We start from the raw sequence: 115,343 nt of genomic DNA on the forward strand, positions 1-115,343 counted from the left end.
TGGAATTTTGATAATATTAGGATGCTTCATATTTTTCTTAGGTCATCAATATTTGAATAGATCATTGCAACCACTTAATTCTCATGATAAAAGTGTAGTACAAATTAATATTCCAATGGGTGCTTCCGATAAGAAAATTGGATCTATTTTACAAGATCAAAATATTGTGAAAAGTGGAATGGTTTTTGACTATTTCGTTAATAGCCATCACTATTCCAATTTAAAAGCAGGATATTATGAATTTTCACCATCTATGAGTTTAGATTTAATTGCTAAAAAATTAGAAAAGGGTGGATCAGCTCAACCTTTACAAGGTCGTTACGGTCGCTTTCTTATTAGGGAAGGCGATAATATCGAGCAAATATCTAAAAATATTAATAGCAATAGTAAATATTCAAGCTCGGAATTCATGAATTTAATGAATGATAAAGAATATTTGTCACAGTTAAAAAAACAATATCCAGATATGCTTAAGTCATCATTTAATGCTAAAGATACAAAATATAAGTTAGAAGGATATCTATATCCAGCTACTTATAATTCTCAAAATGATGTTTCACTAAAAGATCTAATAAAACAAATGTTAGATAAAACTAATAATGAATTAAAGCCTTATTATAAAGAAATTAATAAAAAAGGTTTTTCAGTGCAACAAGTATTAAGTTTGGCTTCAATGATTGAATTAGAAAGATATAGTGAATTTGATAGACAGCAAATTGCTGGAGTATTATTAAATCGTTTAAATAATGGATTACCACTTGAAATGAAATCCTCTATTTTGTATGCTAGTGGGAAAAGTTTTAATCAAAAAATTGACAAAAAAGATTATAAGATTAAATCTGCTTATAATTTATTTAAACATACTGGATATGGACCTGGACCAATTAGTAATCCAAGTATAAATTCTGTTAAGGCAGTGTTGAATCCTAAGAATATGGATAAAAATTATTTACATTTTTACATTGACCCTAAAAAGAATAAAGTTGTATTTTCTAGTAATTTGGTTAACACTAGTTCAGTAGTTAAGAACAATAATTATATGAGATAAAATTGATTTGGAGAGATTACTATGGTAGAAAATAAAAAACGTCCTGTTGTTATCGGGGTAACTGGCGGTTCTGGTAGTGGAAAAACTACTGTAAGTCGTGCAATTTTTAATCAATTATTAGGTCATTCAATAATGATACTTCAACAAGATTCTTACTATAAGGATCAGTCTCACAAAACTTGGGCCGAAAGAGAAGAAACTAATTATGATCATCCGTTAGCATTTGATACTGATTTGTTAATAGATGATTTACACAAATTATTGAATTATGAATCAATTGAAAAGCCAGTGTATGACTATACAAAATTAAACCGTAGTGATAAAACCATTACTCAAGAACCTAGAGATGTAATTATCCTTGAAGGTATTTTGATTTTAGATGACAAACGCTTAAGAGATTTAATGGATATTAAGGTGTTTGTTGATACTGATGATGACATTCGCATTTTAAGAAGAATTCAACGTGATACAAAGGAAAGAGGACGTACGTTGGATGAAGTGGTTCAACAATACTTAGAAACTGTTAGACCAATGTATAATCAATTTGTGGAACCAAGTAAACGTTATGCTGATATAATTGTGCCGGAAGGTGGTAAAAATCAAGTTGCTATTGATTTATTAACCACAAAAATTCAATCAATTTTATTGAAGCATGGTAATAATAAAGTATTAAATAATATAGATACAACAATTTAATTTAAAGGAGATTTAGTATGGCTGAAGATAAAACATACCCAATGACTCTTGAAGGTAAAAAGAAACTTGAAGATGAATTGGAAGACTTAAGATTAAACCAAAGACCAAAGATTATTGAAAGAATTAAAATTGCTAGAAGTTATGGTGATTTATCTGAAAATTCTGAATATGAATCAGCTAAGAATGAACAAAGTATGCTAGAAAGTAGAATTACTACTGTAGAACATATGTTGCAATATTCTCAAGTTGTTGATAATGAAGATGTTGATAAAGATCTTGTAAATGTTGGTAAAACAGTTACTTTTAAAGAATTACCAGATGAAGATCCTGAAACATACCAAATTGTTGGGGCTGCTGAAGCTGATCCAATGTCTGGTAAAATTTCTAATGATTCACCAATTGCTAAGGGATTATTGGGTCATAAGACTAATGAAGAAGTTACCATTGAAATTCCTGCTGGTGATATGCAAGTTAAAATTATTGAAGTTAAATAATATATAAAATAAAAAGGATTAGGCTATTTGCCTAATCCTTTTTATTATCCTTTTCATTAATTATACTTTTAATACTAATAAAAATAATTGTTAATATTGTAATGATTATTCCTAAATTAAGTCCTCTTGGATAATAATATATTTCAATATGATGTTTTCCTCTTTTTATATGTTTAACACTTATAAATTCTCCTAACCACTTTGATTTATCATGTTCTTTATTATCAATTTTTACATGCCAACCATCTGAATATGGAATTGATGTTAACAAACTGCCGTTCTTATTTAAATCAACATTAGAAGATATCATATCTTTATTATTGGATATGATATTTTGATGTTTAATTTTTGAAATATCGTATTTGAATTTTTTATAATTCAGATTATATATTCCAAAGTTATTGGTAAATATACTTTGCCTTTTAAAATTAATGTCTATAGTTCCATCTTTTTTGGGAAGACTATATACTAATGAATTTTGAAAATTCTTAGGTGATGTTATTTTTTCACCATCAATAAATATAGAGCAAATATTAGGACTTAAATTACTTGGTAATACTATATAGGGAATATATTGATTTCTATAATGATAATTTATTTCTACTGACGCACTTTTTAGAGGATCAATTTTTTTCAAAATTGATTGGCTTAAAGATGGTGTATTATAAATATTTTTGAATTTCACTTTATAATTATTATCAACATTAAATACATTTTTGTTAGATGCTGATATTTGTTTTACTATATTATTTTGATAATCAATAGGATTTGTTGTACTCGTTATATTTTTAATAATATTATTAACACCAAAAATTAAAGGTAAACTCAAATTATTTCTTTTTATATTAAAATCATTTTTTCTTTTTCTATTGTCTAATATGTCGTATCTATTTGCTGATTTTTGAATCATTGGATAGTTTTTATAATTACCATTAAATGACAAATAATATTTAAAATTTAATAATGAATCTGTAATTAAAGTACCATTAGAATAATTAATAGAGCCGGTATTATTAGGATTTCCAATGTTTGAATTAAAGTTAGCATTATTTTTATTCATCGTTGATGAAAATATGGATCCACTATTAAAGCCTAATTCCATAGGGTCATCTTGAGTTCTATAGAAATTTTTATTAATCCTGTAAAATGATTTATCATTTTTACTAATCTTATTGATTTGTTCATTTAAAATTTTATTATATGAAGAATAATCACTATTATTTACATATGAGATACTATTTAATGAGTTAAAAGCATTAATTCCCATATCACAACAAGTAATTATAAAAATACTAATTATATACAGTTTAGAATTATTTATTCTGGAAATTATTACTATGACAAACATGATCGCTATTAATAAAACTGAAACAACATATTTCATTGGTGACAAAAATGTAAAATTATTGATTTTTATTCCGACAGTTAATAATATGATTATTAACATGATTGCTATCTTTATCGTTATTTTATTGTCAATTTTATTAGGTAAGTTACTAAATCCAATAGCGCCTAAATATGTAACTGAAAAGCAAAAAATAAAAGAAAAACGATATGGATACCAGATAGGAAATTGAAAAGCGTGCCAAACTAAATCTAATGGTTCAAAACACATAGATATTAAAAATACAAAAGTTAAAAATAGATATAACAATCTAAAATGCAACTTTATTTTATGGTTAAAGAAAAATGCTAGAACAGATATTAAAACCAGACTACCTACAAAAATATTAGGATAGCCGCTGGGCATTTGGTTAAAATTAAATGCTCCGTTCATTAATTTAGAAAGCATATCGATAGGATTATATTCTAATTTCCAGTTAAAATTATTAACGGTATATGACGCTTTTCCGGTTCGAAGTTCTAGTATGTTTGGAATTATTAACCATGCTGAAAGCATAAATGATATTAAGCTTGCCCCAAAATATTTTAATATAATTTGGTATTTATGCTTTATTTTACTTTTATAATATATAGCATAATTCGTTATAAAATATAGCAAGGAAAAAATGCAGACCATATATGCCATATAGTAATTTACGATCATCATTATTGATAACGATAAGATGTATAATTTGGATTTGTCTTTATTAATTATGTTGTCTATTCCTAAAACAATAATTGGTAGTAGCATCATTGCATCTAGCCAAATTATGTTTAACTGATTAGCAATAATCCAGCCATTTAATGCATATGCAGTGGAAAATGTTGTTATTATTATATTTTTTTCGAAGCCTTTTTTATTTAGCATATAGCCAAAACTTAATCCTGATAATCCATATTTTAATAAAGTAATTAATAATAAACTACCGTTCATAAAACTTTTTGGTAAAATTGCAATTATTAAATTTAATGGACTCATTAAATAATATGACCAGATGCCAATCATTTCACCACCATATCCATTTGCAAAAGAATAAAAAAAGTTATGTATATTTAAGCTATTAATGGTTCTTTTATAAAATGCAAAAAAATCAACATATTGTTGTCCTAAGTCGACTGTTAAAATGCTTCCGTTACCAAAAGGAAACATATTGCGATAAGCAAAGTAACATGCCATAATGATAAATGGAGTAAAAAAACTTAAAATTAATGGTAGGTTATTTCTTGTAAACTTTTTAATATGATTGATTATTATCATTCCTTTCATTAATTATGTTTATTTTTACATATATTATATAATAACATTTAAAGACATTAAAAAATTTATAGCAAGGAGCTTTGAGAACCTTGAATAGTTTTCTTAAAAAAATATTTCATCACCAAGACAAGAATATTAATTCGAGGGTTCCTTTTCGTTTAAATATTATTTTATTTATTGTTGGAGCCTTATTTATTATTTTGGTGATTCAATTAGCATATCTACAAGTTGTTAATGGAAATCAATATAAAGCAGAAGTTAATAGATCTGATAACTCTATTAAGTATGGAAATGTGCAAAGAGGGATGATTTATGATTCATCTGGGAGAGTTTTAGTTGGTAATAAAGCTCATCAAGCCATTCAATATACCAAAGAATTAGGGGTTACTACTAATGATCTTTATAACATCGCTAACAAATTAAGCAAATATTTGCATGTAGACTCTAGTGCATTAACATCTAGACAAGCGGCAGAATATTATTTATCTAATCCCGATAATTTAAAAGCAGTTGAAAGTCAGTTGAAGCTGCCTGCTAATTCAACTCCAGATACTCAATACAATGCATCTCTTGATAAAGTACAAGCTGATAAAATGTATAATAATATTAATAATTATAAAAATGCAGCTACTATTTTTCAAAAAATGAGTGGTGCATACCAATTGTCAACAACCTTTATTAAAACAACTGGGGTTACTAATAAAGAATTATCTGAGGTTGGAGAACATCTAACAGATATGCCAGGAATCCAAATTGGTAATAGTTGGACTAGAGAATATCCTAACGGTAATGCTATTCAAAGTGTTGTAGGAACAGTTTCTTCTGAAAAGACGGGATTGCCAGTTGATCGGATTAATACTTTGTTATCTCAAGGCTATTCAAGAAATGATAGTGTTGGGCAAAGTTACTTAGAACAAGAATATGAACCAGCACTAAGAGGATCTAAATCTCAGACTTTAATTAAGAGTGGCAGTTTAGATAAAGCAGTACAACAATATGGAGGCCAAAAAGGAGATAATCTTCAATTAACCATTAACTCTCAATTTGAAAAGAAACTACAATCGCTAGTAGAAAATGCTCAAATGTCTGGTAATTCTACCGGAGCATATGCTGTTGTTATGAATCCAAAAGATGGATCTGTTGTAGGTATGGGAGGAGTTAATAGAAATCCTAAAACTGGTAAATTAACTCCAAATGCATTAGGAACAATTAATAGTGCTATTACAATGGGTTCTGTAGTTAAAGGGGCCACAGTATCAGGAGCATTAATGGATAATGTGATTACTCCAACTAATTCAACACTAACTGATAAGCCCATTTTAACTGGTGGCATTAAAAAGAGTTCATGGTTTAATCACAATGGTTCAGCCAATTTACCAGTTGATGCTTCAACAGCTCTTGAAGTTTCATCTAACTCTTATATGATGCAGTTAGCTATGAAAGAAGCCAAGTTCCATTACTTTTCTGGAGCTCCATTAACTATGAATCCAGATGCTTTTGACATTGAAAGAGGTTACTTTAATCAATTTGGATTAGGTGTTAAAACTGGAATTGATTTACCTGGTGAAACTAAGGGAATACAAGGACCTGGAGGTTTCTCTAATATTGGGAAAGCACTTGATTTATCATATGGTAACTATGATGGTTATACAACAATGCAAGTGGCTCAATATATTTCTACCATTGCTAATGGAGGATATCGAATCAAACCACATGTAGTGCAAAATATTAGGGATTCTAATAAAGATGGTAAATTGGGCAGAATAAAGTACTCAGTTACACCTGATATTTTAAATAAGGTAGATATGACCCCGGCACAAAGAAAAGTCGTTACAGATGGTTTTTATAAAGTTGTGCATGGAACAAGTCAATATAGAACAGGTATTGATTTGAACCAAATTAAACCTGAAGTATCAGCTAAGACGGGTACTGCCCAAACATTTTATGATAAACAAAGTACAGTTACTTTAAGTTTAGGATCATTTGCTCCATCTAAGAATCCACAAGTTGTTGTTGCACTTGCTATTCCTAATTTGCCAGATGATGCTGAAAGTAATAATATTAATTTAGCTAAACAAATATATGCTGCTTATTGGAAATATGTCCAATCAGATAAAGGTTTAGAATAAAAATATAGGTGTTAAGTAATTTTCCTTAACAATATTTATATAAACTCTGGTCAAATCGCTAAAAAAATGATAATATATTAAAAGTTGACAGTTGTTTATATCTATAAATTATAAATAAAGTAAATTTGGAGGTGTAACACTAATGAGAGTACACATTACACTAGAATGTACAGAATGTCACGAACGTAATTACTTATCTACTAAGAGCCGTCGTAACAATCCTGACCGTTTGGAATTAAAGAAATATTGTCCACGTCAAAGAAAAGTTACATTACATCGTGAAACAAAATAAGGATTAGGGTTTAAAGCCCAATCCTTTTTTTATATCTTGGGGTAATATATAAATGATGAAATCTGATATTAGAAAAGAAATTATTAATAGTTTGAAAGTAAATAATTATAATGGTTTAGATAAAATATATGATAATTTATTTAGTAGATTAGAATGGAAAAACAGTAATTCTATAGCTATAACTATGAGCTTACCTTTTGAATTTGATACTAAACCAATTATCAGAAAAGCATTGAGAGATAATAAAAAAATTTTAATTCCTAAAGTTGTTTCTAAAAATGTTATGATATTTATTGAATGTGATGAAAAAACTATTTTAAAAAAAAGTTCTTTTGGTATATATGAACCAGTTGGAGGAGCAAGCTTTCCTATAAACGATATTGGATTAATTATTGTTCCAGGAATAGCTTTTTCAACTGAAACTGGCGATCGATTAGGTTTTGGTGGAGGCTTTTATGATCGAATTTTAAAGAAATATTCGGGTCATACTATTTCTATAGGGCTTCCAGAACAAATATATCGTCAACCAATTTGGAAAGTAGATGATTTTGATCAGAAAGTTAAAACAATTATATATTGAATTGAAAAATTCAAATTTTTACAGAAAAATGGATGAAAGGCCTTTTTTCACTGAACTTATATTAATTATAATGGCCTTTATTTACCTATTTGGACTTTTAACTAATACTAGCCAGATAATTATTACTAATGGCGCAATGATTAAGCCACTAATTATATATTATGGTGAATGGTGGAGATTTATTACGCCAATATTTATTCATCTTGGCTTTTTGCACATACTAATGAATGGAATTAGTTTGTACTATGTTGGAATTCAAATTGAAAAAATATTTGGGCATATCAGATTTTTAACTATTTTTATGCTTTCAGGTATAATGGGTAATATTATAAGCTTTGCATTTTCAAGCGGATTAAGTGCAGGTGCAAGTACTGCCATCTTTGGATTATTTGGTGTATTTTTAATGTTAGGTGAAAACTTTCGTGATAACTTTGCGGTTAGACAAATGTCACAAAGCTTTTTATTATTAATAATTGTTAATATCGTTTTTGACTTGTTAAGCTCAGGTATTGATATAGCTGGACATTTAGGCGGATTAATTGGCGGATTCTTTATACCATATTTTATAGGTATTCCAAATTATAAAATGAATAAGTCTAAAAAAATATTATCTTTTGTAGTATTAATGATTATAATAATTTTTTGTCTAAAGACTGGATATATGTCAAATAATTAGTGCATTTTTTTTTAGGATGTGGGACAATGAATACGTTGTATGATGTGCAGCAATTATTAAAAAAATTTGGTATCTATGTTTATGTAGGTAAAAGACTATGGGACATTGAAGTAATGGCGTTAGAATTAGACCATTTACATGAATCCAAAGTAATAACTAAAGAAGAATTCTTACAGGCTAAATTAGTTTTGAAACATGAACATAGAATCGAAGAAAATAAAACTAAGGATAATAATATTTAGGAGGAATCTACAATGGTACGTAAGTTGATTGGAATTGATTTAGGAGGAACTACTACAAAGTTAGCATTTTTAACTGATAGCGGTGAAATTTTAGATAAGTGGGCTATTACTACAGATGTAAGCGCTAACGGAAGTAAAATTGTTCCAAACATTATTAAGTCTATTACTCAAAAAATGGAAAACTCTGATCATAAAATCGATGACTTTGTAGGAATCGGTATGGGAACTCCAGGTTCAGTAGATCGTGCAAATGGAACAGTTGTTGGTGCTTATAATTTAAATTGGAAGACTACTCAAAATATTAAAGATCAAATCGAACAAGCATTAGGACTTCCTTTTTCAGTAGACAATGATGCTAATGTTGCTTCTCTTGGAGAATATTGGCAAGGTGCTGGTAGTAAAGATTCTGATGTAGTATTTGTTACTTTAGGAACTGGTGTTGGTGGTGGTGTTATCATCAATGGAGAACTAGCACATGGTGTTAATGGTGGTGCTGGTGAAATTGGTCATATTACCGTTGAACCTGGTGGATTTATGTGTACTTGTGGTAAAAGAGGCTGTTTAGAACAATACGCTTCTGCTACAGGAGTAGTTAATGTTGCTAAAAGTTTATCTACTGAATTCACTGGGAATTCTAGACTTAAAGAAATGATTATTAATGGGGAAGAAATTACTTCTAAGATTGTTTTCTTCTTAGCAGATAATGGCGATATTTTTGCAAATCAAGTTGTAGATCGTGTATGCTATTTCTTAGGTTTAGCATTAGCTAACGTTGGTAATACATTAAATCCAGGCAACATTGTTATTGGTGGTGGTGTTTCAAACGCTGGTAATACTTTATTACAACCAACTACTAAATATTTCCAAGAAAATGCATTTAGACCAGTTCGTGATTCTACCAAGATTCGTCTAGCTCAATTAGGTAATGATGCTGGAGTTATTGGTGCTGGATCATTAGCTTTAAGAAATGCCAAAAATTAAAATAAATAATTTAATTAGGGGGAATCATAATGATTTCTTCACTTATGATAGTTTTATTAATTATTGTTGCCTTTTTTGCTATTAATCTTTCAACCAGGTTAAGAGCTAAAAATGCTGCTAAAATAGTTAGTGAAGATGAATTTCAAAAGGGTAGTCATCGTGGCCAAATAATTGATCTTAGAGAAACTAGAGATTTTGATGCTGGACATGTCTTAGGTGCAAGAAGTATGCCATATTCAACTCTTAAAACCTTTTATGGTAATATTAGATCTGATTTGCCTGTATACTTATATGATCAAGGAATGACTATTAGTATGCGAGCTGCGATTTTACTAAATAAAAAAGGATATAAAAAACTTTATATCTTAAAAAGTGGTTATCGTAATTGGAACGGTAAGACTAAAAAATAAATGCTTTACAATAAAAGATAAACCTATTTAAAGTCAAAATACTGAGTGACTTTAAATAGGTTTATTTTTTACCTTAAATTATTTTTTAGTTTAAGTGAGCTGAACGTTGTTTGCGCAAAACTCTTTTTCTATTTTCATCAAGTTTTTGTTCATGATTTTCAACAGGTTCAACAACTGTTTTCTTGAAAGAGAATAATGCACCTACAACAGCACTTAATGTTGCTAATACCCCAAGAAAGAATCCGTTTCCAAATTTTTTCATCATAATACCCTCCTTATTTGTTTATGTATAAGTTATATACAATTCTATTATGCAAGATTTGTACTAATATATCCAGTTTTGTGTTTATTTTTATTCAATAATTTATTATTATGAGTATACTGATTATTTAAACGAAATGATGTGATTTTATGTATAAAGTTTTAATAATAGCTGGACCAACGGCTGTTGGAAAGACTAATTTGTCTATTAAATTGGCTAAACAATTTAATGGGGAGATTATTTCTGGAGATTCAATGCAAATATATCGTAATTTAAATATTGGTACTGCCAAAGTTACGGAAAAAGAAAAACAAGGTATTAAGCATCATCTTATTAATATTAAAAATGTTGAAGAAACATATTCTGCTTCTGATTTTGTATCTGATGCTAAAAAATTAATAAAAGAAATATCTAATAAAAATAAATTGCCAATTATAGTTGGTGGTACTGGATTTTATTTACAGTCTCTTGTTGATGGATTTAATTTTGGAGCAGGTTCTTCAGTTGATAATTCATTAAGGGTTTTGATGCATAAAAAAGCCGTTAAAAATGGTAAATATGCTTTATGGAAAGAGTTAGATTTAATTGATCATGATGCAGCAATTAACATTCCAGTTAACAATGACAGGCGTATAATTAGAGCATTAGAATTTTATAAAAAAACTGGTAAAAAGTTTTCTGCCCAATCTGATAACTATGATAATGAAATCGATAGTTATATTATTGCTTTGAATACTAATCGTTCATTGCTATATGATCGTATTAATAAACGAGTGGACCTTATGTTTGATGAAGGACTTTTGGAAGAAAATAAATGGCTGTATCAACATGGCGGATTATCATTGCCTGCATGTAAGGGTATTGGTTATAAAGAATTTAATGAATATTTTAATGGAAATATGTTGGTTTCTGATGTAAAAGATTTGATTAAAAAAAATTCAAGACATTATGCCAAAAGACAACTTACATGGTTTAGAAATAAAATGGATGTGACATGGTATGACATTTTATCTGATAATAATCAAATTGATACAATAAAAAAAGACATTATTAAATGGAAAAAGAGTTAGTAATCAGTCTCATGTTATATTATGTTACATATTAACTTGACATACTTAATTATAATGTTATTATAAAATTATTAGAGGGAGTTATTTATGAAAGAAAAAGACTTAAGACGTTCATTATCAGTTTTGCCAATAGGTACTGTTATGAAACTTACTAATTTAACTGCTAGACAAATTAGATATTATGAAGAACAAGGCTTGGTTTCTCCAGAAAGAAATGAGGGAAATCGAAGGATGTATTCTTTAAATGATATCGATTTAATTTTGGAAATTAAAGACTATATATCTGATGGTATGAATATTTCTAAAATTAAGAATGTTTATGAACAGAGAAAGCAGGAAGCTTTTAATAGCGGTTCTAGCAACAAATTATCAGACCAAGAAGCAAGGAGATTACTATCTGATGAATTGTTAAACGTTGGTGGCTTAAACTCAAAAGACGTTAAAGGCAATAATTCTTTTTAATTAAATCTAATCAAAATGTTAGGGGTAGAGTTAAATGGCTACAAAACATGATTATTCAAAAGACGATATTCGTCGAATCGTAAAAGAAGAAGACGTTAAATTCCTAAGACTAATGTTTACCGATGTTTTAGGAACATTAAAAAATGTTGAAGTTCCAATTAGTCAATTAGATGATTTACTTGATAACAAATTAATGTTTGATGGTTCATCTATTGAAGGTTTCGTTAGAATTGAAGAAAGTGATATGTACTTACACCCAGATCTTTCAACTTGGATGATTTTCCCATGGAGTTCAGAAAGAGGCAAAATTGCTAGAGTGATTTGTGAAGTTTATAAAACTAACGGTGAACCATTTGAAGGAGATCCTCGTAATAACTTAATTCGTGTTTTAAAGGATATGAAAGATGCAGGATATACTTCATTTAATATTGGACCTGAACCTGAATTCTTCTTATTTAAGATGGACGAAAATGGAAAACCAACTACAAAGTTGAATGATCATGGTAGTTATTTCGATATGGCTCCACTAGATTTAGGTGGAAATTGTCGTCGAGATATTGTTTTAACTCTTGAAGAAATGGGCTTTGATGTCGAAGCTGCCCATCACGAAGTGGCTCCTGGACAACATGAAATCGATTTTAAATATGCAGATGCTTTGAACGCTGCTGATAATATTCAAACATTTAAATTAGTTGTTAAAACGGTTGCTAGAAAACACGGACTTTATGCTACATTTATGCCAAAACCATTAAGTGGTATTAATGGATCAGGTATGCATTTAAATATGTCATTGTTTAACAATGATGGGGATGCTTTTTATGATAAAGATGGTGAATTACAATTATCTGAAACTGCTTATCATTTCTTAGGTGGATTAATGAAACATGCTAAGAGTTATACTGCTATTTGTAATCCAATTGTTAACTCATATAAACGTTTAGTTCCTGGATATGAAGCACCTGTTTATGTAGCTTGGTCTGGATCAAATCGTTCACCATTAATTAGAGTTCCTAATGCTCGTGGATTGGCAACTAGACTAGAATTAAGAAGTGCTGACCCAACAGCTAATCCATACATGGCAATTGCTTCTGTATTAGAAGCTGGATTAGATGGATTAAGAAATGAAATTGTTCCACCAAAGAGTGTTGATAGAAATATTTATCATATGAATGCTCAAGAAAGAAAAGATAATCAAATTGTTAACTTACCAGATGACCTATTAGATGGACTTAAAGAATTATCTTCTGATAAGACTATGAAACATGCATTGGGCGAGAAGATTTTTAATAGTTTCTTAGCTGCTAAGCATTTGGAATATGATGCATATCGTGCACAAGTTTCCGAATGGGAAAGAGACCAATACATGGAACAATATTAAAATATTGATTTTTAAAAGAGATTATATTTATTTATAATCTCTTTTTTTTTCTTGAATTTATTTTCATTAATGTTAAAATTTTAAGTTGTTTTGAAGGAAGTGAGTAGTTTGTTTAATTTTGAGGAAATGTTAAAAAAATCAGTAGCTGATTTTAGATTATCTGAGCAAAAAAGTAATTTTGCTGTAAACAAAAACAATCGATTGCAAAAGGCATATATTAATTTAGATATTAGTCTATCTAGGTTGGCTAAAGATTCTAAAAGATTTAGTATTTTATCTAATTCTAATATGAATATTGATATTACCAATTATAAAAATACTATGATAAAGGATTTTACTGAAAGCATGAATCTTTTCTTTTTAGTAGCAAATTTAAAGAATTGGAACCATCTTATTATTATCTCTGATGACGAGCAAAATAAACTGTTTAAAAATAAAGCTGATAAAGAGTTTAGCAATGTTTATTTGGTTATTAAAAAGATGATGATTAATAGTTTTTTTAACCATAGTGAAAAAGATTTTACATATGCATGGAAGATCTTTAATAAATTTGGTATTGTTGATATGAATTTAAGTATTGATGATATTTCTAAAGAGTTTTTTAATAAAAATTAAAAAAGTGTTGACACTTATCTATATTTTTAATATAATTATTTTTGTTGGTTATTTGTTGTCGCAGTAGCTCAGCAGGATAGAGCAACGGTCTTCTAAACCGTAGGTCAAGAGTTCGAATCTCTTCTGCGACATTAGTTATTTTCTAAAAACACATTACAAAATTGTAATGTGTTTTTTTATTGACTAATTACTATAATATGTGTATACTTACGTTGTTGTATTTGTGGACTTTCACAGCTACAACCGCATGGAATGAGTATTAAGTTTCATATTAATGAACGCTTATTTTCGGCGAGTCTAAGCATATTATTTCAAGGAGGTGCACATTATGTACGCAATTATTTTAACAGGCGGTAAGCAATATAAAGTTGCTGAAGGTGAATCAATTTACGTTGAAAAGTTAAACGCAAATGAAGGTGACAAGGTTAAATTTGACCAAGTTGTTTTCGTTGGTGGTGACTCAGCTAAGGTTGGTACTCCTCTAGTAGACGGTGCTTCAGTTGAAGGTACTGTTGAAAAGCACGGTCGTGGTAAGAAGATTACTATTCTTCGTTACAAACCTAAGAAGGGTGCTCGTTCAAAGAAGGGTCATAGACAACCATACACTAAGGTTACTATTGACTCAATCAATGCATAATTAAAGAGGATAAAATGATTAAAGTTACTATTTCTCATAATAATTTGAATGATAATATAAATTCATTTAAAATAACTGGTCATGCTGATTCAGGAGAGTATGGTAAGGATATAGTTTGTGCTGCAGTTTCAGTTTTATCCATTACTACTGTAAATGGGTTGAATGAAGTTGCTGAGTTAGATCCTAAAGTTAAAAGCAATGATATTGATGGTGGCTTTATGGAGGTAACTATTCCTAATACTAAAAATCATGATAATATGATTGCTTCTCAAGCTATTTTACGTAGTTTTGAGAATGGAATGATTGATATTTCTAAAAGTTATGCAAAATATATTAAATTAAATATAATAAACGATTAAATTGTACGGAGGTGTAATTCAATGTTAGAAATGAATCTACAATTCTTCTCTCACCATAAAGGGGGAGGTTCAACTGCTAACGGTCGTGATTCTGCAGGTCGTCGTTTAGGTACTAAGGCTGCTGATGGCTCAACTGTTACAACTGGTTCAATTATTTACCGTCAACGTGGTACACATATTTACCCTGGTAAGAATGTTAAGCGTGCCGGTGACGATACTTTATTTGCTTTAGTTGATGGTGTTGTACGTTTTGAACGTATGGGCCGCAAGAAGCGCCAAGTTTCAGTATACCCTGTTTCTGAAGCAGTTGCTAAATAATTAAGTAAATAATGTATTAAAAGCCTGATTATCAGGCTTTTTTTATTATAAAATATAATGTTATAATACTATTAAGTAATGGTGCTACAAATAACTATTCGATTAGTTAATATTAGGAGGATTATTTTAATTATGGCAGTAATTTCAACAGCTAAATTTAAAACTGGATTAACAATCAAGGTTGATAATGCTATCTGGCGTATTATTAGTTTTCAACACGTAAAGCCTGGTAAGGGTGGAGCATTTGTTCGTTCTAAGCTAAAGAATTTGAGAACTGGTGCAGTTCAAGATAAAACATTCCGTTCTGGTGCAAAAATGGAACAAGCACAAATTGACTCAAGAACTATGCAATATCTATACGAAGATGGTTCTGGATATGTTTTCATGGATATGGAAACTTATGATCAACTTACTGTTCCTGGTGATAAAATTAAAGATGCTTTAAACTACTTACAAGAAAATATGGAAGTAAGTATTGTTCAATATGAAAATGAAGTAATTGGGATTGAAGTTCCTAATACAGTTACTCTTCAAGTTGCAGAAACTGAACCAAGTATTAAAGGTAACACTGCTTCTGGTGGAAGCAAACCAGCTAAAATGACTACTGGATTAATTGTTCAAGTTCCATTCTTTGTTAATTCTGATGATAAATTAATTATTAACACTACTGATGGAAGTTATATTTCAAGAGCTTAATTTTTTGAAATTTAATTACTCGATTGGGGGTAATCTTTATGGCAGAAGGAAATAACATTGCTTTAAAAAACTCAAGTGCTCAAGAAGGAGATGTTCAAATATCTCCACGAGTACTAGAAATAATTGCTAGTATTGCTGCTGTTCAAGTTAAGGGTGTTAACAGTATGCGTGGTTCTTTGGCTACTAGTGTAAATGAATTATTTGGTAGAAAAGAATTTGGTAAGGGAATTAAATTAAATTTTGACGATGATAAATTAATTGTCGATGTTTATGTTTACTTAAATTATGGTGTTTCCGTGCCTAAAGTGGCTTTAAATATCCAAGAACAAGTAAAACAACAACTCTTATTCATGACCGAATTAAACTTAGGTGAAGTTAATGTTCATGTAGAGGGAATTGTTCCTGAAAAAACGGACGATAAATTTGATTCAAATGACTTATTTGATGATAACGATAGTAATAATAAGGGTGAACAATAGTGAATTTTACAAGACACAAAATAAGAGAGTTTGCATTTCAAACTTTATTTGCGATTAATGCAAATGATACTACTGATAAAGAACTTTTCTTTCATGCTATTTCTAAAACGCAAGACGAAATTCCATCATATTATTTGGAATTAGTTAATGGTGTTTTGGAACATAAAGAAGATTTAGATAATAAAATTAGTGAATATCTTATTTCAGGATGGTCAATTAATAGAATTGCTAAAACCGATTTAGCAATTCTCAGAATGGCTTTTTTTGAAATTTACTATGTAGATGATATTCCAAATAAGGTTGCAATTAATGAAGCCTTAGAGTTAACAAAAAAATATAGCGATGATCATTCACGTAAGTTCGTTAATGGTGTTTTATCTAACGCTATTTCATAATTAAAAAATAGGTTTGCTTAACTGCAAATCTATTTTTTTAATGCATAAATTAATTTTAATGTGCTAGAATAAATATAAAATGAATGGGGTGTTTTCTATATGGCAACTATTATTGATGGAAAATCATTAGCAAAAAAACTTAATGAAAATACTAAGGTAACTGTAAGTAAGATGAAAGAAAATGGAATTATACCTTGTCTAGCAGTTATTATTGTTGGAAATGATCAAGCTAGCAAAAGATATGTTAGGAGTAAGCATAAAAAAGCTGAAAAACTAGGTATCAAATCAATAGTAAAAGAAATGCCAGAAGAAACTACACAAGCAGAATTACTTAAAATTTTGAACGATTGTAATAATGATAGTGATATAAATGCAATTTTGATTCAATCACCACTTCCTAAACATATTGATGAAAAATATATTATGGGACAAATTAACCCCAAAAAAGATGTCGATGGATTCCAAATAATTAATTCTGGTAAATTATTTTTAGATGAAACAGAAAATTATCCAGTTGCTTGTACGCCTAAAGGTATTATGAAAATGCTTGAGGAATATAATATTGAGCTTGTAGGCAAGAAGGCAGTTGTAATTGGTAGAAGTACAATTGTTGGAAGGCCAATGGCAGCTTTATTGATTAATGCTGGAGCTGAAGTTAACATAATTAATCATTATGCTAAAGTTAGTGATTATACTAAAGATGCTGATATTATAGTTTCAGCAACTGGTAAGTTACATACGATTACTAAGAATGATGTTAAAAAAGGTTCCACAATTATTGATGTTGGTCAAAATTTAGATGAAAATGGAAAATTAGTTGGAGATGTCGACTATCAAGAAGTTTCTGAAATTGCTGGATATATTACTCCAGTACCAGGAGGAGTGGGCCCTATGACAATTAGTACATTAATGACTCAAACCGTTGAACTTACAAAATGGAGTGAATCTTTATAATGAGTAATGATTATTTATCAGTTAGTGATTTAACTAGCTATATTAAGAAAAAATTTGATCGTGATCCTTATTTAGGAAAAATATATTTAACTGGTGAAATATCTAATTTTAGATTAAGACCAGTTCATCAATATTTTAGTCTTAAAGATGATAACGCTAAAATAAGTGCAATTATGTTTAAATCAGCATTTAATAAAGTTAAATTCACTCCTGAAGAAGGTATGAAGGTGTTAGTTACTGGTAGAGTATCTTTATATGAAAAAACTGGTAATTATCAAATATACATTGATCATATGGAACCTGATGGGGTTGGTGAACTTTATCAAGCATATGAACAATTGAAGAATAAACTTTCCAAAGAAGGATTGTTCTCCGCACCTAAAAAAACTCTAACTAAATTTCCTAAAAGAATTGCAGTTGTTACTTCACCCAGTGGGGCTGTAATTAGAGATATTATTACTACTACTAGAAGAAGATATCCAATTGCTCAAATTGTACTTTTTCCAGCTGTGGTTCAAGGTAATGAAGCAGCAGATGATATTACTAGTCAAATTAAAAGAGTAAATGATATGGGAAATTTTGATACTTTGATTATTGGACGTGGTGGTGGATCTATTGAAGATTTATGGCCATTTAACGAAGAGATAGTTGCTAGGGCTATTTTTGATAGTAATATTCCAATTATTTCTTCAGTCGGACATGAAACTGATACTACAATTGCTGATTTAGTAGCCGATGTGAGAGCTGCTACGCCAACTGCCGCTGCTGAGCTATCTGTTCCAGTGTTAACAGATGTATTAACAGAATTACAAAAAGATGAGCTGAGAATATTTAATGCATTTAAGAACATATTGAATACGCTTAATCAAAGATTAAATAAAGCAAAAGAATCATATATATTTAAACAACCTGATAGGCTATATGATTCATATTTACAAAGTTTAGATGCTTTACGGGAAAAGTTATTTAACAATATGAATAATAAGATTAATTATGTTGATAGAAAATTTAATCAATTAAAAAATGATTTAAAGCTTAATTCTCCAAAGCAACAAGTTGAATCGAATATACAAATATTAAAGATGAAACAACAACAATTACAACGAAATATTGATTTGATTATTAAAAGCAAAGAAAGTAGTTTAAATAATATTATTGAATCACTAGATCATTTAAGCCCTCTTAAAACAATGTCTAGAGGCTTTAGTTATACAACTGATGAAAATAATAATGTAATTAAAAGTGTTGATAATTTAAATCCAGATTCAACAATCAATCTTAATTTAATAGATGGATCTGCAAAGGCGACCGTTAATTCAATAGAAAGGAAGCAAAAATAATGGCTGAAAAAGTTACTTTTGAAGAAAATATGCAAAAACTAGAACAAATTGTAAATGAATTAGAACAAGGTGATATTCCATTAGAGAAAGCTTTATCAGAATTTCAAAATGGAGTTAGTCTAACCAAGGATCTTCAAGCTACTTTAAAGAATGCTGAAAACACTCTTGCTAAAGAAATGACAAGTAATGATGAAGAAATTCCTTTTGAAAAATCAGAAAGTGATAAAAACTAATGTTAGAACAAATGTTAAATAATTTTGAACAAGAAAACTTGCCCAAAATTAATAATTATTTAAAATCTAATTTAAAGAAAGATATTAATCAAACTACTTTGGCTGATTCAATGTATTACTCGTTAATGGCAGGTGGTAAAAGATTAAGACCATTATTGACGTTAGCAACTATGACAACTTTAAATCATAGTATAAATGAAGATGATTTAAGGGCTACTTGTGCAATTGAATTATTGCATACATACTCATTAATTCATGATGACTTACCAGCTATGGATAATGATGACCTGCGTAGAGGGATGCCTACTAATCATGTTAAATTTGGTGCTGGAATGGCCACTTTAGCTGGGGATGGGTTACTTTCTTTGGCTTTTCAATGGGTTTCTGATAATAATTTATCTAGTGATATTAGAGCACACCTTACTTTAATGCTTTCAAAAGCTAGTGGACCAAGTGGGATGGTTGCTGGACAAGCATCAGATATTGAATTTGAAAATAAAACCATAAATTTAGAATCTTTAAAAAAACTACATCGTGGTAAAACGGGTGCTTTAATTCATTATGCTGTTTCTGCCGGCGCTGTTATGTCGGATTCTAATAAAAATTTACAAAATCTTTTATCTATCTATGCAGATGATTATGGATTAGCTTTTCAAATATATGATGATATTTTAGATGTTGTTGCTACCTCTAAACAGCTAGGTAAGCCAGTTCATCAAGATGATAAAAAGAATACTTATCCTAATTTAATTGGCTTGAAAAACTCATATGCAGAATTAGAAAAAGTTTTAGATCATAGTCATAAGATACTTAATCAAATAGAAGAAAATTATGGGATTGATACTGATTTGTTAGCAGCATTCCTAACTTACTTTAAAATTAGTTAAATAGGAGCAGTTTATTAATGAAAAAGCAAAGAGTTGATGTACTTTTAGTTCAACAAGGACTTTTCGATACTAGAGAAAAAGCTAAAAGAGCTGTAATGGCAGGTGAAATTTTAGGAAAAAATGAAGAAAGATTAGATAAACCAGGAACTAAAATTTCCGAAGAAACTAAACTTCATTTAAAAGGGAAACCAATGCCATATGTTAGTCGTGGAGGCCTAAAATTAGCCAAAGCGTTAAAAGTTTTCAATATAGACGTTAATAATAAAGTTGTATTAGATATAGGATCATCAACTGGTGGATTTACTGATGTTATGTTGCAAAATGGTGCTAAGTTAAGTTATGCACTTGATGTTGGAAGCAACCAATTAGTTTGGAAACTAAGAGAAGATCCACGCGTTGAAGTAATGGAACATACTAATTTTAGATATAGTAAACTAGATGATTTTGATAAAGGACAACCAGAATTTTCATCGATCGATGTTTCTTTCATCTCACTACATCTAATTTTGCCACCATTAAAAAATATTTTAAAAAAAGATGGAGAAGTTGTTGCTTTAGTAAAGCCACAATTTGAAGCTGGTAGAGATAAAATTGGTAAACATGGAATTATTAGAGATCATAAAGTTCATGCCGAAGTTTTAGATGACATTATAAACTTCTCAATTAAATCTGGTTATTCAGTTAAAGGACTAGATTATTCTCCTATTAAGGGAGGAGAAGGTAATATTGAATTTTTGCTACATCTAAAGTCTGATGATGATCCATTAATTAATCCTAGTGTTTCAATTAATGACACAATTGAAAGATCTGATAATTTAGGATAGTTTATCTTACTTAATAATTCTTGAAAGGAAGTTCTTTAATTGCTAGAAAATTTATCAATAAGTAATTTAGCAATCATCGATAAATTAGAGATAGATTTTTCATCTGGCATGACAGTACTTACTGGAGAAACTGGTGCTGGTAAATCTATTATTATTGACGCTGTTGGATTATTAGCTGGTAACCGTGGATCACAAAAATTTATTAGAAATGGTAGTAACAAACTTTTAATTCAAGGTTTGTTTGTTTTCCCACAAGATGGATTAACATATAAGATTCTTGATGGTTTAGGGATTGATCATAGTGATGGCAGTGTTATTTTGCAAAGAGAGATTTACCGTAATGGTAAAAATATTTGTCGTGTGAATGGTATTTTGGTTAATACTACTACTTTAAAAAGAATTGGATCAACGGTTGTAGACATTCAGGGGCAAAATGATAGTCAAGATTTAATGCAACCGGATAAACATGTAAAATTATTAGATGAATTTGGTTCCGATGAATTGCAACCGCTTTTGAAAAAATATAATCATTATTATGAAAAATATAATCGACTCAGTAAACTAATTGAAGAAAAACGTAATAATGAAAAAGAATGGTCTCAAAGATTAGACATGCTCCAATTTCAAGAAAACGAAATTGGTAATGCCAATTTAGAAAATGGTGAAGAAGAAAGATTATCCAAAGAACGTGATCATTTACAAAATTATCAAAGGATTGTTGACTCTTTAAATTTATCTTTTAGTGCAATTAATGGCGATGATGCAATTAGTCCTTTAGATATGATTGGTCAAGCGATGAATGCAATGCAATCAATTGAAGATGTTGATTCTAAATTTGGTGAGATATCGGATAACATAAAAGACGCTTTTTATTTATTGCAAGATGCGTCTGATAATATTTCTGATCAAGTTGATTTGCAAGAATTTGATTATAATCGTTTAGAAGAGATTGAAGAAAGACTGAACATTATTTATGAACTAAAACGAAAATATGGTGATTCGATTGAGCAGATATTACAACACTATGATAATGTCAAAAATGAATTATCTTCGATGCAATCTGATAAGGAAACTGGCGAAGACCTTACTGAGCAATATAAACATACTTATGATAAATTAGAAACTGTAGCCCAAAAAATTAGTTCAGTTAGGCATAAGGTTTCTGTTGGATTAGAGAATGCAATTCATCAACAATTATCTGATTTATATATGTCAAAGACTGAATTTAAAGTTGTTTTTAACAAGTTACCTAATAAATCATTTAATCAGTTTGGAAATGAACATGTAGAATTTTATATGCGTACTAATCCAGGAGAAAGCTTATTGCCATTGAGTAAAATAGCTTCTGGTGGTGAAATTTCCAGGATTCTTCTAGCTCTAAAAACGGTATTTGCTAGTTCTCAAGGAATTACTTCCATTGTTTTTGATGAAGTTGATACTGGTGTTTCTGGTAGAGTTGCGCAAGCCATTGCTGACAAAATTTCTTCTATTTCTAGGCAATCACAAGTTTTATGTATCACTCATTTACCACAAGTGGCTGCAATGGCCGATCATCATTATTTCATAAAAAAAGAAGTTTCCAATGATCGTACTAATACTAATTTAGTTAAATTAGGTAGTGATGCTAGAGTAGAAGAACTTGCTAGGATGTTATCTGGTTCCACTGTTACTAAGTTAACAATGGAACATGCTAATGAATTGCTTAATTTAGCAGATGACGAGAAAAAATAAATTTGAAAATTTTACTTAAATAGACCATAATAGTAATAATATTATTTAATTTTAAGGGGTTTTATAATGGCAAAACGAGGAATGCTAATTGTTCTTTCTGGTCCTTCGGGTGTTGGTAAAGGTACTGTTAGAAAAGCACTTTTTAATCAACCCAATGTAGATTTTAAATATTCAATTTCAATGACTACTAGAAAGCCTCGTGAAGGCGAAGTTAATGGAAAAGACTATTTTTTTGTTTCTAAGGAACAATTTGAGAATCATATTAAAAATGGAGAAGTATTGGAATATGCTAAGTATGTTGACAATTATTACGGTACACCATTAAAATATGTAAATGAGACTTTAGATGCTGGTCATGATGTTTTCTTAGAAATTGAAGTTAATGGTGCAATGCAAGTTAGAGCTAATTGCCCTGAAGCAATATTTGTATTTTTGACTCCACCTGATTTAGTAGTTCTAAAGAACCGTCTAATTGGTCGTGGTACTGATGATATGGAAGTCATTAATAAGCGAATTAAAAAGGCGGTTTTAGAAATTAAAATGATGCGTAACTACGACTATGCTGTTTTGAATGATAAAGTAGAGAATGCTGTTGATAGAATTCAAACTATTATTAGTAGTGAAAGACTTAAAGTAAATCGTGTTATGCCAGATTATTTATCATCGTTAGGAGACGAAGCTTAATGTTATTATACCCATCTGTAGATAAACTACTTGAAAGAGTCGATTCTAGATATTCATTAATTATGTTAGCTAGTAAAAGAGCTCATGAAATTGAATCCGGTTCTCCATTATTATTAGATAGCTATAAATCAAGAAAGCCAGTTGGTAAGGCTTTTGAAGAAATTGCTGCTGGTAAGGTAGAACTTACAAGAACCGAAAAATAATTTTTAAAACCTTTGCATTGATTGCAAGGGTTTTTATTTTTAATTTAGTAACAAAATTTTGATACAATATTAATAAATAATGATTGAGGTGTAAAAATGTTTAATAATCTAAATGTTGCATTATATGTATCTGGTAGTATCGCTGCCTATAAGTCACTAACCTTGGCTAGAGATTTAATTAAGCAAGGGGCAAATGTAAGAGTAATAATGACAAATAGTGCACAACTATTTGTAACTCCACTTGCATTTCAGACGCTTACTAAAAATAAAGTTTTTACTAACATTAGTGAAGAGCCGGACGAAAAAGAAATAACCCATATTAATATTGCAAAATGGGCCGATATATCACTTATTGCACCCGCAACTGCTAATTTTATTTCTAAGATAGCTAACGGTATTGCAGATGATGCAGCTAGTACTACTTTATTAGCAACTAATGGTAAGAAAATATTAGTACCAGCAATGAATGACAATATGTGGAATAATCCGGCTACTATAAGGAATATTAACACATTAAAAAATGATGGTATAATTATTTTTTCACCTACAAAGGGGTATTTAGCTGAAGGTTATTCTGGTAAAGGTAGAATGATTGAACCAGAGTTAATTATAGAAAAAATGGAGAGTAATTTAAGTAATAGTCATTTATTAGAGGGAAAAAAGGTCATTGTTACTGCTGGTGGAACTAGAGAGTCTATTGATCCAGTTAGGTATATAAGTAATAATTCATCTGGTAAAATGGGATATGCGATTGCAGATGCTGCTATCAATGCAGGTGCTGACGTTACACTTATTAGTGCTCCTTCTAAATTAACTGCTAATGATAAAGCAAGATTAATTTCTGTTAATTCCTCTGCGGATATGGAAAATGCAGTTAAAGAGAATTTTTATCAGTCCGATATCTTAATTATGGCAGCTGCAGTTTCTGACTATAAGCCGGTTAGTTATTCTGATCAAAAAATTAAGAAAAATGATGATAATTTAGTTATAAAATTATCGAAAACTAACGATATTTTAAAAGCAATTGCAAAAATTAAATCTAATCAGTTTGTAATAGGCTTTGCAGCAGAAACACAAAACTTAATTGAGAATGCTAAAAGTGAACTAAAACATAAGAATCTTGACATGTTAGTTGCTAACGATGTTTCTGGGGAGAAAGTTGGCTTTAATAGTGATAATAATAAAGTTTACTTTATTGATAATAATGGAATAATTAGCCAAACTGGTATTGAAAGTAAGCAAAAAATTTCCAATGATTTAATAAAACTTATTAGTGAAAGAATTGATAAATAAGGAAGAGATATATTGAATTTAGCAAAAATAATTGTTGATGTACCAACTATGCAAACTAATGATCCTTATACTTATCAAATTCCTGACTTCTTAAATGAACAACTAGAAAAAGGAATGCGAGTAATAGTTCCTTTTGGTAATGGGAGTCGTAAGGTTCAAGGAATTGTTTGGAAAATAAATCATAATGGTAAGTTTGATGGTAAGTTAAAAGCTATCGAAAGTGTCATGGATCTTGAACCTGTATTAAATGATGAACTATTATTAATGTCAAAATGGATGGCTAATAAGACCTTTTCTTTTCAAATTAGCTGCATATTAACAATGTTGCCTAGTGTGATGCGTGCTAAATATCAAAAACAATTAAAATTAGTTGATGATATTGATGATGAAAATGTGGCTAAAATATTTAGTAAGTCTAAAATTGTAGATTTTAATCCAGAAGAATTTGATAAAGATATATTAAGAAAAATTTTGAGTCTAAAGAAGAACAATAAGATTGAAATTAAATATAATGTTAAAAATAAAGCACAGTCTAAAAAAATATTAGGTTTAAAGCCTAATATTTTCGATAATGATATAGACAAAGCATTATCGAGCTTACGTTCTAATGCAATTAAACAAAAAAATATTTTATATTATATTCGAGATTATCCTAGAGAAACAATTTCACAGAGAAAATTATGCAAAAAATATGATATATCTGAGTCTGCCGTTAAAACTGCTGTTAACAAGGGTTGGTTTAAACAATTTCAGATGGAAGCTTATCGTAATCCATATAAACAACCTGTTAAAAGAAATTACCCTTTAAAGCTTAACGCTGATCAATCAAATGCAGTAAATCAAGTTGGCAATTCAATCGACAATAATAATAGTAAGGTGTTTTTATTAGAGGGCGTTACAGGTTCAGGCAAAACAGAAGTATATTTGCAGGCAATGCAAAAAACATTGGCTATGGGTAAAACAGCTTTGATGTTAGTGCCAGAAATTGCGTTAACTCCACAAATGGCTAATCGAGTAAAAGGTAGGTTCGGTAATAGAGTTGCGATGCTCCATAGCGGACTATCTAATGGAGAAAAATATGATGAATGGCGTCGAATAAACAATGGTGAAGCAGACGTAGTAGTAGGTGCAAGATCAGCAGTATTTGCTCCACTCAAAAATATTGGCTTAATTATTATGGATGAAGAACATGATACTAGTTATAAACAGGATGATACTCCGCGTTATCATACTAGGGATGTTGCTAAATGGCGTGCTAAATATTATAAATGTCCAGTTATATTAGGAAGTGCAACCCCTTCTTTAGAATCGAGAGCAAGAGCAACTAAGGGAGTTTATTCTTTGATAAGATTACCGCATCGAATTAATAATCAGTCACTACCAGATGTGAAAATTATTGATATGAAGAATGAACTAATTAATAGTGGCGATGAAGACTTTTCTTCTGAGCTGTTAAATGCAATTAGAAATCGTATTAGTAAAGGTGAACAAACTGTTTTAATGTTGAATCGTAGAGGTTATTCTTCATTTATAATGTGCAGAACTTGTGGATTTGTATTGAAATGTCCTAATTGTGATATTTCATTGACATTGCATATGGATACTAAAACGATGAAATGCCATTATTGTGGCCATGAAGAACCTATACCATATAAATGTCCTAATTGCCATGATAAAAAAATTAGATATTATGGAACAGGAACTCAAAAAGTTCAAAAAAAATTACAAAAATTAATTCCTAATGCTCAAATCATTAGAATGGATGTCGATACTACCAGAAGAAAGGGCTCTCATGAAAGACTCTTACAAGAGTTTGGCCAAGGTAATGCTGACATATTGTTAGGAACACAAATGATTGCCAAAGGTTTAGATTTTCCTAATGTGACTCTTGTTGGTGTTTTAAATGCTGATACTTCATTAGATTTTCCAGATTTTCGCTCTAGTGAGAAGACATTTGAACTATTAACCCAAGTTAGTGGTCGTGCAGGTCGTGCGGAGAAGGAAGGGTTAGTTTATATTCAAACATTTAATCCAGATAATTATGCTATTCAGTTATCTAGACAGCAAGATTATGAAAAATTCTATCGAACTGAAATGAATATTAGACATATAACCAACTATCCACCATATTATTTCACTGTTAAAATAACTGCTAGTGATATAAACGAATCTAAAGCTGCTGCAAAGATGTTTGAAATATCAAAAATATTAAAAGCTAAGTTAAGTGATCAGACAATTATGTTGGGTCCATCGCCTAGTTCTATTTTGAGAATAAAAAATAAATATTATTATCAAATTATTATTAAATATAAAAATGAACCTAATTTACATGCCTGTTTAGAATACATTTTGCAACATTATCAAAAAGATGCACAAAAGGGACTTTATGTAAATATTGATCCTAATCCATTAAACTTTATGTAAGGAAGTATATAAAATATGCAAAAAATTGTTTTTATGGGAACCCCTTCTTTTGCGGTTCCAATTTTAAAAGATCTAGTCAAATCAAATGATTATGATGTTTTAGCCGTTGTTACTCAACCAGATCGTCCATTTGGTCGTAAGCGAGTTTTAAAAGCATCTCCTGTTAAATTGTTTGCCGAAGAAGCAAATATTGATGTATTACAACCAGAAAAAATTAGTGGTAGTAAAGAAATGCAAAAAATTATCAATTTAAGCCCAGATTTTATCATTACTGCGGCGTTTGGACAGTTTTTACCTACAAAGCTTTTGAATGCTGCAAAAGTAGCTGCAGTTAATGTCCACGGTTCTTTGTTACCTAAATATCGTGGTGGTGCGCCTGTTCAATATTCAATTATGAATGGTGACGATAAAACTGGAATTTCTATTATGTATATGGTCAAAAAGATGGATGCTGGTGATATTTTAGCTCAGGAATCTATTAAAATTGAAGAAAATGATGATACTGCTTCAATGTTTGATAAATTAAGTATCTTAGGTAGTAAGTTATTATTAGAGACTTTACCCAAGATAGTTGATGGAAGTGTTAAACCAATAGCCCAAGATGAAAGCAAAGTAGTATTTTCACCTAACATCAAACGTTCTGAAGAACAACTTGATTTTAATAAAACTGCATTTTTAGTTGACCGCAAGGTTAGAGCTCTAAGACCAGATCCTAGTGCATTTACTTTTCTTAAAGGTAAACGTACAAAAATTTGGCAAACCAAAGTTGTTAATGATGAAAAAACTGATTTAGCACCGGGACAAGTTGTTACTAAAACTAAGAAGTCTTTAAAGATTGCTTGTGGCAATGGAACTGTAATCGCAATCGTTGAACTTCAACCAGCTGGTAAGCCTAAACAAAATATTAATGCTTACTTAAATGGAGCTGGCCAAAGCATTAAAGAAAAGGAACAGGTAATTACTAATGAGTAAAGATAATCCTAGACTTTTAGCAGTAAAAACACTTAATAAAATATCAAATGGATCATATTCTAATTTACAATTAAATCAAGTTATTGAACATAGTGACTTGGATAGTCGTGATATAAGTTTATTAACTAATATTGTTTATGGTGTAATTCAACATCGACTAACTTTAGAATATTATCTAAATTCTTTTTTAAAAAATCCAAAAAAGATAGACAGTTGGGTAAGAGAATTACTTTATACTTCAATTTATCAAATGTACTATCTAAATAAGATTCCTGAACGTGCTATTTTTAACGAATCTATAAAAATAGCCAAAAAATTAGGACATGATGGAATTAGAAGAATGGTAACAGGAACATTACATCAAATACAAAGGAATGGTTTACCATCTTTTAATGAAATTGAAGATCCAATGAGAAAATTATCAATTGAATATAGTGTTTCACCTTGGATTATTGAGGAATTAAATCAACAAGTTGGTAATCAAAAAACAATCTCTATTTTAGAAAGTATTAATAAACCTTCTAAACAATCAGTAAGATTTAATTCCAAATTAATTGATAAATCCGTCTTATCCAATGAATTACAATCTGAAGGATATGAAGTAAAAAATAGTTCATTAGCCAAATCTGGCTTAATTTTGACCGATAAATCGGCAAGCTATAGTGATTTATTTAAAACTGGTAAAATGACTATTCAAGATGAAAGTGCAATGTTACCGGTTGAATCAATGGATATTAAGCCTCATTATCAGATATTAGATGCATGTTCTGCTCCTGGCGGTAAAACTACCCAAATTGCTGAAAAATTAGATTATAATCAAGGCGGTCACGTATTTGCACTTGATTTACATGAAAAACGTTTAAAACAAGTTGAAAAAAATGCTAAACGTTTAGGAGTATCTGATGTTTTAAGCACCGAAGCTTGTGATGCTAGAAAAATAGATTCATTGTATAAAGATGGACAATTTGATCAGATATTGATTGATGCACCATGTTCTGGAATTGGTTTGATTAGAAGAAAACCTGAAATAAGATATGAAAAACAATTATCAGATGTTAATCATTTATCAAATATACAGCTTGATATATTAAATTCAGTTGCTCCAAAATTAAAGAGTGGTGGAAAATTAGTATATAGTACTTGTACTATTTTAAACCAAGAAAATAGTGATGTTATTGATAAATTCTTGTCTTTAAACTCAGATTTTGAATTAGTAACTACTAAAACTTTATTGGACTTAAAAAATAATGATAAATATTTGAAAATTTATCCAGATGATTATGAATCAGATGGATTTTTCGTATGTAATTTAATTAAAAAATAGTGGAGATATTATGCAAATAATTGCTAAATCATCGATTGGGAAAGTTAGAGCTAATAATGAAGATTGTGTAGGCTATTTTTATAATCATCAGGGTGCTTTAATAGCAATTCTAGCTGATGGCATTGGTGGTAATCGTGGTGGCGATGTAGCATCTAAAATGGCTGTTAATTTATTAGGGAATGCTTTTAAACAATATACTATTAGTTCAATTAAGGATGTTGAAAAATGGATTCAAGAACAATTTAAAATTATTAATAATCAAATAGTTAATAAATCAGAAGAAGCCCTCTCACTTGATAAAATGGGGACAACAATTGTTGTTGCATTATTTTTTGGTAATCAATACTTAGTTGCTCATTTAGGTGATAGTAGGTGTTATTTGCTTCATAATAATAATATGAAACAAATAACTGAGGATCATTCTTACGTAAATATGTTAGTAAAAAAGGGTGAAATATCTAAAAAAGATGCTATTTATTCTTCTTTAAAGAATATTATTGTCAAAGGATTAGGAGTATCTGGGGATGCTAATACCAATATCACTAAGATAAGCTTATCAACAAATGATATTATTTTATTATGTAGTGATGGGCTTACCAATATGGTTAATGATTCATATATTTATGAAAAACTCAGTAAAAATCAATCTATTGATGAAATAGCCAATGATTTAATAAAAGGAGCTAATGATAATGGTGGTAGTGATAATATATCTGTCATTATTATTAGAAATTCTTTAGGAAGTGATAATCTATGAAAAACGGTACAGTTTTAAATAATCGTTATAAGATTATCAATAAAATTGGTGAAGGTGGAATGGTAAATGTTTATTTAGCTAATGATAATAAAAATAAACGTTTAGTTACCATCAAAATTATAAGACTTGATTTTCAACATAGTAAAAAAGCTCAGCGACATTTTAAATATGAAAAGTTAGCTATTAATAAATTGAAAAGTGAATATATTGTTAAAGTATACGATGTTGGAAAATATAAAGATATGCAATATTTAGTTATGGAATATGTTCCAGGATCCGATTTAAAAAAATATATTCAAAAAAATTATCCTATTGACCTAAAAATTGTTGTTTATATTATGAGTCAAATACTCAATGCTGTGAATGTAGCACATAATCATGGTATTATTCATCGTGATTTAAAACCACAAAATATTTTAATTAATAAAAATAAAAATATTAAAATAACTGATTTTGGAATTGCTGTTATGACTGATCTATTACCATTAACTCGTACTAATTCTATCGTTGGTTCAATTCATTATATATCGCCTGAACAAACATTAGGTAAATCAGTCACTATGAAATCTGATATTTATTCTTTAGGTATTATTCTATACGAACTATTGGTGGGAAATGTTCCTTTTAATGGAGATTCTCCAGTTAGCATTGCTATGAAACATTCACGCAGTAACATCCCATCAATAATGAATCAAAACAGCAAAGTACCTCAATCATTAGAAAATGTGGTATTAAAAGCTACAGCAAAAAGGCCTAGTGATCGTTATGATAGTGTTTTAGAAATGAAGAAAGATTTAGAAACTGCTTTAGATTCTAGCAGAAAAGATGAAGCCAAATTATTTTTTAAAGTTGAAAATAAAAAAGATATTGATAATGATGAAACAAAAATATTAAATTTGGAAAACCTAAAAAAAGACGATGCTAGAATTAACATTTTAAATAACAATAAAAACAAAAAATTATTATTTCTGATTACGGTATTTTTGTTATTCATTATTTTAATTATATTACTACTACATTTAACCTTATTTTCTAGAGTTAATGTTCCAAATGTTGATAATATGACAATTGAGAAAGCTAAATACAATATCAAAAAATCAAAGTTACTTTCCACAAAAATAATTTATCGAAACAACTACGAAGTTCCTTATAACCATGTTATTAAGACCGAACCTAATGCTAAAACTAGATTATTAAATCATTCTGGCATTAAATTAATTGTTAGTAATGGTGCTGGTGTAATTAATATGGACAACTATGTTGGTAAGAATTATGATAAAGTTTATCCTAAGTTATCCAAAATGGGTTTTAAAGTTAAAAAAATTTATAACTATAATGACTACTTTATGCCTAACCATATTTTGAACCAAAGTATTTTACCTAATGCTAAGGTTAGTCCCAAAAATAAGTCTTTAAATTTAGTTGTATCAAAATATGGTGAATCATTTACAATGAAAAATTTAGTTGGAAAACATGAAGAACAGGCTAAAAAATATGTAAAAGATAAACATCTAAATGCTAAATTTCATTATGAAAATACTAAAGATGAACCAGTCGGGGTTGTTTACCAACAAAATCCTAGTGATGGTTTGAAACTTCAAAGTGGTTATAATGTTGAAATTTGGGTTTCAAAGGGGAATACAAGTGGTGTAAACTTAAGCCATGGATTTAACTTGTCATTACAAGTTCCATATAAAAAGACTGATAACTTAAATGGAAATAAAATTACTGTCTATTCTAATATAAATGGCAAAGGACTTTCATTCTATGAGACTATATACATTAATAAGGATACTAATATAACGATTCCATATAATTTAAAGTCAAATGAAAAATCAAGATATGAAATATATCGAGACGGAAAACTAATTATGAAATAAAGATTGAGGTGATTAATTGTCAAAAGGAAAAGTATTTCAATCACTTAGTGGATTTTATGATATTATAAGTGATGGTAAAATATATAGAACTCGTGCTCGTGGTAATTTTAGAAAGCGTAAAATTACTCCATTGGTAGGTGATGAGGTAGAATTTCAATCAAATTCTTTAACAGAAGGATATTTACTTAAAGTATTTGATAGGAAAAATTCATTGGTTAGACCTCCAATAGCTAATATTGATCAAGCTGTTGTGGTAACCTCAACGATTCAACCAAATTTTTCTAGTAATTTATTAGATCGTCAGTTAGTTGCTTTAGAAATAAATAATATTAAGCCAATTATTTATTTTACCAAGATAGATTTATTGGATAATGATAATCTTAATTATTTCAATAATATCAAATCAATTTATCAGAATATTGGCTATAATGTTATTATGTCTAATGGTGAAAATGATATTGAATCTTTAAAAGAATTAAATGAATATTTTAAAAATAAAGTAAGCGTAATTATGGGACAAACAGGTGCTGGTAAGTCTACATTATTGAATAAGATTGCTCCAAAGCTCAATTTACCAACCGGTGAAATATCATCATCCTTGAATCGTGGGAAACATACCACTAGAAAAGTTAGCTTTCTTAAAATGAATGGTGGTTTGGTTGCCGACACTCCTGGATTTTCGTCTTATGATAATTTTGATATTAGATCTGATGAACTTAGAAATTACTTCCCCGAATTTAAAAGAAACGCTGATAAATGTAAATTTAGGGGATGTGTTCACATCAATGAACCTAAATGTGAAATAAAAAAATTATTAGATGAGAATAAATTATCTCACGAACGTTATAATAATTATTTACAGTTGTATAAAATATTAAAGAACAAAAAACCAATTTATAATAAAAAGAAATGAGGACATATTTATGATTAAAGTAGCTCCATCAATTTTAAGTGCTGACTATTTAAATTTAGAAAGAGATATTAATAAAATTGAAAAAGATGCTGAATATTTACATATTGATGTAATGGATGGTGATTTTGTACCTTCAATTTCATATGGACCAGGATGGGTTAAACAGATTAGAAAAACTTCTGATTTAATTTTAGATGTTCATATGATGGTAAGAAATCCTGAAAGATATGTAGATGAATTTGCTGACAATGGTGCAGACCTAATTGGTGTTCATGTAGAAGCTACACCACATATCCATAGAGCATTACAAATGATTAAAAATAAGGGAGTAAAAGCTGAAGTTGTTATTAATCCTGGAACTCCAGTAGAAGCTATTAAGCCCGTATTATATATGGTTGATCAAGTGTTAGTAATGACTGTTAATCCTGGATTTGGTGGTCAAAAATTCTTACCTGAAACTGTTAAGAAAATTCAACAATTAAATGATTTAAAGAAGAGTGAAGGTTATTCATTTGATATTGAAATTGATGGTGGGGTTAATAATGAAACTGTTAAAACTGCTTATAATGCAGGTGCTACAGTTGCTGTTGCTGGTTCCTATGTCTTTAACGATGAAAATCCTTCATCAAAGGTTCAAGCTATTAAGGATGCCACTAAATAATTATGAAAACTGTTAATTTATTAGTAGGTGGACCCACTAATTTATGGCCTAATGATTTAAAATTAGGAAAAATTCATGATAATTGGATTGGTGTTGATCGTGGTAGCTTTAGATTGATTGAGATGGGAATAAATCCAATTGTATCTATTGGTGATTACGATTCTATGAATGATGAAGAATTGTCTGTTGTTAAAAGTCATGTAGATGACTTAAGAACTTTTGATCCAATTAAAGATGATACAGATACTCAATTAGCTTTAAAAATAGCTAATAAAGAATTAAATGCTGATATAATTAACATATATGGAGCGACTGGTGGAAGACTAGATCACTTTTTATCTAACTTTTTAATGATGACTGAACCAAGGTATAAGAAGATCGTTAGTAAGATCAGAATTATAGATAATCAAAATACGATATCTTACTTCTTACCTGGCAGTCATATAATTAAAAAGGAATTAGACAAGAAATATTTAGCTTATTTACCATTGAACGAAATGAATTTAACTTTAAATGATGTTAAATATACTTTAGATAATTATCATGTTGCTAGGCCAATATCTTTTGCCAGTAATGAATTTATTGGTACGAAGGCGAAGTTTTCATTTGATAAGGGTATTTTAAGCGTTATTCAAAGCAAAGATTTATAAAAGTAAAAAAAACGATGTCTACTATGAAAGAGTAGACATCGTTTTTTGTATTAAAAAAGCTTGGCCAACAAGCCAAGCTGAATAAAATTAGGCACGAGTAACTTTACCTGATTTTAGTGTACGGGTACTAACCCAAACTTTCTTAGGCTTGCCATCTACAAGGATATTAACCTTTTGTAGGTTTGGCTTCCAGCTACGACGTGAAGAATTCAAAGCATGGGAACGTTTGTTACCATAATGAGTTCTTTTACCATTAATAAAATCTTTAGCCATCGGTAAATTCCTCCTTTTAATGATTTCTCAAAAGCGTTGCTTTTATTACATCTCACTCTAATAATTTAGCATATTAAAAGCGGATTTGCAATGTTTTTCTTTCAAGGAATTATACTTGACAGTTTAAACCCTTTTATAATAACAACCCTTTAGCTTTTTTTAAACTTGTGGTAATATTATATATCGAATATATTAGAAAATTTATCTTCTAAGGAGGCTATGGTTATGGCCGTAAAAATTAAAACAAAACATGGATTAATTGATATTAATAACAATGTCATTGCTACTGTTGTTGGCGGTGCTGCTACTGATAACTTTGGGGTTGTTGGCATGGCTAGCAAAAATCAAATTAGAGATAATGTTAATGATATTTTAAAAAAAGATAATTATGCAAGAGGTGTTGTTGTTCGCCAAAATGACAATGGAATCTCTGTTGATGTAAATATAATTGTGAGCTTTGGGACAAAAATTTCAGAAGTTTGCAAAAATGTTCAATCAAAAGTGAAATATAATTTAGAAACGATGCTTGGCATTTCTGCCAATGCAGTCAATGTTATTGTTCAAGGTGTTAGAGTCTTAGACTAATAACTAATTGATTGTGATTAATCGGAGGAGGTTTATTGTAGTTGTCTGTTTCAAATATAACAAGCGAAAAATTTAATCAGATGGTACAAGCAGCATCTATAACTTTGAATAATAATGCAAAATTTATTAATTCTTTAAATGTGTTTCCAGTTCCTGATGGTGATACTGGTACAAATATGAGCATGTCTTTTGCTAGTGGTGCTAAATATGTAGACCAAGATAATAGTGAATCTGTCGGTGATTTGGCAAAGTCGTTAGCTAAAGGATTATTAATGGGTGCTAGGGGTAATTCTGGTGTTATCCTTTCACAAATTTTTAGAGGCTTTTCTAAATCTGTTGAAGATAAAAAAGAATTGGATGCAAATGATATTACTGATGCATTCATTAATAGTGCTAAAATTGCCTATGGATCTGTGATGAAGCCTACAGAAGGTACAATTTTGACAGTTATCAAAGGAATTGCTCAAGCTGGAAAGAATTCAAATAAGAAGGATTTAGCTGAATTATTTGATGAATTAACTGATGGTGCTGATATTGCTTTAAAATCAACTCCTGATTTGTTGGATGTTTTAAAACAAGTAGGAGTAGTTGATTCTGGTGGTCAAGGATTATTTTTTGTAATTAAAGCCTTTAGTGATGTACTAAATGGTAGAAAAATAGAATCAAGTCATCAACCTAACGCTGCTGAAATGAGTCAAATGATAGACGCTAATCACGAACAAAGTGATGAAAGTGCACAAGGCAAGTTAAATCCTGAAGACATTAAGTATGGTTATTGTACACAAATAATGGTTAGAATTGGTCGTGGAAAACAAATCAAATATGATTTTGACTATGATAAATTTTATGAATACTTAGCTAAATTAGGTGATTCTTTATTAGTTATTAACGACGATGAAATTGTTAAAGTTCATGTTCACACCGAGCATCCAGGAAAGGTACTTGCTTGGGGACAATTATTTGGGGATTTAGCTAATGTTAAGGTTGATAATATGCGTCTACAACAAGAGGATATTATTGAAAAAGATGATAAAAAATCGGCTAAAGAAGATAATACACCTAAGGAAACTGCGATTATTTCAATCGTATCAGGTGATGGACTAGGAGAATTATTTCGTAGTTTAGGTGTTACTAACATTATTAAGGGTGGACAAACAATGAATCCTAGCACTCAAGATATTGTGGACGCTGTTAATAGTAGTAATGCTAAAAAAGCTATTGTTTTGCCTAATAATGGAAATATATTTATGGCCGCTGAACAAGCTGCTGAAGTTTCAGATATACCTACTAAAATTGTTCATACTAAAACTTTACAACAGGGCCTTACATCCGTCTTATCATTTAACCCAACTGCTTCATTAGATGAAAATGTTGATTCAATGGAAGACATGTTAGATACGGTTAAAAGTGGAGAAGTAACTTATGCTGTCAGAGATACTAATATAAATGGTGTTGATATTAAAAAAGGTCATTTTATGGGTATTGTTGATGGTGATATTCAAATTACTGGGAAACATTCTGTTGATACCGCTGTTCAAATGGTTCAAAAAATGTTAGATGAAGATAGTGAAGTTATTACCATTATCTATGGTAGTGATTCTAATGAAAAGGAAGCTAACAAAGTAAAATCTGCTTTAGAAAAAATCGATTCTGATCTTGAAATCGAAGTTCATGAAGGAGATCAACCAGTTTATCCATTTTTAGTTTCAGTAGAATAAATCAATCGGAGGTTACTCCGGTTTTTTTATTTATTATTTTCTTGATTAGGAGTTGATTTTATGAAAAATTTAAAAGATAATGTATCAGTTCTTAAGGGCGTGGGTCCTAAAAAACAAGAAGCATTATCTGAACTTCAAATTAATACAATTTTTGACTTATTATCTTATTATCCATTTAGATATGATGATTTTGAAGTTAAAAATATTAATGAGATTGTTGATCAAGAAAAAGTAACTTTAAAGGGAACTATTGCTTCTGAACCTACAGTTGTTCATTATGGTCGTAGAAGGAATATACTAAATATTCGATTTTTAATTAATAACGATATAGTAAAGGTCACTTTTTTTAATCAGCCATGGTTAAAAAAGCAGTTACCGGTAGGAAAAGAAGTTTTAATCTATGGTAGATTTGATAAAAATCGTTCATCTATGGCCGGCATTAAAATTTTGCAGTCTAGCGATAGTAATCAAATGAGTTCCATCTATCCTGCTAATAAACATGTAAGACAAAGTACTATTAAAGAAACAGTAAAGTTAGCATATGAAGAATATAAAGATTGTATTTTTAATATTGTTCCTGATGATTTAAGAAATAAATATAAACTAGAAAATCTCAAGACGGTTGTTCATGATATGCATTTTCCGAAAACAAAAAAAGAAGCAATGTTAGCTCGTCGAACTGCTAAGTTTAATGAATTCTTTTTATTTCAAATGCGTTTGCAAAATTTAAAGTCGGTTAATCAAAATAAAGGTCTATCTATTAAATTTGATCAAATCAAAATAGACCAATTCATTGATAAATTACCATTTGAATTAACGGATGCTCAAAAAAGAGTTGTTAATGAGATCTTTATGGATCTTAAATCTAATCGTCAAATGAATCGACTGTTGCAAGGAGATGTTGGTTCTGGTAAAACTATTGTTGCAGTATTAGGAATATATGCATGTATTGATGCTGGGTATCAAGCTGCTTTAATGGCACCAACAGAAATTTTAGCTGAACAACATGCTAATAAATTAGCTAAATTATTTGAAAATACTAATATTAATGTGTCATTATTAACCGGTAATACTAAACAATCTGCTCGTAAGGAATTACTTCCAAGAATAAAAGATGGAGAAGTAAATTTAATAATAGGTACACATGCATTAATTCAAGATAGTGTTGAATATGCTGATCTAGGATTAGCCATAATTGATGAGCAACACCGCTTTGGTGTTAATCAGAGGAAAAAGTTGCGAGAAAAGGGTGAAGGAACCAATGTTTTAGCAATGACAGCTACCCCAATTCCTAGAACTTTAGCAATTACTTCATATGGTGAAATGGATGTATCAATAATTGACAAATTACCAGCTGGAAGACAACCGGTTAAAACTTCTTGGATAAGAGAAAATCAATTTAAATCTACTTTACCATTTATTAACGACAGATTATCATCTGGAGAACAAATCTATGTTGTTACTCCTTTAGTTGAAGAGTCCGAAGCAGTTGATATGAAAAATGCGGTTAATATTTATGAAAGTTTTAAAAATATCTTTGAACCTAAATATCAAGTTGGACTTTTACACGGAAAAATGAATGATGATGAAAAAAATAGTATTATGGGTGAATTTCAAAAAAACAATTTACAAATTTTAGTTTCAACAACAGTTATTGAGGTTGGTGTAGATGTAAGTAATGCAACGATGATGATTGTATTTAATTCTGATCATTTTGGTCTTGCCCAATTACATCAACTACGAGGAAGAGTAGGTCGTGGAAAAAATCAATCATATTGTTTATTAGTAGCAGATCCTAAAACTGAAGTTGGTGCTAAAAGAATGAACGTAATGGTTGATAGTAATAATGGTTTTATTATTTCACAAAAGGATCTTGAACTTAGAGGCCCAGGTGATGTAATGGGTAATGCCCAATCTGGAGTGCCAGACTTTAAGGTTGGCGATCCAGTTGCTGACTTAACAATGTTGAATATTGCACAACAAGAAGCTATTCAAATTGTTAGCCAAAGTGATTGGAAAACTAAATACAGTAAATTATTTGAATATGTCAGCGAAAATAACAAAAAAATATTTGATTAATTAAAGGAGAAACAAGATGAAAATTGCAATTGATGCTATGGGTGGAGATTATGCACCAACAGAAGTAGTTAAAGGTGTGGAATTGGCTAGAAATGAATATCCAGATCTTGAATTTAAATTATTTGGACAAATTGATAAGATTAAGCCACTAATTGAAAATGAAGAAAGAATTGAATTGATTCAGTCTGACGAAATAATTGAAATGGCTGAAGAACCAGTTAAAGCAGTTATGAAAAAGAAAAATTCTAGTTTAGATATGGCTGCTCAGTCAGTAAAAGACCATGAAGCAGATGCTTTCTTTTCTGCTGGGAATACTGGTGCCATTTTAGCAGCTGGATTATTTATCATAGGTCGAATTAAAGGTATTGATAGACCGGGACTAGCTACTACTCTACCAATTGTTAATGATCCAGAACATGATAACTTTGTTATGCTAGATGTTGGTGCTAATGCTGAATCTAAATTATTTAACTTATATCAATATGCATTTATGGGTAAATATTACGCTGAAAATGTTCGAAAGATTAATAACCCAAGAATTGGATTATTAAACAATGGGACAGAAGCTGATAAGGGTGATAGTTTGCATAAAGCAGCTAATGAGTTACTATCTAAAGATAATAATTTAAACTTTATTGGTAATGTTGAATCAAGAGAATTACTAAATGGTGCTGCTGATGTGGTTATTACTGATGGCTTTACTGGTAATGCTGCATTAAAGGCAATTGAAGGAACTGCTTTATCATTATTAACCTTAATTAAGGGAGATATTATGTCTGCTGGTTTAAAATCAAAATTTGGTGCATTGATGTTAAAACCTACATTTAAGAAAATTGGCAAACAAATGGACTATTCTCAATATGGTGGTGCTGTTTTAATGGGAACTAAAGCCCCCGTTGTTAAGGCGCATGGAAGTAGTAAAGCCATTACTATTAAAAATACAATTTTCCAAATTAAATCAATGATTGATTCTAAAACGATTGATAATGTTGTTTCATATTTTGATGAACATTCAGATAAAATGGCAGAAATTAAACAAAATGCTAAAAACAAATAAATCTGGTATAATTTAGATACTAATTTAATATAGATTTGAGGAAAGCTAAATGAATAAAGAAGAAGTATTGAATAAAATTTCCGATATGGTTGCAGATCAATTTAGCGTTGATCGTGATTCAGTTAATGGTAGTTTAAATTTCCAAAAAGATTTAGATGCTGATTCAATTGATTTTGTTGAATTTGTTTTAGATCTGGAAAACACTTTTAATACTGAAATTTCAGATGAAGATGCTGAAAAAATTCAAACCATTGACGAAGCTGTAGACTATGTAATGTCCAACTCAGACAATAAATAGATAATTTATAAGGCGATTACTCAAAGGGTAATCGCTTTTTATTGTTTTAATAATATGGAGGAATTTTAAATGATAGCAGAGTTTGATGAATTATTAGAAAAAAATTTTGGAATAAAATTTCATGATGAATCTTTATTAGATGAAGCTTTTACTCAAGCTTCATATGTTAATGAACATCCAGGCCAAAATTTAAAATTTTATGAAAGAATTGAATTTTTGGGTGACGCAGTTTATGAATTAGTAGTATCAGATTATATTTTTAAAAGATATCCTAAATTACCACAGGGAAGATTAACAAGATTAAGAGCAGCTATGGTTAATGAACATAGTTTTAGTAGTTTTGCTAGAGAATGTCATTTTGATAAATACATTCGCTTAGGTAAAGGTGAAGAAAAGGCACACGCTAGAGAAAGAGATTCTCTGTTATGTGATATTTTTGAATCATTTATTGGTGCTGTTTACTTAGATCAAGGGATGGATCCAGTAGTTAAGTTTTGTCATCAAGTGATTTTCCCTAAATTAGATGAGGGATGGTTTGATGAATTTTTTGATCACAAAACTGAATTACAAGAATTGGCTCAACAAAATGGACCTGTTGAAATTGAATATCACTTATTAGATGAAAATGGTCCAGACAACGATCGTAGATTTAAAGTTTCAGTTACTATTGATGACAAAGAAGAAGGCGTTGGGGAAGGTCATTCTAAGAAAAACGCTGAACAAGGTGCTGCTAAAAAGGCCTTAAAACAATACTTAGAATAATCTAAAATTTAGAATGGGGAATTAAATTTGAAGTTAAAATCATTAGAAATTATTGGCTTTAAATCTTTTGCTAATAAGACAAAAATTAATTTTAATAATGGTTTAACCGAAATAGTCGGTCCAAATGGTAGTGGTAAAAGTAATGTTATTGAAGCTATTAGATGGGTCTTAGGTGAACAGTCCGCTAAAACGCTTCGTGGCACTAAAATGCCAGATATCATTTTTTCTGGTTCTAGTACACACAAAGCAGTAAATCGTGCTGAAGTAAAATTGACTCTTGATAATACAGACCAATATATTAATAGCCCTTATTCTGAAATAATAATTGCTAGAAAGCTTTTTAGAAGTGGTGAAAGCCAGTATTCTATTAATAATCAAGAATGTAGGTTAAAAGATATTAATAATTTATTTATGGATACTGGAATGGGACTTGGCTCATTTTCTATCATTTCACAGGGGAATATTGAAAAAATATTTAATAGTAAACCTGAAGAAAGACGTTCTATTATTGAAACTGTTGCTGGTGTTTTTAAATATAAACATCAAAAACATGATGCTAATTTAAAACTTAGTCAAACGAAAGAAAATTTAGATCGTGTTGAAGATATTATCTATGAATTAAAGGATAGAAATGATTCTTTAAAAGAGCAGAGTATCAATGCTAAAAAATATTTGAAAAATAAAGATGCATTAGACAAAATTGATACACAAAGATTGGTTCTTGAATTAAAAGATTTATTAGATAAAGATAATACCAATGCAATTAATTTAGATAATATTAAATCCAGTAAAAATAGCCTAAATGATAAAATAAATAACGTATCTAGTGAAATTGGTATTTATAAAAAAAATTTGGAAAATAAACTAAATATCAAGGAAAAATTACAGGATCAGTTATTAGTTAATTCTCAAAAATTAGAAAAAGTTTCTGGAGAACAAAATTTATCAAAACAGGATTTAAATTTTAAAAAGAAAAATTTAGACGAAAAACAGGAATATTTAAATTCTTTAAAACAAGAAAAATCTGATTTAAATGATAGGCAAGTTCAATATAATTTAAAAATTGAAGATTTATCTAAATATTCTCAAAAAATTGCAGAAGATATAAATAATAGTAATTTAAATGATATTAATAAAGAGATTGACGATAAGAATAAAGCTCAAGAAAATTTAAAATCTGATTATTTAAATATAATGCAGCAAATATCAGATCTTAATAATAAAAAAAGATATTTAGAGAAATCTAGGAAGCAAAACGATGCTCAAAATATTAATCAAAAGCGCCGACTCAACGATGCCAAGTCAGATTTAAATAAAATTAAGGAAAAAATATATAAAGATAATTCAAATATAAATGCATTAAAAGATCAATATTCCAATTTGAAGAATGAATATGATAATAGTAAGAATGAACTAAATTTAATTGATAATAAATTAGAGCAAATTAAATCGAATTGGTATAAACGCTTAGAAAGATATCAAAATTTAAAAATTCAATTTAATAGTTTAAAAAGCTTACATGATAATCATTCAAACTTTTATCGTGGATCTCAAAGTATCCTTAATGCAAAAAATAAACTCGGTGGAATATATGGAGCAGTTTCTGATTATTTAATTGTTGATAAAGATAAGTCTTTAGCTATTGAAACTGCTTTAGGTGGTCAATTACAACAAATTATTGTTAAAAATACTTATGATGCAAAATCTGCTGTAAATTACCTTAATAAAAATCATCTGGGTAGAGCAACATTTTTACCAATAGATAGTTTATCTAAAAGATTTATTAATTCAAATAAGTTAGAGCTATGTAAAAATAATCCTGGATTTATAGGTGTTGGGTCTGATTTAGTATCTATTGATGATAATTTACGTATTATTAAAGAACATTTATTAGGAAATGTTATCATTGCAAAAGATTTAAATTCTGCAACCGATATAAGTAATTCCATTCATCATACTAATCGTGTTATTACGTTGAATGGCGAGATTATTAATGCTGGTGGTTCGATAACTGGTGGAAAGAATAAACAACATTATGATGGAATATTATCTCAAAATAATAAGTTAGCTAGCTTGAAAGACAAATTTTCTGCTGCTAAAAATGACTTACAAATTATCGAACAGAGTATTCCAGGACAAGAAAAAGCACAAAGCAAAATTAAAAATGAATTAGATACATTGGAAGATAAAATTCATAGTTTATCTAATAAAATTATTAATTATAAAAATAATAATTCATTTAATGAAAAGCTATTAAATGAAAAAAGTAGAGAAATTGAATCTATTGAATTATTAACATCTAATAATGAAAATGATGATTATGATGCACAACAATTAGAAAGTAAAAATTTAAAGGCCAACTTAGATAAGAAATTATTAATTAATCAAAGATCATCTAATGATATTAAAGAAAGACTTAGTACTTTGTCTTCTTTAAAAAATGACTTAAATGATAAAGTTAATAACTATAAATCTAATTTAGCTGTTTATAAAGAAAAGATTAATAATTATCGTGATAAAAAGGCTGATAATATTGAAAAATTAGATCAAATTAATGATAGTATTAATGAAACAAAAGATTTAATAATTAATTTACAAAATGAAATTAACATTGGTATGAGTGAAAAAGATAACTCACATGAAATAAGTAAATTAAAATTATCAATTTCCTCAAATAAAGAAGAATTGTCTCAATGTGATGCTGACATTGATAGCATTCAATTAAAAATTAATGATTACGATGAAAAGTTGGATGCTTATAGAAATTCTTATATTGATGTGAATAGCCAGTACAATAAATTATCGAATAACCACATGCAATTGGATGAGAAAATTAATAAGCTAAAGAATAGACTTGTGGATAAATATAAAATGAATTCTAATAAGATTAAGCAATTACAAATATCATTTTCTTATCAGGATATTATAAATAAGATTAGAATACTTAATAAAAAAATCAGTGATCTTGGTCATGTTAATATATCTTCAATTGAAGAATATAAAGATGTTTCCGAACGTTATACATTTTTAGTTAAACAATCGGATGATTTAAAAAATTCAAGTAAACAGTTAACAGAAACCATGAATAAAATAGACGATACTGTTAAAGTTAAATTTAAAGATACTTTTGATAAAGTGGCCAGTCAATTTAAAAATGTTTATACTGAAATTTTCGGTGGTGGGAAGGCAAAATTGATTCTAACTAATCCAGAAGATTTGTTAACTACAGGAATTGAAATTATGGCACAACCACCTGGTAAAAAATATCGTCATATGTCTCTACTTTCTGGTGGTGAAAAGGCTTTAACTGCTATTTCTTTACTATTTGCTGTTCTAAAAGTTAAACCGGTTCCGTTTTGTATACTAGATGAAGCTGAATCAGCTTTGGATGCAGAAAACGTTGATAGATATGCTAATTATATGAGTAAGTTAGATTTAATTACTCAGTTTATTGTTATTACTCATCGTAAAGAGACAATGATGTATGCTGATACATTATATGGTGTTACAATGCAAAATTCTGGTGTCTCAGAAGTTGTATCAGCTAATTTAAATAAATTTACTTCAATGGAGGATTAAAATTATGGGTTTATTTGATATATTTAAGCGCAGATCAAAAAAGGATAAAGAAAAACGTGAACAACAAGAAACAAATGAAGAACAAGAAAATAAAAAACAAGAGAATGATAATAATCAAGATTTAAATAATAATAATGAAGATACAAATGATCTAAATGCAAATGAAAGCTCATCTGAAAATAATGTAAAAGATGAAAATTCAAATCAAAATGATGATTCTAAAAATAATGCTTCTGTTGATAATGATAAAGATAATTTAGCAAATGATGATAAAGAAACTTCTGAAAGAGTTGACAATTCAGACATTCAAAGTCATTCTGAAGAACAAGAACAAGAACAAGAACAAGAACAAGAACAAGAACAAGAACAAGAGCAAGAACAAGAACAAGAACAAGAACAAGATTCTGATAAATTTGAAAAGGGGCTTTCAAAGTCTAGATCTACCTTTGGTGAAAAATTAAATCGTTTGTTTGCTAATTTTAGATCAGTTGATGAAGACTTTTTTGATGACTTAGAAGATACTCTAATTGAATCTGATGTTGGATTTGATATGGCTGTTAATTTGACTGATCAATTAAGAGAAGAAGTTAAATTGCAAAATGCCAAAAATAAAGAAGATGTTCAAAATGTTATCATTCAAAAGATGATTGATATTTATGATCAAGCTGGTAATGATGAATCAACTGAAATTAATATGGCTGAAAATGGTCCTACAGTTATTTTATTTGTTGGGGTTAATGGTGTTGGTAAGACTACTACCATTGGAAAAATGGCAGATAAGTATAAGAAAGATGGCAAAAAAGTTTTACTAGCTGCAGCCGATACTTTTAGAGCAGGTGCAATTGAACAATTAGATGAATGGGCAAAAAGAGATCAAGTAGATATTGTTAAAAAACCTGAAAAAAGTGATCCATCTGCAGTTGTATATGAAGCAGTTCACAAAGCAAAAGCAGAAGACTATGATGTCTTGTTTGTTGATACAGCAGGTCGTCTACAAAATAAAGTTAATTTAATGAATGAATTATCTAAAATGAAGAAAGTATTAACTAGAGAGATTCCTGACTCACCACACGAAGTTTTATTAGTTTTAGATGCAACTACTGGGCAAAATGCTTTAAATCAAGCTAAATTATTTAAAGAAACGACTGATGTTACGGGAATTATTTTAACTAAATTAGATGGTACTGCTAAGGGTGGTATTGTTTTAGCAATTAGGAATGAATTACATCTACCGGTAAAATATGTTGGCTTAGGTGAAAAAGTAAGTGACTTAAGCAAATTTGATGCAAATGATTATGTATATGGATTGTTTAAGGGATTAATTAAATAATTAATTTAGGAGGTATTTCGATTGGAAATTGAAAAGAATTACCGAATAAATTCTTTATTTGAATTTTATCGTCCTTTGCTTACAGATAAGCAAACTAATTATGTACAACTTTATTATGCTGATGATTATTCTTTAGGGGAAATATCTGAAGAATTTAATGTGAGCCGACAAGCAGTTTATGATAACATTAAAAGGACAGAAGTAATTTTAGAAAATTATGAACAACAATTGCATTTGTATAAAGATTTTATGACTAGAAATGATGAAGCGGATGCAATTAAAAATTATGTGGTTGCTAATTATCCCAAAGATACTAAACTAAGACAGTTAGTTGATAGATTAGAACACACAGAAGAAAAGTAAAATTGAGAGTGGTGGAATTAAATGGCATTTGAAGGACTAACCGAAAGATTACAAAAAGCAATGCGTAATCTTCGTGGAAAAGGTAAAGTTTCAGAATCTGATTTAAGAAAAACAATGCGAGAAATTCGTCTTGCTTTATTAGAAGCCGATGTTAACTTCTCAGTTGTTAGAAAATTTGTAAAAACCGTTCAAGAACGTGCCAAGGGTGCTGATGTGCTTGAAGGTTTAAATCCTGCTCAACAAATTGTAAAAATTGTTGACGAAGAATTAACTAAAACTATGGGGGAAGAAGCAACTCCATTAAATAAATCTGAAAAGATACCAACTGTTATTATGATGGCTGGTTTACAAGGTGCTGGTAAGACTACTACTGCTGGTAAATTATCCCTAAAATTAAAAAATGAAAAAGATGCTCGCCCATTATTAATTGCTGCCGATATCTATCGTCCAGCTGCGATTGATCAGTTGGAACAAGTTGGTAAAGAGATTGATGTTCCTGTATTTCAAAAAGGAACAGATGTTGACCCTATTGAAATAGTAAAACAGGGAATGCAAGTAGCTAAAGAAAACCATAATGATTATGTATTAATTGATACTGCTGGTCGTTTACAAATTGACGAAAAATTAATGGATGAGTTAAAAAATATTAAAGAACTAACACATCCAGATGAAATTCTATTAGTTGTTGATGCAATGACAGGTCAAAATGCCGTTAATACTGCTGAGGGCTTTAATGATGCTTTAGATATTACCGGAGTTGTATTAACTAAACTAGATGGTGATACTCGTGGTGGTGCTGCTCTATCTATTAGAGAAGTTACCCAAAAGCCTATTAAATTTATTGGTCAAGGTGAAAAAATGGATGCGTTAGATGTCTTCCATCCAGATAGAATGGCTTCTCGTATTCTTGGAATGGGAGATATTCTTTCATTAATTGAAAAGACTCAAAAGGATTATGATGAAAAAGAAGCTCAAAAGCTTACTGAAAAAATGCAAAACAATACTTTTGGTTTTGAAGATTTCTTAGATCAATTAAATCAAATCCAAAAAATGGGACCCTTGGAAGATATAATGAAAATGATTCCAGGGATGGCTAATAATCCTGCATTAAAAAATATTAATATGGACCCTAAGGATTTAGAACATATTAAAGCCATTATTTATTCTATGACTAAAGAAGAAAAGGATAATCCTGATTTATTAAATCCTTCTAGAAGACGCCGTATTGCCAGAGGATGTGGTCGTCCTATTCAAGAAGTTAATCGAATGATTAAACAATTTAATCAAATGAAGACTATGATGAATAAGATGTCTAAAGGTAATATGTCTGGAATGGAAAATATGCTCGGTAACATGGGTGGTAATGGTGCTTCTGGTATGCCTGGTATGGGTGGATCTGGATTATCTGGTAAATTATCACAAATGGCAATGAAACGTATGAGCAGAAAAATGAGTAAGAAAATGAACAAAAATAAAAAACGTCGTAATAAAAAACGTCATTAAAAAATAGACATAGTTACTGATATTTCAGTAGTTATGTCTATTTTAATAGGGAGGTAATTTTATGGCATTGGGTTATCAAGATACTTTATCTGCTGTTAATATAATATTAAATAGTAACAATGTACCTAGTATTGTTGGTGAAGCTGGTGTTGGTAAATCAGCATTGGTAGAAGATTTGGCTAATAGAAATAATGCAAAATTATTCACTACAGTAGTTAGTCTATCTGAAAAAGGTGATTTAAGTATTCCAGTACCACCCTTAACAGATAAATCGTTTATTAATACTAAAGGTTATGGTACTTTAGCTGATGTTCAATATGGATATTCTCATACATTAATTGAGATTATAAAATATGCTGAACAAAATCCTCATACTAATATTTATTGGTTTTTAGATGAATTTAATCGTGGTTCTAATGGTGTTCAAAGTGAATTAATGAATTTGGTTCTACAAAGACAAATTAATTCATTAAAATTACCTAAACAAGTTAAGATCATTATTGCTGAAAATCCTGATTCCACAATGAATGGATTTGAAGATAGTGAATATAGTGTTTTTTCTAGTGATTCAGCTATCAAAGATCGTACTACCAGGATTGTAATGGACGTTAATGTTTCTGACTGGCTATTGTGGGCTAAAAGTAAAAATAACCAAGCACAGCAAAACATCAATTCAGCTGTAATAAAATATATTGAGAATAATCAAAATATGTTAATTATAAATAACAGTGATAATGATATAAATCCAACGCCGAGAGCTTGGAAACGTGTATCTGATATTATTGAAATTCCTGAATATGAAAATGTTAGTTATGATATTAAATTTGATTTAATTGCTGGAAATGTTGGTAGTGAGGTTGCTTCTAATTTTTTGTATTTTATAAAAAATTATTTTAATTCACTATCTATTGACCAAATGTTTAATGATGATTTTCCTAAAGTTTTAAAAAGATTTGAACAATTAGATGAGTTTAAAAAGAATAAGCTATTAGAACAAATGATTAATAAAGTCGTAGAATGGGAACCTAGAATTGCTAAAAGAGTTGATTCATTGTTGGATGAATTAAGTCCAGATGGTCGATATGGAATTGCAATTTATGTTGCTAATAACACAGAAGTATTGCAATCAATATATGCCAAAATCAATGATGTATCTAATAATGATATAAAAGCTCTTTATACTCATTTTCAAAATATTATTTTATCGATATATAGGTGATATTATATGAATATAAATAATCTTATATCAGCTATTAATAAAACTAGTTCAGACAATCAAGATTTGTTAATTAGAAAGGCTATTAGTCAAAATATAATTTACGGATTGTCTCATGGAGAATTATATGGATATTTACTAATTAACTTAGATCGTGTTTGTGATTATAATGTAAATTCTACATTTGCTTTGAAATGGGAAAAAGATAATTTGTTATTGACATATAATCCTAAGCAATTTGTAAATAATATAAAATCTAATAATGATTTGACAGCTAATTTAGAACATTTATCTATGCATATAATATGGTTACATCCAATTAGATATAATAATCCTAATAAAGTTGAGAGTATTGCTGCTGACATATCAGTTAATCAATATGTCAAATTTTTACCTAAGAATGCCTTTACCATTGAAAAACTATCTTATTTTTATAATATAAAACTTCCTAAATTTAAGGATTCAAATGAATATGTAAATTTATTAAGGCAATTTATTTCAAATGGTAAAGCACGCAAAAATATTAGTAATAGTGATATGCAATTGATGGACGATCATAAGCATTTTAAAAAAATGAATGTCAGTGATGGTGCCAAATATTCTAAAATAAGAAATCTTATCAAACATACAGTAAGTAAGATGGGAAATAAAAATAGAGGTAAATTACCTAACGCAGTTAATGAACAATTAGATAAAATAAACAATAAGCAAATTAATTGGCGTAAATATATTCAAAAAGGTGTTAGTAAAATTCCTTTTGGTGAAAGTATGTCTATTAAAAGATTTAATAGAAGACAGTCATACCGAATGGAGCTTCCAGGGAAAATATCTAGCACTTTAAAGTCAATTATTATTTTTGTTGATAATTCCGGATCTATTAGTAATAATTATTTAAATTTAGCACTAAGCCAAATATCAGATATTTTTAGATTATATCAAATAGATATAATTATTTATCCATTTGATGCTAAAATCCATGAACAGAATGCGTATAGAGTAAAATCTTCACAAAAAATAAGATATGACAGAGTATCGAATGGTGGTACTAGTTATCAATCTATCTTTGATTTTATCCATATTAAACATTTAGAAAATAATTTTTGTATTATATTTACTGATGGATTGGGTGAGAAAAACGTTCATAATTATGGATTTAATAATGTTTTATGGGTGTTAGAAGATAGTTCTAACAATTTATCCATTAATAAAAGAATTGGTAATGTTATAAGGATTACAAATATTAATTAAGAGAATGGTGATTTACTATGAATGATATTTTAGAACCCGATATTTTAATAGCTGCTGTCAATAATAATATAGATGTTAAAAATGCATTTGCTGTTTTAAGAGATAAAATTAGCGATGAATATGATGATAATCCACTTTATGCTAATAAAGTTTCTTCTAATGCGATTGTTATTGCCAAAAAGATAATTAATGCCAATTTATGTGAAACCAAAATAGATTTTGATAATTATAAATCAGTGCATAATTTTATAGTGAAAAATGATTTATATCTAAAAAGTGATGCTAAAAACGAATTATTAAATAATTTTAAATAAAATTAATGGTGTAAAGAAAAAAACCTTTACAAGCATCTAAATAACTGTTATATTTAATATCGTTAAAAGAAAAGCAGGAGGTGTTTATTAATGTCTGTTAAAATTCGTTTGAAGAGAATGGGATCAAAGAGACGTCCTTTCTACCGTGTTGTTGTTGCTGATTCACGCAGCCCTCGTGATGGTCGTTTCATCCAAAAGGTTGGTACTTACAACCCAGTTACCCAACCAAGCACTGTTGACCTACAAGAAGATGATATCTTCGAATGGTTAAATAAGGGTGCTCAACCATCAGATACTGTTCGTAACTTATTATCTGATGCTGGTCTTATGAAAAAATATCACGAAGCTAAATATGCTAAGAAATAAGTGATAAGTAATTATGACTAATTTCGATAAGCTTATTAAAAAAATTGTAAAACCACTGGTGGAATATCCAGAGGATGTTGCTATTACACATAGTGAATCGGATCGTTTTTACGAATATCATTTATTCACCAATACTAATGATATTGGTAGAATAATTGGTAAAAAGGGACATGTAGCACAAACAATCAGAACGATTGTTTATAGTGCTCGTATTTCTAGCAAAAAGCGTGTTCGTTTAATTATTGAAGATGGCAAAAATAAAAACTCTTAAATGAAACCTTTGTGTTTTGTTTAAGAGTTTTTTATTATACAAAATGAGGTATATATATGAACTATTATAATATTGGTAAAATTGTTAATACTCAGGGAATTAAAGGTGAAGTTAGGGTAACTTCCATTACCGATTTTCCTAAAAAACGTTTTAAAGTTGGCAATGTAGTTTATGCATTTCTTAATAATGGAGATAAAGAAAAGCTTATTATCGATAGTGCTAGAAAACATAAAAACTTTATTTTACTTCATTTTGAAGGTAAACCTACAATTAATGATGTTGAATACTTAAAACCTTCTTCTTTAAAAATATCTGAAGATCAACAAGATGCTAAAGATTTAAAACCTGGCGAATACTTTTACCATCAGATTATAGGTTTAGATGTTATTGATATTAATGATGAATATATTGGTAAAATTAAAGATATCATGTCACTTGGACCTAATGATGTATGGGTGGTTGAACGTAAGGATAAGGAAGATTTACTTTTGCCAAAAATTGATCAAGTAATTAAAAAGGTTGATCTTGAAAATTCTAATATAATCGTTGAAGTTCCTGGAGGGCTAGATGATGAAAATTGATATTTTGAGTCTCTTCCCAGATATGTTTAGTGGCCCAATGGGTGAATCAATTATTGGTAAGGCAAAAGAAAATGATTTATTGGATATTAATGTAACCGATTTTAGAAAATTTACTACTGATAAACATAATCATGTAGATGATTATCCATTTGGTGGTGGCGCAGGGATGCTATTACAAGCTCAGCCTATTTTTGATGCACTGGCTTACACTCAAAATCAAGCAAAAGAGCAAAATATACCTAAAGGGAAAATTATTTTAATGGATCCCGCTGGTAAAAAATTTGATCAAAAAGCTGCCGAAAATTTATCTAAAGAAGAACATTTAACTTTTATTTGTGGTCATTATGAAGGATATGATGAAAGAATTAAGTCTTTAATAACTGATGAATATTCATTAGGTGATTTTGTTTTAACAGGTGGAGAATTACCAGCAATGGTTATGATTGATTCAACAGTTAGACTATTACCTGAGGTACTAGGCAACCAAGAATCAGCTCCAGGAGATTCTTTTTCTACTGGTTTGTTAGAATATCCTCAATATACCAGACCTGCTGAATTTAGAGGAATGAAAGTTCCAGAAGTACTAACCAGCGGAAATCATCAAAAAATTGCTCTATGGAAACAAAAAGAAGCATTAAGAAAAACTTATTTAAGAAGACCAGATTTAATTGATCATAACAAATTGACAGCTACTCAGAAAAAATTATTAGCTGATGTTAGGATTGAAGAAGAAAAATAGCTTTACAAGATTTTATTGTTGTGCTAATATTCTATTTGGCTATTGTAATAGTCAAAATAAAACGGTATTCCGCTGTCGTAATAATTGGCATGAGTGCTAGTTGGAAGGATGTTATTATTTATGCGTCAAAACGAATTAATTTCAAAAATTAACAAGGAACAACTTAAGAGTGATGTTCCAGAATTTAGAGCTGGAGACAACGTAAAGGTTTCAGTTAAAGTTGTTGAAGGTACTAATGAACGTATCCAAGTATTCGAAGGTGTTGTTATCAAACGTCACGGAACAGGTATTCAAGCTACATACACTGTTCGTAAGATTACTTCAGGTGTTGGTGTTGAACGTATTTTCCCATTACATTCACCACGTGTTGCTAAGTTAGAAGTTACACGTCGCGGTGCTGTACGTCGTTCTAAGCTATACTACCTACGTGATCGTCATGGTAAATCAGCTCGTATTAAAGAAGCACGTCGTCGTTAATATTAATTTTCGACTAATAAAAGCCTACAATCAATTGATTGTAGGCTTTTTTCTATAGATTTAAGTCTTGTTTATAATTCAATTTTGAGAAATCAGTAGACATTGAGATTAATTGGTATGCCAGTTTTTGATATTCTTTAAGGACATTTCTGGCATTGCTATTACACATTTTGGTTAAATACTTGGATAAATCTTCTTGATCATTATATTCGCTATCTATTTTTAATATAAATTGTCTCATGTTGATGTTTAGTTTTTCTTGAGTATTCTTTAAAAGGTCATTTAATTGTAAGTAATGTGGATCTACTAGTACTCCAACAAGTTTAAATATCCAATATGCTGACTTAGGATTATATTCTAACTTTCCTTTTTTATACTCACTTAAAGTATCATTAATTCCAGCAAAAAATGGAACAAAAACACTTTGTGCAGCAACACCCATGGAAAGCCAATGAATTCCTGCTACTTCAGGAGGCATTTTAGGCCTTATTTGCAATACGTGAGATTCTTGAGTTTTGGCTAGACTAACAGGACGATATTTAGTTTTATCTTCTTTAGATCCATTACCAATAGGGTCATAAGGAGTACCTTGATAATGTGATGATAAAAATGATTTAGCATCATCAATTGATAATAATTTTGATGCTTTTCTTATAAATGGTAAATCATGGCTTTCCGGATGCTGTTTAAGTTCTGGATTGAACATCTTTTGTCCATACCATACTCTAGGATTATTATAATAAACATCTGTTAAATTATGAGTTCCAAATATATGTCTAAAATTAAATTCTCCATTTATATCTGGGTTTAAATGGTTCTTTTTTACAAAGTCTTGGATCCCGTTTGACCACATAAAATTATCTTTATCGTTAAAATTAATTTGTCTGATAGATATTTGATTAGATACAACTGCATAACAATCATTGGGAATTTTCATTGCTACCCAATGATGTCCAGACCCAGTTTCTAAATACCATACTTCCTCGTTATCAGAAAATAAAATTCCATTAGATTCACAAGTACCATATTTACTAATAATATTTCCTAAACGCTTTACACCTTGTCTGGCAGATTTAATGTATGGTAAAACAACTGTTACCATTGCTTCTTCGCCAATACCATTTTTTACTAAAGGATCATATCCCAGTACATGATTATTAGCATATGCACTTTCTGTAGCACTCATTGAAACCCCATACTCGTTAATACCATCTTCTTCAAATTTGCCATACTTATCTGTCCACTCAGGGGTAGCAGTGTATTTATATTGAATTTTAGGTAATTTAATCTGAAATTTATTATCATTAGATTTAAATTGTTGATATTTGTGAAACTCTGTATGTTGATGAACAACAAAATGCTTAGGCCAAGTAGCTTTACAATCTTCATTTCTACCAATGATAGTAGATCCATCAATTGAAGCATTTTTACCAATTAATATACTAGTACAAGCAGAATAATTTGGATACTGTGACAAATAATCGCTTCCTTTCAAATGATTACTAACATTGTATCATTAATTATTGAGTATATTATAAAATTGAACTGGGTATATTTTTCAAGTATAATTTAATTATTATTAAAAATTAGGAGCGATAAATATGCCAATCGTACATATTGATTTAATTGAAGGAAGAAATGAAGAACAAATTAAAGGATTAGTATCAGACGTTACAAAAGCAATTGTAAAAAACACAGGAGCACCTGCTGAACATGTACATATTGTTTTAAATGAAATGCAAAAGAATAGATATAGTGTTGGCGGAAATCTAAAAAGCGATGAAAAGTAAATTAATGGAGTAATATTATGAATGACAAACAATATTTAATGGCGATAGATGAGGGAACCACTAGTGCTCGTGCCATCTTGTTTAATCATGAAGGTAATATTGTAAATAAGTCACAAAAAGAATTTAAACAATATTTTCCTAAATCAGGATGGGTAGAACATGATCCTAATGAAATATGGAGTGCTGTACAATCTGTTATTTCTGAAACACTTATTAAATCAGAAATTCCACCTTACAAGATTCGTGGCATTGGAATTACTAATCAACGTGAAACTACCGTTGTATGGAACAGAATTACAGGAGAGCCTATTTATAATGCAATCGTTTGGCAATCCAAGCAAACTAGTAATATTGCTGATAAATTAAAAGATGGTGGATATTCAGACATTATTCATCAAAAAACAGGTTTAGTGATAGACTCGTATTTTTCTGCTACTAAAATAAAATGGATTTTAGACAATGTTAAAGATGCCAGAAAACTAGCCAATCAAGGCGACCTACTTTTTGGAACAATTGATACTTGGTTATTGTGGAAATTAACAGGTGGGCATGTGCATGCGACTGATTATTCTAATGCTAGTCGAACGATGCTATTTAATATTAATTCTTTAAAATGGGATAAAGAGATATTAGATTTATTGGATATTCCTGAACAAATGTTGCCTAAAGTTAAATCTTCTTCAGAAATTTATGGTTATACATCTGGTTATAATTTCCTTGGAGTACAAGTTCCAATAGCCGGAATAGCAGGAGATCAGCAAGCAGCATTATTTGGTCAATTAGCTTTAGAACCTGGTAACATTAAAAATACTTATGGAACTGGTGCATTCATTGTGATGAATACTGGTAATAAGCCGACTTTGTCTAATTGTGGATTGTTAACTACAATTGCTTATGGTTTAGATGGTAAGATTAATTATGCTCTAGAGGGTAGTATTTTTGTTGCAGGTTCAGCAATTCAATGGTTGAGGGATGGTATGCGTATCATTAAAAATGCTAGTGAAACTGAAAGAATGGCTAAAAATACTAATAATGATCATGATATTTACGTAGTTCCTGCTTTTACTGGATTAGGTGCTCCATATTGGGATCAAGATAGTAGAGGTTCTGTTTTTGGATTGACTAGAGGGACAACAAGAGAAGAATTTGTTAAAGCAACTTTAGATTCTTTGGCTTACCAAACTAAGGATGTTGTTGATACCATGTCTAAAGAAACTGGCTTATCTTTAAATAAACTTAAGGTAGACGGTGGAGCAGCACAGAATGATTATCTTATGCAATTTCAATCAGATATTTTAAATGTTGACATTGAAAGATCTAGTATTGCTGAAACTACTGCTTTAGGAGTAACTTATTTAACTGGCTTAGCAGTTGGTTATTGGTCTAATATTGATGAAATAAAAGAAAATCATAAATCTTCAGATGATTTTAAGTCTCAACTTACTGATGATAAGATTAATAATTATTATGAGGGATGGCAAGCAGCTGTTAAAGCCACTCAAACATTTAGAAAAATTAAAAATAGATAATAAAAAAGCTTTCATAAAATTTATGAAAGCTTTCTAAATTTTAAAATATTCTTTTAAGTATTCTGCTAGTCCATTATGATTATTATCAAATTTTGTAACATCATCGGCAATTTCTTTTATTTTAGGTTGACCGTTTTTCATGGCAACCCCTAATCCAGCATATTTAATCATAGATTCATCGTTAAATTCATCACCAAAAGCAATGACATCATTTTGCTTAATTCCATAATAATTAACTAATTTTTCAATTCCAGTGACTTTGCTGACTCCTTTAGCGGCTACTTCAATGATTGGATCTTTTCCACCCCAAGGAGATACTTCTAATATGTCACCATAATTTTGTTTAACATAATTGATAAAAGTTTCTTTCTTTTGTTTATCTACATGAAGAGTTAAGCAAATGGGATTTTCTGTTAATGTATCTTTAGATATGATTTCATCTTTTGATAAATTGGTGGGAAAGAACCCAACAGACTCATCTGCAGATTTATTTGCTAAAAATAAATCTTTTCCTTCAACAGTCATAAGGTTAATACCAATTTCTTTACTCTTGTTTAATAACTCAAATACTATATTTTTATCTATATTGTATTGGTAAGCTTCAGACCAAACAGATGTTGGATTATAACCTAAACTACCGTTAAATGTAATCATTGGGTTATTGAAACCTAATTGGTTGTATAGATGTTCTACTAATCTTGGAGGACGACCAGTTACAATATTTACCATATTGCCTTTAGAAATAACTTTTTGAATAACATTAATCGTTTCTTGAGAAATTTCTGAATTATTGTTTAACGTTGTACCATCTAAATCAATGGCAATTAATTTTTTATTCATGATATTTAATCACCTCTATTTTTACAGTAATATTAATATACTAACCAAAAAATATTTAATCGTCAATTAATTATAAAGGAGTTTTATTTTGCAATTACCTTTAGATTTTAAAAAAAAGTATAAAAAATTGTTAGGAAATGATGCTGAGTCATTTTTTAATAGTCTAGAATCATCAACTAATCCTGGATTTAGAATTAATCCATTAAAAGAGAATTTACCAGAAAATGAAGATTTAACTCATCCAATTGAATATTGCCAATATGGTTATTATGGAGAAATTAATGGAAAGAGTGTTGATCATCAAAGTGGTGCTATATACTCTCAAGAACCCAGTGCAATGTATGTTGGAGAAGTAGCTGATGTTCATCCTGGAGAAAAAATCTTAGATTTATGTGCGGCGCCTGGTGGAAAAACCACCCATATTGCTAGTTATATGAAAAATGAAGGGACTTTAGTTACCAATGAGATAGACTATAAACGAGCGAAAATTCTAGCTGAAAATGTAGAAAGATTTGGAATTCAAAATGCTATTGTTTTGAATGAAAATCCCAATAATCTCGCCAAACATTTCCCTAAATTTTTTGATACTATTCTTATAGATGCCCCATGTTCTGGTGAGGGAATGTTTAGGAAAAATCCCGATGCCACTAAATATTGGAATTTAGAATATCCAATAGAGTGTGCAAACAGACAAAAAGATATACTAAAACAAGCAATTAAAATGCTTAAACCAGGTGGTAAAATAATTTATTCTACTTGTACATTTGCTCCTGAAGAAGATGAACAAATTGTTTCATGGATGATTAATAATCTTGATTTGACTATTGAACCAATAAAAAAATATTCTGAAATGTCATATGGACATCCTGAATGGTCAGATGGTAATGAAGAACTAAAAAATACGGTTAGATTATTTCCTAATAAGTTTAAAGGAGAAGGTCATTTTATTGCCAAACTAGTAAATTCAGAAAAGGGTAATCCTAAAAAGATAAAAAAATTATTAAAAGGTAATTTAAGCTCTGAACAAAATAAATTATGGAAACAATTTGTTAGTAAAAATATGACTAATTTTATACCTGAAAATCTAATTACTTTTGGCGAACAATTATATACTTTTGAAAAGGGACTTCCTGAACTTAAAGGATTAAAAGTTATGCGACCTGGATTACATTTAGGAACATTTAAAAAGAAAAGATTTGAACCTAGTTACGCTTTAGCTTTATCAATTCATAAAGATTTATTTAATAAAGAATTGAATGTTTCAAAAGAAGAATGGAAAAATTATGTACACGGTGATACGATTAGTTGCGATAAATCCTTAGAAAAAGGCTGGTATCTTTTAATTTGTGATGATCAACCATTCGCTTTTGGAAAGGTTGTAAATGGAATAGTTAAAAACTTTATGCCTAAAGGATTAAGATTTAAGGCTTAAAAATTGGACTAAAATGGTCCTTTTTTTATTTTTAGTAATAAATAAAAAGTTACTTTAACTTAAAATAAAAAACAAAAAAAGAAAATCAATATGATAAACTTCTTTGTTGTAAATATGCAACTAAATTACTATCTAAAACAAGCTTTTGTTGTTGTAATTCATAAATTGTTCTGCAAGAAAGTAGGGCCATTATAATTTTTAAACCATTTTTAAATTCATTAATAAGATTTATAGTTTCTTCAACACCATTTTTAATAACACTGTTCAATATAAAACCAGACATTCCAACAGCATTAGAACCCAAAGCAATAGATTTGGCTATATCTAATGGATTTCTTATGCCTCCAGATGCAATTATAGAAAGATCATTTGAAAAACTATAAGCTTCAAGTAAAGATTCTACAGTAGTTTGGCCCCAATTAGACAAATAATTTAACTCTTTATTATGTCTTCTAAAATTTTCAATTGTAGCGAAATTTGTTCCACCACGACCACTAATATTAATATTTTTAACACCGATATTTTTTAATTTCTGAATTGTTTCTTTTGCCATTCCAAAACCAACTTCTTTAACTATGACAGGTATATTAACATTATTAACAATATTTTGAATGTTATCTAACCAATAAAATTTACGATCTCCCTCAGGCATAATTAATTCTTGGGCAACATTAACATGAATCTCTAGGGCATCAGCATTAACCATTTTGATAACTTTTTTAGCATCGTATAAACTATGAGAAGCACCAATATTTGCAAAGATAGGTCCATTATAATTTTGTCTTGTGATAGCAAAAGATCCAACAGTACTGTTATCTTTTAATGCTATACTTTGAGAACCAGTTGCCATTGCAATCCCAGTAGCTTTAGCAACTTTAGACAACTTATCATTTAATTTTTTTGTATAATCACTTCCACCAGTCATGGCTTCGATATAAAAAGGAAAATCTAATTTTAAATCTTGAATGTTAGTTGATAGATCAATTTCATTTAAATCAATTTCAGGTAAACTTTGATGTATAAATCTAACATTATCAAATCCTGATTTACTATGGTTATCAAAAAATTTTTCTGCTAAAGATACGTGTTCATTTTTTCTTTGAGAATGTTGACTGGTCATATATACACCTTCTTTATAAATTCTTATGAATTTTTAAATTTAAACGTTTAATATCATTATTTTTCCATTCGTCTATGATTTTATCTTTAGATGATTGTTTATCAATGATTGCAATACCACAATCTCCACCACCAGCTCCTGATGATTTAGCTGCACCATGATTTTTAATAGCAATTTGACATAATTTATTTAATTTAGGAGTCTCGATATTAATGCCAGTACATTTACCTAATTTGTTTAAAAGTAATCGATTTACTAATATCTCTTTTTGAATTAACCTAAGACTCTTTTTATGAAAACCGCTTATCATTCTATTTATACATTTTTTACTGTCAGATAAGAATGTATTATAATCTTTTTTATCATAATTTTTTTCAACTTTATTAACTAACAAAGAAGTTGAAGCTGGAGTTCCAGTCCAACCAATTAATAATTCCAAATTAGCTGGTGGGGTTAGGGGCTCAATTCTTAGTTCTGGCCAAATTAAATTAATTAACTCTTCAACTTTAATATTTCTATGCTTCTTTAACCAATTACGATCAAAAGAACTATAAGCTATCCATCCACCATAAACACTAGCAGCAATATCTCCCAATGAACCATTACCTTGTACATCTAGGTGTGCAATGGATGATAATTTAAAAATTTTTTCTAAGCTAATATTTAAATCATAATACTTTAATATAGCCTTAACAATTCCAACAGTCACTGCAGCAGATGATCCTAATCCATATTTCTTTCCATCTGAACTATTTAAAGAACTATCAATATTAATGTCAAAGCAATTCAATTTATATCCCAAAGAACTAATATAATTGAATGTAATTTTCATTGCAGAAATAACGTATTCAAAATTATTAATATTATTGCTAATCATTTGAAATTTATTATTTATAATATTCCATTTGACTATACTATTTGGATATTGTTTTGAATTAATCTGGCCATAAACATTATTAGTTTCATTTATATTTACAGTAATAAATTGATTAAGTGCTACAACAATAGATGGCATTCCTTTTTCTACAACTGCATATTCTCCAGCAATATATAATTTACCAGGAGCTTTAACAGAAATCACAACAACCATTTCCTTTCTAATAATAATCCAATTATAAATATTTAATGCCTTCACCTGGCTTAGATATCTTTATCTTTTCTTCATCAAATGATTGAAGTAATTCAGACTTAATTTTTTTAATATTTTTACTTTGACAAATTATTTTAACATTAGGACCCGCATCCATAGTGTAATAACATTCAATGCCTTTATCTCTTAGTGCTTTTATATGATTTATAACTAAAAGACTATCTTTATTTAAATAGAGATAAGAAGGGTCAGAACTAAGAGTCAAAGAATGCATACGCATAGAATTTAATTCGGCTGTTTTTCCTAGAGCAGTAAAATCATTATTATAAATTGCATCCTTAACTGTTTCAAGATCTTTTGTGGTTTGTTTTTCCCAAGCAGTATAGTAAGGAGAAGTATTAACAGATATCTTCATTCCTTTTCTACTACTAATTTTCTTGGGTTGATTATCTAAGATAATTGCAATCATATTTATATCCATTTTAACAGGATTTTGGATACTGACAGCATATGAATTTTTATCATTTGTGCCTTTTTTCCATTCAGCAAATCCTCCGTATATAGATCTAGTAGCAGAACCTGAACCGCGTCTTGCTAGTTTAGAAAGCTCTTTATCATTTAAATTTAATCCCGCTGCTTTACTAGCAGCAGCAGCTAAAGCTGCAAAACCAGAAGCTGAAGATGCTAGGCCTGCTGAAGTAGGAACGTGATTATAAGAAATAATTTTAGCAAAATTATTTATATTGGATAAGTTTCTAACTATATCCATAAAATTAGTAATAGATTTTATACTATCAACTTTTTTATTATCTAAATACATAGTATCTTGATGTAAATTATCATCAAAATTAACCGTTGTTTCAGTATAAAACTCGTCTAAAGTTAATGAAATACTACTATTATTGGGAATAATTAATTTTTCATCTTTTTTCCCCCAGTATTTAACCAAAGCAATGTTAGTATGTGCTCTTGCAGTAATAGGGTTATTATCTAATGACATATTTTAATTTCTCCATAGAATTAATTATTTAAAAGGTTGAATCCAAGTATCTAAAGCACCGGCTTTAGTTAAAGCATTAGCTATTGATTCCGCTTCATTATCATTTCTAGCTAAAGCTATAATACATCCACCAAGACCACTACCAGTTAATTTGGTTCCTAATGAACCATTTATATTAGCAATCTCAACTAAATCATCTATTTTAGAATTACTTATTTTTAAATTCTTTAATTCTTTTTGATTTTCAGACATTAATATTCCTAATTCTTCTGGATTATTTTTTTCAATGTCTTGTCTGGCTTTTGTTACCAAATTACCAATCTTATTTATTGATTTTTGTGTTCTTTTATTATCATTTATAAGTTGCTGTTTAACGTAATTAATTGCAATATCAGTACGACCCTTAATACCTGAATCTGCAATTACTAGTGTTGCATTTAAATTAAAATTGATTTCTTCTAATGTGTCGTTTCTAATAAACCATACTGGATTATCAGCTCCAGTAGTGGCACTATCTAATCCTGAAGGATTACCATGTGTAATGGTTTCTTCAACATCACTTAACTTCAGTAGTTCTTCTTTACTAATATTGGTATCAAAGTAATTATATAGAGCTCTTATAATTGCAATCGATGTTGCTGCTGATGATCCCATTCCTCTTTCAGAAGGAATTTCGCTATCAATTGTCATTTCAAAGGATTCATCTGTTTTATTAATTTTTGTCAAAATAGTGTTAACTAAATTTTTAATTCCTAATAAATCATTTGGAACCTTTTGAATAGGGCCAATATAATATTTACTATTTAATAATTGACCAGCATCTATTTCATTAATTTTAATTTTTAATTCTATCTTAGGAATAGGGAGAGCAATAGCTGGTTGATTATATACCACACTATGTTCACCCATTAAAATTATTTTGGCATGACTTTTACCAAAAGCTTGTTTTGTCAATGTTATCGCTCACTTTCTCTCGATAATAATATTATCATATAATTAATATAATAAAAATAACTTAAATTATTTATTTGAGTTGCTTAAAAAATAGATAATAATTGGTAAAATGTAGTATCATTAATATTAATGATTAAAGCAAAGATTGGTGGATACAATAATGAGTAGTACAATTTTTTCAGTAGTAGATATTGAAACTACTGGAACTAGTCAATCGAACGACAATCGTATAATCCAATTTAGTTGTACATTTGTTAAAAATAAAAATATTATTGGATCGTTTAATTCATTTATAAATCCAGAAATGGATATACCTAGTGACATAACAAAGTTAACAGGTATCACAAATGAATTAGTTAAAAATGCTCCTACTTTTAATGAATTTGCAAGTAAAATTTCTTCATTGCTAAAAGATACTGTCTTTGTTGCTCATAATGTAGATTTTGATTTTCCATTTATTAATAAAGAATTGGATAGAGTAGGCCAAAAAATGATAGATAACATGGCAATCGATACTGTTACTTTAAGTCAATTATTATTACCAACAGAAAAAAGTTATCGACTAATTGACCTAAGTCAAAATTTAAACATTTTACATCAACATCCTCATTCTTCTAGTAGTGATGCTTTTGCCACAGCAAAATTATTAATAATTTTATTTAATCAAATTGAAAAGATTCCTAAAAAAACTATTAAACAATTAATATCAATAAATCCAACATTGCCTAAAAATACAATCGATATTTTTAAATATGCATATAAAAATAATGTAGATATGTTTAATGACAAATTATTGGATATTAATCGACTAAAAATAAGAAAAATTCAATATAAAGAAAGATTGAAAATAAGAAAAATAAATTATCCTGAGAGTAAAGGTAAACAAAAAAACATATTCAATGGAGTATATAAATGGAATTCTGAAGAAAGTAAACTTATGAATTCTATTTATGATAATTATAAAAACAGTGATAATTCAAAAAATTTATTGGTAGAACAAAATAATGAGTTAGATTATGATTTAGGATTCTTATTTCCTTTAGTACATTTATTAAATAATGAAAATAAAATAGTTGTTGCCGTTCATAAACATTCAATTCATGAAGATTTATCTAAAACAATTAATAGAATTAATAAAATAACAAAAAATAATTTTAAAAAGTTAGTTTTACATTCAATAGATGATTATATAGATCTAAATAAATTTAGAGATGCCTTAAACATTAAAAGTAATTCTAAACAAACAGAATTTTTAAAATGTAAAATTTTAATTTGGTTAACTTTCACTAAAACTGGTGACCTACATGAGCTAAATTTGGATATGAAAAATGATCAAAATGTATTCCTAAAAACTATTGGTAATACTAATAACAAGGGTTACTACATGAATAAATTAAAGAATGATTTTAATAATTCAAATGTAGTAGTTATTTCACATGAATATTTATACAATAATCGTCATATGCTAGCAAAGTATAAACCATACTTAGTTATAAAAGATGCTGTTGATTTTAATAAACAAATATTAAAGCATTATCGTGTTAATTTTAAAATTAATCAAAACAATATTTTAATTCGTCATGCTCAATATCTTTTATATCAAACCCATAATAAAAATTTATATGATATTTTTAAGGATGATAAATCAAATATAAAATTAGTACAAAATATAGATTCTTTAATTAAAGAATATGAAAATTATGCATTGAAACTACAAAAGAGTTTCGAAGAATCATTTATAAATAAGCGAAACTTTATTACCTTAAAAAAAGGTTTTAAAAATCCAATTAACAATATTGAGCTTGTTAATTTTATTAAACATAATAAAGAATATATTGATAAACAGTCTTCATTAATTAAGCAAATAAGATCATTATCTAAAAAGATTATTAAAAGCAATGGCACCTTAAAGAGTAGTGAAAAAGCTATTATAACAACTTTTAACGACCGTATTTTTAATCTTAATAAATTCTTTAATAATAATATTTTATTAATTAAAAATCTCGTTTATATGGACAAAAAAGTAACTTTTCAAAATTATTTAAATGTAGATAAAAATGCTGATAATAGTACTTTAGTAGGTGGATTAATTAAAAACGACGATTTATTAAAAAACAAAATTTATACTTTGTTTTTTAATATTTTATTCATGGATACTGCAATTTATTCATCAGACAAATCAGAATTTATTTTAAACAAACTCGAGTTGGATAATAATAATACAAGTATGATTAAAAGTTCATATCAGACTAATTTAAATAATGATTATAAGATTTTTTACAATAATAACAAACAGGAAATAGATTTAAACACGTTAGATCTTGAAAATAATAACACATTTATTATGGCAAATACTCAAGAAAAAATAGATGAAATTTATGAAAATATAAAGCAAAATGGAAACGATAGTTTATTAGTGTTATGTCAAAAAATTAATGGGAATAAGGATAAAATAATTAAAAAATTTACCAATTCAAAGGGTGCAACAATTATTGGTAATTATGATTTATTTATGTCTATAAAAAATATAAATAAATCAATAAATCGTTTAATAGTTCAAAGCATAAATTCTAGTGATATGTATAATGAAAATAGTAATTTAACAGATTTATATAATCTTATGATTAAAAATTCTATTAAACATATTATCCAGCTATCGAATAATAAAGGGGTTATTTTAATAAATGACTTTTCATTAATTAATGAAAATAGTATTAAATCTCTTAAAAATATGATCTCTAATCATATAAAAATGTTTAAAATAGATAGTAAAAACGAAATAAGAACATTTAATAATTTCTAGGAGGTTAGTAACATGAAATTACCATCCGTAAATGTTAAATATATTAAGAAAAGTTATAAATGGATTATATTTTTAATATTTATTATTATTTTAATGATAATAGGTTTCTTTTTATGGGCACGTCAACCTTTAGCTAATGCAAAAAGTCAGGCTAAAGGTATTGCTGAAAAAAAAGCTAAAATAGTTAAATTTGATAAATTTTTTATGTCTGATTTAAATAGAACCTATTATACCATTCAAGGTAAAGATAAATATCAAAATGAAAATTATGTAATTATCGATAAAAAAACTGGCAATATCAACATTGTCCCATTAAAGAATACTATTTCTCAAGATTCTGCAACTAATATTGCTAATAGTAGAATTAATATCAACAAGCTTATTAGTACAGCACCAACTTTATTTAACAATAAACCTGCGTGGTTAGTTAGTTATTTTGATAATAAAAATACATTGTGCTATATAACTATTGATTTAAAAAATGGAAAAGTTATACAATCAATTTCTAATGTGTAATTATGAAATAAGGTGATATATTTATGGATAGATTTGCAAAATTGTTGTTACAGTCAGGACAAACTAGTATTTCTAACTATTTATTAAAAAATTATACAAAATTAGGAATGAATAGTGATGAACTAATCATGTATTTGCAAATTAAAAGAAACATTGATATGGGAAATTATTTACCAGATATAGAAATTATTATTAATGCTACAGGATTCTCGAAAAATAAAGCATATGAGATATTGCATGAACTAATTCAGAAAAAAATAATGCAAATTAAAACATTAAAAAATAAAAATGGACATTCATTTGATGTATATGATTTTGAATTAATGTACGACAAATTAAGTCAATTAAGTGATGTATCTGATGATATTAATCATAAAGATAAGGTTGCAGAAAATACTAATAAAGAAAATAATATGACTGCAACTGAAAGAAAAAATGTATTTAAACAAATTGAATCTGAATTCGGTAGGCCACTTTCTCCAATGGAACTGGAAGAAATAAGTGCTTGGATAGATAAAGATAAGTATGATACTAAATTAATTTCACTTGCCTTAAGAGAAGCTGTATTAAATCAAGTTTATAGTTTAAAATACATTGATAGAATATTGATCAATTGGAATAAGTCTAATATTAGAACTCCTGCTGATGTTGAAAATATGAGAAATAAGCGGGAAAGTCATAATAAGTCAAGAAATAATAAATCAAACAATAATGATGACTTTAAAATACCTATAATAAAATTAGATAAATAAAAGAATCCCGTACCTATTAAATAAGGTACGGGATTCTTTTATTTATCTGGATGAAGTATTAAACTTACTACTTATTAGTGGTTGAATCATTTTGAATAGATTGATGACCATTCTTAAAGTATTCATTTAATCCATTTGATTTAACAGATGTAACATCATTAGGTTTAACCCAATCTTCATTAGATTTATTTTGAGAAATATACTGCATTTCGTATTTATATATTCTTTGAGCAATTGCTGTTTGCTCAGCATTAATATAATTACCTGTTTGGAATTGATGATCATATCCTGTCCATACAGATAAAGAATAGTTTTGAGTGTATCCGGTAAACCATGAGTCCATAGCTGCATAAGAAGGTAAATAACCTTGATATGATCCTTCAGGATATTGAGTAGTACCAGTTTTACCAGCTTCATATAGTCCTGGAACTTTAGCTTCGGTTCCTGAACCATAAGGCAAGTTCATAACACCCTTAAGCATATAATTCATCATAAATGCTGTAGAAGGTGACATAGCTTGAACTCCATTTGATGAAATATTATGAGATACATTATCTGGAGTGACAACTCGATTAATCAAGTAAGGTTTGTGATAAGTACCATTATTTGCAAAGGCAGCATAAGCAGCAGCTTCTTGTTCCGGAGAAATGTAAAGCCCAATACCATTTTGTAGGTTAAGAGTGCTATTAAAATTCATCCCCAATGAAGATAAGAATCTAGTAGCATTATTAATTCCTACATTTTGCAACGTCCTAATAGCTGGAATGTTTCTAGATTCAGCTAAAGCTTTACGCATGGTAATAGTTCCTTGATAACGATAATCAAAATCCTTTAATTGTACGTTAGTTCCTGGATAAGTGTATGGAGTATCATGAACTAATTGATAGGTTGGATAATTTAAATATTCAAGAGCAGGGCCATAATCCATAAGGGGCTTGGCAGTGGAACCACTAGATCTGTCTGTTTGAACAGCTCGATTTAATCCAAATTGAATATCAGTTTTACGACTACCAATCATTGCATTAACAGCACCAGTTTTTGGATCTACTAAAGTTGCTCCAACTTGCATAGTATCATTAGGGAATCCTACACGATTATCATTATTGGCTAAATCATACAATTTCTTTTGTGCAGATAAATCTAAATTAGTATGAACACTTAATCCAGATTGAGGATTATAACCACGGGATTTTAATTCTTGTATAACTTTACCAACATATGAATCAACATATTTTTCATTAACATTAGTTAAATCACTAGTTTTATGATTCTGAGTTAAACCATTTTTGATACTTTCATTTTTAGCTGCATTGGCTTGTTTAGCTGTAATAGTGTTATTGCTTGCCATCGCATCTAAAACAGTATCTCTTCTTTCTTTAGCTAATTTTGGATGATTATATGGATTGTAAAATGTTGGTGCTTGAGGCATCCCTGCTAGCATAGCAGCTTGAGCTAATGAAAGCTGATTTAACTTCTTACCATAATAGTATTCAGAAGCAGTTTGCATACCATAAACACTAGCATTATTGCCACCCATATAAACTTTATTAATATAGAATTCTAATATTTTTTGTTTAGAATATTTTCTTTCTACTTGTAAAGCTAGCCAAGCATCTTGAGATTTACGTTTAATAGTACGATCTTTATTGCTTGTAGAAAAAACAGATAGTTTTACAAGTTGTTGAGTTAAAGTCGAGCCACCTTGAGAAATATCATCACTAGAATGTAAATTAGTTAAAGATGCTCCTAAAATTCTAATAGGGTCAACCCCATGATGCTTATAAAAACGTCTATCTTCAATTGAAACGACAGCATCTTTTAACCTTTTAGGGATGTCTTTGGATTTAACATAATCTCGATTTTGAGCACCCATTCTATAAATTACATGATTAGAGTTATCATAAATTTTCGTTGAATTATCACTGGATAAAGAATTATAAGTGATTTTGGGAGCACTAGATGCATAATATGCAAATACTCCAGTTCCAATAATAATCATTAAAGAAACAAAGGCTAAAACACCTAAAATAGTCCTTTTTATTATTTTACCAGCACGACTCTTTTTATACTTACCCTGATTACGCTGTACACGCGTATTATCTTTTGAATCCCTTTGTGACATTATGATTCTCCTTTACTATTTAATAACTTGTCTACTGCTCTTAAATAGGGAATAGTAGGATTTAGTGAATATTGAATATTAATACCCAGTTTTCTAATTATATCCTTTTTTATTGATTTTTTTCCACCATTAAATTGATTGTCCCAATATGTAAATAAATCAGTGGCCTTAAATAAAAATAGCTCATCTGTTCGAACAAATTTAATAAGTGCAAAACAAAGGCCACCTTGTTGTACACATTGTCGCATATGTTCAACTTGATGTTTATGAAAATTAGCTAATGGAAAAGAAGTTTTATTTTTGGTTTCTTTCGCATCAAAATCAATATATTTTCCACGGTAAACCCCGTTATAATCGGTAGTAGAAGCTTTTCTAAAATAAGCTTCCTTAATCACAGCAGCACTACGCTTAGGATAATCAACTTTAACAATTTGAACAGGAGTGGGTTTCTTATGAATCACAGCTATATTTTTATGAAGATAATAATTATTGCTGTCATTAATTTCCTGTTCAAGGGTCATCCCACGATCACCATAAATAGTTAGTTTATGATGAGAATGTTGTTCATTATGATTCTTCTTTAAAGGTTTATTAGTAGAAACTTTATAAGATGAACCATTAGGATAATGAATTGCCATTATTACCACCTTTCATTTAATATATAATTATAATTCAAATTTTAATTAACAACATTATACCATTAGTACAAAAATCTTAATAACCTAGGAAGTGAAAAAATTGAGTAGATTATGGATAACTGGATATAGAAGCTATGAATTGGGAATTTTCAAAAATAATGATCCAAAGAAAACTGTAATCGATAAAGTAATTAAGGATAACTTATCACAAGAAATTATGGATGGTGTTGATTGGATAATTACTGGCGGACAATTAGGCATAGAGCAATGGAGTGTCGAGGTTGCAAATCAACTGAAATCAGAATATCCAGATGAGTTTAAAACATCTGTTATGCTACCATTTCAAAAATTTGGTGAAAAATGGAATGATGATAATAAAATGTCATTACAAAGATGTATCCAACATTCTGATTTTTCAGCTAGTGTTTCTAATGAACCATATAAATCACCAATACAATTAAAAGCATATCAAAAATTTATGTTAACACACACAGATAAAGCTTTATTAATATATGATTTAGATCATGAGGGTAAAACTAAATATGATTACAATCAAATCAAACAATATTCAGATCACAATGATTATGATTTAAGAATGATTGACTTTGATGATTTACAAGAAGCTGCAACAGAATATGAAAATAGTATAAAAAAATTCAAAGAATAGATTTGAAATAATTACATAATATGTTAAAATAATATTTGTTCGTGATTATTTCAGATATGAGGTGTGAAATATGAATAATATTCAATATACCACCAAAGATATTTTGCAAAAAGAATTTAAGCAAAAAATGCGTGGGTATGATCCTAATGATGTTGATACTTTTTTAGATAGTGTAATTAAAGATTATCAAAGTTTTGATAAAAATTTTAGTGATCTAAAAGAAGAAAATGAAAAACTAAAAGCAGAAATTAAAGATCTAGAAGGTCAAATTAATAACCAAAATAGTTATCAATTTAATCAAAGATCAGCAGAATTTGCTGCTAATAATCCACAACCATCTAATCATGAGCAGGTTAATAGTGTTGAAGCAGACTTATTAAAACGAGTTTCTAACTTAGAAATGAGAGTCTTTGGATCTAATTAATTAACCATTAAAATTGTATAAAATTGGTGTATATCCTGAGTAATCGCGGCTAACTTAAGTTGGCTGAGGAAAGTCCACTCTCGCACAAGCTGCGATGCTTGTAGTGTTCGTGCTCGGTGAAAAAATAAGCCGGGGGACTACTTATGTAGTAATGGCGAAGAAAAAAGCTAAGGATTTATCTATGCTTTAGTACTTCTGAAAGTGCCACAGTGACGATACAATATTGGAAACAGTATTGGTGGAACGCGGTAAACCCCTCGAGCGGGAAACCCAAACTTTGGTAGGGGAGCTTCACACACGGAAATTGAACCAAGTGTGGGGGAGAAACTTATGTTTCTGAGATAGATGATTACTACTTCAAAATTTTAAAGGCCTGACTTAATTTTGAAGCACAAAACATGGCTTACAGGGATGTACACCATTCAGGACGAGTGGAAGTTTTCTTCCACTCTTTTTTTATACTTAAAATTATATTTTTAATAAGAGGTAATATGAATGAAAAAATTTAAATTAATGGCAACTTGTGCAGCTGGGATTGAAGCCCTTGTTGGTAGAGAATTACGTGACTTAGGATATGAAACTCAGGTCGAAAATGGGCGTGTAAGATTCGAAGGTTCAATTGAAGATATTATTAAAGCTAATTTATGGCTTAGAACGGCTGATCGTATTGAAATCATTGTAGGGGAATTTAATGCTAAAACTTTTGAAGATCTTTTCCAAAGTATCAAACAATTACCATGGGATAAATTGTTACCAATGGATGCACAATTCCCAATGAATGGTCGTTCACATAATTCTACATTACATAGTGTTCCGGATGTCCAATCAATTGCTAAGAAAGCGGTAGTAAACAAATTAAGCGAAATTTACCATCGTCGTACACGTCTTCCAGAAACTGGTGCACTTTATAGTTTAGAAACTAGAATTAATAAGGATCATGTTATTGTAACTCTAGATACTACTGGAGAAAGCCTATTTAAACGTGGATACCGTGTAGCAAAAGGACCAGCTCCATTAAAAGAAAATATGGCAGCCGCATTAATTTTACTAACTAACTGGTATCCAGATATGCCTTTCTTAGATCCAATGTGTGGTTCTGGAACCATCCCTATTGAAGCAGCACTAATGGCTAGAAACATTGCTCCTGGATTTAATCGTGATTTCTCTTGTGAAGAATGGGAATGGGTAGATAATGAAATGGTATCTACAATCCGTGATGAAGCAGATAGTAAAGCCGATTATGATAAAGAAATTGATATTATGGCATCAGATGTTGACGGTAATTTAATTGATGCCGCAAAAGTGAACGCACAAGAAGTGGGCTTGCTACATGATATTCAATTTAAACAACTTGCTGTGCAAGATTTTAAAACAGATAAAATTAATGGAGTGGTTGTATCTAACCCTCCATATGGCGAAAGATTAAGTGATAAAGCTAGTGTAATAAAATTATATAAAGATTTAGGAAAAGTATTTAGACCTATGGATAGTTGGTCCAAATACTTCTTAACTAGTGATTTAGAGTTCGATAAATCATATGGACAAAAGGCCACTAAAACTAGAAAACTTTATAACGGATCATTGAGAACCGATTATTTCCAATTTTGGGGTCATAAAATTAGAAAGTAAAAGGTGAAAAACTTGAAAAAGAATATTGCAATTATCGGTGGAGGAATTGTAGGATCTACTACTGCATATTATTTAAGTAAGTTAGATCATAAACATGAATTTAATGTGATTATGTATGATGATGGTAAAGGTCAGGCTACCAAGGCGGCTGCCGGAATCATTTCACCATGGTTATCCAAGCGTAGAAATAAAAAATGGTACAATCTTGCTCGTGATGGAGCAACTTTGCTATCTGATATTGCTAAAGAAACTAATATGTCTAAAGATATATATGATCAATGTGGAACCATTATTACTAGGGATGACCAAGATAAACTAAATGATCTATACCAAAAAGCTTTAGTTAGAACCAAAGAAACAAAAACCATCGGTAATGTTTACAAACTAAATGCTAATGAGGTTAAAAGTAAAATTCCCTTATTAACTAAATCTTTACCAGGAGTATTGGTAACCGGTGGAGCAAGAATTGACGGTGGAAGGTTTGCTAAACATTTAAAAAACATTGCTCAGTCTAATAACTTAAAAATTGTAAACAAAAAAGTTGCCATTAATGATGAAGGAAAAATTCAATTAGAACAAGATTCCATTGAATATGATTACATCATTATAGCAACTGGTGCATGGATGAAAAAAACTTTATCTAATTTACCATTAGAAGTCGATGTAAGAGCACAAAAAGGGCAATTAATCGAGTTATCAACAAATAGTATACATTCAAATGCCAATATGCCAGTGTTAATGCCTGAGGGCGAAAGAGATTTCATTCCATTTAGTAATGGTAAATTAATTGTTGGCGCTACTCATGAAAATGACAAAGGTTTTGATTTACAACCAACAAGTGAAGTTATTGATGATTTGCTAGCTAGCGCTAATCGATTGGTGGATGGTTTAAATCAAGAAAACTTGGTTAAAATAAAAGTAGGTACTAGAGCATACACTTCTGATTTTGCACCATTTTTCGGTAACATCCCACAATATGAAAATATATTAGTTGGTGGTGGACTTGGATCATCTGGACTAACAACTGGTCCATTAATTGGTAAATTATTAGCTCATAGTATTGTAGATAAAAACAATATTGATCTAGACCAATACCGTAAGCCAATTGAAAATTACATTAAAAAAAATAATTAGTAAAAAGAATGAAGGGCTTGCTGCGCTAAATTGTGAGCACCTTCATTTTTTTTATCAGAAATCCAATTATTTATGACTAACAAAAACGAATCTTGTAATAACAAAATTTTATCTAATTGTGGCTGATAATGTTTTGCATAACGTTTTTCTAAACTTTCATAAACTATCTTGCTATCAGTATAGTAAATGATTGTTTCATTTTGCTTTGCGATTTCTTTGATTTTTTTAAAACCAATTAAACATGCTTCAAACTCCGCACTATGATTGTTTTTGGCATTTAATTTAGTTTTAATTTGCCTTTGATTTTTATCGTGAATTATAAGAATTCCACCAGAACTATCACCAGATTTGTTCATAGTAGCTGCATCAGTGTATAATTTAAACATAATATAATTTCTCCTATAAGAAGGTGTTTTTCTATGATAACCCAAAAACGAACATTTTTATATCAACCAGGAATACTTTCATCCATAATTACATGGAGTTGGACATTTGCCTTACTATTTGTGGGGATAATATTCTGGCTTGAAGTAACTCATTTTCAGCAAATAACATTATTCTTCTTTATAATATTTTTGCTATTTTCTATTTTTCAATTGTCATTTCGTAAAATAACTATTGAAAAAAATCAAATCACAATTGGTAGATTACTAAATCCAAGATGGATTAAAGTTAGCATTGATGATATTGATGATTACAGATTCACAAAGCATCGTGCTATTATCATAATTAATAATAAGAAACATGAGTTTTTATTACCAGTTAACTCAATTATTGAACTAAATAGTATAATTAGCAAAAAAGGATAAAGGAGTTGCACAATCCATGAAAACAGACATTGAAATTTCACAATCAACTAAACTAGATAAAATCAACTTAATTGCCAAAAAGTTAGGCTTGTCTGAAAAAGATATTGAAAACTATGGGGATTACAAAGCAAAAATTAATTTACCAATCAAAAAACAAAAAGATGGTAAATTAATTTTAGTAACATCAATCAATCCAACCGCTGCTGGAGAAGGTAAGACCACTCTAACTATTGGTTTAGGGGATGCTTTCAATCAAATTAATAAGAATTGTGCAATTGCTTTAAGAGAACCTTCATTAGGACCAGTTATGGGAATCAAAGGTGGTGCTACTGGTGGTGGATATGCTCAAGTAGCTCCAATGGAGGATATTAATTTATTTTTCACTGGTGACTTTCCAGCCATTACCGAAGCTCATGATACTTTATCTGCATTAATTGATAATCATATTCATCATGGCAACCAATTAAATATCGATCCTAGACAGGTCGAATGGAAACGTGTAGTAGATATTAATGACCGTGAATTGCGTCACGCAATTGTTGGATTAGGTGGACGTACTTCTGGTGTTCCACGTGAAGATGGTTTTGATATTACAGTAGCTAGCGAAATTATGGCTGTTTTATGTTTAAGTAATGATTTAAAAGACTTGAAAAATAAATTGGGAAAAATTTTAATTGCATATACTTATGATAAAGAACCAATAACAGTAAATGACTTAGGTGTTACTGGAGCACTTGCTTTATTATTAAAAGATGCTATTAAACCAAACTTAGTACAAACACTAGAACATACCCCAGCATTTATTCATGGAGGACCATTTGCTAACATTGCCCATGGTTGTAATAGTATTTTAGCCACAAAAGCAGCCATTCATTCTGCCGATTATGCCATTACTGAGGCTGGATTTGGGGCTGACTTAGGTGGAGAAAAGTTCTTAGACATTACTGCGCCTAAAATTGGTAAAAACCCGGATGCAATTGTTATTGTTGCTACAATTCGTGCATTAAAGCTTAATGGTGGCGTTAACAAAAATGATTTAGACAATGAAAATGTTGAGGCATTATTAAATGGTGCTGATAACCTAGGACGCCATATTAAAAATATGAAGCAATATGGTAAACCAGTTGTTGTAGCAATTAATAAATTCAATAGCGATACTATTAATGAAATGAAAGCATTAGATCAATATATTAATGATCAAGGGGTTAAAGCAATTAATACCGATGTGTGGGACAAAGGTGGCAAAGGTGCTATTGATTTGGCTAATGAATTGGTTGCAGCTTGCGATGAGCAGCATGATTTTAAACCTTTGTATAACAGAAACGATGATATATTAACTAAAATTAATAAGGTAGTTAAAAACATTTATGGTGGCTCCAACGTTGAATTAAGTTCTAAAGCTCAGAGTCAACTTAAGGCCATTAAAAAACGTGGTTGGGATAAGATGTCCGTATGTATAGCAAAAACACAATATTCATTTACTGATAATTCTAAATTACTTGGTGCGCCTGATAATTTCACTATTCACGTAAGAGAATTACAACCTCGCTTAGGAGCTGGATTTATAGTTGCTTTAACCGGTAAAGTTCTTACGATGCCAGGATTGCCTACTCATCCCGCCGCATTAGACATGGACATCAATAATGATGGTAAAATTAAAGGACTATTTTAAAGGAGAATTATAATGCCGATATTTTATGCTATGTTGAGCATGATTTTTTTAATTGGTGCTGATCAAATTACTAAATATTTAATTGCAACTCATATTGCTGAAAATGATGTTACTAATTTAATTCCAGGGTTAATATCTTTTACTAATTTGCATAATAATGGTGCAGCTTGGAGTATCTTACAAGGACAACAATGGTTGTTTAGTTTAATTAGCATTGTTGCAATATTTGTAATTTGTTATTTTATGTATAAATTAAGGAACAAAAAAGTATATGAAATAAGCTTGGTAATTTTATTATCAGGAATAATTGGTAACTTTATTGATCGATTATTTCAAGGCTATGTTGTAGATATGGTGCAATTAGACTTTATTAATTTTCCAGTTTTTAATGTTGCTGATTCATGCATTACAATTGGAATTATAATTTTATTCATAGCAATATTAAGAGATGGTGATTTAAATTAAAAATAAACTTGAATTTTGTGCAACCGAAAACGATAAAAGACTAGACAAATCAATTGCTAATCATTTTAACGATATTAGTCGTTCAAGAGCAAAAAATTTAATTGAAGAACAAATGGTAAAGGTGAATGATGAATTAAAAAAGCCAAAATATGATTTAAAACAAGGGGATAATGTAGTTATTAATATCCCAGAACCTAAAACATTAGATTTAGAGCCAGAAAATATTCCTTTAGATATCGTTTATGAGGATAACGAAGTCTTAGTTGTGAATAAACCGCAAGGGATGGTTGTGCACCCCTCACCTGGTCACCCTGATCATACTTTAGTAAATGCTTTGTTATTTCATACTCCTTTATCCAATATTAATGGTACTTTTAGACCAGGAATTGTTCATCGAATTGACAAAGACACATCAGGATTACTAATGATTGCCAAAAATAATGATGCCCACAAGTCATTATCAGAACAATTAAAAGCCAAGAGTAATATTAGAGAATACGTTGCTTTAGTACATGGAAATATTAAAGAAGACAAAGGTAAAATCGATGCACCCATTGGAAGGTCTAAAAAGGATCGTAAAAAGCAAGCGATTGTAGACGATGGTAAGCATGCTGTAACTCATTTTAAAGTCTTGGAAAGATTAGGTGAATATACATTAGTATCATGTGTACTAGAAACTGGACGCACCCATCAAATTAGAGTCCATATGAAATATATTGGGTATCCCTTAGTCGGCGATCCCTTATATGGACCTAGAAAAACAATTAAGGGTAATGGTCAATTTTTACATGCTGCTAAGTTAGGTTTTAAACATCCTAAGTCTGGTAAATTAATGGTATTTGATGCACCATTACCTAAAATTTTTAAACAAACAATTAATAATTTAAGAAATAGAATAAAATAACTAGGAGGATAAATTTAATGTCAAAAGTTGTAGTAGACAAAATGGCAATGCAACGCGCATTGACTAGAATTACTTATGAAATTATCGAAAAAAATAAAGGGGTTAATAGTTTAGTAATCTTAGGTATTAAGACACGTGGTGTTTACCTAGCAAAGCGTATTGCTAACCGTTTACAAAAATTAGAGAATAAAGAAGTTCCAGTAGTACAGCTAGATGTAACTAAATATCGTGATGATGTTAAACATACAGCTGATGATCCAAAAGTTGCTGATGATGATAAAGTTTCTTTAGACAATAAAAATGTAATCTTAGTCGATGATGTTTTGTTTACCGGTAGAACTATTAAATCTGCTTTTTCTGCAATTTCAGAATTAGGTCGTCCTGACAATATCCGTTTAGCAGTATTAATTGACCGTGGACATCGTGAATTACCAATTAGAGCAGATTTTGTAGGTAAAAATATTCCAACATCTAGAACTGAAAAAATTAAAGTTCAAGTTAATGAAATTGATGGTAAAGATTCAGTAGAAATCATTGATAAGTAATTAATTCTTAAATATATATTTAAGGAGCATGCTATGGCAACACGTTATTTAATATTAGAAGATGGGACATCTTACAAGGGTAAAGCATTTGGATCGCAAGCCACTACAACAGGTGAAATTGTGGTTAATTCAAATATGTTAGGTTATCAAGAAATTATTACTAATCAAATTTATCATAATCAAATTATCACCTTTACTCAGCCATCGATTGGAAATACTGGTATTAATCATAAAAGTTTTGAATCTATTGTTACCAACGCAAAAGGCATTATTGTGCGTGAATACTCTAATATTTCTACAAATAGATTAGGTAATTTAACTTTAGATCGTTTTTTAAAGCAACATAATATTCCAGGCATTGCGGGGATTGATACTAGAGAATTAACCCATCGTATTAGAAGAAATAAGTCAATGAAGGCTAGCATTGTTGATGTTAATGATGAACATGCTTTTGACCAACTAAATGCAGCAGTATTAACTAATCAACAGGTAAAACAGGTTTCTACAAAAGCACCATTTCCTAATACAGGCGATGGCTATAACATTATATTAATTGACTTTGGCTTAAAATATGGCATTTTACGCCGTTTAGCTGAATTAGATTGTAACGTTATTGTGATGCCATGGAATACAAGTAGTAAGGAAATTATGGATTTAGATCCCGATGGAGTAATTTTATCTACCGGTCCTGGTTCGCCTAATGACTTACCTGAATCAGTACTAAATATGATAAGAGAGACTCAAGAAAAATTACCGATGTTTGCTATGGGGTTAGGACACGAGTTATTTGCGTTAGCTAACGGTGCTGAAACTTATAAATTAAATGTTGAGCATCACGGCAGTAATCATCCCATTAGACAAATTATCACTAATCAAATTATATATGCATCACAAAGCCAAGGGTATGCAGTCGATCCTAAATCAATCAAACATGATCAGTTATTAATAACTTTTATTGATTTAGTAAATGGAACTGTCCAGGGTATTAGGCACCGTGATTTTCCTTCATTTTCAGTTCAATTTTCTCCAGATGGTGGACCTGGGCCTGAAGATACTGTTGACTTATTCGAAGAATTTTTAGAAAACGTTAGCTCACAAAGGAGATAACTGAAATGTTTAATAATGAAATAAAAAAAGTCTTAATACTTGGAAGTGGTCCATCTTCGATTGGCAACGAAACTGAATTGGATTCTGCAGCTTTTCAAATGATGGTTGCTCTTAAAAGAAATGGAATTAAAACCTTAATTATGGACAATAATCCATTCTCTTTGACTATGACTGAAGTTCAATCTGCTAATACTTTTGTAAAAGAAATCAATTTAAAAAATGTATTAGAAGTAATTAAGAAATCAAAACCAGATGCAATTATTCCTACTGTGGGTGGCTTAAGAGCAATTCATATTACTCAGGAATTAATGAATCAAGGTATCTTAAGAGACTTGAATGTTCAAGTGTTAGGAATATCAGAAGCAGCATTAAAAACAGTTAATGATTCTAATCGAATGAAAACAGTCATTCAACAATCGGATGAACCATGTATACCATCTAAGATTGTTAATAATGAATCTGAAGCGTTTGATGTAGTTAGACAAATTGGTTTTCCCGTTATAATTAAACCAATTAATCAAAAAGATTCTGTTAAACGAAAAGTATGTAAAAATACAGATGAATTATCTTACTTTTTGGAAAATACATTTGATGAACAAAATAAAAAATGTATAGTTGAAAAAAGTGTTGTGGGTTTTAAACAAATTGAAATGGTAGGGATTAGGGATGAAAATGGTACTAAGATTTTAGTCAACGGATTAGAAAATGTTGATGCCGTTGGTGTACATTCTGGTGATTCAATTGTGGTATCTCCAATTCAGACATTAACTGACATTGAATATCAGAACTTAAGAACGGCCACTTTTAAAATTATGGAAAATCTTGATATCGTAGGAGTATGCCACTTACAATTTGCTTTAAGTGCAAAAGATAATCTATATTTTATAACCAAGATTAATCCATTAGTAAATCAAAGTACCGCTTTTTCTGCGAGAGCAACTGGTTATCCATTAGTCTATACTTGTACTAATTTAATGTTGGGTAAACAGTTAAATGAAATTCAATTGCCGGAAAAATATAATCATTTAACCGCTGTTATGGAACCTTCCTTAGACCATATAGTAGTTAAAATTCCTATTTGGCCATTTGAAAATATCCCTCAGGCTAGTCAAAGACTAAATACTGTGATGAAATCTGTGGGATCAACGATTGGGGTCGGTAGGACTGTAGAGGAAGCTATGCTAAAAGCACTAAGAAGTTCGCAATTTAGTCCTAGAGATGTACTTCCAAGTATGAAAGATCTCGATAATGATGAATTAATTAACAGACTAATTCATCCTCAATCGAATCGATTGTTAGTATTAATTGAAGCTATTAGAAGGGGCTATCAGGTTGATGATTTAGAAGAATTAACTAAAATAAATCAATTTTATTTTTATAAATTAAAAAAATTATTGGATGTTGAAAAGTTAATCGTTAATCACCCCATGGATCTAAATACTATTGAGCATGCCCACCAATTTGGTTTTGGTGATGGCATGATGGCTGAAACTTGGAATATCCCTATCCAAAAGGTACGTGATATTTATCATCAATACAATGAGTATCCAACCTATAAGTCAATTGAATCTTCAGCTGGTGAATTAGAACAAAATATAGAATCTTTTTATAGTAGCTTTGAAAAAGAAAATGAATCGCATAAAGAGTCACAAAAAACTGCGTTAGTTATTGGTCGTGGCGGTAATAAATTAGGACCTAATACGGCAGCTGATTATTATACAGCAGAAGTGCTTATTCAATTACACAAATTAGGTTATAAAACAGTAGTAATGAATAATAATCCTAATGCTTTATCATTGTCACCACAAATTAGTGATAAACAATACATTGAGCCTATTCAATTAGGTGATATTTTAAATATCATTGAATTGGAAGAACCTGTTCGTGTTTTTGTTCCTGGTAATAGACACTTTTTAATGAAACAGTTAAAGGAATATACTGAATTAAATGTCCAAATATTACCACCTGATCAAGATACTGGTGTTATCTTACCTAAAAATGTGAGTTATGCACTAAATTTCTTTGTTACTAATGATAATAATTACTTTATTTCATCTGAAAAATTAATGAGTAATTTAAACAATGATTTGGATCATGTTACTAATTATGAGATGCCCTATATAGACATTGATTACAATCAATTAACAAAAAATATTAAAGAAGCATCTTTACACATTGATCAATCCAATTGGATTGGCTTAGTACAGATACTATTTAACGAAAAAGATAATGGAGAATCAGAGTATGTAGGAATTCGTCCATTAAGATTAACTGAAACCATCTTTTTAAGTAAAGCAACTGGTATTAATTGGATTCGTGAACTAGTTAAATTTTATACTAAAAGGTTCGATAGTAAAATTATTGATGAATTAAATACTAATCAAAATAGAATTACTACAATGCGTGCAACTTTTCCTTTTAAACAATTAAACATACACATTGACCATGGTAATAGTTCGCAAGAAATCGGTGCTAAATTAAAATTTAGATTAAAAGAGTAGGACAAGTTTCAAATTTAAAGATAAAATCCCAAAAATATAACGTATAAATGAAGTAAATTAAAAACTAAATATACAAAAAATGCTCATTAGAAATAATTGTTCTAATGAGCATTTTTTATAAACTATTTATTATTTGCTCTCAAATGTTTAACATCTGATTCCTTTGGTGTAACAAAAGCTGTCTTTTGTCCTTCATAAATAACTAAACCTGGTTTTGCACCATTTGGTTTTCTAACATGTTTAACTTTTACATAATCAACGGGAACGGTTGCGGAATCGCGTGCTTTAGAAAAATATGCAGCTAATTCAGCAGCTTGTTGAATTGTTTTTTCATCAGGATCAAATGACTTAATAATTACATGAGATCCATGAATCTTTTGTGTATGCAACCAAGTATCTCTTTTATCGGCATCCTTTAAAGTTAACTTATCATTTTGTAAGTTGTTTTTACCAACTAAAATTTGAATACCATTATCAGAAGTGAAGATTTCAGGTTTACTAATCTTTTGACGCTTATTCTTTTTAGATGCGTTTGGATTATGATTCTTCTTTAAATAACCTTCTTCCTTAAATTCTGTCTTAATATCAGTTAGATCAGCTGGATTTGCTAATTCAATTTGAGATAATACATTTTCAAAATATTCAATTTCTTCATTGGTTTTCTTTAATTGTTCATTAACATAGATAACCGCATTTTTAGATTTTTGATAACGCTTGAAATATTTTTGAGCATTCTCAGAAGGGGATAATTGATTAGACAATTTAATCTTTACTAATTTATTTTCATCATAGAAGTTAGGTAATTCAATTGATTTCATCCCACGTTCAATTTTATATAAATAAGTCGTTAATATTTCACCCTTAATTCTATATTCATCGGCTTTTTTTGTATTATCTAATGTTTTTTGTAGTTTCTTTTTCTTATTACGATTCTTCTTCAATTCATTTTTAGCGATATGAATTAAAGTACCACCTTGTTCCTTAACTCGATCTTTTTGAGCTCGACTAGCATAATATTTATCCAATAATTCACTCAGACTACTAAATTGGATATTTTTACTATTATTAATGAATGGGTAAACACTAAATTCTTCTTTGTTATTCTCATTAAATAAGAGGGTTGGTAATGGTTGGTTAAATTTTGCAAAGAATTTATTGAATAAAGTTTTGACGTCACCATCTTGGTGTAAATAATTGGCTAAATATAAAGAAGTGTCTTTTCCCAGTCCTTGAGTAATGTGTTGGATATTAGATGCTAGCAGCTCTTGATTAGGGTATTTGCTCTCTAATTCTTGAATTCTACTAATATCTGAATCACTAGTTTCAAATGGATCGAACATATTTTGTTTAGGTGGGGTAATGTATTGATCACCAGGTAATAAAGTACGATATCTATTTTTATCCGCACCGATACGCTTAACTGCATCTATAATTCGCATATCATCTTGTTTATCAACTAGAATAATATTACTATGTCTAGCCATAATTTCTACTATTAACAACATTTCTTTTAAATCACCAATTTCGTTTCTAGTGATAAAATGAAATCTCATGACTCTATCATTATCTACTTGTGACACTTTATTCAATATAGAACCACTTAGATGTTTTCTTAAAGTCATTGTAAAATTAGTAGGGACACTAGGGTTATTATAAGGAACATTAGTTACTTGGACTCTAGCATAGTTAGGATTGGCAGACATTAATAAAGGATAATTTTTATGATTAGCTCTAATTGCCATAATTACTTCATTATCATATGGTTGATTAATTTTTGATACTCTACCATTTGATAAAGTTTCGTTTAATTCTTTTGTCATTGCATGAGTGAATGATCCATCAAATGACATAATATCATCTCACTTTCGTTACTTTTGTCGACACATAATATTAGTATACATATTATATATATCATTATCAAAAAACCAATCTCACTTACGGTAATAGATATTTTAATGTTATAATTTATAAATAAATATAATTTTTAAGTAATTATTAATTTGAATTAAAGGGTGAAAAAACTAATAATGAAAATTGCAATTGTTACAGATAGTACTTCATATCTATCTAAAGAAGAACAAGAAAAATATAATATAAATGTAGTACCAATACCAGTAATTGTTGATGGAAAGAGTTACAACGAAGGAGTAGATATTTCCACAGAAGAATTCTATGACAAGTTACGTAACTCAGAATCTTTTCCTAGTACTTCACAACCACCTATGGGTGAAATGATTAACACTTACAATAAACTAGCTGATGAAGGTTATGATGCCGTTATTAGTATTCATTTAGCAAGTACTATTTCTGGATTTTATAATTCATTAGTATCTTTGGCACCCACTATTGAAAACATAAAGGTAATTCCTTACAATTCTAGGCTAACGGTTAAGCTAATGGGTAATCTAGCAATCGAAGCTGCAAAGATGGCACAAGCCAATCAAAATATTGATGATATTTTATCTAAAATGGATGAAATCAGAGCTACCATCAATGAAGTTTTCGTAGTAGACGATTTACAAAATTTAGTACGAGGTGGAAGATTATCTAATGCTTCTGCTTTTCTAGGAAGTTTATTAAAAATTAAGCCACTGCTTACATTTGACGATAAAACTAATGAAATCGTAGCTTTCGAAAAAGTTAGATCTCGTAAAAAGGCTTTAAAACGTACTGAAGAAATATTTAAGGAAGCTGTAAGCAACGTTGACTATCCAATTAAAGCAATGGTGATAAATGCTAATGATCCCGAATCAGGGGATGTTTGGGCCAAAAAAATTAAAGAAATGTATCCCGACATGACAGTAGAAAAAAGTTATTTTGGACCAGTCATTGGAACTCATCTTGGTGAAAAAGCTTTAGCTTTGGGATGGATGATTGATTCAGATAAATAAATTGTAACCAATTATTTTTAATGATATATTTTAATTGTTAACAAATATTAGGAGTAGGACTTTATGCGTTAAGTGCTAACGGAACGGAATGTGAACGTTAGACGAAAATTTAATTTGCGATATATTGTCCGCATTCGCCACCAATAGTTATATTATGTGTGCCAACTTTATAATTTGTCCGTGGCAGCTCCATTTAGGAGATGTCTTATGAGTATTAAGAAGAAATTTTTTAGTTTACCTAAGCTTAGAGTGTCTGATGTTACTATTATTGCTATAATGATGGCTTTAAGCTTTATTTTAAACAAAGTTGGAATACATACTCAATATATTGTAATTACGCCAACTTTTATTGTTACTGTATTGTTATGTTACCTATATGGACCAATATGGATGGCAATTGTTTTAGGAATAACTGATATTTTGTTCACTTTTATAGGTGGAAGTGGATTATATATTCCTGGTTTTACTATTTCTGCTATATTAACTGGATTTATATATGGATCTTTCTTGTTTAAAGATTATCAATTTAAAACAAGAAATTTAATTTCAGCTCAAATTATTATCAGCCTAGTTATTCATATTTTCTTAAATACACTTTGGTTGACGTTATATAATGGAATTAATTGGAAAGTTATAATCATTTCTAGATTAATTAAAGAATTAATTTTAGTTCCAATTCAATTAATCGTTTTGGTTGGATTATTCAATATTCCAACGGTTCAAAAATTAATTAAGGATCATTGGAACTAGTTAAAAATTGTTTTGTATAATAATGATTAATATTAAGATTATGATAAAGATTCATAATCTTTTTTCTTTAGAAAGGATCTTATTAAATGGCTAAAAATATATATGATTTTAAATTAACTGAAATGAATGGACAAACAATCGATTTTAATCGTTTTAAAGATAGGGTTATATTGATTGTTAATACTGCTAGCAAATGTGGTTTGGCAGGGCAGTTAAAAGATCTTGAGTATTTATATCAAAAATATAGTGATGATGGTTTTATTGTTGTAGGAGTTCCATCTAATCAATTTCATATGGAGTTAAAATCTAATCAAAAAACTAGTGAATATTGTCAACTACATTTTGGAGTTACTTTTCCAATGTCTAAACAAGCAAAAGTTAATGGCCAAGACGAATTGCCATTATTTAAATATTTAAAAGATCAATCAAAACGTGGAAGAATAAAATTTAACTATACCAAGTTTCTAATTGGTCGTGAAGGTAACTTAGTAAGAAGGTATTCTCCTTTTAAAACCCCTAAAAAATTTGAACAAGATATCATTAATGAAATAAATAATGGTTAATTAAAGTAAAGGGGTTATATATGAAATTTACTAAAAGCTTTTATACAATTGTATTTTCACTGATAGTCATTATAATTACTATTATAGCAATTATATTTTATCGACAATCAACAAATGTAAAGACTGTTAAAAAACAAGTCGGGATTAGTTTAGATTGTGCACGCTCATTTAAAGATGTGAACACTATTAAAAAATATATTAATGAAGTTCATGAATACAAAGGGACATACTTAACACTTCATTTAACCGACAATGAAAACTTTGCTTTAGAAAGTAATACATTGCATCAAAACACTAAGAATTCTTACTATAAGTCTGGTATATATTATAATAAAAAAACTAAACTACCATTTTTAAGTAAAGAACAATTAAAAGATATTATTAATTACGGCTACAATCAAAACATTGAAATTATCCCTGAGGTAGATGTACCAGGGCATGCACAAGGTATCTTTAATTTATTAAAAATAAACGGTGAAGATAAGTTATATAGACAAGTTGTTAGAAGTGATGGATATAATGAAATGGATTATTCTAATCCTAAAACAATAGTGTTGTCTAAAAGGATAATCAGTGAATATTTACCTTTAATCAAATCTCATAATCATATATCCATCGGTGGGGATGAAATCACTGTAGGAAATATCAAACAAGAACAACAAATAGTTAAATATATTAATATAATGGATAATTATATTAATAAACATAATATAAAGATGGTTATGTGGAATGATGCTTTTCATAAAAAGGTAATTAATAAATACAATAAAAATATTTTAATAGATTATTGGAGTTATAGTGGTCAAAGAGCTAATAAAGAACAAAGTAATCAAAATATGGCATTAAGAGCTACGATGCCAGAATTAAATAAAGCAGGATTTAAAACCATTAACTGTAATTTTTATTATTTATACTTAATTGCTAATGAAAAGATATTTAATCAGCATAATATCCAATTTTGGAAAAATAGTTTAAAACAATGGAATCCACAAATTTGGAATAATAATGATACTAATCATCTAGACAAAAATAAAAATAATATTGGTATGCAATTATCAATTTGGAACGATGATAGTTATAATATTACCAATTTAAATTTATATAATAATCTGAAAACTTATATAAAAAGTTATTTAAGTTATTCAAAAAGTTTTTAAAAGCCAAAGATAAAATCTTTGGCTTTTTTATTAAGATTTTAAGTAGGGAGCAGCAAAAAGTGTTCTATATTTTTATTTATTTTTCTACTTTACATAATATACATTATACGAAGTAGTAATAAAAATATAAAATTAAATGATTTAAATTTTATATTTTATGGATGGATTGTTAATTTTAAAAATAAACATTAATTTATTCTACTAAATAATAAAACTTAAGCTTCTTTTAATTTCAGATTTAATTTCATTTGAATTTGATTTAATATACAAACTATTTAAATATTCTTTAACAAAGTCATTATGTTTAAACGCTGATAATGCTCTTATTGATTTCCATTTACATAATATATTGCAAGAATTTTTTTCCTTAATGATTGTTTTTAATAATCTACTTGTTCCTAATGAATTATTATGAAAAATACAATATCCAAGTACGTCTAGTGCTTCACTTTTTTCTGAATAACTTAGACATCCTTCTTTAATTTTTGAATATATTTCATGAACTGCAATTTTATCCATTTTTTGAAGAATTCTTGCACAAATATCACGTGCTATTGGATATGTTTTCTTTTTGCTTGTTTTTGACGGAATCTTTAAATGCTGATTATTTCCAATATGACCAAGATAACTTATTAGTAAGTCAGCTGTAATCTTTGTACCATTAGAAAGTACCTTTTGAATTTCAATTTTTGTATATAAAGGACAACCTTCTTTGATAATTGTAAAAAGTCTTTTAGACAGTATTTTTTCATATTGATCAAAATATTTACCTAATATTCTAATATTAGCCGTTTTAATACCATCATCTAAGTCTTTTGACACCATATTTGATAAAAGATCATTGTAATCATTATTCTTGTGCTTATTATAATAATATGTATTAATTTTACCCCTAGATTTATTCATAGAAATAAATTCCTCTTTTTTTACTATTAAACTAACATACGAAAATAACATCCGTAAAATGTAAACATATCAATAAATATCAAATGCTATGTAAGTAGTAAGATTAAAATAAACTGACTATATTCTTCCATTAAAACTTATAATAATAAAAAATCATCTTTACATTACAATGAAGAATGTAAAGATGATTTTTGTTTTAACATTAAAGTAAATTACCAATTAATAAAGTTGGCAAAGTATAAAAGTTGTTCTTCTTTAATAAAAAGTAATCAAATTGAGAAACAAATTGTTTACCTAATTTACGCTCTTTATTAGATTTTATCTTGTTAGCCATATTGCTTAGTTTGTTTAAGTTATATTTATTATTTTTCACTTTATTGTAGAAAATTTTCTGAGCAAATGAAACAAGTGGCTTTAGTTGTTTATCCTTGGAATGAATATTGTATAAGTCTGTAGGGAAAAATACCCATGAATTATACTTTTTATTTTTAGAAATTAAATTAACAGACATCCCATTTTGATATGACCAAATATGTTGTACTTTGAATCTTACCTTTTTATTAACAACCAATTTTTTATCCTTATTGCTATAAGGAATTACAGGATAAGAATTTGTACCAAAGTCAGCATTCTTATTAATACAGTACACATAACCTTGTTTAGAAAGTTTCTTAGCTAAGTTTTTGTATTGAGATAAATGTTTAGTAAATTTTTTTGAATGAACTTCGTTTATAGCTTTATTGTTGGCACTAGCATTGTTAATAAAGCAAGTAACACCGAGTAACAAAATCATAGGCGAAATAATAATTAAGAATTTGTTTTTAATCATAAATTATCATCCTTTTAAAATAATTTTTATTCAACATAAACAAAAGACTTCCTTTAATAAAAATTTAAACATTTTAGCTCCTGTTTCAAATTCATTGTAGTTCTCTTTTTGCAATTTGTTATTAAATAATTATAATTTTTCGATTATATTTTTATTATTTTACAATGGTTTTAATAAATGATCATTTACAAACATCGCTATTAACAAAAATTATACAGAAATCCAATTCAATAATTAGTATTGGTACTGCTAATTCACAAAAATAAAACATCTCTATCACATGAATTAAGGTGTGAAATTAGGTATGCTTTTTACTTTTCTTTTAAAACTTTACCTTCAACTTTTAAATTAATTTCTTTATATATGCTATCTATTAAATTGTCTAGCTCTTTTATCTTTTGTTTAAAAGTATTTTTACCTTTTATACTCATCACTATAAAGTTTTGCTATTTCTTTAAATATTTTTGATTCATAGTTCCTTATGTTTTATTTTTTTACCAAGATATATTTTACATTCTATTTTTTTAACAGCTTGTTTAAAAATATTTTGTTTATTGTTTTTATAATCAAAGTATATATAAATATCAAAATAAAAAAATCTCTATATTAATATAGAGATTTTCCTTAAAATATAATTATTCTAAATTTGCATGATTATTCATCATATCAGATTCATTTATATTTTCTTCATTCATTAATTGTAAAACAACTGAGTCTAAATATAACATTAAAGTTTGTTCAAATAATGATCCCATTGGTTGAATAGTTATTGAATCATCATTGTCATATTTAGATTTACTTTGAATATTAACAACATGGTCAGCAATTTTACCAATTTTCGAATCATCATTTGATGTAATTAAAATGATACTAGCACCAACTTTTTTAGCTTCTTGAGCAACAATTTTAACTTGTGCTGTATTACCTGAACCAGATGCTAAAATCAACAAATCATCTTTATGAATTGATTTTGTGGTTGTTTCACCAACGACATTGCTATTATGACCTAATTGAGCCAATCTCATTGCAAACATTTTTAAAACTAAACCTGAGCGACCCAAACCATGAGTGAATATTTGATTACTTTTAATGATTTCATTAGAAATGTTTTGATTATCTATATTTTTAGTAGAATTAGATAATTCGCCTAAAATATTTTCCAAATAATTCATTATTTCATCATTGCCTTAATTTCTTTAGCAGCTTTAGCAGGATCATCAACTGTAGAGATACCACCACCAACAATCAATAAATCAGGTTGTTCGTTAATGATTTTTTCTGCTGTATCAACCTTAATTCCACCTGCAACAGCTGTTTTAGTGTCTTTAACATTTTCTTTAATTGTGTGTAAGTCTTCAAATGGTGTTTTACCAAGTGCTTGTAAATCATAACCAGTATGAGTACTGATATAATCAGCGCCCATTTTATCTAGTTCTTGAGCACGTTTAGCAATATCTTGAACCCCAATCATATCTACAAGTAATTCTTTGCCCATTTCATGAGTGGTCTTAATTGCATCTTTGATGGATTGATCTTCAGCTACACCTAAAATAGTTGTGATATCAGCACCGTATTTGAATGCTTGACCAACTTCATATGAAGCAACATCCATAATTTTAGCATCAGCTAATAATGTAATATCAGGGAATCTATCTCTAATCTTCTTTAAGCCTTCTAAACCAAAGTTAATTACTAAAGGAGTTCCGTATTCAAATACATCCACACTATCCTTGGTTTTTTCAATTAAGTTAATTGCACCATCAATATCTTCTAAATCAATTGCTAATTGTAATTTCATAAATTAATTCTCCTTTTAAATAATGTATTTTACTTATAACGTGAAAATATATTATTTCATATGCAAAATACTTTGTAAAACATTTTAACTTATATAAGCATATTTATAACTCCATTGGGTGCCTGCAGTGTTATGAATAATTCCATGAACATTACTTTTTTGTAGATAATAAGCGCTATTTTGAAATAATGGTGTTACACCCTGATCTTTGCTTAATTCTTTACTAGCATCAAGTAAATCATCCCAACGTTTTCCCTGATTATTAGCATCTTCATTTTCTGCTTTATTAATTAAATTATCATATTTCTTATTATCGTATTTCCCATAATTATAAGGTGTCCCTTTTTGTGGAATTTGAAGGAAGGTAATTGGATCGTTAAAGTCACCGCCCCACGTGTCTAATCCCACATCAAATTTTCCATTTTGTTCATTTTGTGTATAAATTTTTGCCGGTGAACTGGTTAATTGAACTTTCATCCCCCTAAGATTACTTTCTAATTGTCCCTTCAAGTATTGAGCGGCAACATTTGAATTATTGTTGTCATTACTATTTGATAAATTAATAGATATACTACTCATCCCCAATTCTTTTAGCCCTTTCTTAAATAAAGCCTTGGCTAATTTGGGATTGTAATTTAATGTATTATTGACCGATTGTTGATCAGAAAAATCCTTCTTATTAATTGGACTGTATGCTAAGCCCTTAGGAACAAATCCTGTAACCTCAGATGAACCTTTTAAATACAACACTTTTTGTGATAATACTGATCTATCGATTGATAATGATATAGCACGGCGAATATTTTTATTATGCAATGCCTTGTTTGTACTATTAAAATTGTATCTTAAGTAAGAAATCATTGAATAAGAGTAATCTTTCATGGATTGATCATTTCTATAATTCTGTAGTTGATCAGTTGCTAGTGGAGTAATATCTAACAATCCTTGATTATATAAATTTAAACTAGTTGTGCTATCACTAACAAAGCTATAGTTAATTCTGTTTAATTTTACAGCCTTTTTATCCCAATAATCGTTGTTCTTTACATAAGACCACCTATCACCTACTCCATTCCAATTAACAATTTTAAATGGCCCCGAATAAACCATGTATTTGGAATTGGTACCATATTTGCTTCCATATTTTTTAACAGTCTTTTCACTTTGTGGACCAAATAAAGGATATGCAATCAGTGTTTTAAAGTAAGCAACCGGCTTATTTAAATTAATTTGGACTGTATGTTTATCTATTGCTTTTATACCTAATTTATCAGGATTCATATTACCTTCATTAATTTGTTGGCCATTTTTAACAGCATTAAATAAATAAGAATATTGGGCCTTTGTTTTTGGATTAACCGTGCGACGCCAGGAATATACAAAATCATTTGCAGTAATTGGATCACCATTACTAAATTTAGCGTTTCTTATTTTAAAAGTCCATGTTTTGCCATTCCTACTACTATAACCTTTAGAAGCAAGGCCCGGAGTAATTGCCCCTTTTTCTCCTAAGCGATAAAAGCTTTCATATACATTACCGGTTGATCCATACCCACCAGATTTAGATATATCAATAGTATCTAAACGACTATTAGCTGATAAGTTTAGAGTTTGTGACTTACTTTTACTTGCTTCATTATTACCACAAGCCGTTAAAACACCCCCAGCAGTTATTAATAATGCAGATGATAATAATGCTTTATAAAAATTCATAACTTTCACTCCTCTAAAATATTATATAAATCAAACAAAAAAGCCACTAGATAAGCGCTAACAAAAAATGCTAGCCTAATCCAGTGGCTCTAGTTATGTAAGTTAAAATTATATGTACTAAATCATTCTATATAAGATAAAACATTACATGCTAAAAAGGGCTACCACATTAGTGCTAACATTTAAAATACAACAACATTTACATTGTTTATTGAATAAACGTTTCATAATGTGATAGTCCTCCTTTTGTATAATTTATTATTATGAATAATACTTTAACTATATGCACAAGTCAAACATATTGAATTATTAAATGCTTAATTTTCTAAATACTTGCATGATATAATTTGGTAAAGGAGCTGTAAATATGTCTAAAAAAATTTCAATTACTATAACATCAATAATAATTATAATAGTTATTTTATTGGGATGGCTTTATATTAATACAAGTAGTGATAAAGAATCCTCTAGTAGTGCTACACAACAAATATTAAATCAATCTAAAGATAATTATACTTGGCAAGTAAAGTCATCACTCTTCGATAATACAGACGATGATGGTAGTACTAAATATCTATACTTTGACACAAAGAATTCCAAAATGGTACAACTAGATGATGACTCTGGATTTAAAGCTAATGACATCAGCAATATAGAAAAAGATAATAACATTTCATATAAATATATTGTTAAAAATGATCGAAAGATGATATTAAGTAGTAATGAAGGCAATATTATAATTACTAATTTAAGAAATGCTAATGATAAAAAAGCATTAATATTCAATGGAAATGCTCAATTTAATAAACAAGTTTCTAGAATAACATTAACTTTAGGCAAAAAATTAGAAAAATAAAAATGAAGTCTCCAGCCCGTGGACGAATAGCATTCATCCCCCATAGAGGCATCTAATTTTTTAAAATTTCAACAAAAACAGGTTGTGTTATATTCATATATGACAGTAATAATAAACTTTGTACTATCCATCTTTGAAATAGGATTTGCTATGTTCTTTGGACTTGTATCAATAATGTATTCTGGATCAAGTGGACATTATGCTCATATGTTGGTATTTATGCTTGCAGTATTAGCTTTTTTGATGATAATACAAGCCATTTTAAACTTTACTAAAGCAAACAAAAATTTTAAGTTCTTAGTAAACGTAAGTTTAATTATATTTATAATTTATTTTTATTTGATGTATCAAGAGCTTCCATTTGAAATGTTCATAATTATCGAACTTATAAGCATAATAAATTTACTAAATACATTTATTCAAAACAAAAATGTTAACATTTAAATAAAAGCTGTCCATTAACCTAATTATTGGCTAATGGACAGCTTTTTTATTCCATAATTTTATTTTATAGCTTTTAAACCTATATCACTACGATACAAGTAATTATTTTGATTGACTGATTTTAAAATTAATTCGTTAATTTGATGTTGTGCGTTTAGAATATTATTACTTTTAGTAGTAACCATCAACACTCGCCCACCATGGCTATAAATAAGACCATTATCATCTTGAACTCCTGAATAGATAATATTAGTGCCATCAGGAAATTTAGGTAATTCTAAATGATCTGATGGCTTTTTAGGGTAACCTTTAGCAGCCAACACTGTTCCTAAATAATATTTAGATGCATCCCATTTTACATGAATCTTTTTACCATCTAATAAGTTAACGATTAAATCACCTAAATCACTTTTTAGCTGCGGTAGGATCACTTGAGTTTCAGGATCACCCATTCGCACATTGAATTCAATAACTTTGATGCCCTGTTTAGTCATAATTAAGCCTGCATATAAGAATCCAACAAAGGGATGCCCTTCATTTACCATTGTACTTAGTAATGGCTTTATCACTTTATTAATTGCATTTTGAGTAACCTCTTTGCCAAATTGAGGCAAAGGACTATATGCTCCCATTCCGCCAGTATTAGGTCCTTCATCATTATTCATTAATCTTTTATGATCTTGCGCTAATGGCATGGGAATAAATTTTTCGCCATTGGCCATAACAATAAATGAAAATTCTTCACCATCTAAATACTCTTCAATAATTATTGATTGTTGATTAGGTAAGGAAAATAAATGATTAATTGCATTAGTAGCTTGTGACTTGGTATTCACAATGATTACGCCTTTACCACCTGCTAGTCCATTTGCTTTTATCACTAATGGTAAATTATGACTATCTACGTATGCCAAAGCACTATTAGTGTCATAGAATTCTTGATAATCAGCTGTTGGAATACTTGCTTTTTGCATCATATCTTTAGCAAATACCTTGGAGCTTTCTAATTGTGCCGTATATTGATCAGGACCAAAAATTTTTATGCCGGATTTTTTAAAGACATCAACAATTCCATTGGACAAAGGTTGTTCAGGTCCGACAATTGTACAAACAACACGATGACTTTGAGCAAATACGGTTAAATCATTAAAATTCATTTCATTAATTTGAACACAATGAACATTATCCATTCTTTCCATCATTGGGTTACCTGGTGCAACATACACGTGATGATTATCTTTTTTAGCTAAACATTGGGCGATTGAATACTCACGACCACCCGAACCAATTACCAACCAATTTTCCATTATTAGCACTCCTAATCTATATCAATAAATTAAAAATAAGTATGGATGGAATCGAACCATCGTGCTTACCTAATTATTTAAGCCATACTTGCCAAACTATTAATGCTTAAAATGACGTTTTCCACTAAATACTAAAGCTATACCTAATTCATTGGCCTTATCAATTGAAGCCTGGTCTTTAATACTACCACCAGGCTCAACAATCGCTTTGATACCATGCTTGGCCGCAAATTCGACACAATCATCCATAGGGAAGAAAGCATCAGACGCTAAAATAGCTTTATCATAACCAGCTTTAGGTTTGGCTTTATCAATCGCGATTTTAGTTGAATCAATCCGATTCATTTGGCCTGCACCAACCCCAAGAGTTTTAGTATCAGTTGTCACCACAATCGCATTACTCTTAACATGCTTAACAACATTTTGACCAAATGCCAAAGCTTTTAATTGATCTGCAGTGGGGTTAACTTTAGAAACAACTTTAAAATTAGCTGGTTCTTCATGTAGAAGATCACGATTTTGTACTAACATCCCACCTAATACACTAACTTCATCATGTCCTTTTTGATCAATAGGACCAAATGGGAGTGTAATTAAACGAATATTTTTCTTTTTAGCCAAAACATCATATGCTTCATCAGTAAATGAAGGAGCAATTACAATTTCTAAAAAGATAGAATGCATCTTTTGGGCAGTTGCTAAATCAACTTCACGATTTAAAACAATAATTCCACCAAAAATAGATATTGGATCAGCATCAAAAGCTTCTTGCCAGGCATCTAACAAATTATTGGCTGTTCCAATGCCACAAGGGTTCATATGTTTTAGTGCAACGACAGTTGGTTGATTAGGAAATTCAGCAATTACTCTTAGTGCCGCATCAGCATCCCTAATATTATTATATGACAAAGCTTTACCATGTAATTGTTTTGCATTAGCTAAGGAATACTTTTCAGGGATGGCTTGCTTATAATATGCAGCTTGTTGATGACTATTTTCACCATAGCGCATATTTTCTACCTTTTCATAAGTTAGAGTTAATTTATCAGGGAATTCCTCGTTGGTTAAGTATTTAGCAATTAAAGCATCATAAGCCGCAGTTTGTCTAAACACTTTGGCTGCTAAATGACGATGATATTTACTATCTAGTTTATTGTCATTATATCTTTCGATGTAATCATCGTAATCATTAACATCGGTTAATACGATTACATCTTGGCTATTCTTAGCAGCTGCCCTCAACATTGAAGGACCGCCAATATCAATATTTTCAATTGCTTCATCATCTGTTACACCCGGTTTTTCGATCGTTGTTTTAAATGGATAAAGATTTACACATACTAAATCGATGGGCTGGATGTTTTCAGCTGACAATTGTTTCATATGTACCGGATTATCACGTTTTGCTAAAATACCAGCATGAATTCTAGGATGCAATGTTTTAACACGTCCATCAAGCATTTCTTGAAAGTTAGTTATATCTTCTACGGCGATTGCTTGTACACCATTATCCAATAATTTCTTTAATGTACCGCCTGTAGAAATAACTTGAAAGTTTCTGGCTTCTAGTTTCTTAGCAAATTCAACAATTCCGGTTTTATCATAAACACTTAATAATGCTAATTTTTTCAATTTATAGTACCCCTTTATTAATTAATTCATGAATGGTATTTGGATATAATTGATGCTCGACATGATGAATCCTGTTTTCCAAATCTTCTAAACTATCTTTTGGATATCTTTTAACTTTTGCTTGTGCAATAATTTTTCCAGTATCAACACCAGCATTTACATAATGGATTGTTACACCAGTTACATCTACGTTGGCATTGTATGCATCTAGAATACCTTGTTTTCCAGGAAAATTAGGTAATAATGCAGGATGAATATTTAAAATGCGTTTGGGAAAAGCGTTTAATAAGGTTGAACCAACAATTCGCATATAACCAGCTAAGAAAATTGTTGAAATGTCATTAGCTTTCAAACACCGTAAAATATTCTGTTCTCGTTCTTTTTTACTAATTCCCTTTTTAACTTCTGATATAAAAACTGGAACATGATATTTTTCTGCTCTTTTGATTACATAAGCATTGGGATGATCACACACTAACACTCCTATGTTAATTGGTAATTTAGCTTTCATAATCGCTTCAAAATTGGTACCGTTCCCTGAAGCAAAGACAGCAGCATTTAATTCTTTATTTTGATTAAATGAATTCAACTGCTTGTTCATTTCTTTTCACCACCTTACCAATTTCATAGTAATTCTCGTTTCTTGCATTTAGCTCATTAATCACCTTCTTTAAATTCTTAGGATCGACTACTAATATCATCCCAAGTCCTTGATTAAAAACTTGGTCCATTTCATGTTGGCTTAATTTGCCTTTTGCTTGTAAAAAATTAAAAATTTCTGGTACATGCCAACTACCGTGGTTAATTTTTGCGGTTAAATTTTCTGGAATCATTCTTGATAAATTGTCAGCAATTCCACCACCAGTAATGTGAGCCATTGCATTGATTAGGTTTGATTTTACTAAAGGATAAACGCTATTGTAATAAAGTTTGGTTGGCTTTAATAAAATATTAATTAGTTTCTCTGACATCTCTTGATATTGCTTATTTAAATCTAAATTTGCATCATCAATAATTTTACGAACTAATGAGTATCCATTTGAATGAATACCAGATGATGACAAGCCAATCAAAATATCATTTTCATGAACATTTTCTTTAGAAAGTAATAAACTATGATCAGCGATACCTACTGCAAACCCGCTTAAATCATAATCTTCTTTGGCTTGATAAATACCCGGCATTTCGGCCATCTCACCACCAATTAGTGACAATCCAGCTTGTTTACAACCTTCAGCAATCCCGGAAACTATCTTTTTAACCTTATTTGGTTCCAATTGGCCAACTCCTAAATAATCTAAAAAGAAAAGTGGTTGGGCACCTTGTGCCAAAATATCGTTAGCACACATTGCTACTAAGTCAATACCAATAGTATTATGTTGATTAGCTTGAATTGCTAATAACAATTTGGTTCCAACACCATCAGTCCCAGATACTAGTACTGGATTATTAAGATTACTGATATCATTTGCTAAACTGTATTCAGCACCAAAACCCCCAATCCCAGATATGACATTTTTATCTTGAGTAGATTTAACGATTTGACTAATATTTTTAACGGCTGCTATTCCATTATCAATATTGACGCCCGCCTTTTGATATTCATTAGGCAAATTATTTCACCCCTTTACTTTGCTCGATTTGTTTGGTTTCTGCATCGTATTTATCCTGATAGTCATATAATTTTGTTGGATACTTGCCATCAAAGTATGCTGTACATAATCCATGATACTGATTATCAGAATCAATATTAATCGATTTAATCATGCCGGAGATGCTTAAATATGCTAATGAGTCTGCCCCGATGGATTCTCTAATTTCTTCAACCGTTTTATTAGCACCAATTAATTCGGCTTTGCTTTCAATATCGACACCATAAAAGCATGGATATTTGATAACTGGTGATGCAATTCTAACGTGAATTGATTTAGCACCAGCTGCTTGAAGTAATTTAACGATATATTTACTAGTAGTCCCTCTTACAATTGAATCATCCACTAATATTATATCTTTACCTTGAACCACTGACTTTACAGCCGCTAGTTTCATTGAAACACCACTTTCACGCTTATCCTGGGTAGGTTCAATAAAAGTCCTGGCAACATATTGATTTTTAATCATTCCCATATCAAACGGAATGCCACTTGCTTGAGCATAGCCAATTGCAGCGTCTAAAGAAGAATTAGGAACCCCTAGCACAACATCTGCTTTTACGGGATGCTCTTGAGCAATGGTTACCCCCATCTTTTTTCTAGCTTCATGAACACTAACTCCATGAATTACTGAATCAGCTCGAGCAAAATAAATATATTCCAATGAACAAACGGTCAAGCCTTGCGATTTGGTAAAATGATTGATTGTATATCCATTGTCATTAATTGTTATCATTTCACCAGGCTGCAAATCTCTAATATATTTAGCGCCAATTTGGTCTAGAGCACATGTTTCACTGCATAAGATATAACTACCGTCTTTGTTTTGACCTAAAACGATGGGTCTAAGTCCATGCGGATCAGCAACACCAGTCATGCCCTTAGCAGTCATAATAATAAATGCAAAACCACCACGTATTTTTTTTAGGGATGCTTTTAAACGATCAATGAATTTATCATGATTATCTAACATTACCAATAATCCTAAGAGTTCACTATCAGAGTCGGCTTGAAAATGTGCTCCATTTTTAGACAAATCTTTTCTTAGTGTTTCAGCATTAGTTAAATTACCATTATGTGATATAGCAAACGGCATTTTAGGATCATTAAAAAAGAAAGGTTGAATATTTTGTAGGCCACGGCTTCCAGCAGTTGCATAACGAATATGACCAATTGCTGAATTTCCAGTTAGTTTATCCAGATTATTTTGATTTTTAAACACCGTTGATAGGAGCCCTTGACCTTTGTGAGCATATACTTTATTGCCATCAAAAGAGATAATTCCGGCACCTTCTTGACCACGATGTTGTAAACTATGCATCCCTAAATATGCATTTTCAGCAGCATCTTTAGCATTAAAAATACCAAATATTCCACACTCTTCATTTAAACTCTTTATTTCATGTAGCATGCTAGACTGTCCTCCCATGCATTACGCAAATTAAATATATCACCAGTTAAACTCCCATTATTTAATTGCATATTTATTTTATGATTTGCAGTTGTATGACCAATCATCTCAACCTTTTTACCAGCAATTTTTTCGAATTTATCTTTGTTAATGGGATCAATCGTTAATACAAATCTGGACTGAGTTTCTGAAAATAATTGTTCTTTAGATATATTAATCTCGCCATTAAAACCTAATCCTTTTTTGAATAAGCTTTCAGTAATAGCTATGCCTAGTCCACCTTCACTAACATCATGAACACTGTTAGCTAATCCTTCTTTGATAATATTTTGTACTAACTTTTGATTATCGTATTCTTCGTTTAAATCAAAATGTTTAATGTCACCACTAATTTTTTTATTTAGCATTTTTTGTAATTCTGAGCCATTAAAATCGTCATATGTTTGGCCAATAACGTATACTAAATTTTTAGCTTTTTTAGCATGTTGATCCATAACATTGCTATTGTTTTCAATTAAACCAACCATGCCTACCATTGGGGTTGGATAAATTGAATTACCATCGGTCTCGTTATATAGTGAAACGTTTCCACCGATTACTGGAGTGTCAAACTTTTTGCAAGCTTCTGACATTCCTTCAACCGATTGATCCATTGAATAATAGCTGTCGGAATCATCAGGATTACCAAAATTTAAACAATCAGTAATGCCAATTGGTTGTCCTCCACTGGCTACAATATTACGAGCTGCTTCTGCAACAGCAATTTGTCCACCAACATAAGGATTTAAATATATATATCGACTATTACAATCAGTAGTCATTGCTAATGACTTGTTGGTGTGTCTAATTCTTACTATTGCTGCGTCACTACCTGGTGACAAAACAGTATTCGCTTGAACCCGACTATCATATTGACGATAAATGCTGTTTTTTGAAGCGATAGTTGGCTGTGATAATAATTCTTTTAGTATCTGATATGTATCATCAAATGCTGGATAATAATCATTTGTTCTTTTTAACAATCGCTTAGGTTTTATGACTGGATGCGAATATTCTGGAACATCATCAACTAGACTTTTGGTTGGAATATCACAAACTATCTCGTCTTGAAAGCTCAATCGATATTGACCATCATCGTTAACTTTTCCAATAACTATAGCCTCAAGTTTATATTTTTTGAAAATATTAATAACCTCGTCTTCATGCCCTTTTTTGACACATAAAAGCATTCTTTCTTGAGATTCAGAGAGCATCATTTCATATGGAGTCATTCCAGATTCACGTTTAGGAACTAAATCTAGGTTTAAGTCCACTCCACTATTTGCTTTAGCTGCCATTTCTGCAGAAGATGATACAATTCCCGCAGCTCCCATATCTTGAATACCAACTAAGATATCCGAATGATACTTAGTTATTTCTAAACAAGCATCTACTAATAGCTTTTCCATAAAAGGATCACCAACTTGAACTGCTGAACGTCCTGCTTCTTCTTTCTCGCTAAATTCACTTGAGGCAAAAGTAGCACCATTAATTCCATCACGTCCAGTTTTGGCACCTACATAAATAATGGAATTACCTAAACCCTTTGAACGACCAGTTTCCATATCCTTTTTATTCATTAATCCAACACACATTACGTTAACTAATGGATTTCCATTATATGTATCGTCAAATCCAATTTCACCACCAACTGTTGGAATTCCAATACAATTACCATAATTAGCAATTCCTGAAACGACTTGAGATAATAAAAAGCGATTTTTTTGGCTATCTAAATTGCCAAATCTTAGGCTATTTAATGATGCAATGGGTTTAGCTCCCATTGAAAAAATATCACGAATAATACCACCAACTCCGGTTGCAGCTCCTTCATATGGTTCTACAAAACTGGGATGATTATGACTTTCTGCTTTAAAAACAACTGCTTGTCCATCATCAATATCTAAAACTCCAGCACCTTCACCCGGACCTTGTAAAACTCGTGATCCGTCTGACCAAAATTTTCTTAAAATAGATTTTGAATTTTTATATGAACAATGTTCACTCCACATCCCCGAAAACAAACCAATTTCCGTATAATTAGGTAATCTATGAATTAATTTATCTACAATTATTTTATATTCTTTTTCAGTTAAGCCCATTTGAACATATAATTTTTGATCACGAATTTCTTCGGCTGATGGTTCAATATGCTTTTTTAACATAGTTAGCTCCTTACCTTGTGATTTAAAATTGATTTAAAGAATTTTAGTCCATCCTTGCTACCTAAAATATCTTCGACTGCTCTTTCTGGATGTGGCATCATTCCTAATACATTACCTTCTTTATTGACAATCCCTGCAATATCAGAAATGCTACCATTAGGATTATTGTTATAAGTGAAAACGATTTGGTGATTATCTTTAAGACTAGCTAAAGTGTCTTGATCACAATAATAATGTCCCTCACCATGTGCGACAGGAATGTTAATTTGTTCATTCTTCTTGTATTCATTGGTAAAAATGGTTTGATTATTTGATACCGACAATTTTTCCCAATTAGAAACAAATTGCATATTATTATTTTTAATTAAAGATCCGGGAAGTAAATGTGATTCGGTGAGAATTTGGAAGCCGTTGCAAATGCCAATAATTATTTTTCCATTGTTGGCAGTTTCTTTTATGCTCTTCATGATAGGAGATAAACTTGCAATTGCACCGCTTCTTAAGTAATCGCCAAAGGAAAATCCTCCTGGTAGTAAAATCACATCATACATATTAAGGTTAGTATCTTCAGAAGAAACCATGTCACAATTTTCTCCAATTCCATCCTTGATTGCATAATATAAATCATTGTCACAATTAGACCCTGGAAAACTAATTACTGCAAATCTCATTGGATTACACTTCCTTTATCTCATAGTGGTATGTTTCCATATTTTGATTAACTAATAATTCTTCGCATGCTTTTTTTAAAACATTCTCAGCATCTTCTTGATTATTTTCATTTAAATTAATTTCAAAATATTTTCCCTGTGAAATTGATTCAACACTTTGATGATTTAAACTGTGTAATGCTTTTTTAATAGCTTCGCCCTGAGGATCTAAAATTGATGGTTTGTGACTTACATATAATTTAGCCAAATACATAATATTATTGCTCCTTATGCCAGTTCTTTTTGTAATTTATGTAAAACTTTGTAGTAGCCTTTCATCATATTTCCTTCATTCTTACGAAAGACATCTTTATCTAATGATTCTTTTGTATCTGTATCTATTAGTCGACATGAATCTGGTGAAATTTCATCAGCCAAAATTATATGATTGCTTTCATCTATTCCGAATTCCACTTTAAAGTCGACTAATGTAATATTTATTTCTTTAAATAAATTGATTAATGCTATATTTATTTTTAAAGCTAAATCACGCATTTTAGATAATTGATGTTCATTTGCAATATTCAAAGCTTGGGCATCTAAATCGTTTACCATTGGATCGTGAAGCTCATCATTTTTCATAAAGAATTCAACAACTGGTTTTGATAATTGATGTAAGTTATTAGTGCCAAATCTTTTCTGAAAATGTCCTGATGACAAATTTCTTACTACTACTTCTAATGGAAGCATATTCACCTTTTTATTTAACTGATCTGTATTAGATGTTTGTTCAATAAAATGATTAGGGATGTCAAATTTATTTAAATATTGAAAAATTAAACTAGATATTTGATTATTGACTGCCCCTTTATTTTCGATTTGTTCATTTCTTTTGCCATCACCAGCAGTAGTGTGATTTGTATAATGAACTTTTAAAACGTTTTTATCATTAGTTTGAAACAATTGTTTAGTTTTACCTGAGTCGACTAATTTATCCATTGTTGTATGCTCCTAATTATTTAAATTGCTCAACTTTATTTAATAAATCATCTATAAAATCGCCTATTACAGTAATATGTCCCATCTTACGTCCATTCCTGATGTCAGCTTTACCATAGTCATGTAAATGCCAATCAGGGTGATTATTGAGGTTTTTTCTTGCGACTTCAATATTAGATCCTAATAAATTAACCATCACAGCTTTATGATCCATTTTTATTTTAGGAATTGATAAACCACAAATACATCTAATATGTGCTTCAAATTGTGATATGTTACATGCTTCAATAGTATAATGTCCTGAATTATGTGGTCTTGGAGCCATTTCATTAACAATCAATTCATTGTTTGGTAGCAAAAAGAATTCAATGCCAAGTACTCCTGTTAAATCTAATTTTTGAGCTATCTTTACGGCAATATTTTTTGCTTTTTCATGAACTAAATCGTTTACACGGGCTGGAACAATACTAGTATGCAATATATGATTTTTATGGATGTTTTCACTTAAAGGAAAAGTTTCTATCTGATTTTGATTATTTCTTGCAACCATAATCGATACTTCCTTATTAAATTTTACTTTTTCTTCTAGTATCCATTCACGATTATTTAATTTTTTTAATGCTTTATGTTTGTCTTCTTCATTATTAATATCAATTTGGTCATGACCATCATAGCCACCTTCACATGTCTTTAATATGCTAGGAAATCCTATTTTACTTATAGCAGCTTCTAAATCACTTTCACTATTAACATACTGATAATTTACAACTGGTAAATTATTATTAAATAAAAAATCTTTTTCTCTTTTACGATGACTATTAATCGACAACTCATTTAATTTTTGTGGAACTAAAACTTTGTCTTTTATTTTTTTAATTGAGTTTTGATCTACATTTTCAAACTCATAGGTAATTAGATTAGATTTATTTGCTAAATTATTTAATGCTTTTTGATCATTATATTCAGCAATTATTTGAAAATCGGCTACCTGAGATGCCGATGAATGAGGCGTGGGATCTAAAATACCAACTTTATATCCCATAGATTTTGCAGATAGTGCCATCATCTGTCCTAATTGTCCACCACCTAAAATTCCAATGGTATTTTGAGGTAAAACTAATTTATTAGAGCCTTTCATTGCTATTAATTGCCTCCTTAGTTTGATCTCTTCTAAATGTATCCAATTTATCTGCAACTGTTGGATTATTTAAAGCGATTATTTGTGCTGCTAAAATAGCTGCATTTTTTGCTCCAGCATCTCCAATGGCAACTGTAGCCACTGGAACACCTGCTGGCATTTGAACCATTGATAATAGTGAATCCATTCCATTCAATGACTTAGTTTGTATTGGAATCCCAATAACCGGTAAATCTGTATTTGCAGCCATCATTCCAGGTAAATGTGCTGCTCCACCTGCTGCCGCAATTATTATTTTATAATGTTCGGATTTTGCTGAAGAAGCAAACGTTTGTAGTTCATTGGGCATCCTATGGGCAGAAATAACATGTTTATCAAAGGATACATTTAATTTTTTAAGCAATTCGGTCGTGACCCTAACTTTATCCCAATCAGATATAGATCCCATAACTAATGCTACATCCATAAAAATATCTCCTCCTTATATGTAATAACTTCATATTATCAACTAATTTTACATTGGTCAACTAAAAAGACGAACAACATTGGCAATTGTTTTTAAAATGTTCGCATTTGCTAATGGAAAATAAAAAAGGGACATGCTAAATGCATACCCCCCAGACTAATAATTAAAACTAATCACATATATTATTAAATTAAATATAATTATTAATATTGAAATAAATAAAATAAGATTTTCTTTTTTTCCACCAACTTTGTATCTAAAAAATCCTTTTTTGCGAACATTAACATTTTTATCGAACGGATAAAACCATCGAACCCCTTCAATTGAGAAAGAATCTTCAATTATATGTAATAACGTCCCAAAGGAAACACCATAATATAATAGTTTTAAGAAAGAATTATCAAATAAAAACTGCCCATTTAAATAATCATTACTAGATAAATAGTATGATATAAAAAATAATAATGCTATTATCCATATTGTATGTGACCACGTTCTATGTCCCCACCAAGTCATTGGTTTTGCTGCTAATCCAACCTTTTTATTTATCTTTGTTTGTTTTTGATCAATATCAGGTAACTGGGCTCCAATCCATATGCCGATTATCTCTGTTCCAGATATTAATAATGATTGATGTTCTATATTTATAAAACCTAGTGTAATTGCTTCGGATAAAGCAATGTGTGTTCTTCTTAAAGCCAATTATTATCTATCCTTTTATTTTCTTTTTATTTTATCATATTTGTTAGTTAAAGTAACTATTTATTTATGATAATTAATAAAAAAGAGCTCATTGATGTGAACCCCAAAAGTTGGACAACTTTTACTAGGATATTAATCCCAAATATTGATTTGGTGATTGGTATCCTAGTTTTTCTTTTATTCTATTATTATTGTAATCCTTAATCCATGCTTTCATGGCATGGATTAAGGATTCTTTTGTATTATAATGAATATTCATCATTTTTTCATAATATGAAAAAATGATTCCATCTGTGCATTATCTAAGCATGTCCCTTTACGGGACATAGACTGAATCGCATTATATTTTTTCAATGTATTAGCCCAACTATGATGTTGATATTGAAAACCTTGATCACTGTGCACAATAGTTCTATAAGGTAATGATTTTAGATTAAGCATTGCTTCATTTAGTGCCTTTAAAGTAAAACTTACATTTGGATGTTTACTAATATTAAAAGATATTATTTTGTCTGAATATAAATCCATTACTGGTGATAAATAAAACCGATGGTTTATATCTTCATTGCCATATCTAAATTCACTAACGTCAGTAGTAATTTTTTGCCCAAATTTATTGGCTGTAAAATCACCATTTAATATATTATAAGCAATCTTGCCTACTTGACCTTTATATGAATTATACTTACGTTTGCGTCGACTAAACAATTTACATTGCCAATTATTACGTTTCATTATCTTTTGTACACGTTTATGATTGATATTTAGTCCGGATTTCCTTAATACTGCAGTTACCCTACGGTATCCATAAGCAGTATGTTTTAGAATGATTTTTTTATTTGCTTTTCAATACCACATTTATTGAAAGAAAGCGTAGCTTTCTTAAGATTATAATAATAAATACTCCGAGGATACTCAATAATCTTTAAAATATAGCTCTTGGAGAAATTCTTTAATTGATGAATAAGTTTGTTTACACAAACAAATTGACTACTATTATTATTTTCAATTTTAATTTTTTCATAATGATATTTAACCATATATTTTTTAGCTAAAGCTTTTTGATGTGCGTTTATGATTGATTTAGTTTTCTTCATTTTAGGGCGGCCACGTTTGTTGTACAATGATCGTATGCCTTTGGTCTCCATTCTTCTCTGCCAAGTGAAGATAGTACTACTGGCAGATATATTGAATTGAAGTGCTGTTTCTGGATACGACTTGTGGTGGGTGTGCATCCAATTCAGCACTTTTATTTTATACTCACCAGAATACACTTTACCGTAATTTCTTACAATTAAACCCTTTAAGCCGTAGGCTTTATACATATTAATCCATAGCAAAACAGTACTATTATTCACAATATTATATTTTTTACAAAGATAAGTTGAACCATATCCTTGTAGATATTCTAAAACAACATTTAATTTAAATTCATAACTAAATTTAAACAAAAAATGACCCCCAAAATATTGAACAATTTCTTGTCCAACTTTTGGGGGTCACTTCACATTTATGAGCTCTTTTTTATTTTTTCCACTTAGTATCTTTAAATTGTTGACGACCACCAAGTTCTTCAATTTGATTCCTTAACGGATTCTTTTTATAAAAATCTTGATGATATTCTTCAGCGGGATAAAATGTTTTAGCATCTTCAATTTTAGTAACAATTGGTTCATCAAACATACCGCTGTTAGCTAACTCTTCTTTAGAATTTTCAGCAATCTTTCTTTGTTCATCACTATTTACAAAGATAACTGGACGATAACTATCTCCTCGATCTTGGAACTGACCTGAAGCATCTGTTGGATCTGTTTGTCTCCAATAAATGTCAACTAATTGTTTATAGGAAATTATTGAAGGATCAAAAGTTATTTCAACCGCTTCGGTATGACCAGTAGTATGTGAACATACCTCTTCATAAGTTGGATTAGGAACATGCCCACCTGTATATCCAGAAATTACCTTTTCAATACCAGCTTGCTGATCAAATGGTTCTACCATACACCAGAAACATCCTCCAGCAAAGATTGCAGTGTCTTTATTCATAATTTAATCATCCTCTCTTATTTAAAGCTGTCTAGATATTCTCCATATCCTGATTCTTCTAATTTATTTACTGGAATAAATTTTAATGATGCAGAATTTATACAGTATCTTAAACCACCCTTATCTTTAGGACCATCAGGAAATACATGGCCTAAATGAGAATCTGCTTGACTACTCTTAACTTCATTTCTAACCATTCCATGTGAAGTATCTAAGTTACTATTAATATTTTTTTGATCAATTGGTTTCGTAAATGCCGGCCAACCACAGCCAGAATTATACTTATCTCTGGAAGTAAAAAGTGGTTCTCCAGAAACAATGTCAACATACAATCCATCTTCAAAAAAATCATCATATTTATTTGTAAATGGCATTTCAGTACCTGCATTTTGAGTTACATTATATTGTTCATCTGTCAAAACCTTTTTTAAGTCTTCTTTATTGTATTTAGTCATAAATAGCAACTCCTTAGTAAAAGAATACATCTTGTACGACATATATTATATAATACTCATTTTTATATATAATGCAAGCTTAACGAATAAAAAATACTCCTTAAGGAATTAAATTCCCAAGGAGTATTGATATAAAATTAATCTAAAATATCAGTTAATGGTGGCACAACTTGTTTCTTTCTTGAAACAACACCAGGTAAAGCAATTGTATCTTCTTCAGAAAGCTTACCATTAAAGGCTTTCTCAACAGCATCTTTGGGTTCACCTACAACAATTAATTCTGAATTACTATCTAAAACATTAGTAGCAATAACTAAGAATAAATCATAACCTTCAGATTCTGCTTCTGATTTCATTGCTTTTTTCAAATTATCTTTACGTTTTAACACATCATTTAAATCTACAGTATTAATTTGATCGATACGAATAGATTTTCCACCCATTGTAAATGATTTAGCATCACCATCAATTAAGTCTTCATCAGATCTGGCATCAACGTTAGTACCAGCTTTTAGCATTTTGATACCATAATCTTCATAATCAACATTGGCAATTTTTGCTAATTCTTTTACTGCATTTTTATCAACATCAGTTGTTGTAGGTGACTTTAATAGTAAAGTATCTGAAATAATTGCTGATAACATTAATCCAGCAATCTTTTCAGGAATCTCAACTGATTTTTCATTAAACATTTCAAATAATACAGTGCTGACACAACCAACTGGTTCTGCACGGTAGAATAATGGCTTTTCAGTATTAAAGTTAGCAATACGATGATGATCAACAACATGTGTAACATTTAATTTATTAATATCAGAAACACTTTGTTGTGGTTCATTGTGGTCAACTAACATAACTGAGTCAACTTCTGGCTTAGCTTCTTTAATAACACGAGGAGCTTTTTGATTAAATTGATTTAAAACAAATTTTGTTTCTTCATTAGGTTCTCCTAAAGCGACAGCTTCGACGTCATAACCTAACTTTTCTTGTAAATATGCATATTCAATAGCAGCACAAATTGCATCTGTATCTGGACTTTGATGCCCAAAAACTAATTCTTTAGCCATTAAAAAATCCCCTTTAAAATTTTAATCTTTTTCCTTAAGTCTAGATAAGTAATCTTTTTCTTCTAAAAACTTATCAAATTGATCTAAGAAATTACCAATACGAGGAATTAGACGTTTGTTTTTACGATAAACAAATGCTAAATCAAACTTAATATTGGGGGTCATTTTAGAAACCCATGCATCTATATTTTCCATTTTATTAACATCTTTGTCAATCATAAATGAACTAGGCAATGCCGTATTTGAACCAGTTTCTAATGCAAATTTTAAAATTTGATTAGGCGTTGTAAAACGAGCGGCACTTGTAGGTAAATCTACTAATTGATTTTTAAACTTTTCTTTTAAAATAAAGTCTAAGAAATAACCTTCTGGATAAGTAACCCAAGGAGTATCTATAGTATCCTGGAATCTCACTTTACTATTGTTAGATAACTTTTTATTATGATGAATAAACATCAAGTCATCACTAATAATCTTTTTAGCTTCATAAGGTTTCCAATTTTTAATAGATGAGTCTGGCAAATACATAATCGCTAAATCAATTTGGTTATTTTCTAAAGATTCCCAAATTTCTTTACGAGTTAACATACGAAGGTTAATTGTCAAAGAAGGATTTTCTTTATACATTTCGATGCTAAAATCTTCAAGAACTTTATCTTGAATTGATGATAATACACCAATATTAATTTCTCCACTAGTTGCACTATTAGATTGCTCAATTTCATCTGCTGTTTCATTTAAAATGCTATAAATTTCCTTTGTTGATTTAAGCATAATATTTCCAGCTGCTGATAATTTAAGCTTTTTACCAATAGAATAAAACAATGGCGAACCAATTGTTTTTTCTAATTTTTTAATCTGTTGGGTTAATGCTGGCTGAGTTATACCCAATATTTGTGCAGCCTGAGTGTAATTCATAGTATCAGCTAATTGTAAAAAATACGTTAATGTTTTGGATGAAAAAATATTTTCTTGTCTAGTCTTTTTCATAACTTACTCCTAATTTTTAATGATAACAAATTATTATAGTTATACGATTCAAGTTATAATGATAAACTATAAAATTATAAATAACAAGAATTTTATTATAATTATAAATAATTACTTTTATATAAAATTATTTATTAACAACTACATTAGGATTCAATATTTTCATTTTAAGTGGCATTCCCTCGTGATTTAGATCAATAACGGCAGATCCATTTGATTGTCTATCATTAACAGGATGGTCACTTGGAATAATATCATGGTGCCTATTACGATCCGTAAAGACCCTAATTGGAGTAAAATCGTCTTCAGTTTTTTGGAGTTTTATAAAATCAGCTACTTCATGAGCATTGCGTTTTAATGGTTTTAAAACTTGCACTCCTCTACGACCACGACTTGCTAAAGGAATATCTTTAGATAGCATATTTTTATAAAAACCACGTTGAGTAATCATTGCTAGCATATCATCGTCATTAACTAATTGGAAGTTAACTACAAATTCATCATCTCTAAGTTCCATAGATTTAACACCGGTGGTTCTTGCACCATTAGTTGAAACTTGTGAAATTTCAAATTTAGTGGACAAACCAACATTTGATACAAGTACAACTTCTGGATTATCATCTTTGCTAACATATTTAACATTAATAACTCTTGCATCATCGCTCTTTAATTTTTCATACATAGTTGCATGAGAACGATAAGTACGACCTGGTAATAATTTGCTAAATTCTGTTTGTTTAATATATCCATCACTTGTTGCAATCAAAAATTTACCAGTTTCTTTTAATGAATTAAAAGTAAATATGTTTATAATTTGTTCATCATTATCTAAACCAATGGTTTGAGAAATATGTTCACCTGTTTCTTTCCATTTAGCATCAGCTATTTCATGAACTGGGCGATAAATTAAATGGCCTTTATTGGTAAACATAAATATATGATCTAATGTACTCATTTCAGATGAAAAAATTGGATAGTCATCTTCTTTTAGTCCATTTTCTTCAACATCAGAAGCTTTATAAGATCTAATGCTACTACGTTTTAAATAACCATCATGACTAACTAAAACAACCACATCTTCATCAGGGACAGTCACATTCTTACTAATTTTAAGCTCTTGTACATGTTCTTCAATTTTTGTGCGACGAGAATTACCATAATTTTTTTGAATTTGCTTAAATTCCTTAGTCAATACTTTATCTAATTCATTTGGATCATTTATAATCGTATTATATTCAATAATGGCTTTGCTTAATCTATCATTTTCTTCTTGCAATTCAGTAACATCAGTATTAGTTAAACGATACAATTGTAATTTTACAATTGCATCAGCTTGTTTACTGGAGAAGTCATATTCCTTAACTAAATTTTGACAAGCATCTTTTCTATTATTACTTGATCTAATAGTTTTAATTACCTTGTTTAAAATTGATAATGCTTTAATCAAGCCATTAACAATATGTTGACGATTCATTGCATTTTTTAAATCAAATTTAGTTCTGTTAGTAACTACATTCCTTTGATAACCAAGATAAGAGTCTAAAATTGTTTTTAATGGTAATCTTTCAGGACGCATATGATTAATAGCAACTACATTAAAATGATAGTTAACTTGTAAATCAGTATTCTTAAATAGGTAATTTAAAATACCTTTAACATCAACATCCCTTTTTAACTCAATTGCAATTGAAAGACCATTACGATCACTTTCATCTCTAACTTCTGCAATTCCATCAATTTTTTTATTAATTCTAATTTCATCAATTTGCTTAACCATTTGCAACTTATTGACATCATAAGGAACTTCAGTAACACGAATAAGTGATTTATTACCACGTAATTGTTCAGTATTAGTCTTGGAACGAATAACAATCTTGCCACGACCAGTTTGATATGCTTTTTTAATACCATCTAATCCTTGAACAATTCCACCAACCGGAAAGTCAGGTCCCTTAATAAACTGCATTAGTTCATCTAAAGATGCATCCGGATGCTTTTGCAAGTATATAAGAGCATCTAATACTTCTGATAAATTATGAGGAGGAATTTCAGTTGCATATCCTGCAGAAATACCAGTTGCTCCATTAACTAATAAATTAGGAAAACGTGATGGCAATACAGTTGGTTCTTCTTCAGTATCATCAAAATTTGGTACCCAATCAACTGTATCTTTATCAATATCACGTAACATTTCAGATGAAATTTTACTTAATCGAGCTTCTGTATAACGCATTGCAGCTGCAGGATCACCATCCATAGAACCATTATTACCATGCATTTCAATCAATGGTTCCCGTAATTTCCAATCTTGACTCATTCTAACTAAGGCTTCATAAATCGAACTATCACCATGAGGATGAAAATTACCCATTACATTACCAACTGATTTAGCTGACTTTCTGAACCCTTTGTCATAAGTATTACCATCTTTATTCATTGCATAAAGAATACGACGTTGAACGGGTTTCAATCCATCCCTAATGTCTGGTAGAGCTCTTTCTTGAATGATTGATTTAGAATAACGACTAAAACGTTCACTCATAATTTGTTCTAGGGTTAATTTTTCAATAATTGATTTTTTGTCCAACTAAATTAACCTCCTTTATTCAGTTTCTTCTTTTTTAGTTTTATCTAAAATACTCCCATCTTCTTCAAGATTAAACTCAACATTTTGTTCAATCCATTCACGACGTGGTTCTACTTTATCACCCATTAAAGTAGTAACTCTCTTCTCAGCTAATGCTGCATCATCAATGTTTACTTGAATTAAGGTGCGATTATCAGAGTCCATAGTGGTTTCCCACAACTGATCAGCATTCATTTCACCTAGGCCTTTAAAACGTTGTAATGAAGGATGTTTACCAAAATTCTTTAGTTTTTCATCCATTTCGTCATTAGTCCAAGCATAATCTACTTTGTTACTACGTCCTTGCTTTTGCTGAATCTTAAACAATGGGGGTAAAGCAATATAAACTCTTCCTTGTTCAATCATTGGACGCATGTATTTATAGAAAAATGTTAATAATAGAATTTGAATATGAGCTCCATCATCATCAGCATCCGTCATAATGATGATCTTATCATAATTAGCATCCTTAATATTAAATTCAGGACCAACTCCAGCACCAATGGTATAAATCATAGTACTTATTTCTTCATTCTTTAAAACATCATCTAATTTAGCACGTTCAGTATTTAATACTTTACCTCTTAAAGGTAAGATTGCTTGATGCTTACGATCACGACCCTGTTTAGCTGAACCACCAGCAGAATCACCTTCGACCAAGAATAATTCATTCTTAGAAACATCTTTTGATTGAGCAGGTGTTAACTTTCCAGACAATAAACGTTCTTTTTTATGATGCTTTTTGCCACTTCTACTTTCATCGCGGGCTTTACGAGCAGCTTCACGGGCTTTACGAGCCCTTAATGATTTTTGAACTAAACTTTGTGCAAAATCACCATTTTCCATTAGATAGTATCCTAGTTGTTCAGAAACAACGTTATCGACTATCGATCTTACCTCAGGGCTACCTAATTTTTCTTTAGTTTGGCCTTCAAATTGAAGCATTTCTTCAGGAACTTTAATAGAAATAACAGATGATAAACCTTCACGAACATCTGAACCATCTAAGTTCTTTTCTTTTGGTTTTAATAATTTAACTTTTCGGGCAAATTCATTAAAAGATTTAGTCCAAGCACTTCTAAAACCAGACTCATGAGTTCCACCATCTTTAGTACGTACATTATTAACAAAAGATAAAGTATTCTCAGTATAGCCATCGTTGTACTGAGCAGCTACTTCAACTTCAACGCCATCTTTTTTACCGTCAAAATACATAATGTTGTCACCCAATGTATGCTTGTCTTCATTTAGGTAAGCAACAAATTCTTTAATTCCATCTTCATAATGGAATGTATCTTTTTGTTCTTGTCCACTTCTTTCATCAGACAAATTAATTTTAATACCGTTTAATAGAAAGGCAGATTCTCTTAAACGTTGTTTTAAAATATTATAATTAAAAATAGTTGTTGTAAAAATACTATTATCAGGTTTAAATGTCACAGTAGTTCCACTATGATCACTGGTCTTACCAACAGTTCTTAAAGTTTCTACTGGATGACCACCATCTTTAAAATCTTCCTCATATTTATATCCATCACGGACAATAGATACGCTTAAGCTAGTTGAAAGTGCGTTTACAACACTAGAACCAACTCCATGTAAACCACCAGAAGTTTTATATCCACCATTTTCTGAGAATTTACCCCCAGCATGTAATACAGTAAAAATAACTTCAGGCGTAGGTTTACCAGATGAATGCATTCCAACTGGCATACCACGACCATGATCTACAACCGTGATACTATTATCTGGATGAATTGTAACGTCAATTTCGTCACCAAAACCGGCTAATGCTTCATCAACTGCATTATCAACGATTTCATATACTAAATGATGTAATCCCTTGCTATCAGTAGAACCAATATACATTCCGGGACGTTTTCTAACTGCTTCCAATCCTTTTAAAACCTGAATTGAAGAGTCATCATAATTCTGTGTATCTTTAGGCATTACAAAACACTCCTTTACTACAATATAATATATTACCTTATTTAATATGCATTTTAAAGGGGAATAAATATAATGTAGAACATTTGTTCCCTTTTATAAAGTTGTCATAATCAATATAAATGGTAAAATTAAATAATAATATATTTATGGAGGAAAAAAGTTTGAAACTAGCTATTTTATTAATAATTGCCTACTTATTAGGTTCTATCCCTAGTGGTATATGGATTGGAAAATGGTTCTTTAATGTAGATGTTAGAAAGCATGGTTCTGGTAACATTGGTACAACTAATACTTATAGAGTACTAGGTAAGAAAGCAGGTACTATTGTTATGATTATGGATATCTTAAA

117 protein-coding genes, 1 tRNA gene, 1 other RNA gene, 1 riboswitch and 1 other annotated feature (2 of these 121 cut by a window edge) are annotated in these 115,343 nt (G+C 29.5%); of the genes, 80 read left to right on the forward strand and 39 right to left on the reverse strand.

Annotated features, from left to right (window positions below):
• The 3 genes in view from mltG to greA are tightly spaced (at most 21 nt apart) and all read left to right on the forward strand, a layout consistent with a single transcriptional unit that may run on beyond the window.
• Positions 1–1,048 carry the 3' portion of an endolytic transglycosylase MltG gene (gene mltG, locus DY123_RS02135; RefSeq protein ID WP_108983152.1) on the forward strand. Its footprint begins 77 nt before the window's first position, so only the last 1,048 of its 1,125 coding nucleotides appear in the window; the start codon falls outside the window, past its left edge; it ends in the stop codon at positions 1,046–1,048.
• Between the two features lie 21 nt (positions 1,049–1,069).
• Complete coding sequence (gene udk / locus DY123_RS02140) at positions 1,070–1,744, forward strand: uridine kinase (protein ID WP_105964521.1); 675 nt, start codon at positions 1,070–1,072, stop codon at positions 1,742–1,744.
• 17 nt (positions 1,745–1,761) lie between these two features.
• Positions 1,762–2,238, forward strand: coding sequence for a transcription elongation factor GreA (greA, locus tag DY123_RS02145; protein ID WP_105955952.1), 477 nt, complete (start codon positions 1,762–1,764; stop codon positions 2,236–2,238).
• A 31-nt stretch (positions 2,239–2,269) separates the two neighbouring features.
• Here the strand turns inward: greA and DY123_RS02150 are convergent, their stop codons facing one another.
• Positions 2,270–4,888 carry a YfhO family protein gene (locus DY123_RS02150; protein WP_140923919.1) on the reverse strand — a complete coding sequence of 873 codons (2,619 nt, stop codon included), beginning with the start codon at positions 4,886–4,888 and terminating at the stop codon, positions 2,270–2,272.
• Positions 4,889–4,968: 80 nt separating this feature from the next.
• On the opposite strand from DY123_RS02150, the gene DY123_RS02155 reads away from it, so the two are divergent.
• From DY123_RS02155 to DY123_RS02185, 7 genes are all read left to right on the forward strand, one after another.
• Positions 4,969–7,008 (forward strand): peptidoglycan D,D-transpeptidase FtsI family protein, encoded by a 2,040-nt coding sequence (locus tag DY123_RS02155; RefSeq protein ID WP_225427133.1) that lies wholly within the window; start codon positions 4,969–4,971, stop codon positions 7,006–7,008.
• Positions 7,009–7,150: 142 nt separating this feature from the next.
• The gene (gene rpmG / locus DY123_RS02160; protein WP_105964525.1) at positions 7,151–7,300 is read left to right on the forward strand and encodes a 50S ribosomal protein L33; all 150 of its coding nucleotides are present in this window, start codon (positions 7,151–7,153) and stop codon (positions 7,298–7,300) included.
• A 52-nt stretch (positions 7,301–7,352) separates the two neighbouring features.
• Positions 7,353–7,880 carry a 5-formyltetrahydrofolate cyclo-ligase gene (locus tag DY123_RS02165; protein ID WP_140923922.1) on the forward strand — a complete coding sequence of 176 codons (528 nt, stop codon included), beginning with the start codon at positions 7,353–7,355 and terminating at the stop codon, positions 7,878–7,880.
• Between the two features lie 70 nt (positions 7,881–7,950).
• Positions 7,951–8,556: a rhomboid family intramembrane serine protease gene (locus DY123_RS02170; RefSeq protein ID WP_225426741.1), complete on the forward strand. Its 606-nt coding sequence runs from the start codon at positions 7,951–7,953 to the stop codon at positions 8,554–8,556.
• Between the two features lie 26 nt (positions 8,557–8,582).
• Positions 8,583–8,798 carry a YqgQ family protein gene (locus tag DY123_RS02175; RefSeq protein ID WP_105964528.1) on the forward strand — a complete coding sequence of 72 codons (216 nt, stop codon included), beginning with the start codon at positions 8,583–8,585 and terminating at the stop codon, positions 8,796–8,798.
• Positions 8,799–8,810: 12 nt separating this feature from the next.
• Positions 8,811–9,779: an ROK family glucokinase gene (locus DY123_RS02180; protein WP_105964529.1), complete on the forward strand. Its 969-nt coding sequence runs from the start codon at positions 8,811–8,813 to the stop codon at positions 9,777–9,779.
• 29 nt (positions 9,780–9,808) lie between these two features.
• Complete coding sequence (locus DY123_RS02185) at positions 9,809–10,189, forward strand: rhodanese-like domain-containing protein (protein WP_140936388.1); 381 nt, start codon at positions 9,809–9,811, stop codon at positions 10,187–10,189.
• 85 nt (positions 10,190–10,274) lie between these two features.
• On the opposite strand, the gene DY123_RS02190 is transcribed toward DY123_RS02185, so the two are convergent.
• The gene (locus tag DY123_RS02190) at positions 10,275–10,451 is read right to left on the reverse strand and encodes a DUF3042 family protein (protein WP_105955957.1); all 177 of its coding nucleotides are present in this window, start codon (positions 10,449–10,451) and stop codon (positions 10,275–10,277) included.
• 149 nt (positions 10,452–10,600) lie between these two features.
• On the opposite strand from DY123_RS02190, the gene miaA reads away from it, so the two are divergent.
• The 28 genes from miaA to DY123_RS02330 all read left to right on the forward strand — a co-directional run bounded on the left by miaA (position 10,601) and on the right by DY123_RS02330 (position 34,590).
• The gene (gene miaA, locus DY123_RS02195; RefSeq protein ID WP_140923928.1) at positions 10,601–11,521 is read left to right on the forward strand and encodes a tRNA (adenosine(37)-N6)-dimethylallyltransferase MiaA; all 921 of its coding nucleotides are present in this window, start codon (positions 10,601–10,603) and stop codon (positions 11,519–11,521) included.
• Positions 11,522–11,608: 87 nt separating this feature from the next.
• Positions 11,609–11,983: a MerR family transcriptional regulator gene (locus DY123_RS02200; RefSeq protein WP_105964532.1), complete on the forward strand. Its 375-nt coding sequence runs from the start codon at positions 11,609–11,611 to the stop codon at positions 11,981–11,983.
• Positions 11,984–12,017: 34 nt separating this feature from the next.
• A complete protein-coding gene (gene glnA / locus DY123_RS02205) occupies positions 12,018–13,361 on the forward strand; it encodes a type I glutamate--ammonia ligase (RefSeq protein ID WP_105964533.1) in 1,344 nt (447 codons plus the stop codon).
• A 108-nt stretch (positions 13,362–13,469) separates the two neighbouring features.
• Complete coding sequence (locus DY123_RS02210) at positions 13,470–13,976, forward strand: hypothetical protein (protein WP_108982928.1); 507 nt, start codon at positions 13,470–13,472, stop codon at positions 13,974–13,976.
• A 57-nt stretch (positions 13,977–14,033) separates the two neighbouring features.
• Positions 14,034–14,107 (forward strand) — tRNA-Arg (locus tag DY123_RS02215).
• A gap of 100 nt (positions 14,108–14,207) precedes the next feature.
• Positions 14,208–14,285: a sequence feature (ribosomal protein L21 leader region), on the forward strand.
• A gap of 19 nt (positions 14,286–14,304) precedes the next feature.
• Positions 14,305–14,613 carry a 50S ribosomal protein L21 gene (gene rplU / locus DY123_RS02220; RefSeq protein WP_105987746.1) on the forward strand — a complete coding sequence of 103 codons (309 nt, stop codon included), beginning with the start codon at positions 14,305–14,307 and terminating at the stop codon, positions 14,611–14,613.
• A 14-nt stretch (positions 14,614–14,627) separates the two neighbouring features.
• The gene (locus DY123_RS02225; RefSeq protein ID WP_140923930.1) at positions 14,628–14,972 is read left to right on the forward strand and encodes a ribosomal-processing cysteine protease Prp; all 345 of its coding nucleotides are present in this window, start codon (positions 14,628–14,630) and stop codon (positions 14,970–14,972) included.
• Positions 14,973–14,993: 21 nt separating this feature from the next.
• Positions 14,994–15,290: a 50S ribosomal protein L27 gene (rpmA, locus tag DY123_RS02230; protein ID WP_105964537.1), complete on the forward strand. Its 297-nt coding sequence runs from the start codon at positions 14,994–14,996 to the stop codon at positions 15,288–15,290.
• Between the two features lie 132 nt (positions 15,291–15,422).
• On the forward strand, positions 15,423–15,986 hold the full coding sequence (efp, locus tag DY123_RS02235) for an elongation factor P (RefSeq protein WP_105955965.1): 564 nt from the start codon (positions 15,423–15,425) through the stop codon (positions 15,984–15,986).
• A 38-nt stretch (positions 15,987–16,024) separates the two neighbouring features.
• Positions 16,025–16,465, forward strand: coding sequence for an Asp23/Gls24 family envelope stress response protein (locus tag DY123_RS02240; RefSeq protein ID WP_105964538.1), 441 nt, complete (start codon positions 16,025–16,027; stop codon positions 16,463–16,465).
• Positions 16,465–16,860: a transcription antitermination factor NusB gene (gene nusB, locus DY123_RS02245; protein WP_108982926.1), complete on the forward strand. Its 396-nt coding sequence runs from the start codon at positions 16,465–16,467 to the stop codon at positions 16,858–16,860. The genes DY123_RS02240 and nusB overlap by 1 nt, the downstream gene beginning before the upstream one ends.
• A 99-nt stretch (positions 16,861–16,959) precedes the next feature.
• Positions 16,960–17,814 (forward strand): bifunctional 5,10-methylenetetrahydrofolate dehydrogenase/5,10-methenyltetrahydrofolate cyclohydrolase, encoded by an 855-nt coding sequence (locus DY123_RS02250; protein WP_140923932.1) that lies wholly within the window; start codon positions 16,960–16,962, stop codon positions 17,812–17,814.
• Complete coding sequence (gene xseA, locus DY123_RS02255; RefSeq protein ID WP_140923934.1) at positions 17,814–19,154, forward strand: exodeoxyribonuclease VII large subunit; 1,341 nt, start codon at positions 17,814–17,816, stop codon at positions 19,152–19,154. The genes DY123_RS02250 and xseA overlap by 1 nt, the downstream gene beginning before the upstream one ends.
• Complete coding sequence (locus DY123_RS02260) at positions 19,154–19,387, forward strand: exodeoxyribonuclease VII small subunit (protein WP_105964542.1); 234 nt, start codon at positions 19,154–19,156, stop codon at positions 19,385–19,387. The genes xseA and DY123_RS02260 overlap by 1 nt, the downstream gene beginning before the upstream one ends.
• Entirely contained in the window at positions 19,387–20,274 is an 888-nt protein-coding gene (locus DY123_RS02265) for a polyprenyl synthetase family protein (protein WP_140923936.1), read from the forward strand. Before DY123_RS02260 ends, DY123_RS02265 begins: the two co-directional genes overlap by 1 nt.
• Positions 20,275–20,291: 17 nt before the next feature.
• Positions 20,292–21,098, forward strand: coding sequence for a TlyA family RNA methyltransferase (locus DY123_RS02270; protein WP_108982922.1), 807 nt, complete (start codon positions 20,292–20,294; stop codon positions 21,096–21,098).
• A 39-nt stretch (positions 21,099–21,137) separates the two neighbouring features.
• Entirely contained in the window at positions 21,138–22,829 is a 1,692-nt protein-coding gene (recN, locus tag DY123_RS02275; protein WP_140936389.1) for a DNA repair protein RecN, read from the forward strand.
• 66 nt (positions 22,830–22,895) lie between these two features.
• The gene (gene gmk, locus DY123_RS02280) at positions 22,896–23,513 is read left to right on the forward strand and encodes a guanylate kinase (protein ID WP_105964546.1); all 618 of its coding nucleotides are present in this window, start codon (positions 22,896–22,898) and stop codon (positions 23,511–23,513) included.
• On the forward strand, positions 23,513–23,716 hold the full coding sequence (rpoZ, locus tag DY123_RS02285; RefSeq protein WP_105964547.1) for a DNA-directed RNA polymerase subunit omega: 204 nt from the start codon (positions 23,513–23,515) through the stop codon (positions 23,714–23,716). The genes gmk and rpoZ overlap by 1 nt, the downstream gene beginning before the upstream one ends.
• Before the next feature lie 96 nt (positions 23,717–23,812).
• Positions 23,813–25,009, forward strand: coding sequence for a bifunctional phosphopantothenoylcysteine decarboxylase/phosphopantothenate--cysteine ligase CoaBC (gene coaBC / locus DY123_RS02290; RefSeq protein WP_140923940.1), 1,197 nt, complete (start codon positions 23,813–23,815; stop codon positions 25,007–25,009).
• Between the two features lie 9 nt (positions 25,010–25,018).
• Positions 25,019–27,433 (forward strand): primosomal protein N', encoded by a 2,415-nt coding sequence (priA, locus tag DY123_RS02295; RefSeq protein ID WP_140923942.1) that lies wholly within the window; start codon positions 25,019–25,021, stop codon positions 27,431–27,433.
• 15 nt (positions 27,434–27,448) lie between these two features.
• Positions 27,449–28,405 carry a methionyl-tRNA formyltransferase gene (fmt, locus tag DY123_RS02300; protein ID WP_140923944.1) on the forward strand — a complete coding sequence of 319 codons (957 nt, stop codon included), beginning with the start codon at positions 27,449–27,451 and terminating at the stop codon, positions 28,403–28,405.
• Positions 28,398–29,729 carry a 16S rRNA (cytosine(967)-C(5))-methyltransferase RsmB gene (rsmB, locus tag DY123_RS02305; protein ID WP_140923946.1) on the forward strand — a complete coding sequence of 444 codons (1,332 nt, stop codon included), beginning with the start codon at positions 28,398–28,400 and terminating at the stop codon, positions 29,727–29,729. Before fmt ends, rsmB begins: the two co-directional genes overlap by 8 nt.
• Positions 29,730–29,739: 10 nt before the next feature.
• Positions 29,740–30,486: a Stp1/IreP family PP2C-type Ser/Thr phosphatase gene (locus DY123_RS02310; RefSeq protein ID WP_140923948.1), complete on the forward strand. Its 747-nt coding sequence runs from the start codon at positions 29,740–29,742 to the stop codon at positions 30,484–30,486.
• A complete protein-coding gene (gene pknB / locus DY123_RS02315) occupies positions 30,483–32,366 on the forward strand; it encodes a Stk1 family PASTA domain-containing Ser/Thr kinase (protein WP_140923950.1) in 1,884 nt (627 codons plus the stop codon). The genes DY123_RS02310 and pknB overlap by 4 nt, the downstream gene beginning before the upstream one ends.
• Before the next feature lie 16 nt (positions 32,367–32,382).
• Positions 32,383–33,279 (forward strand): ribosome small subunit-dependent GTPase A, encoded by an 897-nt coding sequence (gene rsgA / locus DY123_RS02320; RefSeq protein ID WP_140923951.1) that lies wholly within the window; start codon positions 32,383–32,385, stop codon positions 33,277–33,279.
• Between the two features lie 10 nt (positions 33,280–33,289).
• The gene (gene rpe, locus DY123_RS02325; protein WP_108983195.1) at positions 33,290–33,940 is read left to right on the forward strand and encodes a ribulose-phosphate 3-epimerase; all 651 of its coding nucleotides are present in this window, start codon (positions 33,290–33,292) and stop codon (positions 33,938–33,940) included.
• A 2-nt stretch (positions 33,941–33,942) separates the two neighbouring features.
• Positions 33,943–34,590 (forward strand): thiamine diphosphokinase, encoded by a 648-nt coding sequence (locus tag DY123_RS02330; protein WP_108983194.1) that lies wholly within the window; start codon positions 33,943–33,945, stop codon positions 34,588–34,590.
• Between the two features lie 87 nt (positions 34,591–34,677).
• Here DY123_RS02330 and rpmB read toward each other — a convergent pair whose 3' ends face one another.
• A complete protein-coding gene (gene rpmB, locus DY123_RS02335; protein ID WP_105955985.1) occupies positions 34,678–34,863 on the reverse strand; it encodes a 50S ribosomal protein L28 in 186 nt (61 codons plus the stop codon).
• A gap of 225 nt (positions 34,864–35,088) precedes the next feature.
• Between rpmB and DY123_RS02340 the strand changes: the two genes are divergently transcribed.
• The 18 genes from DY123_RS02340 (at position 35,089) to rplS (ending at position 53,349) form a co-directional block, all read left to right on the forward strand.
• Entirely contained in the window at positions 35,089–35,448 is a 360-nt protein-coding gene (locus DY123_RS02340) for an Asp23/Gls24 family envelope stress response protein (protein ID WP_140923953.1), read from the forward strand.
• A gap of 41 nt (positions 35,449–35,489) precedes the next feature.
• Positions 35,490–37,166 carry a DAK2 domain-containing protein gene (locus DY123_RS02345; protein WP_140923955.1) on the forward strand — a complete coding sequence of 559 codons (1,677 nt, stop codon included), beginning with the start codon at positions 35,490–35,492 and terminating at the stop codon, positions 37,164–37,166.
• A gap of 60 nt (positions 37,167–37,226) precedes the next feature.
• Positions 37,227–39,245, forward strand: coding sequence for an ATP-dependent DNA helicase RecG (gene recG / locus DY123_RS02350; protein ID WP_140923957.1), 2,019 nt, complete (start codon positions 37,227–37,229; stop codon positions 39,243–39,245).
• A 16-nt stretch (positions 39,246–39,261) separates the two neighbouring features.
• Positions 39,262–40,302, forward strand: a complete 1,041-nt coding sequence (gene plsX, locus DY123_RS02355; protein WP_108982796.1) for a phosphate acyltransferase PlsX — start codon at positions 39,262–39,264, stop codon at positions 40,300–40,302.
• Between the two features lie 49 nt (positions 40,303–40,351).
• Positions 40,352–40,600, forward strand: a complete 249-nt coding sequence (gene acpP / locus DY123_RS02360) for an acyl carrier protein (protein WP_105987724.1) — start codon at positions 40,352–40,354, stop codon at positions 40,598–40,600.
• Between the two features lie 69 nt (positions 40,601–40,669).
• Positions 40,670–41,362, forward strand: coding sequence for a ribonuclease III (gene rnc, locus DY123_RS02365; protein WP_108982795.1), 693 nt, complete (start codon positions 40,670–40,672; stop codon positions 41,360–41,362).
• Positions 41,363–41,389: 27 nt separating this feature from the next.
• Entirely contained in the window at positions 41,390–44,941 is a 3,552-nt protein-coding gene (gene smc / locus DY123_RS02370) for a chromosome segregation protein SMC (RefSeq protein WP_140936390.1), read from the forward strand.
• 4 nt (positions 44,942–44,945) lie between these two features.
• On the forward strand, positions 44,946–46,271 hold the full coding sequence (ftsY, locus tag DY123_RS02375) for a signal recognition particle-docking protein FtsY (protein WP_140936391.1): 1,326 nt from the start codon (positions 44,946–44,948) through the stop codon (positions 46,269–46,271).
• A gap of 21 nt (positions 46,272–46,292) precedes the next feature.
• On the forward strand, positions 46,293–46,634 hold the full coding sequence (locus DY123_RS02380; RefSeq protein WP_105964565.1) for a putative DNA-binding protein: 342 nt from the start codon (positions 46,293–46,295) through the stop codon (positions 46,632–46,634).
• Positions 46,635–46,655: 21 nt separating this feature from the next.
• A complete protein-coding gene (ffh, locus tag DY123_RS02385; protein ID WP_105964566.1) occupies positions 46,656–48,137 on the forward strand; it encodes a signal recognition particle protein in 1,482 nt (493 codons plus the stop codon).
• 61 nt (positions 48,138–48,198) lie between these two features.
• A complete protein-coding gene (locus DY123_RS02390) occupies positions 48,199–49,356 on the forward strand; it encodes an ATP-binding protein (protein ID WP_140923963.1) in 1,158 nt (385 codons plus the stop codon).
• Between the two features lie 6 nt (positions 49,357–49,362).
• On the forward strand, positions 49,363–50,601 hold the full coding sequence (locus tag DY123_RS02395; protein WP_140923964.1) for a VWA-like domain-containing protein: 1,239 nt from the start codon (positions 49,363–49,365) through the stop codon (positions 50,599–50,601).
• Positions 50,602–50,618: 17 nt separating this feature from the next.
• Positions 50,619–50,915: a hypothetical protein gene (locus tag DY123_RS02400; RefSeq protein WP_140923966.1), complete on the forward strand. Its 297-nt coding sequence runs from the start codon at positions 50,619–50,621 to the stop codon at positions 50,913–50,915.
• Between the two features lie 90 nt (positions 50,916–51,005).
• On the forward strand, positions 51,006–51,281 hold the full coding sequence (rpsP, locus tag DY123_RS02405; protein WP_105964570.1) for a 30S ribosomal protein S16: 276 nt from the start codon (positions 51,006–51,008) through the stop codon (positions 51,279–51,281).
• Positions 51,282–51,294: 13 nt separating this feature from the next.
• The gene (locus tag DY123_RS02410) at positions 51,295–51,552 is read left to right on the forward strand and encodes a KH domain-containing protein (protein ID WP_105987716.1); all 258 of its coding nucleotides are present in this window, start codon (positions 51,295–51,297) and stop codon (positions 51,550–51,552) included.
• Between the two features lie 56 nt (positions 51,553–51,608).
• On the forward strand, positions 51,609–52,133 hold the full coding sequence (rimM, locus tag DY123_RS02415) for a ribosome maturation factor RimM (protein ID WP_108982788.1): 525 nt from the start codon (positions 51,609–51,611) through the stop codon (positions 52,131–52,133).
• The gene (gene trmD, locus DY123_RS02420; protein ID WP_105964573.1) at positions 52,123–52,872 is read left to right on the forward strand and encodes a tRNA (guanosine(37)-N1)-methyltransferase TrmD; all 750 of its coding nucleotides are present in this window, start codon (positions 52,123–52,125) and stop codon (positions 52,870–52,872) included. Before rimM ends, trmD begins: the two co-directional genes overlap by 11 nt.
• Positions 52,873–52,992: 120 nt before the next feature.
• Positions 52,993–53,349 carry a 50S ribosomal protein L19 gene (rplS, locus tag DY123_RS02425; protein ID WP_105956002.1) on the forward strand — a complete coding sequence of 119 codons (357 nt, stop codon included), beginning with the start codon at positions 52,993–52,995 and terminating at the stop codon, positions 53,347–53,349.
• Positions 53,350–53,401: 52 nt separating this feature from the next.
• Here rplS and DY123_RS02430 read toward each other — a convergent pair whose 3' ends face one another.
• Positions 53,402–54,826, reverse strand: a complete 1,425-nt coding sequence (locus DY123_RS02430; RefSeq protein WP_140934372.1) for a C69 family dipeptidase — start codon at positions 54,824–54,826, stop codon at positions 53,402–53,404.
• A gap of 124 nt (positions 54,827–54,950) precedes the next feature.
• On the opposite strand from DY123_RS02430, the gene thmT reads away from it, so the two are divergent.
• On the forward strand, positions 54,951–55,139 hold the full coding sequence (thmT, locus tag DY123_RS02435) for a 2-hydroxymuconate tautomerase (RefSeq protein ID WP_105956004.1): 189 nt from the start codon (positions 54,951–54,953) through the stop codon (positions 55,137–55,139).
• Between the two features lie 17 nt (positions 55,140–55,156).
• Positions 55,157–56,668, forward strand: a complete 1,512-nt coding sequence (glpK, locus tag DY123_RS02440; protein WP_140923970.1) for a glycerol kinase GlpK — start codon at positions 55,157–55,159, stop codon at positions 56,666–56,668.
• 33 nt (positions 56,669–56,701) lie between these two features.
• Here glpK and DY123_RS02445 read toward each other — a convergent pair whose 3' ends face one another.
• On the reverse strand, positions 56,702–57,508 hold the full coding sequence (locus tag DY123_RS02445) for a Cof-type HAD-IIB family hydrolase (RefSeq protein ID WP_140934373.1): 807 nt from the start codon (positions 57,506–57,508) through the stop codon (positions 56,702–56,704).
• 88 nt (positions 57,509–57,596) lie between these two features.
• Here DY123_RS02445 and DY123_RS02450 point away from each other — a divergent pair, with 88 nt between their 5' ends.
• On the forward strand, positions 57,597–58,940 hold the full coding sequence (locus tag DY123_RS02450; protein WP_140923973.1) for an RsmF rRNA methyltransferase first C-terminal domain-containing protein: 1,344 nt from the start codon (positions 57,597–57,599) through the stop codon (positions 58,938–58,940).
• Positions 58,941–59,025: 85 nt separating this feature from the next.
• On the opposite strand, the gene fni is transcribed toward DY123_RS02450, so the two are convergent.
• From fni to mvk, 4 genes are read right to left on the reverse strand one after another with little or no spacing between them, the layout of a single operon-like run.
• Positions 59,026–60,060 (reverse strand): type 2 isopentenyl-diphosphate Delta-isomerase, encoded by a 1,035-nt coding sequence (fni, locus tag DY123_RS02455; protein ID WP_140923975.1) that lies wholly within the window; start codon positions 60,058–60,060, stop codon positions 59,026–59,028.
• Between the two features lie 13 nt (positions 60,061–60,073).
• Positions 60,074–61,141 carry a phosphomevalonate kinase gene (locus tag DY123_RS02460; RefSeq protein ID WP_404799059.1) on the reverse strand — a complete coding sequence of 356 codons (1,068 nt, stop codon included), beginning with the start codon at positions 61,139–61,141 and terminating at the stop codon, positions 60,074–60,076.
• 31 nt (positions 61,142–61,172) lie between these two features.
• Complete coding sequence (mvaD, locus tag DY123_RS02465; RefSeq protein ID WP_108982780.1) at positions 61,173–62,150, reverse strand: diphosphomevalonate decarboxylase; 978 nt, start codon at positions 62,148–62,150, stop codon at positions 61,173–61,175.
• A gap of 24 nt (positions 62,151–62,174) precedes the next feature.
• Positions 62,175–63,104, reverse strand: coding sequence for a mevalonate kinase (gene mvk, locus DY123_RS02470; protein ID WP_108982779.1), 930 nt, complete (start codon positions 63,102–63,104; stop codon positions 62,175–62,177).
• Positions 63,105–63,264: 160 nt separating this feature from the next.
• Between mvk and DY123_RS02475 the strand changes: the two genes are divergently transcribed.
• From DY123_RS02475 to DY123_RS02485, 3 genes are read left to right on the forward strand one after another with little or no spacing between them, the layout of a single operon-like run.
• The gene (locus tag DY123_RS02475) at positions 63,265–65,907 is read left to right on the forward strand and encodes an exonuclease domain-containing protein (protein ID WP_108982778.1); all 2,643 of its coding nucleotides are present in this window, start codon (positions 63,265–63,267) and stop codon (positions 65,905–65,907) included.
• A gap of 12 nt (positions 65,908–65,919) precedes the next feature.
• Positions 65,920–66,423, forward strand: a complete 504-nt coding sequence (locus DY123_RS02480) for a PepSY domain-containing protein (RefSeq protein WP_140923977.1) — start codon at positions 65,920–65,922, stop codon at positions 66,421–66,423.
• A gap of 23 nt (positions 66,424–66,446) precedes the next feature.
• Complete coding sequence (locus tag DY123_RS02485) at positions 66,447–67,175, forward strand: DnaD domain-containing protein (protein WP_140923979.1); 729 nt, start codon at positions 66,447–66,449, stop codon at positions 67,173–67,175.
• Between the two features lie 67 nt (positions 67,176–67,242).
• Here the strand turns inward: DY123_RS02485 and DY123_RS02490 are convergent, their stop codons facing one another.
• Together DY123_RS02490 and recU are read right to left on the reverse strand one after the other, a co-directional pair.
• Positions 67,243–69,297, reverse strand: a complete 2,055-nt coding sequence (locus DY123_RS02490; protein WP_140923981.1) for a transglycosylase domain-containing protein — start codon at positions 69,295–69,297, stop codon at positions 67,243–67,245.
• Entirely contained in the window at positions 69,297–69,935 is a 639-nt protein-coding gene (gene recU / locus DY123_RS02495) for a Holliday junction resolvase RecU (protein WP_140923982.1), read from the reverse strand. Before recU ends, DY123_RS02490 begins: the two co-directional genes overlap by 1 nt.
• A gap of 100 nt (positions 69,936–70,035) precedes the next feature.
• Between recU and DY123_RS02500 the strand changes: the two genes are divergently transcribed.
• The 5 genes from DY123_RS02500 to DY123_RS02520 all read left to right on the forward strand — a co-directional run bounded on the left by DY123_RS02500 (position 70,036) and on the right by DY123_RS02520 (position 73,789).
• A complete protein-coding gene (locus DY123_RS02500) occupies positions 70,036–70,602 on the forward strand; it encodes an SLOG family protein (protein WP_140923984.1) in 567 nt (188 codons plus the stop codon).
• A 70-nt stretch (positions 70,603–70,672) separates the two neighbouring features.
• Positions 70,673–71,026, forward strand: a complete 354-nt coding sequence (gene gpsB / locus DY123_RS02505; protein ID WP_140923986.1) for a cell division regulator GpsB — start codon at positions 70,673–70,675, stop codon at positions 71,024–71,026.
• A 31-nt stretch (positions 71,027–71,057) separates the two neighbouring features.
• Positions 71,058–71,437, forward strand: an RNA gene (rnpB, locus tag DY123_RS02510) — RNase P RNA component class B.
• Positions 71,438–71,521: 84 nt separating this feature from the next.
• Positions 71,522–72,655, forward strand: coding sequence for a THUMP domain-containing class I SAM-dependent RNA methyltransferase (locus DY123_RS02515; RefSeq protein WP_140923988.1), 1,134 nt, complete (start codon positions 71,522–71,524; stop codon positions 72,653–72,655).
• A 12-nt stretch (positions 72,656–72,667) separates the two neighbouring features.
• The gene (locus tag DY123_RS02520) at positions 72,668–73,789 is read left to right on the forward strand and encodes an NAD(P)/FAD-dependent oxidoreductase (protein ID WP_140923990.1); all 1,122 of its coding nucleotides are present in this window, start codon (positions 72,668–72,670) and stop codon (positions 73,787–73,789) included.
• Here the strand turns inward: DY123_RS02520 and DY123_RS02525 are convergent.
• A complete protein-coding gene (locus DY123_RS02525; protein ID WP_140923992.1) occupies positions 73,786–74,175 on the reverse strand; it encodes a ribonuclease HI family protein in 390 nt (129 codons plus the stop codon). The two genes, DY123_RS02520 and DY123_RS02525, sit on opposite strands and share 4 nt — an antisense overlap.
• A 33-nt stretch (positions 74,176–74,208) precedes the next feature.
• On the opposite strand from DY123_RS02525, the gene DY123_RS02530 reads away from it, so the two are divergent.
• From DY123_RS02530 to DY123_RS02560, 7 genes are read left to right on the forward strand one after another with little or no spacing between them, the layout of a single operon-like run.
• Positions 74,209–74,598 carry an EbsA family protein gene (locus tag DY123_RS02530; RefSeq protein ID WP_108982645.1) on the forward strand — a complete coding sequence of 130 codons (390 nt, stop codon included), beginning with the start codon at positions 74,209–74,211 and terminating at the stop codon, positions 74,596–74,598.
• A gap of 16 nt (positions 74,599–74,614) precedes the next feature.
• Positions 74,615–76,270, forward strand: a complete 1,656-nt coding sequence (locus DY123_RS02535) for a formate--tetrahydrofolate ligase (protein ID WP_140923994.1) — start codon at positions 74,615–74,617, stop codon at positions 76,268–76,270.
• A gap of 18 nt (positions 76,271–76,288) precedes the next feature.
• Positions 76,289–76,735: a signal peptidase II gene (gene lspA / locus DY123_RS02540; protein ID WP_140924219.1), complete on the forward strand. Its 447-nt coding sequence runs from the start codon at positions 76,289–76,291 to the stop codon at positions 76,733–76,735.
• Complete coding sequence (locus DY123_RS02545; RefSeq protein ID WP_140936392.1) at positions 76,731–77,639, forward strand: RluA family pseudouridine synthase; 909 nt, start codon at positions 76,731–76,733, stop codon at positions 77,637–77,639. Before lspA ends, DY123_RS02545 begins: the two co-directional genes overlap by 5 nt.
• Before the next feature lie 17 nt (positions 77,640–77,656).
• On the forward strand, positions 77,657–78,184 hold the full coding sequence (pyrR, locus tag DY123_RS02550; protein ID WP_140923997.1) for a bifunctional pyr operon transcriptional regulator/uracil phosphoribosyltransferase PyrR: 528 nt from the start codon (positions 77,657–77,659) through the stop codon (positions 78,182–78,184).
• A 33-nt stretch (positions 78,185–78,217) separates the two neighbouring features.
• A complete protein-coding gene (locus DY123_RS02555; protein WP_140923999.1) occupies positions 78,218–79,291 on the forward strand; it encodes a carbamoyl phosphate synthase small subunit in 1,074 nt (357 codons plus the stop codon).
• Positions 79,292–79,296: 5 nt separating this feature from the next.
• A complete protein-coding gene (locus DY123_RS02560) occupies positions 79,297–81,792 on the forward strand; it encodes a carbamoyl phosphate synthase preATP-grasp domain-containing protein (protein WP_140924001.1) in 2,496 nt (831 codons plus the stop codon).
• Positions 81,793–81,914: 122 nt separating this feature from the next.
• Here the strand turns inward: DY123_RS02560 and DY123_RS02565 are convergent, their stop codons facing one another.
• On the reverse strand, positions 81,915–83,642 hold the full coding sequence (locus DY123_RS02565; RefSeq protein ID WP_140924003.1) for an NFACT RNA binding domain-containing protein: 1,728 nt from the start codon (positions 83,640–83,642) through the stop codon (positions 81,915–81,917).
• Positions 83,643–83,819: 177 nt separating this feature from the next.
• Here DY123_RS02565 and DY123_RS02570 point away from each other — a divergent pair, with 177 nt between their 5' ends.
• The 4 genes from DY123_RS02570 (at position 83,820) to DY123_RS02585 (ending at position 87,153) form a co-directional block, all read left to right on the forward strand.
• The gene (locus tag DY123_RS02570; RefSeq protein WP_140924005.1) at positions 83,820–84,683 is read left to right on the forward strand and encodes a DegV family protein; all 864 of its coding nucleotides are present in this window, start codon (positions 83,820–83,822) and stop codon (positions 84,681–84,683) included.
• 47 nt (positions 84,684–84,730) lie between these two features.
• A riboswitch (THF riboswitch) is annotated at positions 84,731–84,823 on the forward strand.
• Between the two features lie 67 nt (positions 84,824–84,890).
• Entirely contained in the window at positions 84,891–85,433 is a 543-nt protein-coding gene (locus DY123_RS02575) for a folate family ECF transporter S component (RefSeq protein ID WP_108982653.1), read from the forward strand.
• 86 nt (positions 85,434–85,519) lie between these two features.
• Positions 85,520–85,996, forward strand: a complete 477-nt coding sequence (locus DY123_RS02580) for a glutathione peroxidase (RefSeq protein WP_140924007.1) — start codon at positions 85,520–85,522, stop codon at positions 85,994–85,996.
• A gap of 20 nt (positions 85,997–86,016) precedes the next feature.
• Positions 86,017–87,153, forward strand: a complete 1,137-nt coding sequence (locus tag DY123_RS02585; RefSeq protein ID WP_140936393.1) for a family 20 glycosylhydrolase — start codon at positions 86,017–86,019, stop codon at positions 87,151–87,153.
• A gap of 201 nt (positions 87,154–87,354) precedes the next feature.
• Here DY123_RS02585 and DY123_RS02590 read toward each other — a convergent pair whose 3' ends face one another.
• The 5 genes from DY123_RS02590 to DY123_RS02610 form a co-directional block, all read right to left on the reverse strand.
• Positions 87,355–88,059, reverse strand: coding sequence for a hypothetical protein (locus tag DY123_RS02590; protein WP_140924011.1), 705 nt, complete (start codon positions 88,057–88,059; stop codon positions 87,355–87,357).
• A 202-nt stretch (positions 88,060–88,261) separates the two neighbouring features.
• Positions 88,262–88,888, reverse strand: a complete 627-nt coding sequence (locus tag DY123_RS02595) for a hypothetical protein (protein WP_140924013.1) — start codon at positions 88,886–88,888, stop codon at positions 88,262–88,264.
• A 635-nt stretch (positions 88,889–89,523) separates the two neighbouring features.
• Complete coding sequence (gene hxlB, locus DY123_RS02600) at positions 89,524–90,060, reverse strand: 6-phospho-3-hexuloisomerase (RefSeq protein WP_140924014.1); 537 nt, start codon at positions 90,058–90,060, stop codon at positions 89,524–89,526.
• A complete protein-coding gene (hxlA, locus tag DY123_RS02605) occupies positions 90,060–90,686 on the reverse strand; it encodes a 3-hexulose-6-phosphate synthase (protein WP_108982660.1) in 627 nt (208 codons plus the stop codon). The genes hxlB and hxlA overlap by 1 nt, the downstream gene beginning before the upstream one ends.
• A gap of 84 nt (positions 90,687–90,770) precedes the next feature.
• Complete coding sequence (locus DY123_RS02610; protein WP_140924016.1) at positions 90,771–92,399, reverse strand: peptide ABC transporter substrate-binding protein; 1,629 nt, start codon at positions 92,397–92,399, stop codon at positions 90,771–90,773.
• Between the two features lie 367 nt (positions 92,400–92,766).
• On the opposite strand from DY123_RS02610, the gene DY123_RS02615 reads away from it, so the two are divergent.
• Entirely contained in the window at positions 92,767–93,255 is a 489-nt protein-coding gene (locus DY123_RS02615) for a hypothetical protein (RefSeq protein WP_140924018.1), read from the forward strand.
• A gap of 503 nt (positions 93,256–93,758) precedes the next feature.
• Here DY123_RS02615 and purD read toward each other — a convergent pair.
• The 21 genes from purD to parE form a co-directional block, all read right to left on the reverse strand.
• The gene (gene purD, locus DY123_RS02620) at positions 93,759–95,006 is read right to left on the reverse strand and encodes a phosphoribosylamine--glycine ligase (protein ID WP_140924020.1); all 1,248 of its coding nucleotides are present in this window, start codon (positions 95,004–95,006) and stop codon (positions 93,759–93,761) included.
• A 99-nt stretch (positions 95,007–95,105) separates the two neighbouring features.
• Positions 95,106–96,638: a bifunctional phosphoribosylaminoimidazolecarboxamide formyltransferase/IMP cyclohydrolase gene (gene purH, locus DY123_RS02625; RefSeq protein WP_140924022.1), complete on the reverse strand. Its 1,533-nt coding sequence runs from the start codon at positions 96,636–96,638 to the stop codon at positions 95,106–95,108.
• A 1-nt stretch (position 96,639) separates the two neighbouring features.
• The gene (purN, locus tag DY123_RS02630; protein ID WP_140924024.1) at positions 96,640–97,239 is read right to left on the reverse strand and encodes a phosphoribosylglycinamide formyltransferase; all 600 of its coding nucleotides are present in this window, start codon (positions 97,237–97,239) and stop codon (positions 96,640–96,642) included.
• Complete coding sequence (purM, locus tag DY123_RS02635) at positions 97,214–98,251, reverse strand: phosphoribosylformylglycinamidine cyclo-ligase (protein WP_140924026.1); 1,038 nt, start codon at positions 98,249–98,251, stop codon at positions 97,214–97,216. The genes purN and purM overlap by 26 nt, the downstream gene beginning before the upstream one ends.
• Before the next feature lies 1 nt (position 98,252).
• Positions 98,253–99,701, reverse strand: a complete 1,449-nt coding sequence (purF, locus tag DY123_RS02640) for an amidophosphoribosyltransferase (RefSeq protein ID WP_140936394.1) — start codon at positions 99,699–99,701, stop codon at positions 98,253–98,255.
• Entirely contained in the window at positions 99,686–101,905 is a 2,220-nt protein-coding gene (purL, locus tag DY123_RS02645; RefSeq protein WP_140936188.1) for a phosphoribosylformylglycinamidine synthase subunit PurL, read from the reverse strand. The genes purF and purL overlap by 16 nt, the downstream gene beginning before the upstream one ends.
• Positions 101,906–101,907: 2 nt before the next feature.
• Positions 101,908–102,576 carry a phosphoribosylformylglycinamidine synthase subunit PurQ gene (gene purQ / locus DY123_RS02650; protein ID WP_140924032.1) on the reverse strand — a complete coding sequence of 223 codons (669 nt, stop codon included), beginning with the start codon at positions 102,574–102,576 and terminating at the stop codon, positions 101,908–101,910.
• A 4-nt stretch (positions 102,577–102,580) separates the two neighbouring features.
• Positions 102,581–102,829, reverse strand: coding sequence for a phosphoribosylformylglycinamidine synthase subunit PurS (gene purS / locus DY123_RS02655; RefSeq protein ID WP_105964613.1), 249 nt, complete (start codon positions 102,827–102,829; stop codon positions 102,581–102,583).
• 14 nt (positions 102,830–102,843) lie between these two features.
• Positions 102,844–103,554 carry a phosphoribosylaminoimidazolesuccinocarboxamide synthase gene (gene purC, locus DY123_RS02660; RefSeq protein ID WP_140924035.1) on the reverse strand — a complete coding sequence of 237 codons (711 nt, stop codon included), beginning with the start codon at positions 103,552–103,554 and terminating at the stop codon, positions 102,844–102,846.
• Between the two features lie 16 nt (positions 103,555–103,570).
• Positions 103,571–104,692 carry a 5-(carboxyamino)imidazole ribonucleotide synthase gene (purK, locus tag DY123_RS02665; protein WP_140924037.1) on the reverse strand — a complete coding sequence of 374 codons (1,122 nt, stop codon included), beginning with the start codon at positions 104,690–104,692 and terminating at the stop codon, positions 103,571–103,573.
• Positions 104,679–105,158: a 5-(carboxyamino)imidazole ribonucleotide mutase gene (gene purE / locus DY123_RS02670; RefSeq protein ID WP_140924039.1), complete on the reverse strand. Its 480-nt coding sequence runs from the start codon at positions 105,156–105,158 to the stop codon at positions 104,679–104,681. Before purE ends, purK begins: the two co-directional genes overlap by 14 nt.
• 156 nt (positions 105,159–105,314) lie before the next feature.
• Positions 105,315–105,860: a metal-dependent hydrolase gene (locus DY123_RS02675; protein WP_140924041.1), complete on the reverse strand. Its 546-nt coding sequence runs from the start codon at positions 105,858–105,860 to the stop codon at positions 105,315–105,317.
• A gap of 124 nt (positions 105,861–105,984) precedes the next feature.
• The gene (locus tag DY123_RS02680; protein WP_140924043.1) at positions 105,985–106,122 is read right to left on the reverse strand and encodes an IS3 family transposase; all 138 of its coding nucleotides are present in this window, start codon (positions 106,120–106,122) and stop codon (positions 105,985–105,987) included.
• Positions 106,119–106,691, reverse strand: a complete 573-nt coding sequence (locus DY123_RS02685) for an IS3 family transposase (protein ID WP_140924044.1) — start codon at positions 106,689–106,691, stop codon at positions 106,119–106,121. Before DY123_RS02685 ends, DY123_RS02680 begins: the two co-directional genes overlap by 4 nt.
• On the reverse strand, positions 106,682–107,311 hold the full coding sequence (locus DY123_RS02690; RefSeq protein ID WP_140924046.1) for a helix-turn-helix domain-containing protein: 630 nt from the start codon (positions 107,309–107,311) through the stop codon (positions 106,682–106,684). The genes DY123_RS02685 and DY123_RS02690 overlap by 10 nt, the downstream gene beginning before the upstream one ends.
• Positions 107,312–107,384: 73 nt before the next feature.
• The gene (gene msrA / locus DY123_RS02695) at positions 107,385–107,906 is read right to left on the reverse strand and encodes a peptide-methionine (S)-S-oxide reductase MsrA (protein ID WP_140936395.1); all 522 of its coding nucleotides are present in this window, start codon (positions 107,904–107,906) and stop codon (positions 107,385–107,387) included.
• A 17-nt stretch (positions 107,907–107,923) separates the two neighbouring features.
• Positions 107,924–108,361 carry a peptide-methionine (R)-S-oxide reductase MsrB gene (gene msrB, locus DY123_RS02700; protein ID WP_105964619.1) on the reverse strand — a complete coding sequence of 146 codons (438 nt, stop codon included), beginning with the start codon at positions 108,359–108,361 and terminating at the stop codon, positions 107,924–107,926.
• A 137-nt stretch (positions 108,362–108,498) separates the two neighbouring features.
• Positions 108,499–109,428 (reverse strand): manganese-dependent inorganic pyrophosphatase, encoded by a 930-nt coding sequence (locus DY123_RS02705; protein ID WP_140924048.1) that lies wholly within the window; start codon positions 109,426–109,428, stop codon positions 108,499–108,501.
• Positions 109,429–109,449: 21 nt separating this feature from the next.
• Positions 109,450–110,418 carry a LysR family transcriptional regulator gene (locus DY123_RS02710; protein ID WP_105964621.1) on the reverse strand — a complete coding sequence of 323 codons (969 nt, stop codon included), beginning with the start codon at positions 110,416–110,418 and terminating at the stop codon, positions 109,450–109,452.
• Positions 110,419–110,545: 127 nt separating this feature from the next.
• Positions 110,546–113,005 (reverse strand): DNA topoisomerase IV subunit A, encoded by a 2,460-nt coding sequence (gene parC / locus DY123_RS02715; RefSeq protein WP_140924050.1) that lies wholly within the window; start codon positions 113,003–113,005, stop codon positions 110,546–110,548.
• Between the two features lie 15 nt (positions 113,006–113,020).
• Positions 113,021–114,994 carry a DNA topoisomerase IV subunit B gene (gene parE / locus DY123_RS02720; protein ID WP_140924052.1) on the reverse strand — a complete coding sequence of 658 codons (1,974 nt, stop codon included), beginning with the start codon at positions 114,992–114,994 and terminating at the stop codon, positions 113,021–113,023.
• A 146-nt stretch (positions 114,995–115,140) separates the two neighbouring features.
• Between parE and plsY the strand changes: the two genes are divergently transcribed.
• Positions 115,141–115,343 carry the start of a glycerol-3-phosphate 1-O-acyltransferase PlsY gene (plsY, locus tag DY123_RS02725; protein ID WP_108982215.1) on the forward strand. The gene runs 418 nt beyond the window's last position, so only the first 203 of its 621 coding nucleotides appear in the window; the start codon lies at positions 115,141–115,143; its stop codon lies beyond the right edge, outside the window.

Source organism: Apilactobacillus micheneri, from assembly GCF_006493595.1.
Classification (GTDB): domain Bacteria; phylum Bacillota; class Bacilli; order Lactobacillales; family Lactobacillaceae; genus Apilactobacillus; species Apilactobacillus micheneri.

Excerpts from the sequence above, each read along its gene's own strand:
- efp (WP_105955965.1), top strand. The coding sequence starts at position 15,423 with ATGGCAGTAATTTCAACAGCTAAATTTAAAACTGGATTAACAATCAAG.
- msrA (WP_140936395.1), bottom strand. The coding sequence starts at position 107,906 with ATGAATAAAGACACTGCAATCTTTGCTGGAGGATGTTTCTGGTGTATG.
- purC (WP_140924035.1), bottom strand. The coding sequence starts at position 103,554 with ATGGATAAATTAGTCGACTCAGGTAAAACTAAACAATTGTTTCAAACT.
- purS (WP_105964613.1), bottom strand. The coding sequence starts at position 102,829 with ATGTATTTGGCTAAATTATATGTAAGTCACAAACCATCAATTTTAGAT.
- pyrR (WP_140923997.1), top strand. The coding sequence starts at position 77,657 with ATGTCAAAAGTTGTAGTAGACAAAATGGCAATGCAACGCGCATTGACT.
- DY123_RS02575 (WP_108982653.1), top strand. The coding sequence starts at position 84,891 with ATGAGTATTAAGAAGAAATTTTTTAGTTTACCTAAGCTTAGAGTGTCT.
- msrB (WP_105964619.1), bottom strand. The coding sequence starts at position 108,361 with ATGACTAAATACAATAAAGAAGACTTAAAAAAGGTTTTGACAGATGAA.
- DY123_RS02190 (WP_105955957.1), bottom strand. The coding sequence starts at position 10,451 with ATGAAAAAATTTGGAAACGGATTCTTTCTTGGGGTATTAGCAACATTA.
- rpmG (WP_105964525.1), top strand. The coding sequence starts at position 7,151 with ATGAGAGTACACATTACACTAGAATGTACAGAATGTCACGAACGTAAT.
- acpP (WP_105987724.1), top strand. The coding sequence starts at position 40,352 with ATGAATAAAGAAGAAGTATTGAATAAAATTTCCGATATGGTTGCAGAT.
- udk (WP_105964521.1), top strand. The coding sequence starts at position 1,070 with ATGGTAGAAAATAAAAAACGTCCTGTTGTTATCGGGGTAACTGGCGGT.
- DY123_RS02310 (WP_140923948.1), top strand. The coding sequence starts at position 29,740 with ATGCAAATAATTGCTAAATCATCGATTGGGAAAGTTAGAGCTAATAAT.
- xseA (WP_140923934.1), top strand. The coding sequence starts at position 17,814 with ATGAGTAATGATTATTTATCAGTTAGTGATTTAACTAGCTATATTAAG.
- purL (WP_140936188.1), bottom strand. The coding sequence starts at position 101,905 with ATGTTAAAAAAGCATATTGAACCATCAGCCGAAGAAATTCGTGATCAA.
- DY123_RS02565 (WP_140924003.1), bottom strand. The coding sequence starts at position 83,642 with ATGTCATTTGATGGATCATTCACTCATGCAATGACAAAAGAATTAAAC.
- DY123_RS02270 (WP_108982922.1), top strand. The coding sequence starts at position 20,292 with ATGAAAAAGCAAAGAGTTGATGTACTTTTAGTTCAACAAGGACTTTTC.
- purQ (WP_140924032.1), bottom strand. The coding sequence starts at position 102,576 with ATGAGATTTGCAGTAATTAGTTTTCCAGGGTCTAATTGTGACAATGAT.
- DY123_RS02250 (WP_140923932.1), top strand. The coding sequence starts at position 16,960 with ATGGCAACTATTATTGATGGAAAATCATTAGCAAAAAAACTTAATGAA.
- ffh (WP_105964566.1), top strand. The coding sequence starts at position 46,656 with ATGGCATTTGAAGGACTAACCGAAAGATTACAAAAAGCAATGCGTAAT.
- DY123_RS02555 (WP_140923999.1), top strand. The coding sequence starts at position 78,218 with ATGGCAACACGTTATTTAATATTAGAAGATGGGACATCTTACAAGGGT.
- purN (WP_140924024.1), bottom strand. The coding sequence starts at position 97,239 with ATGAACAAGCAGTTGAATTCATTTAATCAAAATAAAGAATTAAATGCT.
- DY123_RS02175 (WP_105964528.1), top strand. The coding sequence starts at position 8,583 with ATGAATACGTTGTATGATGTGCAGCAATTATTAAAAAAATTTGGTATC.
- fmt (WP_140923944.1), top strand. The coding sequence starts at position 27,449 with ATGCAAAAAATTGTTTTTATGGGAACCCCTTCTTTTGCGGTTCCAATT.
- rplU (WP_105987746.1), top strand. The coding sequence starts at position 14,305 with ATGTACGCAATTATTTTAACAGGCGGTAAGCAATATAAAGTTGCTGAA.
- DY123_RS02710 (WP_105964621.1), bottom strand. The coding sequence starts at position 110,418 with ATGAAAAAGACTAGACAAGAAAATATTTTTTCATCCAAAACATTAACG.
- DY123_RS02180 (WP_105964529.1), top strand. The coding sequence starts at position 8,811 with ATGGTACGTAAGTTGATTGGAATTGATTTAGGAGGAACTACTACAAAG.
- DY123_RS02265 (WP_140923936.1), top strand. The coding sequence starts at position 19,387 with ATGTTAGAACAAATGTTAAATAATTTTGAACAAGAAAACTTGCCCAAA.
- DY123_RS02480 (WP_140923977.1), top strand. The coding sequence starts at position 65,920 with ATGAAATTACCATCCGTAAATGTTAAATATATTAAGAAAAGTTATAAA.
- pknB (WP_140923950.1), top strand. The coding sequence starts at position 30,483 with ATGAAAAACGGTACAGTTTTAAATAATCGTTATAAGATTATCAATAAA.
- rpmB (WP_105955985.1), bottom strand. The coding sequence starts at position 34,863 with ATGGCTAAAGATTTTATTAATGGTAAAAGAACTCATTATGGTAACAAA.
- DY123_RS02490 (WP_140923981.1), bottom strand. The coding sequence starts at position 69,297 with ATGTCACAAAGGGATTCAAAAGATAATACGCGTGTACAGCGTAATCAG.
- gmk (WP_105964546.1), top strand. The coding sequence starts at position 22,896 with ATGGCAAAACGAGGAATGCTAATTGTTCTTTCTGGTCCTTCGGGTGTT.
- DY123_RS02615 (WP_140924018.1), top strand. The coding sequence starts at position 92,767 with ATGTCTAAAAAAATTTCAATTACTATAACATCAATAATAATTATAATA.
- gpsB (WP_140923986.1), top strand. The coding sequence starts at position 70,673 with ATGAATAATATTCAATATACCACCAAAGATATTTTGCAAAAAGAATTT.
- DY123_RS02165 (WP_140923922.1), top strand. The coding sequence starts at position 7,353 with ATGATGAAATCTGATATTAGAAAAGAAATTATTAATAGTTTGAAAGTA.
- rimM (WP_108982788.1), top strand. The coding sequence starts at position 51,609 with ATGAACTATTATAATATTGGTAAAATTGTTAATACTCAGGGAATTAAA.
- DY123_RS02680 (WP_140924043.1), bottom strand. The coding sequence starts at position 106,122 with ATGATGAATATTCATTATAATACAAAAGAATCCTTAATCCATGCCATG.
- fni (WP_140923975.1), bottom strand. The coding sequence starts at position 60,060 with ATGACCAGTCAACATTCTCAAAGAAAAAATGAACACGTATCTTTAGCA.
- mvaD (WP_108982780.1), bottom strand. The coding sequence starts at position 62,150 with ATGTCATTAGATAATAACCCTATTACTGCAAGAGCACATACTAACATT.
- plsX (WP_108982796.1), top strand. The coding sequence starts at position 39,262 with ATGAAAATTGCAATTGATGCTATGGGTGGAGATTATGCACCAACAGAA.
- recG (WP_140923957.1), top strand. The coding sequence starts at position 37,227 with ATGAAAAATTTAAAAGATAATGTATCAGTTCTTAAGGGCGTGGGTCCT.
- DY123_RS02200 (WP_105964532.1), top strand. The coding sequence starts at position 11,609 with ATGAAAGAAAAAGACTTAAGACGTTCATTATCAGTTTTGCCAATAGGT.
- DY123_RS02340 (WP_140923953.1), top strand. The coding sequence starts at position 35,089 with ATGGCCGTAAAAATTAAAACAAAACATGGATTAATTGATATTAATAAC.
- DY123_RS02260 (WP_105964542.1), top strand. The coding sequence starts at position 19,154 with ATGGCTGAAAAAGTTACTTTTGAAGAAAATATGCAAAAACTAGAACAA.
- DY123_RS02475 (WP_108982778.1), top strand. The coding sequence starts at position 63,265 with ATGAGTAGTACAATTTTTTCAGTAGTAGATATTGAAACTACTGGAACT.
- rpmA (WP_105964537.1), top strand. The coding sequence starts at position 14,994 with ATGTTAGAAATGAATCTACAATTCTTCTCTCACCATAAAGGGGGAGGT.
- DY123_RS02485 (WP_140923979.1), top strand. The coding sequence starts at position 66,447 with ATGGATAGATTTGCAAAATTGTTGTTACAGTCAGGACAAACTAGTATT.
- greA (WP_105955952.1), top strand. The coding sequence starts at position 1,762 with ATGGCTGAAGATAAAACATACCCAATGACTCTTGAAGGTAAAAAGAAA.
- DY123_RS02585 (WP_140936393.1), top strand. The coding sequence starts at position 86,017 with ATGAAATTTACTAAAAGCTTTTATACAATTGTATTTTCACTGATAGTC.
- DY123_RS02395 (WP_140923964.1), top strand. The coding sequence starts at position 49,363 with ATGAATATAAATAATCTTATATCAGCTATTAATAAAACTAGTTCAGAC.
- DY123_RS02530 (WP_108982645.1), top strand. The coding sequence starts at position 74,209 with ATGATAACCCAAAAACGAACATTTTTATATCAACCAGGAATACTTTCA.
- purK (WP_140924037.1), bottom strand. The coding sequence starts at position 104,692 with ATGAAAGGCTCTAATAAATTAGTTTTACCTCAAAATACCATTGGAATT.
- trmD (WP_105964573.1), top strand. The coding sequence starts at position 52,123 with ATGAAAATTGATATTTTGAGTCTCTTCCCAGATATGTTTAGTGGCCCA.
- DY123_RS02240 (WP_105964538.1), top strand. The coding sequence starts at position 16,025 with ATGGCAGAAGGAAATAACATTGCTTTAAAAAACTCAAGTGCTCAAGAA.
- purF (WP_140936394.1), bottom strand. The coding sequence starts at position 99,701 with ATGCTACATGAAATAAAGAGTTTAAATGAAGAGTGTGGAATATTTGGT.
- coaBC (WP_140923940.1), top strand. The coding sequence starts at position 23,813 with ATGTTTAATAATCTAAATGTTGCATTATATGTATCTGGTAGTATCGCT.
- DY123_RS02225 (WP_140923930.1), top strand. The coding sequence starts at position 14,628 with ATGATTAAAGTTACTATTTCTCATAATAATTTGAATGATAATATAAAT.
- DY123_RS02390 (WP_140923963.1), top strand. The coding sequence starts at position 48,199 with ATGGCATTGGGTTATCAAGATACTTTATCTGCTGTTAATATAATATTA.
- rsmB (WP_140923946.1), top strand. The coding sequence starts at position 28,398 with ATGAGTAAAGATAATCCTAGACTTTTAGCAGTAAAAACACTTAATAAA.
- ftsY (WP_140936391.1), top strand. The coding sequence starts at position 44,946 with ATGGGTTTATTTGATATATTTAAGCGCAGATCAAAAAAGGATAAAGAA.
- rnc (WP_108982795.1), top strand. The coding sequence starts at position 40,670 with ATGATAGCAGAGTTTGATGAATTATTAGAAAAAAATTTTGGAATAAAA.
- glnA (WP_105964533.1), top strand. The coding sequence starts at position 12,018 with ATGGCTACAAAACATGATTATTCAAAAGACGATATTCGTCGAATCGTA.
- DY123_RS02330 (WP_108983194.1), top strand. The coding sequence starts at position 33,943 with ATGAAAACTGTTAATTTATTAGTAGGTGGACCCACTAATTTATGGCCT.
- DY123_RS02400 (WP_140923966.1), top strand. The coding sequence starts at position 50,619 with ATGAATGATATTTTAGAACCCGATATTTTAATAGCTGCTGTCAATAAT.
- DY123_RS02705 (WP_140924048.1), bottom strand. The coding sequence starts at position 109,428 with ATGGCTAAAGAATTAGTTTTTGGGCATCAAAGTCCAGATACAGATGCA.
- DY123_RS02590 (WP_140924011.1), bottom strand. The coding sequence starts at position 88,059 with ATGAATAAATCTAGGGGTAAAATTAATACATATTATTATAATAAGCAC.
- DY123_RS02595 (WP_140924013.1), bottom strand. The coding sequence starts at position 88,888 with ATGATTAAAAACAAATTCTTAATTATTATTTCGCCTATGATTTTGTTA.
- DY123_RS02570 (WP_140924005.1), top strand. The coding sequence starts at position 83,820 with ATGAAAATTGCAATTGTTACAGATAGTACTTCATATCTATCTAAAGAA.
- DY123_RS02445 (WP_140934373.1), bottom strand. The coding sequence starts at position 57,508 with ATGAATAAAAAATTAATTGCCATTGATTTAGATGGTACAACGTTAAAC.
- DY123_RS02525 (WP_140923992.1), bottom strand. The coding sequence starts at position 74,175 with ATGTTTAAATTATACACTGATGCAGCTACTATGAACAAATCTGGTGAT.
- purE (WP_140924039.1), bottom strand. The coding sequence starts at position 105,158 with ATGGATGTAGCATTAGTTATGGGATCTATATCTGATTGGGATAAAGTT.
- DY123_RS02185 (WP_140936388.1), top strand. The coding sequence starts at position 9,809 with ATGATTTCTTCACTTATGATAGTTTTATTAATTATTGTTGCCTTTTTT.
- purD (WP_140924020.1), bottom strand. The coding sequence starts at position 95,006 with ATGGAAAATTGGTTGGTAATTGGTTCGGGTGGTCGTGAGTATTCAATC.
- rpsP (WP_105964570.1), top strand. The coding sequence starts at position 51,006 with ATGTCTGTTAAAATTCGTTTGAAGAGAATGGGATCAAAGAGACGTCCT.
- DY123_RS02515 (WP_140923988.1), top strand. The coding sequence starts at position 71,522 with ATGAAAAAATTTAAATTAATGGCAACTTGTGCAGCTGGGATTGAAGCC.
- DY123_RS02560 (WP_140924001.1), top strand. The coding sequence starts at position 79,297 with ATGTTTAATAATGAAATAAAAAAAGTCTTAATACTTGGAAGTGGTCCA.
- DY123_RS02610 (WP_140924016.1), bottom strand. The coding sequence starts at position 92,399 with ATGAATTTTTATAAAGCATTATTATCATCTGCATTATTAATAACTGCT.
- rpe (WP_108983195.1), top strand. The coding sequence starts at position 33,290 with ATGATTAAAGTAGCTCCATCAATTTTAAGTGCTGACTATTTAAATTTA.
- DY123_RS02580 (WP_140924007.1), top strand. The coding sequence starts at position 85,520 with ATGGCTAAAAATATATATGATTTTAAATTAACTGAAATGAATGGACAA.
- glpK (WP_140923970.1), top strand. The coding sequence starts at position 55,157 with ATGAATGACAAACAATATTTAATGGCGATAGATGAGGGAACCACTAGT.
- DY123_RS02170 (WP_225426741.1), top strand. The coding sequence starts at position 7,951 with ATGGCCTTTATTTACCTATTTGGACTTTTAACTAATACTAGCCAGATA.
- rpoZ (WP_105964547.1), top strand. The coding sequence starts at position 23,513 with ATGTTATTATACCCATCTGTAGATAAACTACTTGAAAGAGTCGATTCT.
- DY123_RS02535 (WP_140923994.1), top strand. The coding sequence starts at position 74,615 with ATGAAAACAGACATTGAAATTTCACAATCAACTAAACTAGATAAAATC.
- parE (WP_140924052.1), bottom strand. The coding sequence starts at position 114,994 with ATGCCTAAAGATACACAGAATTATGATGACTCTTCAATTCAGGTTTTA.
- miaA (WP_140923928.1), top strand. The coding sequence starts at position 10,601 with ATGTATAAAGTTTTAATAATAGCTGGACCAACGGCTGTTGGAAAGACT.
- DY123_RS02150 (WP_140923919.1), bottom strand. The coding sequence starts at position 4,888 with ATGAAAGGAATGATAATAATCAATCATATTAAAAAGTTTACAAGAAAT.
- hxlB (WP_140924014.1), bottom strand. The coding sequence starts at position 90,060 with ATGAATTATTTGGAAAATATTTTAGGCGAATTATCTAATTCTACTAAA.
- rplS (WP_105956002.1), top strand. The coding sequence starts at position 52,993 with ATGCGTCAAAACGAATTAATTTCAAAAATTAACAAGGAACAACTTAAG.
- hxlA (WP_108982660.1), bottom strand. The coding sequence starts at position 90,686 with ATGAAATTACAATTAGCAATTGATTTAGAAGATATTGATGGTGCAATT.
- DY123_RS02410 (WP_105987716.1), top strand. The coding sequence starts at position 51,295 with ATGACTAATTTCGATAAGCTTATTAAAAAAATTGTAAAACCACTGGTG.
- thmT (WP_105956004.1), top strand. The coding sequence starts at position 54,951 with ATGCCAATCGTACATATTGATTTAATTGAAGGAAGAAATGAAGAACAA.
- recU (WP_140923982.1), bottom strand. The coding sequence starts at position 69,935 with ATGGCAATTCATTATCCTAATGGTTCATCTTATAAAGTTTCTACTAAT.